Source organism: Agrobacterium sp. NPDC090273, from assembly GCF_044772305.1.
Taxonomy (GTDB): Bacteria; Pseudomonadota; Alphaproteobacteria; order Rhizobiales; family Rhizobiaceae; genus Agrobacterium.
The window spans coordinates 57,672-172,302 of record NZ_JBIVYN010000011.1 but is presented as its reverse complement, the minus strand read 5'-3'; the positions used below and the strand labels follow the sequence as shown (position 1 = coordinate 172,302).

Here is a 114,631-nt window from a genome sequence, read left to right as displayed (position 1 = left end):
TTGATGCAATTGTAGTTCGCAATGCATCAAGCCAATATCGCTCCATCAGATGAACACGCAAGCCGCTCGCAACGAACGGCAAAGATGCAGGAGCAGACAATGATCGATCCAACTCGAACAATTCGCCGGGGCGGGCTTTTAGCCAACGTCGTTGCGGCGCCCGTCACACGAACCGTTGCACTTCTTGCGCTTTGCGCCGCCTATATTCAGGGCCCTCTCACCAAGATCGCTGACTTTCCAGGCGCTATTGCCGAGATGAACCATTTCGGACTTCATCCAGCTCCCGTGTTCGCCGTTCTGGTCATTGGATTTGAGCTTGCCGCATCCGCCATGGTGGTCTCCGGTTTTCTACGTTGGCTCGGCGCTCTCGCTTTATCCGGCTTTACGCTGCTTGCGACACTCATCGCGCTGCGCTTCTGGGAGCTGCCATCTGGCATGGATCGCATGATGGCAACGAACGCATTCTTTGAACACCTCGGACTGGCCGGTGCTTTCGTCATCGTCGCAGCAATCGATCTCACAAAAGGAGCAGGCAAATGAGTGCCAACAAATCTTCGATGAGCAGTTTTGCTCCGCTCGCTCAACCCGTGTTCGCAGTCCTCTGGGCTGCCACGGTTCTCGGCAACACCGGCAGCTTCATGCGTGATGTGGCGAGTTCCTGGCTGATGACGGATCTGTCCGCGTCGCCTGCGGCCGTCGCCATGGTTCAGGCTGCAGGGACGTTGCCAATCTTCCTGCTCGCCATTCCGGCGGGTGTCCTGACTGACATCCTCGACCGGCGCAAGTTTCTGATTGCCGTGCAGTTGCTGCTGGCTTCGGTCAGCGTCAGCCTCATGGTGCTGGCTCATTCCGGCATGCTCTCCGTCAGCGCCCTGATAGGCCTGACCTTCCTGGGCGGCATCGGTGCCGCCTTGATGGGGCCGACCTGGCAGGCGATTGTGCCTGAACTGGTCAAACGCGAAGACGTTAAAAGTGCGGTCGCGCTGAACTCACTGGGCATCAATATCGCCCGGTCGATCGGCCCTGCGGCTGGTGGTCTCCTACTTGCGGCCTTTGGTGCTGCCTTCACCTATGGTGCTGACGTTGCCAGCTATATCGTCGTCATCGCGGCGCTGGTCTGGTGGCCGAGGGCAAAGAACGCCAACGATGCGTTGCAGGAAAACTTCTTCGGTGCTTTCCGCGCCGGCCTTCGTTACACCCGCGCCAGCAAGCCTCTGCATGTCGTTCTGTTGCGTGCAGCCATCTTCTTCGCCTTCGCCAGTGCCGTCTGGGCTCTGTTGCCTCTCGTCGCCCGTCAATTGTTGGGCGGAGACGCCAGCTTCTACGGTCTTCTTTTGGGTGCTGTCGGCGCCGGTGCTATCGGTGGCGCGCTGATCATGCCCAAACTGCGTGAACATTTTGATGCTGATGGTTTGTTGCTGGGGGCGGCTGTCGTCACCGCTGTTGTCATGGGAACTTTGTCCATGGCACCGCCAAAATGGGTTGCCATCATCGTATTACTTCTGCTCGGCGCTGCCTGGATCACCGCATTGACCACCCTTAATGGAACGGCTCAGGCTGTCCTGCCAAACTGGGTCCGTGGCCGTGGTCTTGCCGTTTACCTGACTGTTTTCAACGGTGCGATGACGGCAGGCAGCCTTGGCTGGGGCGCGGTTGGTGAAGCGGTTGGGGTACCCGGTGCCCTTCTTATCGGCGCTGCAGGTTTGCTGGTTGCTGGTGTCATCATGCACCGCCTGAAACTGCCGGCTGGCGATGCGGATATGGTGCCGTCCAATCATTGGCCTGAACCTCTCGTTGCCGAACCGGTTGCTCACGATCGCGGCCCTGTCCTGATCCTGATCGAATACAACGTCGAAAAGCATCACCGTACAGCCTTCCTGCATGCACTTGACGTCCTGTCGCAGGAACGCCGCCGGGATGGAGCCTATGGCTGGGGCGTTACAGAGGACTCCGCTGATCCGCAGAAGATCGTGGAATGGTTCATGGTGGAATCCTGGGCTGAACATCTGAGACAACACAAGCGTGTCTCCAATGCCGACGCCGACCTGCAAGGCAAGGTTCTTGCCTATCACACAGGCCCGGACAAGCCCGTCGTCCGGCATTTTCTGACAATCAACCGGCCCGGCAAGGCCTGAGAAACGAAGGAGCGGCCAAAAGCCGCTCCTTCTTTTATTGTTTCATAAATCGCAATTCATTCAAAAATATTGTTGTAATTGTTGGAGCCTCGGTTTTTGGCCAATATCTCTCCATCGAACCGAACGAGCCGACGCTTAACGCGGCAGACGTTCTTTCATTAGAAACAGCGATCGAGATCAATGCCATGAAGTTTCCCTCTCTCCCTATGCTCCTGAGTTTCAACGGAGGTTACGTCGATACGCTTGGCTTCCTGGCGCTGTCGGGGCTTTTTACCGCCCATGTCACAGGGAATTTCGTCACCTTGGGTGCGACCGCAGCCCTTGGCCTCGGCGGAGCGTTGTCCAAGCTTCTGGCGCTTCCGATGTTCTGCATCGTGGTCTTCGCATCCCGTCTCGTTTGCCTGAAGCTTCAGAACGCGGGTCGCTCGCCTATCAGGCCGATGTTGCTGGTAAAATTGGCGCTGCTGGCCGCGGTGGCACTCTATGCTCTCTATCATGGACCGTTCAATGCAAGCGAAACCGTCGCAACTTTCGTCGTCGCGATGCTGCTGGTGTCTGCCATGGCTATTCAGAACGGGCTTCATCGGGCTCATCTTGCAAAAGCGCCGCCATCGACCTTGATGACCGGAACGACAACCCAGATCATGCTAGACCTCGCGGATCTTCTGGCTGATCCGAAAGCCGACGAAGTGGCCGCCGCCAAGGCGCGGATCAAGAAGATGAGTGTCGCAGTGTTTACCTTCGCGCTTGGTTGTGGCTTTGGCGCTGCCGGTTACATCTACGCCCCCGCAGCAGCCTTCAGCCTGCCTGCCATTCTCGCACTGGTGGCTCTGTTTGCCAGCACGGCTGGCGCCGACGCCAACTAAGCCGCTGCTTCTACGGCCATGAGGCCGAAATCGTTTCTCTTCAACTGGAAGGACTATCGCAATGGATATTGGGAGTGAAGCTGGCGGTTTGGCAAGCCTGATCGCACCGATCCTGAGGCCGCTCGCATCAGGCCTCGAATTCTTCGGCGTCGGCGTAATCCTCGCCGGTGTCGGTATCGCAACGATCGTTTATGTGCGGGACCTGCTATCCGCATCTGGACACGACGCTTACGACCGGTATCGCGCAAACCTCGGGCGCGGCATCCTGCTCGGACTGGAAATTCTGATTGGTGCCGACATCATTGCCACGATCATCTCGCCACTGACCTGGGAAAGCGTTGGCCTGCTGGGATTGATTGTCCTCATCAGGACATTTCTGAGTTTTTCCCTCGAAGCCGAGATCGAAGGCCAATGGCCGTGGTCGCGAAATACGCATCCGCGCTCTGAGAACCGATGAAAGCTGGTCCCACGCTCAGCTCCACATAGATAACGCATGAAGTGGAAATCCCATGACCCAATCACTTGAATTCGGCCTCGACACCTTTGGGGATGTCACGACCGCCGTAGACGGACAGCTTCTCGCCCAACCGCAGGTCATCCGCAATGTCGTCGAAGAGGCGGTTTTGGCCGATCGCAACGGCATCGACTTTTTCGGTATCGGCGAACACCATCGAGAGGACTTTGCTGTCTCAGCGCCAGAGGTGGTACTCGCCGCCATTGCCTCTCGTACCGAACGCATCCGATTGGGATCGGCCGTGACAGTGCTCAGTTCCGACGACCCCATCAGGGTGTTTCAGAGGTTTTCGACGCTTGATGCTCTCTCGAATGGCCGAGCAGAAGTTATTCTCGGTCGCGGCTCGTTCATCGAATCCTTTCCTCTCTTCGGTTATGACCTCTCACAATATGAGGCGCTTTTTGAAGAAAAGCTCGACCTCTTTTCCCAACTCGCGACCAACGATCTGATCAATTACCAGGGGGATTGGAGACCGCCCCTGGTCGATCAGCGCATCTATCCGCCCATGGCAGAGGGGCATCTGAAAACATGGATCGGTGTTGGCGGTAGCCCGGAATCCGTGTTGCGGGCCGTGCGGTACGATATGCGGCTCATGCTCGCCATCATCGGCGGTGATCCAGGCCGGTTCGCACCCTATGTGGAGCTATACCGCAAGGCGTCTGAACAAGCGGGTCGCCCGGTGGGTGAAATCGGCGTGCATTCGCCGGGCTATGTTGCCGAAAGCGATGAGCAGGCGCGCCGTGATCTCTTCCCGCATTTCAAGAAGATCCGCGACCGTCTCGGACGGGAGCGCGGCTGGCCTCCTGTTACAGAACGGGATTTTGAAAACGAGATCGAGCACGGGTCGCTTTACGCGGGCTCCCCCGAAACAGTCGCAAAGAAGATTGTAAAGCTTGTCCGCACGCTCGGTGTTTCGCGCTTCCAGATGAAATACTCGGCTGGTCCGATGGAGCACGAAAAGCTCATGAACAGCATTGAACTTTACGGCGCGAAGGTGATCCCGCTGGTGCGAAGATTGCTGGCTGAGCCCCAAACGTGAGTTCAGAAAGCTGTCTCGGCGAGACGTCGCCCATAGGAGGCGATGGCCCTGCCGACTGGCAGACGGATGCGCTGGTATTGTGAAAGAGCCTCAGGCAGATCATCCGACTGGCGCAGGGCCTCTTGCAGTGCCATCGCATCGCCGGCAGCTTTGGAAACACCCATTGCCGTGTGGGGGCGAACGACGAAACCGGCATCTCCTATCAACGCGATGCGGTGCGAGACAATATGTTCTGCCTCGTAGTCGAAAATGCCCTGGATTGAGGGGCTTTCCTCTGCCTGCACCGCGAGCGCCAGTTGTGGCGGTAACCGTGAGTAAGCGTCTTTGCGTAATTGCTCCCGGCGGATTTTTGACAGCTCGCCACGCGGCAGCGAAAATTCGAATTGCCGACCGTCCTGGCCCGTGAAGGTTCGGGCCAATTCTTCCGTCGATGTCGGGCGATACCAGACCCAGTTGTAACGTCGCTGGCCTTTGTCCGTTTCGCCCTGTGATCCCGGCACGAGGTAACCGAGAACGTGGATGCCAGGGGCGATGAAGAACGTGAAGCGATCCAGCAGCAAGGTCGCTTCATCTGGCAAATGTGTTTCGGGGATCAGTCCGCGCCACGCAACGTAACCGGCAAAGGAGTTTGTCGCATTGCGGTTAAGGGCTCGTCGAACTGTTGAACCAAGGCCGTCGGCCCCAATCAGCAGGTCGGCGCGCTCCTGCGTGCCGTCGGCAAAGGTAAGGGTAACACCGTCATCGTTTTCCTTAACACTATCGACATGGTGGCCAAGACGATACGTATTCGGGGCAAGGCGAGATGATACGCGTTCGAACAGGTAATCCCAGGAGATCTGCATCTGTGGCATGTCGAGCAGTTGCGCGACACGCCCTGTTGCGTCGAGATAGATTCTCTCTTTCGCGATCACGCCAACGTGGGCAATATCTTCGCAGCCAATCTGGCCGAGAATGTCGAACAGATCCTGCTGCGGGACCAGGCCCGCACCTCGGCCTCCAAGCCCGGACGACGAGCGCTCGTAAAGTTTGACGTCATGTCCATCCTGTTGCAGCAGGATCGCGGCGAAGAGACCTGCAAGTGAACCGCCTGCAATACGAATTATCAGAGGTTTCATGGCGCGCTCCTATTCCTTGACGATGGAACGGCGCGGGGCGCGGTGGTCAAGAAGCCGGATAGCCAGTGCAACGAGCGCGAGCAGGGCACCCAACACGCTGACACCACTCCAGCCCGCCTGTTCCCACGCGAAAGTGGCAAGTGCCGCGCCTGCTGCGCCACCAAGGAACATGGAGGTCATGAAGATCGTGTTCAACCGGCTACGGGCCTCAGGTTCCAGTGCATAAACGATGTGCTGGTTTGAAACGAGCGTGCTCTGCACACCGAAGTCGAGAACGATAACGCCGATTATCAGTGCGGCAAGGGAGCCCCAGAGACCGACGATGGCCCAGGACAGAAGGGTCAGCAGCACACCGATCCAGACCACGAAATGTGGACCGCGCCGGTCTGCGATGCGTCCTGCCAAGGGAGCAGCAAAAATACCGACAGCGCCGATGATGCCGAAAAGACCGGCGACATCTGCGCCCAGATTGAAGCGCGGCGTCTGGAGATAAAAGGCAAGGATCGTCCAGAAGGCCGTGAACGAGCCGAAAAGCGCTGCCTGCATCAGTGCGGCGGTGCGCAATTTCCTGTGCCTGCTCCACAGATGTGCCAGCGAAGCGATGGCGCGGTGGTAATGCATTCTGGAGGTCGGCCGATGATCGGGCAGGGTAAAGAACATCAGAACGGCAGCGGCCAGCGAAAGCGGGACGCTGATCCAGAACATTTCCCGCCATCCGGCATGCTGACCAACGAAACCGGAAAGAGTTCGGCTGAAAAGGATGCCGCTCAGCACACCGGCCATAACGGTGCCGATCGTCGAGCCGCGCTTTTCTGGCGTCGCCAGGCTCGCTGCAAAGGGTACGATCTGCTGAGCCACGGTTGCGCTTGCACCAACCAGCAGCGAAGCGCCGACGAGGAACCATGCCGAGGGCGCGATTGCTGCGACAGCAAGCGCGGCAGCCAGGACGATGAACTGACCAATGATGAGCTTTCGCCGGTGGACGATATCGCCGAACGGCAAAAGGAAAAACAGGCCGAGGGCGTAACCGAGCTGTGTCGCGGTCGGAACCAGCCCCGTCACGGAAGTTTGGCCGAGATCGGTCTCGATGATGCCAAGCATGGGTTGATTGTAGTAGATATTCGCAACGGCGACGCCGCTGGCGACCGCCATCGCGTAGAGGGCGCCACGACCGAGACCGGCAGCGACATGTTGGTGATGGGACGCGGTGCTTATGTCCATGGTGTCTTACCTTCGCTCAGTTGCAAGCGTGTCTCGAATGGGAAAACCGGCGGATCGGCCATGCCGAAACGCCGGTGGGAATAGCGGGGACCATTCAACCTGGCGTGATCGCAGGCTGGTTCGCCGGGAACTTCGCCAGATCGTCGAGGCTGATGTTCAGGTGCTGGGCTACCAGTGCCGGCGGGGTATGGGTCAACCATGAGGAGAGGCTGACCTCCTGATATTCAGCGGTCTTGAAGACCGCAACGAACTGGAGATCGGTCTTTCCGGTGTTTTCGATGATGTGGCCCTGGCTTCGCTTGACGTATCCAATGTCGCCGGCGCGAAAGTCGGCAGTCTGGCTGCGCGGACCTGCGTCGAATACCGTCATCCGTCCCTCACCCTTGATCCAGTATTGCCACTCATCCGCATTGGGATGCCAATGCATTTCCCTGACAGCGCCAGGTTTGATGGTCTCGATGGCAGCGGCAATCGTCTTGGAAACTGTGAAGACGCTGCTGTCGGCAAGTTGAATGACGCCGGCTGCATTTTCCTTGAGAGGTTTGGATGCCGCCAGCTTGTAGGTGAAAGGAAAAGGCGGCAGGCCGGCGCCGGCAACGGCTTCCTGATCTGCCGATAGAGGACCGGGCTCCTTGCCCTGAAAAATCCAGAGATCTTGAAGTGGAATATTGCGAAAGGTATCCTGCGGAACACCGAAATTCTTGGCCAGCAGGTCGGGAGCGGTATGGGCGAGCCAGTCGGTCAGCAGCAAAGTGCCATATTCGGATTGGTCGCCTTCATCGAAGACGATGACGAATTCGCACCCGTCGGGCCCGATCCCCTGCAGCGAATGCGGGAAGCCGGCCGGAAAATACCAAAGGTCACCGGCCTCCACATCCTGCACATAGGCACGACCCTGCGTATCGAGCACAGTGATGCGGCACTGCCCGTTGGTCATGATCGCCCATTCGGCGGCACGATGCCAATGCATCTCCCTGATCCCACCTGGTCCCAGACGCATGTTGACGCCGGAAACCGCGTCGGAAATCGCAAAATCCGATTTCGTCACCTGACGTGCCCAGCCGCCATTCTGAATGCGTTTTGCTGCGTTGTTGAATGATCCCCAGAAGAGCTGCATATCGCCGACATCGGTCGCGGGTGGATCCTGGAACGACGGAAATTCGCTGTTGATAGCAGGGTTCTTCGGTCCCGGATCGGTCAGGCTTGCGGCATTGGCGTTGATGGCACCTTCGGCCGGTTGGTCCGGATTGCCAAATGATGCTGCCTTCGCGGTGCTGGCGGCAAGCGCGGTGCTGCCGATGGCGCCGATGGCAAGAACTGCGCGTCTTGATAATGTTTCCATCTTAGAAATCCTTGTTCATGGCGATTTGGGACGAGGCTTCGATAAGGCGCGGCTGCGAAGCCAGCTGCAGTGTGGCGATCCGGTCGATCAGTTCCGCATTGAAAAGCCGGTGTTGAAGTTGGCAGAAGGTTTTGGGGTCGAGCGTTTCATGGCGATCGGCTTTTTGAGCAGCGCGCGTCGCGATGCAGGACGTTTTGTCCAGGGTCGGAACAGGCTGTGCCCCTGCGGTCGTATCATCGTCTGCCGTCGTGGAGACGGACAGGCCAGCCAACCGGTCGATTGTCTGTGGTGCGACAATGTGGAATGCGCTGGCTGATGCGACGTCCTCCGAAGCAGCAAGAGCCGGTTCGGTGTTCCTGATCAGGAAAGCATTGCCCGCGAGCACTGCTACCGCGCCCAATGTCAAAACTGCCGCGACTTTGAGGGGACGAGGCTTACGCTCGTCTGCATTTTTGCTGATGGAGGTCATGCCGTGCTCCACAAAAAGGGTGATGGTGTCATGAGGACCAGCCCTTTGGGGGCGCCGCTTGACTGGAGCAAAGGCTACGGTGCGGCGGAGGCGTCGGCATCTATACAGAGGTCTAGTTTGTATGTGCTGAAGTGTTAGGGGGCGATCCGATCACTGGAATGCCGCAGCCTTAAACGGCAATGCGTGCCCAGACGGTAAGGCCTGAGCATGAGAGAGCGATTGTGTGTTGGGGATCAGGATACGGTCAGGGCGAGGGAAGGGCTGCCTGCACCGTCTTGGAAGGCCGATCCAGATGTTCAGCCGTCAGGTGGTCCAGCGTCGACATCGCTCCGTTTCTCTCGACTTCACAGCGAAGCGTATAGGACTGGTTCGACTGGCTGCTGAAAAGATTGGCGGATAGAGAAAGAACGCCGTTCTTTTCGGAGATCTGCAGATTTGACAATGACAGCAAAGACTCTACTCCTCTTCCATGAACAAACGTCGGTTGGCCATTGGCGTGGTGGTGTGGATCAGGACTGCTGGCCGAGGGCGGATTCCAGGCAGCCGATCAAGTTGCCAATATTGACGGGCTTGCGAAGAAAGGCAAAGGCGCCACCGCTCAAGGCTGCATTGCGTGTCCGGTCATCCTCATAGGATGTCACGAAGATCATCGGCGGGTGATTGCCGCGCCGGTTCAGTTCGCTCTGCAGTTCGATGCCGGAGAGACCTGGCATTTTTACATCCACGACAATGCAGTCGATTGCCGCGTGCTGTTCGAATTTCAGGAACTCCTCTGCAGAGGAAAACAGGCGGCATTCGTAACCGAAGGACATGATGAGGTCATCCATGGCTTCACGGATAGCCTGGTCGTCGTCAACGACGGCGATGATGGGTACGGGGGGCAATGAGGCGACCTTTTCTGTTTTTCTTTATATCTTCTATGCGCCCGCGCCGGTTTAAATGATACCATACTAAGATACAGGTGGTTTGTGCTTCTAACCAAGCAACTCCGCTTTTCTGACAAGATCAGCAACGGATCTCGCTTCCATTTTGCGCATGACGTTGCCTCTGTGCAATTTCACGGTCACTTCGCTGATTCCGAGCTCGTAAGCGATCTGCTTGTTCATCAGGCCGCGAACGACGGCGCCCATGACCTCGCGTTCTCGTGGTGTCAGTTGCTCGGCAAGAGACGCGACAGCCTCGTTCTGGGCGTTCTCCAGCCGTCGCGAGGCATCGCGTTCCATGGCGGTCGCGACAGCATCGAGAATGTCCTGCTCCTTGAACGGTTTTGTCAGGAAGTCCACGGCGCCAGCCTTCATTGCCCTCACACTCATTGGAATGTCGCCGAAGCCGGTCATGAAAATGATCGGCATCCTGTTGCCGATGCGATCCATCTGCATCTGGAAATCAAGGCCGCTGATCCCGGGAAGGCGCACGTCCAGCAGCAGACAACCATGCCGGTCGAGATTGGCTTTCTCAAGAAAAGCCGCCGTGCTTTCGAAGGCTTCGGCGTCGAACTTCATGGACCTGAAAAGATCAGTCAGAGCCTCTCGCATGGATATGTCGTCATCGACGATGAACACGACCGGCGAAGGCGGTTCCTTGGATATCTTGCGTGCTTCAGGCATGCTCAACCTCCGGGCTGATTGGCATGGAAATGGCAAAAACCGCGCCACCGAGAGGGTGGTTGTCGCCATCAAGCCGCCCACCGCGTGCTTCCAATGTCGTGCGGCAGATGGAAAGCCCCATTCCCATACCTGTCGCCTTCGTCGTGAAGAACGGCGAAAACAGCTTCTCCTTTATTTCTGCGGCAATGCCAGGCCCGTTGTCGCGAACAATGACGCGAATGGTATCGGCGTCCTGACTTTCCTTTCGAACGGTTATTGTGCGATTGCCAATGCCCGCTTCGTCCATGGCCTGAATGGCATTGGTGAGCAGATTGATGAGAACCTGCTGCAGTTCGATCCTGACGGCCTTGACCGGCGGCGTGGTTTCCTTTTCGACATTGACGGTCGTACCGCTGCGTTCCAGATCGTGTTCGAGGAGACCGAGCGTCTCGTCAATGAATTCGTCCAACTCGAAGGTTTCGAGCTTGCCACCGGTATGGGCCAGCATGCTTCTGGTGTTTTCGATGATCTCGCTGGCGCGCTGGCTGTCGCGGATCATGCGTTCGGCCGAACGGCGCGCCGCCGCAAGATCGGGTGGATCGCGATCCAGCCAACGCAGCAATGTCTGCGCATTGACGATGATGGCGCCGAGCGGCTGGTTCAGTTCGTGAGAGAGGGAGGCGGACATGGCCCCGACGGTCGCGGCTTTTGAGGCTTTCGTCAGTTCGGCCTGTGCCTCGGCGAGAGCCTTGAGCGCCATTTCGCGCTGGGTGATGTCGACCATGCTCACCACCACCCGATTGAAGGAGGAGGATTCCGCCGGAAAACTGATTGAAAGAAGCACCAGCCTGTCTTCGCCGCCAACAGTGCGGACGACCACCTTGTCTTCGAAAACCCGCCTGTTATCGACAATGGCTTGCAGCACATCCAGAAACTTGTCGGGTGCGGAGACAACCGACTGCTTTAAGGTGCCGCTGACGGAGGAATCGTAACCGAGCATCTCCTTGCCGGCTTCGTTCGAGGCAACGACGGTGATGAGATCGATGCACTTCTGGGTAAATCCTGGATTGGCGCGGGCATGAGCGCGCATATCGACAATACCCTGCTGTTTGAGATCCACGAGCAAAGTATGAAGCCTGGAGTAGTCGCGTTCCCACAGCGCCACGCGCGTACGGTCGAAAATCGAGCGGTATCGTTCTTCGCTTTCCTTCAGTTCGGCGTTGATCGAAAGCAACGCCAGACGGGCGGTTTCCGTCTTCAGCAGCAACATTGTCGTGACCGCCAGAGCCGATAAGGCGACGAGAAGGCGCAGTGCGGATTGCAGGTCTGCATCCTGTGCGTGCGTCATGGCGTATGACAATAACGACAGGATGGCGCAGGCGAAGGAGATTGTGATCAGTGCAGATCGCGTGATTGCCTGAGCGGCCAAAAGCATCGTGATCACGTAGAGCACGGCGATGGCGCCTTCGATGTCGGTGTAGGTATCGACATAAAAGACGGCCGCAGCCAATGCCAGGGCTCCCAGACCGAAGGCGAGATGATGGGCTCCGCCTTCCGGTTCGCGAGAGCGAAATATCGTTGACGCAATCGACATTGTTCCCCCGATGCGATTTTTCACGACAATACGTTTTTTCGAGCACAACCTAACCTATACATTGGTCTGGGTCGGGCGCGTTCCTGCACGCAAGGATATCGGGAATATTGCGCCGCGGTATTGAAAAATACACTCCATTTTTGGATGAAAGTGTTCCGGGTGAAGAGAGCAGATGCCGACTTTTCGGTCTGTACCTCAGGTTGTCGGGCGTTGCTGGTGCTCATAGTCGGGGTGAAGCGGGCCAAACGGCATTTTTCCCATGAATGCCACCAGTGCAAGACCTGCTACAGCGGCAACGAAAGACAGCATGAACATGTCGGAATAGGCCAGAACATAAGCCTGAGTCCGGATTTGCGATGCGGTGAGAAGCAAGGCGTCAAATGTGCCGTGACTGGACTTGCCGAAAACCGTCTGGAGCCGCTCCATCCACATATGCAGTTCAGGCGAACCAGCGCTCACCTTCTGGCTCAGAATGGCGGAATGGAATTGTTCGCGTTGCCGTAGCCATGTTGTCATCAGGCTTGTTGCCAGCTCGACGCTGCCCAGTCTGATGACCTGAATATAGGCGGAAACCGCTGTCGCACGTTTTGGGTCGGAGTTGGCGATCAGATAAACAACGGTCGAGAAAAATGCGAAAGCCTGGCCAGCGGTATAAAGAAGAACCGTTGGCTGAAAATTATCCGGTGACCAGTCGGCTGTCACGCGAACGCCGAAGAGCGTCCCGGCCGCCATGAGAAGAAGCCCGATGATGATGCCAATGCGGGAATCGAAGCGGCGTTGAAGAATGATGGCCGCCATCGTGAAGAGCAGCACCGGTATGACGGCGCTTGTAAAATAGAGGCTGGAGATGGCGATGGGCCGTAATCCGCCGACCGTTTGCAAAAAGCCGGGAACCGCGATCGCGCCACCGGCACTGCACAGACTGAAGCAGATGATGACTGCATAACCCAGGCCGATGTTGCGTGACAGAATGACACTGGCATGTGCCCAGGGGTGTCTGACCAGGCTTTCATTGAGGAAAAAACCGACAGCCAACACACATCCACCCGCGATCAGTGCGCTGATCGTTCCAGATTGGAACCAGTCGAGCCGGTTGCCTTGGTCCAGGCCGATATAGATCAACATCATCGCTGTTCCGAGCAGCATCATGCCACCCCAGTCGGCGTGTTCCAGCAGACCGATATCGATCTTTTCTTTCGGGGCCGCGACGATCAAAAGTAGCGCTATGAGCGGTGCAAGGATCACATCCTGCCAATATAGCCATTGCCAGCCAAGGTAGTCGCCATAGATGCCGACGAGCACGAAACCGAGGCTTTGCGACAGGGGAACACGCAGCGCATAAAGCGCAATGCCGATCAGCCAGTATCTCGTTGCAAGATTGCGGAAGACCACCATCAGCGTTGCGGGGATGAAAACCCCGAGCAGCAGTCCTCTGACGGCATGCAAGACGAGCAGCACGGTCCCTCCCGGCACCTGAGGGATTGCCCAGGACACCACGGCATAGGCCAGTGCGGAGGGGATCATGATACGGCGAATGCCGAACACCGTGACCAGCCAGGCGACTGCCGACGAAACGAGGATTTGGGGTGAATTGGCGATGGTGTTCAGCCAGGAGGCTTCGTCGGCACTAAGCGAATAGGCGCCGCGCAAATCCGGGAGCCCGACCGCGAAGACACGGGTGTCGAAGCCGACGACAAAAGACGCCAGCAGAAGCGCTGCAACGATGAGCACAGGCCGACTGGCGTTGATGCCGCTCGTGACAGGTCCGAAGATGCGTGTTGTCATCGCCGAGATATGTCTTGATGAGAGGTATCGACCGTGACGATGGCCGACATTCCCGGTTTCAGCAGGCCGATCTCAGGCTGGTCCGGTTCAAGGTCTATTCGGAGTGGAATGCGTTGGACAACCTTTGTGTAGTTTCCGGTGGCATTGTCGGCTGGCAGTAGTGCGAAAATTGCTCCACTGGCGGGTGACAGCGCGGCGATCCTTCCGTGGAGTGTCTTTCCGGGAAATGTATCGATGGTCACGTCTGCACGGTTGCCCGGTGCCATATGGGCAAGTTGGGTTTCCTTGAAATTCGCCGTAACATAGACATGCGGCAGGGGAACTTCAGAGACGATCCCGGAACCTGCATTGACGACATCGCCCTCGTGAACGAGTTTGCGGCTCAGCACTCCGTCAAAAGGGGCTGTTATGCGTGTGTAGCTTCGATGGATCAAAGCCGTCTGCAGATTGGCGCGAGCGCCGTCCGCCTGAGCCTCAAGAAGCGGCAGTTCCCCTTGAAGAACCTTTAGTTGTGCCTGCTGTTGATCAATGGCAGCCGAGCTCGATTTCACCGCGGCTTCCGCCTGCAGGAACGCCGACTGAGACTGTTGACGCTGGTGCTCGGACGTCGCGACACCGAGATCATTCTGTCGCTGCAGTTCTGCGCGTGTCTGGGTCTGTTGCGCCAGCGCCGAGGCATTCTGCGCTTCAGCGACCCGGATGACCGCCTTTTGCAACTCAACCTGATTGGAAAGGTTGGCCACCGAGGCGTTCGCCGCGTCGAGGGTTGCCTCGGCAGCGCTCACCGCCGCATCATATTCGCTGGGGTCTATTTCAGCCAGAAGCTGCCCTTTGGCAACCTTCTGGTAGTCCGCGACAGGAAGGCTTTTGAGAACGCCGCTGATCTGCGCGCTGAGCGTTGAAACATCGGCGCCGACAACGGCATCGTCGGTTGTCTGGCTGTCGGCATCCGCAACCCATTTGCCCCAATCACTGATTGACCATGAGACGCAGGCCATGACGGCTGCGATGGCAAACAGCGGGATTGTCAGCCGCCTGATGCCGGCTCGCGTCATGGTGGGTATCGGGGGAGGAGAAGGATCGTTCCGGTCATTCATCGACGTTACGCCTTGTTGCGGCCCGCGCGGGCTTTATCGCCAAGCGCTGCGGGCACAGGAACGAAGGACACGTGACCACTGCTGCGGAACTGCACCCAGTAACCGAGCGCCATGAAGACGGAGCCACCGACGAGGTTGCCCAGCGTGACCCAGACAAGGTTATGTACTGCACCGGAAATCGTGACATTGGCGGGATGTTCGCCCAACAATGCCATCGAGAATGTGAACATGTTGGCCACGGAGTGTTCGTAGCCGGCGGCTACAAAAATCGTAATCGGCCAGAAGATCAGCATGATCTTTGCTGCTGCATTTTCGGTGCGGCCTGCCATCCAGATCGCCAGACAGACCAGCCAGTTGCAGAGGATGCCGCGGGCGAAAAGCTCGGTCGATCCGGCAGACATCTTGGCGGAAACGGCGGCGAAAAACGCCGCACTGCCATCACCGAGCAACACGCCGCCGCCTGCCATGTGGAACAGGGCGGCAAGAAGAACAGCGCCGACGAGATTGCCGAGCCATGCGCTGCACCAAACGAGGAACACGTCTGCAATGCCCGATCGCCCCATCAGGAACGCGAGAGGCATATACATTGCCGTTCCCGTGAACAGTTCCGAACCGGCAAAGACCACGATTGTCAGAGCGGAGGAAAAGACCGCTCCCATCACCAGATGGCTCCAGGCGGGATCGACGTGAGCACTGACGGTGAACATCAGGATATCGCCGAAACCGATATAGGCACCGGCCATGGCCGCGCCCGTGAGAAAGGCGAAAAGCTGTTTTCTTACCACTTGCGCCTTATGGGCGCCCGACTCGGCGAAACCTGTTATGGAATCCTCGTACATGACAAAACCTCGCATCTGACCGCCTGAAGATCGGCCACGTTTTTGATGCGATCAGGCTAGTCTCTCGATTGCACGGGCTGAATCATACCAAGGTGTAGTCGGGCCATCGGAATGGACAGGTTTGCGGGAGATGGCGAGACACCAACGAATGAAACCCCGTCACGATCGCGACAGGGTTTCCAGTTGAAACGGGGCCGGTGAACAATCCGATAGGTCAATCGCTTGCCGCAGTCACGGTGACCGGGACACCCTTGTAGGAAGGTGTGCCGGACAGCCGGTCGTAATGGCTGAGCGCGACGACGGCGTTCATCTCGGGATAATAACCAGCAGCCGACCCCCTGGGGATGTCGTAGGCAATAGCGGTGAAGCCCTGTACGAGATGTTTTCCGGTGTCATCTGCGACGAGGCCATGAATATCGATCCTGTCTCCGTCCTTTAGGCCGCGCGTTGCAAGGTCGTCCTTGTTCATGAAGATAACATCGCGGCGACCGAACACGCCGCGATAGCGATCGTCCATGCCGTAGATCGTCGTGTTGTACTGGTCATGGCTGCGGATTGTCGTCAGCACAAGCGCATCGGGATTGCCGACCCTTGGATCTTCGTCTAGCCCGGCGGAGATCAGAAAGTTCGCCTTGCCGCTCTGCGTGTTCCAGCGACGGAAGGAGGCCGCGACATCAAGGCGAAAGCCGCCCCGCACCCGCACCCTCCTGTTGAAATCACGGAAGTCGGGGAACACCTCTTCGATCTTGTCACGAATGCGGTCGTAGTCTGCAATCAGCCAATCCCAGTCGATGCCGTGGCGGTTTCCAAGCGTTGCCCTGGCAATGCCGGCAATGATGGCCGGTTCGGACTTCAGCAGCTCCCCTGGCGGGTTGAGAAAACCGCGCGAAGCATGAACCATTGACATGGAATCCTCGACGGTGACGGCCTGTGGTCCCGAAGCCTGTGTATCGAGATCTGTGCGTCCGAGGCATGGCAGGATGATGGAGGTTCTGGCGGTCAGAAGATGTGAGCGATTGAGTTTTGTTGCGATATGGACGGCAAGGTCAAGCTTGCACATGCCCGCAAATGTCACACCCGGGTCGGACATGGCAACGGCGAGGTTTCCGCCAAGGCAGATCAGCGCTTTCGATTTTCCGGCCGCGATCGCTTCGATGGATTCAATGGCGTTATGGCCTTTGTCCCCGGAGGGTCTGAAGCCGAAAGCGCGCTCCATTCCATCGAGCAGCGCCTTGTTGGGAATTTCTGTAATGCCGACGGTCCGGTCTCCCTGCACGTTGGAGTGGCCACGGATCGGAGCTATTCCGGCACCCTCGCGGCCCATATTGCCACGAAGCATGAGGAGATTGGCAATCTGCTGCACGTTGCCTGTGCCCTTGGCGTGCTGGGTGATGCCCATGCCGTAACAGATGATGACATTGGAGGCATTTGCGTAAATCCGGGCGACGCTTTCGAGCGCCTCTTTCGTCAACCCGCTGACCGAGCAGATCGTTTCCCAGGACGTGTTGTCGATATCGGTGTGAAGCGCTTCGAAGCCTGCTGTGTGTTCTGCAATGAAGGCACGGTCGAGGACACCCTCGCCACCTGCTGCCAGGCTTTCGGCATCCATGTCGAACACCGCTTTCATAATGCCTTTGAGGGCGGCCAGATCGCCGCCGGTGCGAACCTGATGGTAGGCGGAGGCGATTTGCGTGGAAGACAATGTGACCATCTCTACCGGGTCCTGCGGGGCAGCGAACCGTTCCAGCGCCCGCTCCTTAAGCGGGTTGAAGACCACGATCGGCACGCCGCGCCGGGCGGCATTGTGCAACGTCGTCATCATGCGCGGATGATTGGTGCCAGGGTTGTGACCGAAGCTGAAGATGGCATCGGCGTGGTCAAAATCCTCCAGCGTGACGGTGCCCTTGCCGACGCCAATCGATTTTGGCAGGCCGACACTGGTCGCTTCATGACACATGTTGGAACAGTCCGGAAAATTGTTCGTGCCATAAGCGCGGACAAAAAGCTGGTAGAGAAACGCTGCTTCGTTGGAGGCGCGGCCAGATGTGTAAAATTCGGCTTCATCCGGGCTGTCGAGCTTGTTGAGCTCCTGGGCGATCAGGCTGAAAGCATCATTCCAGTCAATCTGCTCGTAGCGATCGGTTTCGGCGTTGTATCGCATCGGAACGGTGAGGCGGCCGGCATCCTCCAGATTGTGATCGGTCCATTCCCACAGTTCGGAAACGCTGTGCTGTTCGAAGAATTCCGGTCCCGATCGTTTGGCGGTGGATTCCCATGTAATGGCCTTGGCGCCGTTTTCACAGAACTCGAAGGATGAGGTGTGTTTTGGATCGGGCCATGCGCAGCCAGGACAGTCAAAACCTTCAGGCTGGTTCGCCTTCAGCAATGTCATCGTACCCTGCGCGACGATTTGCTGGTGCGCGAGTGTCTTGGCGACAGCTTTCAGCGCTCCCCAGCCACCGGCGGGTTGATCATATTGTTCGATACCTTCCGGGCGTTGATCTTCCATGTCTGCAACTCCTTGACGCTTCACCGGTGTTGAGCGGGGTTTCTGCACGCCCAAAATAGCTGCGATCGCGCGGGGTAAACATAATACCCAAGCATAGGTTGCCAGTTTTTCGCAGGTTCCCGTGGCGAAAAAAAAGGCCGTCTCCGGGCGGCGGAAGACGGCCTTGGCGGATCGAGGGGATGATCCGCGGCTCCGGAGGAGGGGAGGGACACCGGAGTTGTTGGCTTTGACGAGCCAGTCGCCTTCGAGGGGGAGGCGATGACCAAAAGCTACGCCGTGCCGGGATTTGTCGAAACTACACTTAGGTATCGGATCGACTGTACCAGCAGCCGATTTCTCCGGCCCCCTGCTTCTACCTATCCTTCAGGCAGATCAGACAGCAGCAACATGAGCGCTCAGCAACGAGCGGTCATTTGCTCAAAGGAGAAAGATCATGGACACGATCACAGCCACCAGACACCGCAAGCTTCCACTGGCAACGCCAACCGATCTCGGCGCTGATGCGACCCGGGAAATCTCCGCTGCGCTGACCGCGCTGCTGGCGGATGTTTTCACGCTCTACCTCAAGACCAAGAATTTTCACTGGCATGTTTCCGGACCGCATTTTCGCGACTACCACACGTTGCTCGATGAGCAGGGCGCGCAGATTTTTGCGATGACGGACGACGTTGCCGAACGTGCCCGCAAAATTGGCGGCACGACCATCCGTTCGATCGGCCATATCGGGCGCCTTCAGCGCATTCTGGATAACGATGCCGAATTCGTATCGCCGGACGACATGCTGGCGGAGCTTCGCGAGGATAACAAGCAGCTGACAGCGATCCTGCGGCAGACGCACACACTGACGTCGGAACACAATGATCACGCCACGACCAGCCTGATTGAAAACTGGATCGACGAGACAGAGCGTCGCACCTGGTTCCTGTTCGAGACGACGCGCCGTGAGCGGTGAGATGATCGAAAACCCAATCGAACTGGCAATTTCCAGACGGCATGTCCTTCTGGCCGGTGCCGTCCTTTCCACCGCGATGACCATGCCGTCGCTCGCTTTTTCAAAAAACACCCAAGCACCGAACGAAGGAGTATTTCCCATGACCGGATCATTCGTAAAAACCAAAGACGGCGTAGAGATTTTCTACAAGGATTGGGGTCCGAAGGATGCCCAGCCGATCGTTTTCCATCACGGCTGGCCACTGTCGTCCGACGATTGGGACGCCCAGATGCTGTTTTTCGTTCAGAATGGTTATCGTGTCGTTGCCCATGACCGCCGGGGTCATGGCCGTTCACAGCAGGTCTCCGAGGGTCATGATATGGACCACTATGCGGCTGATGCGGCGGCTGTCTTCGAGCACCTGAACCTCAGGAATGCCGTTCATATTGGTCACTCGACGGGTGGCGGCGAAGTCGCACGTTACGTCGCCAAATTTGGCCAGCCTCAGGGACGCGTGGCCAAGGCTGTGCTTGTGTCTGCCGTTCCTCCGCTGATGCTGAAAACCGCCTCGAACCCCGGCGGTTTGCCGATCGAAGTGTTTGACGGTTTCCGCAAGGGGGTCGCTGACAACCGGGCCCAGTTCTTCGTCGACGTGCCAGCCGGCCCGTTCTACGGGTTTAACCGCCCGGATGCGAAGGTCTATCCCGGTGTGATCCAGAACTGGTGGCGTCAGGGCATGATGGGCAGCGCCAAGGCTCACTATGATGGCGTCAAGGCTTTCTCCGAAACCGACCAGACTGATGATCTCAAGGCAATCACTGTACCCACGCTCGTCTTGCACGGCGACGACGACCAAGTCGTGCCGATTGCAGATTCCGCAGAACTGTCGGTCAAGCTTTTGAAGAATGGTACGCTGAAGGTCTACAAAGGGTATCCGCACGGCATGTTGACGATCCACGCGGACGTCATCAATCCCGACCTGCTCGCCTTCGTGAAGGCTTGATCTGAAACGCGCTGCTGCCCGCGCAGAAAACCGCGGGCAGAAGCTCTTCCCTGGTGCGAAGGAGCTGCCGATGCGGTTGAAAACACCTTGTGATGATCCCGCTCTTCGAGACGGCATCGCAAGCCTCCCTGAGATGGAGGATATCCAGCTTGAACTTCCCTTGCTGCAAAGCTCCCCCGAGGATCAAACGCTTCTTGTCGAAGAAGAGCTGCATCCTCTGGCATCCGAAACCATCATCCGGATTTGACCGCAGGTTCCCGCGTGCATGTGGGCCATAGGAGACCCGCGTGCATGTGGGCCATAGGAGAAATGAAATCATGTCTGAACATAACGCTAGCAAGGCACTTTCGGCGGGAACCCGCGCTCCCGCATTCAGCCTGCATTCGACGCCGGACCAGACTGTAGCGCTGGAGGATCTTCAGGGAGCGCCGGTCATCTTGGCCTTCTATCCGGCCGACTGGAGCCCGGTCTGCGGTGACCAGATGGTGCTCTACAATGCCGCACTTGCGGCGTTTCACGCTCGTGGAGCACAACTCCTCGGCATTTCCGTGGATGGCGTGTGGTGCCACGCGGCATTTGCCGCAGCCCGCAACCTGCATTTCCCATTGCTGGCCGATTTCGAACCGAAGGGCGAGGTCGCGCGTCGCTACGGAGTTTACCGGGATGCGGACGGAATAACTGAACGCGCCTTGTTTGTGATCGATGCCGGCGGTGTCATTCGCTGGAGTTACGTTTCTCCTCTCGGCATCAACCCCGGTGCCGATGGTATTCTCGACGCACTTGATGCCATCGCTGCCGTTCCTTCTCTGCAGGAGATAAACGCATGAGCCGGCTCACTATTCCCGTGAATGAATACGACCATGTCCAAGGCTCACGCTCCGCCGCCGTTACGCTGGTGGAATATGGCGACTATGAGTGCCCCTATTGCGGAGAGGCCTATCCTGTTCTCAAGGCTGTCCAGAGCGCTATGGGAGACGAACTGCTGTTCGTATTCCGCAACTTTCCTTTGGCCGAGATGCATCCGCATGCCATGCGTGCCGCCGAGTTTGCCGAGATAGCGGCGAGCCACGGACTTTTCTGGCAGGCCCACGACCTTCTTTACGAAAACCAGCAGGCCCTGACGGATGGAGATCTGCGCCGTTATGCCGACGTTTTGGGTTTTCCATCTTCGGACACCGCACAGATCCTGGCGCGTCGTTTCGACCGCAAGATCGAGGATGATTTCCAAGGTGGTCTCAGAAGCGGTGTGAACGGCACACCGACCTTATTCATCAATGGCCTGAGGTATAATGGCCCGCGCGATGTCGAGAGCCTGGTCACGGTTCTAAGGCAGGTGGCTCGCTGAAGTTTCCAGGTCGCACGTGCGATATGCTTCCCATGTTTAAGCCCAGCAGCTGCGACAGATACATGTGGTTGGATAGGAACTATCCTTATTCCACAGCGTTTGCATCACAGGAGTCACTGTGTCAAACGGACATGACAGCGCCGAAGAACATCAGGATTTTTCCGTTTTCTCCTGATGGCCAACGAAACGGCAGACGAGCTTCTTACCTGTCCAGTGTACTCCGTCCCGCTTCAGGGACTATTTCGTCACCAAATTCGTTGTCGGGAGGCTTTGATATGGAAATGACACAGACACGCCGGCTCGCCGAAGAATACCTGCGGCTCGGGGGCACGAGGCAAGTGATGATTGACGATGACAAGACGTTCGTGCGCCAGTATCAGGACGACCCACCAGCCGCCAAGGCGTTTTGGCTGGAGAACATTGCCGGGTTGGATGAGGACACTCTGGAAGACGTCGAGTTCTTTCTTCCTTCAGTCAATTCAGATGCGAAACCGCAGAGCGATAAGCACTGATGTCTTGACTAGCTAGCCTGTGATCAGTGCAGACGAAAATGCCATTGCCGCCTGCCAGATCAATCGTGTTGGTCGATCGCTCCCCAGCCGTGTGACGTTCAAGGCTGGGGTGATTATTTGTTGGGCGATCAGGTGGTTCACCTCTTTGCTCAGGGCGTCGACATTTTCTGGTGTGCCTTCAGGAACGTCCGAAGCCGGCCGACATCCTCTTCCTGAACAGGGGATGCTGCATTGCCCCAGGAATTGCGAACGTAATTCAGTAAGGTGGCGATCTGGACATCGTCCATTTTCCAGTCGAATGCTGGCATCCCGGCCGCTGTCTGGCGATCGTGCGTATGCGGAGCACGAGCACCCTGGAGCATGGCATGGATCAGACTGGTGGCATCGGCTGACAGCAGACCATGATTATCCTTGAAAGCGGGTACCATACCCTCGATGCCTTCGCCCTGCAGTCCGTGGCATGCAGAGCAGTTGACCTCATAGGCGAGCGCAGCCTTCTGCATGGCCGTCGTATCGGTCGGCATCGGCCTTGCAGCCTCTGTCGGAGAGGGCGGAAGCGACTTGAGATAAGTACCCACCGCGCGCGCATCGGCCTCGGTGAAATATTGCGTCGAATGCTCAACGGCTTCCGCCATCGGACCTGCGGCAACCGCGATACCGTCGGCGCCTGTCCTCAGGTAATTTGCGATGTCCTCGACAGTAGACGAACCAAGCCCGACATGGGGATTGGACGTCAGGTCCGGGGCGTACCACGCGCCGATGTTGCCACCCTGCAGATAAGCCGAGCTCATTTCCCCGCCGAGCGGGTTACGGGGCGTGTGGCAGGCGGCGCAGTGGCCGGGACCGTCGACGATATATTTGCCGCGGTTCCAGGCCTCATCCTTCACAACATCTTGCTCGAAACCGGAATTGTCGAAGAAAAGCATGTCCCATCCGGCCATCGCCAGTCGGATGTTGAAGGGGAAGGGCATGCCGGCATTCTCGTCGATATCGTTTTTCACCGGCTTGACCGTTGACATGTAGGCCCACAGATCATGCACGTCCTGATCGCTCAGTTTTCGATAGGCGGTGTATGGCATGGCCGGGTAAAGCAGGCCATGCTGACCGATGCCCTGCCGCACCGAATTGAAGAAGTCGCGTTCGGTCATGTTGCCGATCCCGGTTTCCGGCTCCGGCGTGATGTTGGAGCTGACCAGCGTCCCGAACGGCGTCTTCATGTTGTAGCCGCCGGCAAACCTGCCACTCTCGCGGGTATGGCACGCCGAGCAGTCGGCCAGCCGCATCACATATTCGCCACGCTTTATGGCTTCGGCGTCTGTCGATTTGAAATCGGCCAGCCGCACGCTGTCGTCGGCAACGCCGGACGCGGATGTTTCGAGGCTGGTCCAGGCCCAGAACCCTGCGCCCGCTGCCGCGATAACGGCAACGATCGCCAAGCCGCCACCGATTTTTTTCCAGTTTGCCATGATCTTATCCCTTCACCAGCGGGCCGGGGTTGTTCACATAGGTCTGATGGATGGCCTGCGCGGCGCGGACCGCGAGCGCGCCGACGGTGACCGTCGGGTTGTAGCCGCCGTTCATCGGGAAGGCGGACGCGCCGACGACGAAGACGTTGTGAACGTCCCAGCTCTGCAGGAAGGGGTTAAGCGCCGAGGTGGTGGGATCCGCTCCCATAACCGCGCCACCAATGGTGTGCGAGGAATGCTGCATGTAGGGGTTCCAGCTGTGCTCAGCCTGGTTGTCGACGATGATGTCCTGACCACCGGCTTCGCGCATGATCTCGATGGAACGATCCACCGTGTACTTCAGCATGTTTTTGTCATTCTGGTTCCAGTCGAAGGTCAAGCGGAGAAGCGGCTGGCCATGGCGATCGCGATAGGTTGGATCGAGGTCGAGATACGCGTCTCGAACAGGCATCGAGGTACCCTGGATGAAGATGCCCGCGCCCTGATTGTAGTCGCGTGCGTAAGCTTCCTTCCAGGCGGAACCCCAGCGCTTCGAGCCCGGGCGCAGGTTGTTCATGTTCTGGATCGGCCGGCCATTGGTGGAGTAGCCCATGATCCCGGCGCCGCCGATGAAGTCGAGTTTGGAATGGTCGAAGTTGTCGCCATTGAAATCATCAATCTGCACCGCCAGCGCACCGCCACCGATGAACGGATTGATATATTTGTCCGGGAAGAAGGCATTGACCGTACCGCAGGTCTGATAGGTGTAATTGCGACCCACCGTGCCCTTGCCGCTGACTGGATCATATTGTTCACCAATGCGGGAGAGCAGCATCAGGCGGACGTTGTCCATCTGATAGGCCGTGATTACGACTATATCGGCTGGTTGAAAGCCTTCCTGACCTTCTTTGGTGACGAACTTCACACCTTTGGCGGTCTTGCCGTCATCATGCTTGACGGCATGTAGGACTTCAGTCTCCGTAAGAAGCGTGAAGTTCGATCGGCGCATCAATGCCGGCAGGATACAGGCCTGCGGCGACGATTTGGAGAAGTTGCCGCAACCATGGAAATCGCAGAAGCCACAATAGGTGCATGGCCCCATAGTGACGCCGAGCGGGTTCACATAGGCCTGACTGATATTGCCGGCGGGAATGGTGAAGGGGTGATATCCCAAACGGTCTGATGCCTCGCGAAATTCGCGCAACCAGAACGTGTCCTTGAGGGGCGGGGTGGGGTAATCGCGGTTTCGTGGTCCTTCGAAAGGATTGCCGCCTGGTTTTATGTCGCCATTGAGGTTGCCGGCGATGCCCGATGTACCGGCGATGCGCTCGAACCGGTCGTAATAGGGCTCCATATCTTTGTAGGTGACACCCCAGTCCTGCAGTTGCAGACCATCGCCTTTGGCAGCGCCGTAACGCTCCCGGGTCTGGGTGGCGATTTCGAAGTCCCAGGGCGTAAAGCGCCAGGACATGCCTGCCCAATGGGTGCCGGCGCCGCCGACATTCCAGCCAAATTGATAAGCCGACCAATTGCGAACCGGTGCTGCCGTCTGGTCCATGCTGTTGCGGAACGTCGTCGTCTCGACGCTCATCGGCTGCAGCAGTTCGCGGCGCGTATGCCAGCGTAGTTCGTCAGGATCGACAGCAGGTGGAAAATCGGTGGAGGTGTCTCGCCACGCACCGCGTTCGATGGCAACCACGTTAAGGCCAGCGCGTGTCAGTTCTTCGGCCATGATTGAGCCGGACCAGCCGAGCCCACAGATGACCACATCCGCCTTGGGACGTTCTATCGTCATTATTTTTCTCCTGAAGGGATATCAGTCGTTGGGGATCAGGCTGACCGGAACGAGGTTCAGGTTCTCGCCGCGTCGATCGACATAGGGCCGGTAATCGTAGCGGGCGCCTGGGAAGCCAATCATCTTCCAGCCCGCCATGTCACGGTTTCCGCCGTAAATCGGGTCAGCCAGATAGCCTTCACGGGCGTTTTGCAGCATGAGTTCGAAGAACGACTTGCCGTGCACACCATCAGGAAGTTCGATGCGACTTTCTTCCAGGCCCGTCAAAATCTCATCGATGCGATCCGCTGAAAGCGCATGGAAGGCAATGCCATCAGTGGCCTGTGCATAGGTTTCAAGAGCCTTGAGGCCCGCTTCATAACGCTGCCGTGGCGTCTGGGTAAACTGCGGCGACCCCATGATCGCTTCTTCATTCTCAGGCTTTACCGGGCCTTCGAGATAAAGGGCGCGCCCTTCGCCATAATGTCCGGCGAGTTGGTCATCCAAAAACTCAAGACAGCCCGCTTCGGTGGCAGATGGCCCGAACGTGTCGCTCGGAATCAGGCGGTCGAACACAGCGGCGAGCGTGCGGCGATCGTTGTCCTGTGTGAACACTTGGAACGAGCCGCCTTTGATGGCGGGCTTCGGAAGATGGTCAGGTGACATTGCTGTCTGTGCGGGAAAACCCTTGAGTTCAGCGGCGGTCGATGGCGAAACAAGTGCCGACGTCGTCACTGCGGCTCCGAAGGAGCGAAGCAGGTCTCTACGCTTCATGGAAAAATCCTTTCGTTATTCAAACGGTCGAAAAGACAAGTGGGTTTTTTCGCGCGCCGGAAAGGACGCGCGGTGAAATCGACCGCGGCTGTGTTTGGGCTAACTTATGAGCGAGGACAGAAAAGCATTTTGGATAGAGCACCTAAGGTTCGTTGCTTCCTGCGCTAGATCGACGCACGGCGTGTGGCAAGATGTCCAAAATTGACATTTGCATAATCCCTCACAATGAGGGTCGTGATGGCTTTCTAATGCCCTCAAAATGATGGGTTTTGACGAAGCGACGCTGATCACGCAGTTAGTGCATCAACGAGTTTGACGCTTCGATGGACCGGTCATAAGAAGCGGCACCACCAACTAAAAAGGTTTCACGAGTGTCCCGGCATAAAACAATCGATGATCTCGCCCGAGAATCGAGAGTTAGCGTTTCCACGATCGATCGTATTCTCAGTGGCCGAGGGCAGGTTAAGCCCTCGACGATGGAGCACGTTCTCGCTGTTGCAGAACATATCGGATTCTATGGCGTAGAGACGATCCGCAACAGGCTGCTTGGCGATGCGCCGGAGCGGCGCTTCGGTTTTCTTCTTAACAGTCGAAGCAGGCTGCTTTACTCTGAGCTTGCTCAGGAATTGACGGAAATTGTCAGGAAAACCGTTGCGGTGAGAGGCCATTTCGTTGTGAGCCATCTCACCGATACCGATCCGGACAGAGCGGCCGATGCTCTCGTGGAACTTGGCAAGGAATGCGATGCGATCGCCTGCGTATGCATCGATCACCCGGTGGTCAGTGCTGCAGCAGATGAACTCGCGCGGCGTGGGATACCCGTCGTGGCAATGATCTCGGATATCTCGTCACCCGCACGTGCTGGCTTTGTTGGGGCAAATGACCATCAACTCGGGCGCACTGCAGGCTGGTTTGCTAACCGGCTTGCCCGCCCGGGCAAGGCGGTCGTTCTCGTGGGATCTGAACGGTATACCTGTCAGCAACAGGCCGAGGCGAGTTTCAGAAGCTTTCTCAGAACGCAAACCACTGCGCTTGAACTCTTGAACACCAAGAGCACCGAAGAGTCCGATGAAACAGCCGAAAGGGTCACATTGGAACTGCTCAAAGAGCATTCAGGCCTTTCGGTCCTTTTTGCTGCCGGCGGTGGGATCGATGGCATATGCGCTGGCATTGAAAAGAGCGGGAGGAATGACATTACGCTGATTGGATGCGAAATGACGAGAAGTACGCGCAGCCGCGTTACCTCTGGCGAAATCGATGTTCTCCTTGTTCACCCTGTCGTTGAAATTGCCCATCAGGCAGTCTGCGCTATGATCAAGGTGTTGACGACGGCAGGACCACATCCCGCCTTCCAATCAATCCTCCCGTTCAACGTTGTCGTCAGTGAAAACTGTTGATCCACCCCGCCGAAGTCTCGCCGGACGACATCCATCTTGTTGTGAAGGTGTGGTCATCGCTGCGATTGACTATAAACAGCCGCGATTCTAGCGGCTGTTTTTTGTAGCAATCAGGCCGGCCAGAAGATCGCGCTAACGGCCCTATTTCTGGCAGGGAGCCACGCTGGGCAATTCACGCTTCGACTGGTTCGCGAACGTCATCCATGAGGAAATGCACGATGACGTAGTTCGTCGTGTATTTGTGACCGCTATCGGATATATTTTCGACAGCGCCACCATCGGCGGGATGCCATTTTTGGTAATGGGGATTGTTGGCGATGAGTGTGATCGCCTTGCCCGAAAACTTGCCGTCCAGCCGGTAGCGGGCCTCTGCGAGAGGCCAAATCTTTTCGAAATCCTGCTGGCTGATCCGGGCTTTCAAGGCTTTTCTCGATGTCGCTTTCCCAGGCGAGCCATCTTCGTGTGCCACCGGTGGAATATGCAGGTCTACCTCTTCCGCGCCGTCTAGCAGAAAGGCAAATTCGTCTGGCCACATGCGTCTCACGTATCGCTCCTCCCAAAGCTAACCGTCCAATAGCACCGTCATGATAGCGTCTTAGCCACAAGAGGCAATGGCCAGATGTTGTCGTTCATCTTGATCCCGAAAACGCCGCTGCTTGCGCCGCGATTTTGATTATTCCAATCTTGGGGCTAAGGATGACAGCCAACGCACTGACGTTCTGAACGCGTTTCAGCCTCTATGCCGTTATGTGAAAGCTATTACGCGAAGTCGACCAACTGAAGCCCTGTGCCCTCACCATGCGTTCGTGCGGTGATGGAAAAATCTTAGCGACCATGCCGTGAATCAAATTAGTTTGGAAATTACGCCCTAGCGTTGATTATGGCGGAGAGGGTGGGATTCGAACCCACGATACGGTTGCCCGTATGCCGCATTTCGAGTGCGGTGCATTCGACCACTCTGCCACCTCTCCGCGGGCACAACGCTTGCGTCGTGCGGGCCCCTCTTAAACATCAATAGCGGGACTGACAAGGGGTATTTCATCTCTGCGTCACAAATTCTCGTCGCTCATGGGAATGTTTCTCTGCCATGCCGATTTCCATAACCGCCAGCAACGGAGGCTGTTGTTTTGACAGTGGCTGCACTGGCGCCGAGACGTCGGGTTCTGCGCTAATAAAATGTTCGGCGGAAGGGCATGATGGCGGCGCCGATGGCTGGAGCATCGGTTGCTATTTCCGATACGATCAGCTTAGGCCCGGGACGGTGGACGCCATATCGTGGGCGGTCGAAGAGTTTCGATCTGTCGATCATCATTCGGGCGAGGTCTGGGGGGATCTGGCCACCAAATACGATCGCTTGCGGATCGATAACGGCGCGAATGGCATTGATGAGGCGGTTATAAGCGGGCGTCGTTTCTTCCAGCCATTCGTTGACGCCTGGCCAGTTCCGATCGAAGTTTCGGCGCATGTAGTGGATCGAGGGCACGTTGATGCCGTTTCGGTTCAGCCGGTCGATCAGATATTGGAGCGCCGGGCGACGTTCCGATTCCTCCGCGTCGAACATGCCGGAGAATTCGCCTGCATTGCCGTTGCCGCCCTGCAGAAGTTCTCCATCGCTGATGACGCCGCCGCCAAAACCGTAGTTGAAACTCAGATATGCGAAGTGCCGGATGAATCGGCCAGCCCCGAACATGGATTCGGCTATCGCACCCGACTTGCCGCCATTGATGACCCAAGCCGGCCGGTCGAACAGGTCGGCGATGATTGGCCCAAGCTCGATCAGCGACCATTCATGCAGAGGAAGCGGTGCATTGTGACGGGTGCCATCGATGTGGTAGCCGGCGATGGCAAAGCCGGTCCCGAAGAAATTTTCGTCCTTGAGGTCGTTTTGCCTTTGCAGGTCTCTGACCTGCTGTTTCACGAGCTGCAATGCCTGGCTCATGGTTGTTTCGCGTAGCGTTACTTCGCGCTCGCCCAGGGTCTTTCCGGCGAAATCCGTAATGCAAATGCCAATCACATCCGTGTTGACCGAGATGCCGCAGGCATAAGCATGCGCCCCGTTCAGGCGCAGCATCGGGCTTGGCTGGCCGCGGCCCATTCCCGGTTTGGCCGAGCCCAGCAATATAATTCCACGGTCCGATAGCTGGTCGAGGATGCGATGTACGGATTGCTGCGTGAGATCCGTATGTCCGGTGATTTCCGAACGCGAGATGCCCGGGTTTCGCCAGATGAGCTGCAGCAGCCGCCGTTCATTGGGAGATACAACATCCACCTCGCCCGTACGGCGAAAACGCTCGGGGATCAGGGCTTCTGCGCTATAGGCTCTCATTACCGTCAAAGCCTTACCCATAAAGTGTATTTTATATCATTCTTTCAGTCGTGTTGACTTCAGCACTTATAGCCAAAGTTGAGGGTTTTCAAGCGCATTGCTTTGTCATCTAATTGTTACACATAAAGTGTAGTAATCCGCCGTCGCAGGCAGGGCCAGATAGGCTCGCCGCAAAATCAGCGAGGGCATGATGAAAAAGTTCACTTTGGCGGCGACTGTCGCACTTCTCGGATGTGCCAGCGCGGCGCAGGCCACCAATATTGAGTTCTGGTATGGCAATACCGGCCCTGTCGAGACTGCCATAAAGGCGCAGTGCGATGCCTTCAACGCGGCGCAGAGTGAGCACAAGGTCAACTGTGTTGGACAGGGCAGCTATGAAGTGTCGATGCAGAAAGCGATCGCCGCCTATCGTGCCAAGAACCATCCGGTTCTCATCCAGTTTTTCGACGCTGGCACTCTGGACCTTATGTTATCCGATGCTGTCGAGCCGGTGCAGGATCTGATGCCTGATGTGAAGTGGGATAATTACATCGGCGGCGCGCGCGCCTACTACGAAACATCCGCTGGCAAGCTGTTCGCACAGCCTTACAACTCTTCGACACTTCTGTTCTACACGAACAAGACGGAACTGGAGAAGGCGGGCGTCATGCAGACGCCGACGAACTGGGAAGAGGTTATTGATGCAGCTCGCAAGCTGAAGGCCGCCGGCCATGCATGTCCCTTCGTCACGGATGGCGATACCTGGCGTGTGCTGGAGCAGTTCTCGGCGCGTCACGGTCTGCCGATTGCGACAAAGCACAATGGTTATGATGGCCTCGACGCTGAATATGTCATCAACACGACCTTTGCCGCCAAGCATCTCGCCAATCTCGTCGAGTGGCGAAATGAAGGGCTCGTCAGGCTGGATGCCGACACTAAGGCCGGCAAATATGCAGCGGCATTCAATGCCGGCGAATGCGCGATGATGGAAGGTTCATCAGGCTCATACACCGCCGCCGCCAAGGCGTTTGAGGGCAAATACGAACTGACGGTCGATATGGCGCCAATGTACAAGGGCTACGAGCGTCACAACACCTTTGTCGGCGGCGCCTCCATCTATGTCATGAAGGGTCATGACAAGGCCGAGATCGAAGCGGCCAAGTCGTTCCTCGACTTCCTGCGTCGCCCGGAACAGCAGATGTTCTTCACCGCGGCGACCGGCTACGTGCCGGTGACGACGGACGTCGTTGATGAGATTGCCAAGAGCAACGAGGCAAATTCACCCAAATATGCCACTGCGAAGGTTGGCGTGGCGTCCATGGATCAGCCCTCGACGCCAGATACACGTGGCATTCGCCTCGGTTTCTACGTCCAGTTCCGCGAAGTCTTCATGGAAGAGACGCAAAAAGCCTTCGCAGGACGGCAGACCATGCAGGTCGCGCTCGATAACGCCAAGACGCGTGGCGACCAGTTGCTGCGTCGGTTCGAGCAGACCTACAAGGGTAAGACGCTGCCTTGATCCAAGCCTAGCATCCGCGGTGTGGGGCGCAGTGCCGTCCCGCACCTGTCTCCTGTTCTGGGACTTTTTCCATGTCGTCGGATTCTTTCCTGTTCAGCAATCGCTGGCTGCCTATCCTGTTGGTGGCGCCCCTGATGTTGCTGATCCTGCTGTTTTTTTACGTGCCTGTTTTTCAGGCCTTTTACTGGTCCTTTTACCTGGAACAGCCGTTCGGCGGCGGTTCGCAATTCGTTGGATTCGAGAATTTCTCCCGCGTCCTGTCTGACCCGGAGTTCTGGATTGCCGGCTGGCGGACGATCATCTTCATGTTGACGGCGTCGTCCCTTGCCGTTGCTGTGCCGTTGATGCTGGCGATTGCGGCAGACCGCAAGATCCGCATGTCGCTGCCGGCGCGCAACATTCTCGTCTGGCCAAAGGGTATCGCTGGTGCTTCGATCGGCGTTGTCTTTGCCTTCATCTTCAATCCGTTTGTCGGCATCATGGCGCCGCTCAACGGACTGTTTCCCGGTCTTTGGAACCCGGGTATCGATGGCACGGACGCCTTTATCACGCTGGTGGCGGCACATGTCTGGAGCGGAATTCCATTCAATTTCGTCATCCTGCTTGCCGGTCTGCGGTCCATTCCGCACACCATGTATCAGGCTGCGGCAATGGATGGCGCTGGCCCATGGCGGCGTATCGCCGATGTGCAGCTTCCTCTCATCATGCCGCAACTGTTTCTGACGTTCGTTCTGGAATTTACCGAGAGCATCACGTCGGTCTTCGCCCTGATCGACACGATCACCGGTGGCGGCCCGGGTGGCTCCACGACCCTGATGGTCTACAAGATCTACGTCGACGGTTTCAGGGGGTATGACCTCTCAGGTGCTTCCACGCAGACCGCGATCCTCATGGTTTTCGTTATTCTCATTGCGGCCTGCCAGTTCCTCTTCATCGGCCGACGCATCAACTACGAGCGCTGAAAAATGATCGAGAACGCACGCTCCATCAACATCGTTGCCAGCATCCTGCTGTTCATCGGGATCGTCTATATTGTCGGACCGCTTTATCTCACGCTGTCTACTGCCTCGCAGTCCTATGAATTCCTGCTGCGCAACGGGCTTGCCTGGTATCCGGGTGGCGAGTTTTTCACCAATGTCGGCAAGGTCATCAAAGACACGCGCATCCCGGTCCAGATGCTCAACAGCCTGATCGTGGCTTTCTCCAACGCATTCGCCACGTGTGCGCTGTCGTTCCTGTCGGCCTATGCGATCGTCTATTTCCGCGTACGGTGGGCAGGGGTGATATTTGCGCTGATCCTTGCAACGATCATGCTGCCGCTCGATATTCGTGTGATCACCACCTACCAGGTCGCGTCCAACATCTTCTCTCCGCTCAATGCGGTGCTGGATGTGACCGGGCTCAATACCCTCATTACCAGCATGTTCGGCGCACCGGTGCATCTCGAACTCAGCGTGCTCAATACGCATCTGGGCCTGGTCGCGCCATTGGTGGCGCATGGAACGGGTACTTTCCTGTTTCGACAGTTTTTCATGACGCTGCCCAAGGATCTGTTCAAGGCGGCGCGTATGGATGGGGCAGGGCCGATCCGTTTTCTGTTCGATATCCTTCTGCCGCTTGCCCGCACCAGTGTTGCCTCCCTGTTCGTCCTGACCTTTCTCAGCGGCTGGACGCAGTATCTGTGGCCGCTGGTGGGCGCTTCGACGCCGGACATGCAGACGGCGGTGGTGGGCCTTGCCCGCCTCGTGCCCGACAATGATGGGCAGGTTCCCGATTACCCGATGATTATGGCCGGTGCCGTACTCGTATCCCTCATTCCCCTTTCGATGATCGCACTTTTGCAGCGCTTTCTCGTTCAGGGCCTTGTTCTCTCGGAGAAATGACCAATGACCGCGATTGCTAAAGGTGCCGCAGCGGCTGATATCGAACTCATGGGGGTCACCAAGGCCTATGATGCCAAGACGGTCGTCATTCCGCCACTTGATGTGGCCCTGCGACCGGGCGAGTTTACCGTTGTTCTGGGTCCGTCCGGCTGCGGCAAGTCAACACTTTTGCAGATGATCGCCGGCCTTGAGCGGGTCAGCGGTGGCAAGATCATGATCGGTGGACGCGAGGTCCAGGATCTCGAGCCGAAGCATCGTGGTTGTGCCATGGTGTTCCAGAACTATGCGCTTTATCCGCATATGACCGTAGCTCAGAACATGGCCTACAGTCTCAAGGTCGCAGGCGTTTCGAAGGCCGAGCGTGCAGAGCGGGTCGCCACTGTCGCTAAGACTCTTGGCCTTGCCGATCTGCTTGCCCGCAAGCCAAGCCAGCTCTCGGGTGGGCAGCGCCAGCGTGTCGCAATCGGACGGGCGATCATTCGCGAGCCCGGCGTTTTGCTGTTCGATGAGCCTCTTTCCAACCTTGATGCGCAGTTGCGCCACGATATGCGTGTCGAACTTGCTGAATTGCATCGTCGCATCGGCGCAACCAGCGTCTTCGTGACCCATGATCAGGTGGAGGCGATGACATTGGCCGATCGCATCCTCATCCTGAACAAGGGTCGAGTTGAGCAGTTCGGCACGCCGAAGGAAATCTATCATCACCCAGCATCGGTCTTCGTCGCAAAATTCATCGGTGCGCCGCCGATGAACGTTCTCAACGTGACGGGTGATGGCACAACGTTGCGCCTGCCGGACGGGCAGGCCGTGGCGAATTACGACGGTAGAGGCAATTTCCAGCTTGGCATCCGCCCGGAGGATGTTGTCGTCATATCAGGCGGTTCTCTCAAAGCGGAAATTCGCTACCGTGAGGATCTTGGTTCGCACGAGATCATCGAGGCGGATCTGGCCGGTCAGCAGCTGCGCATTGCGACTCCGTTTGGCGCAGAAATTGGCGCGCTGCCGACACTATCCCTGTCGTTCTCGGTCGAGCGCCTGCATCTCTTCGACGGGGAAACCGGTCGTGCCATTCCCGGTGCCCTGAAGCCGGTGGAAATCGTGCGTGAAGGCATCAAGGAATATCACTGAACCATAGTTTTCGCCCTGCTTTCTCGCGGTCATCGCGCGAAAGCGCGGCGGCCCGATGCTCGCGATAGCTGCCGCAGGCTGACGAAGCGTCGTGGATCAAACCTTCTTTTCAGGCTGTCGCCTGGACATTTCCAAGGAAAACAAAATGACGCATTACCAGGACTACATCGCCGATCCCAAGCGTGCTCCCGCAATCGTTGCCCATCGCGGTGCGTGGCGCGGGGCGCCTGAAAACAGCCTTGCCGCAATCGAGCGGGCGATTGCTGTCGGTGCCAATATCGTTGAGCTCGATATTCGCAAAAGTGCTGATGGCGAACTGTTCATCATGCATGACGATACGCTGCTGCGTATGGCTGGTATCGATCGCGACGCAGAAACTTTCACCATGGCGGAATTGCAGGCCATTGCGCTCCGCGAAGATGACGGCGGGGAAGGCCGGGCAGTGTCCGACCAGCGCATCCCGACCCTGAAGCAGGCGCTGGAGATCATTCGAGGTCGCATCTTTGCCGATCTCGATCTCAAGGATCGCGGTCTTTTCCCGGAAGTCGCTGCTTGCGCACGCGATATGCAGGCAGCGTCTTATGTCGATCTGAAAACACGCGTCATGACACGCGATGAACTCGATTGGGTACAGGATCAGAACATCGACGGCGTACCGTTCATGGCCATGGCCAAATTCACTGCCGGCGAGTTTCACGACACCATGGCGCTTCTCTCTGAAATCAAACCCTTCATGTGCGAGATGCGTTTCGATCGCATCGAAACGATTGCGGAAAATCGGGATCTCTTCCGTGAAGCCAAAATGGCTCTGTGGATCAACACGCTCGATCAGGTTGGAAGCGGTGAATGGCGGGATGACAAGGCGATGATCGACCCGGATAGCATCTGGGGCCGTTTGATGGATGCTGGTATCAGCGTTTTTCAGACGGATCAGCCGGAAGCCCTCAAGGCTTATATCGAGGCGCGGCACGCATGAAAGCCGTTAGTGACGAACTCATGTCTGCGTTGATGGACGATATGCGTGACGTGGCAAAGGCTGAGATCATGCCGCGTTTTCGCGGCGTCACCGCTGACGCCATGCGCGCCAAGACGATGGTCGATGACCTCGTCACGGACGCGGATATCGCGGCAGAAAAGAGCCTGAGCGCACGGTTGACCGCGCGCTTTCCGGGCATTGCGATCATTGGCGAAGAAGCTGTGTCTGAGGATGCATCCGTTCTGTCGCGGCTTGCAGCGGCCGATCTTGCCGCGGTAATTGATCCTGTCGATGGCACCTGGCACTTCGCCCACGGCACCCCGATGTTCGGCAGCATCCTCGCCATCGTTTCCGGTGGCGAGACCATAGCAGGTCTCATCCACTATCCTGTGCTCGGCGACTTTCTGGTGGCCCGTCGGGGGTATGGGGCCTGGCACGTGGCTCTGGATGGCACGCAAACGCGGCTATCGGTTGCTGCGCCGACACCGCTTGAGGAGATGCATGGTTTCATTCCATTGCACATGTTCGAGCCGGACCGTCGCGAAAAGCTTGCCACTCGCGTGCTGAACTTTCTGCGCGTCACGACATGGCGTTGCTCGGCGTGGGAATATCGCATGCTGGCAACCGGTGCGATGAGCTTTTGCCTGAATGAAAGCCTGAAGCCCTGGGATCACGCAGCAGGTGTTTTGATCCATGCCGAAGCGGGCGGACATGCTGCGACCATGGAGGGCGAGACGTACAGACCAACCATGACGGGCGGCCATCTTCTGGCGGCACCTGATGCGGCGTCGTGGAATGCGATCAGGACTTCACTCTGACGCTGCCGAGAGAGGGGCGGGTAATCCAACGACCCGTCATTCCTCTCGGGCAACATTGCTGAGAGGTGAAGTTCCCCCATCTGAAAAGCCGCGATAGCGCAAATGGCTCCGGTTCAAATGCGCACGCATTGCTTCGCGTGCCTTTTCTGAATTGCCGGTGCTGATCGCCTCACAGATCGCGCGATGCTCGACGACAGTGTTCTGAACATAATCAGGCGTGATGAGGGCAGGGTTCAGCGCTTTGGAAAAGGCAGGCTGCGGCAGAATTTGCAGGCTCATCAAACTGAAGAACTCAATGAACGCTCCGTTGTTGGTCGCCTCGGCAATGGAGCGGTGAAATACAAAGTCGAGATGATCAAGCGCTGATTCATTCTCGAGCGAGGCTTCGAACTCACGCGCAGCGTTCCAGATATTCGATTCCTGCGCCCAGGAGCGCCTGACGGCTGCAAGCCCTGCAGCATGGACCTCGAATGCCATTCTCAACTCGAGCAGGTCCATGAACGACGTCTTGAGGCGGGAGAGCGGTGCAAGTGCAGTATCGGCATCGAATGTGCCGGGTTCTTCAGGAATGATGCGCTGCGCATCTTTCACGAACACGCCGACGCCATGTCGTGCCTCGACAACTCCGTCAGAGCGCAATGCGGCGACCGCCTCACGGATGACCGTTCGGCTGACGCCGAACTGCTGAGACAAATCGTTCAGCGAACCCAGCTTGAAGCCGTTTTCCAGTCGGCTGTCGCTGATGTGCGTTTTTAATGCCTGTATGGTCCGGCCAGTTAGTGTATCCAAAAGTCACCCATGTCGTTCGTTGCCTCCTCCGGCACTCATCTCATGCGGACAAGGTAGCATGACTTGCTACAGTGATGCTACCTCATTGGTAGGTTTTCCCGCATAAAGAGTGCGCACACTTGCTCGAAGTGTGTTGTTTGGGCCCGTTTGGATCGCGATTTCCAAGAGGTTCAACTGAAAAAAATTATGAACCCTTTTGACATTCGACGGGAGATTATCGAGACTTGATAATTAAAACTGTATAATATCATAGTCTTACGATTGGTCCTGATCGATTTTTTCAAAGAGATAGTATCTCTTGTTTTTGTATTGACAGGAGGTACTATTTCAATAATGTTTAGTTCCAGAAAAAGCGATCCAGCGATCGACCTGACCTGACGGGAGGGATGACGACTGGCTCCGGGAACATGGTCCGCGCAGTCCGCGCGTTCAAAAAGCAAATGGAAAGCTGCTATGGCTGGTGTCGCCTCACGACTCGCCGAGCTGGGTATCGTATTGCCTTCGATTGCCCCAGCTTCAGGAAACTACATTCCGTACAGGCTTGTCGGAAATCTCGTTTTTGTATCGGGCCAGATCCCCAGGATCGATGGTGTCGAGCATTATGTCGGTGTCGTTGGTCAGGATATCTCTCCTGAAGACGGTTACCAGGCTGCCCGTCTTTGCGCGCTCAATCTTGTGGCGCGGTTGAATGAGGCTGTTGAAGGCGATCTCGAGCGTGTTGTCGCCTGCGCCCAGCTTCGAGGTTTCGTCAACGCTCCGCCAGATTTCAAGGGCCATCCGGCCGTGATCGACGGCGCCTCTGATCTGCTTGTCGAGATATTTGGAGACAAGGGGCGCCATGCCCGTACGGCGCTCGGTGCCGGATCGTTGCCGCGTGGATCGTCTGTCGAGGTCGACGCCATATTCGAAATCGCACCAAAAGCTTGAGAACAAAAAGGGGAAACTGGCCATGAACCGGTCCAGCATGTCGGAAAAAACCATTGAGATGATCGGCGTCAACAAGTGGTATGGCCCACTGCATGTCCTCAAAGGCATTGACCTCAACGTCGCTCGGGGTGAGCATATCGTGCTCTGCGGCCCGTCCGGCTCGGGAAAGTCCACACTGATCCGCTGTATCAATCACCTGGAGGAAATCCAGGAAGGTACAATTGTCGTCAACGGTACCGAACTCGGGCATAAGGGCAATAATGCCGATCACATTCGCCGCGATGTCGGCATGGTTTTCCAGCAGTTCAATCTTTTCCCCCACCTGAGCGTTCTTGAAAATTGCATGCTGGCGCAGCGCCGGGTTCGCAAGGCATCTGTCGCCGAGGCAAAGGACAAGGCGATGCGTTACCTCGAGCGGGTGCATATCGCAGAACAGGCTCAGAAATACCCGGCGCAATTGTCCGGTGGGCAGCAGCAGCGCGTCGCGATTGCCCGGGCGCTGTGCATGGATCCCAAGATCATGCTGTTCGATGAGCCTACCTCGGCGCTCGACCCGGAAATGGTCAAGGAAGTGCTCGATACGATGATTTCGTTGGCGGACGACGGCATCACCATGATCTGTGTGACGCATGAAATGGGTTTCGCACGTGCCGTCGCGCACCGCGTCATCTTCATGGATCGTGGCGAAATCATCGAAAGCGCCAAGCCGGACGTGTTCTTCAGCAATCCGAGCCACGAGCGGACCAAGACGTTCCTCAGCCAGATCCTCAATCACTAAGGAGCGGCCGATGAATTATACATTCGATTTCGCTCCCGTCTTTGCCGCCTGGCCGATCTTTGTCGATGGCGTGATTGGCACGCTGAAAATGTCGTCCCTATCGATGATATTCGGCTTGAGCCTCGGTATCGTGTTCATGTTGATGCGCATGAGCCAGCAGCCCACGTTGCGGGCCATCGCCATCGGTTACATCGAACTGATCCGCAACACGCCGATCCTTGTTCAGGTGTTCTTCGTTTTCTTCGGCATGCCGGCGATCGGCATCCGGTTGAGCGGCGAGCAGGCGGCGATCCTTGCCATGACGCTGAATTGCGCGGCCTATGCGGCGGAGATCGTTCGTGGCGGTGTCCAGTCCATTCGCGCCGGCCAGGTCGAGGCGGGCCGAGCGCTCGGCCTTCACACCATCGACATTTACCGTTTCATCGTCTTTCGCCCGGCAATACGGGCGGTGTACCCGGCGCTCTGCAGCCAGTTCATCCTGTTGATGCTGAACTCGAGTCTGATGTCTTCGGTTTCCGCGGAAGAACTGACCTATTTTGCCCAGACCTTGGATTCCCAGACGTTCCGCAGCTTCGAGATCTATCTCGCCCTCGGCTTAATCTATCTGGTGCTTTCGCAGTTCTTCTCCGTCGCTCTCGGCATGATTGGCCGGGTCTATTTCTCCTATCCGGTAAAGTGAGGCAACGCGATGATCCGTCAATTTGGTTGGGGAGAATTCCTGTTCCTGCTGGAAGGTGCGCGTTGGACCGTTGTCCTGTCGCTTCTGGCTTTTACTGTCGGTGGCGCACTAGGGCTTGCCGTGGCACTCGGGCGTACCAGCAAATGGAAGATGCTACGCATCCTGATGGCTGCCTATATTCAGGTGTTTCAAGGAACACCGCTGCTTATCCAGCTTTTCTTCGTCTATTTCGGCCTGCCGCTGCTTGGCTTCAAGGTTGATGTCTGGGTGGCACTGACAATTGGTTTGTCTTTGCATACAAGTGCATTTCTCGGCGAAATCTGGCGTGGCAGCATTCAGGCCGTCCCTGATGGACAAAGCGAGGCGGCACGTGCCCTGGGCATCAGTTACGCTCACCGCATGGTCGACATCGTCCTGCCGCAGGCGTTTCGCATCGGCCTGCCGGCGACTATCAGCTTCCTCGTCAACCTGGTTAAAGGAACTGCGCTTGCAGCATTGCTGGGTCTGACGGAATTGACCCGCTCGGGCCAACTTATGGCGAACATCACCTTCCAGCCATTGCAGGTCTACGGGGCGGTCGCACTCATCTACTTCCTCATCTGCATACCGCTGACCTACTGCAGCGCACGGATCGAAAGGCGTCTGAACGCCGCTCGGTAAAACAAGAACGCATGACAAAAAACCAAACCAGAGGTGACCACATGTCCAATACAGCATTGACCCCTTCGCGTTCGAAAGTCGTCAGCGGCCTTGCCGCCATGCTTTTCGCCGCAACGTCATTTGCAACTGCGGCGCTGGCCGTGACGCCTGAGGAACTTAAGGCCAAGGGCACGGCGACAATCGGTGTACAGATGGATCAGTTTCCATGGGGTTTCATCGATCCGAAGGGCCAGAATGACGGCTTCGATATCGAGATCGCAAAGATGATTGCCAAGGAACTCGGCGTTGAGGCGAAGTTCGAGCGCATCACCGGCCAGAACCGCATTCCTCTGCTTGTCAACGGCAACGTCGATTTCCTCGTGCCGTCCATGACGATCACCGAGGAACGCGCCAAGGTCATCCAGTACGTCATCCCCTACTCGTCGAACGACATCACTGTCTGGGGCAAGAAGGACGCGACGATCAAGGCCAACGAGGATCTCGGAAAGTTTGTGATCGGCGTCAATCGCGGCAGCGCGTTCGATCCTCTGCTGGTCAAGGTCGCGCCACCGAACACCGAAATCAAGCGTTTCGATGATGATGCGACGACGGTGCAGGCGCTTCTATCCGGTCAGGTCGATGCGATCCTTGGCAGCATCACCTACGGCCTTGTCATCAAGCAGGCCGGTTACGATGCCCAGTTCGAGCGCAAGTACAAGGTCTCCGACAATTTCCAGGGTATGGCTGTACGCAAGGGTGACGAGGAGATGCTCGCGTTTCTCACGGATTTCGTGACCAAGCACACGGCTGATGGCTCGCTCGACGAACTTTACAAGAAATGGATCGGCGTTGATCGCGCCAAACTCCCGACAACCCTGCCAGGTGTCGATTTCACCGGCAAGCAATAACGACCAAGACCTGCGCGGCCGCTGACACCGCCGCGCAGGGTACCCGCAAATCAACAACTGAAGAGCTTTGGCCTCCGTCGCAACGCGTGCGGAGAATGCCCCCGGCATGTCGAAAATTGAGCTTTCGCAAGGCCGGCGCATCAACAGCTCGCTTATGGAGCATAGTCAAGAAATGGCGAAAGATGGCAAGCAGATCAGGGTCGGTGTCGATATCGGTGGCACCTTCACCGACGTTGCGATGGAGGTAGGCATCACTCTCCATTCGATCAAAGTTCTGACCGATTATTCCTATCCGGAAAACGCGATCGTCAAAGGTATTCGCCAAGTGGCAGACGTTGCCGGCGTGGATCTGTCCGAGATCGATACGATCATTCACGGCACCACGCTTGCGACCAACGCGCTGATCGAGCGACGCGGAGCGCGCACGGCTTTCATCACCACCAAGGGCTTTCGCGATGTCATCGAGATGCGCACGGAAAGCCGCTTCGAGCAGTATGATCTGAATATCGTCCTGCCGGCACCACTCGTCCCTCGCAATGAGCGTTTCGTCATCGACGAACGTATCGGCGCTGATGGCTCGGTGCTGAAGCCGCTCGACCTTGCCGAAGTGGACGCACTTTGCGACCACATCATCGCCGCCGGTTACGAAAGCGTGGCCATCGGCTTTATCCATTCCTACCTGAACGGAGCGCATGAAATCGCTGTTCGCGATCGACTTCTGGCCAAGAAGCCCGATATTTCGGTATCGGTTTCGTCGGAAGTGTCTCCGCAGATGCGTGAGTTCCAACGGTTTAATACCGTCTGCGCCAACGCCTTCGTCAAGCCGCTGATGGCGTCCTATTTGAACCGACTTGTCGGTCGTTTGACGGAAGAGGGGACACGTTGCCCGGTCTTCATGATCCACTCCGGTGGCGGCATCATCAGCGTCGAAAGCGCCATTGAATTCCCTGTCCGCCTTCTGGAGTCCGGTCCGGCAGGTGGTGCAATCTTCGCTGCCCATATTGCCAGCAGCTATGGTCTCGATCAGGTTCTCTCCTATGACATGGGTGGCACCACTGCCAAGATTTGCCTGATTGAAAAACAGACACCCAAGACCTCGAAAACCTTCGAAGTGGCGCGTACCTGGCGCTTCAAGAAGGGCAGCGGCATGCCGATTTCCATTCCGGTCATTGAAATGGTCGAGATCGGTGCAGGCGGTGGCTCGATCGCCACCATCGACAGCATGCGTCAGATCCGCGTCGGGCCGCACAGTGCCGGTTCCGAACCAGGCCCGGCCTGCTACGGCCGTGGCGGTGAGAACCCGACAGTCACCGATGCGGACCTGATCCTTGGCCGACTTGACCCGGATGAGTTCGCTGGTGGCGCAATGAAGCTCGACCGTCCGGCCTCCGACAAGGCCATGCAGACCGATATTGCCTCCAAGCTCGAGACTGACATCTCTACGGCTGCCTACGGGCTTAGTGAAGTCGTCGACGAGAACATGAGCAATGCCGCGCGTATGCATGCGGTGGAAAACGGCAAGGAACTCTCCGAATTCACCATGATCGCTTTCGGCGGTGCCGCTCCCATCCATGCCGCGCGCCTTTGCGAAAAGCTCGGCATGTCGGAACTGCTCATTCCGCCGGGCGCCGGTGTCGGCTCGGCCATCGGCTTCCTGCGCGCGCCGTTCGGTTTTGAATCCGTACGCAGTGCCTATAGCCGCCTCAGCCGCTTCGAAGCCAGAGCGATCAACCAGACGATCTCGGATCTGATTGCTGAAGCAACTTCATTCGTCCGTTCCGGTGCTCCGGATGCCGACCCCGATCTCGAGTGCACGGCATACATGCGCTATGTTGGTCAGGGCTGGGAAGTGCCGGTGACGATTGCTGTCCGTGATTACGTCGATGCCGATGGCGAGGTGTTCCGCAACCTCTTCAACGAGCAATATGAGAAGTTCTTCGGCCGCGTGATCGACGGTCTCGACGTCGAAATCGTGAGCTGGTCGCTTCGCGCCACCTCAAAAGTCGCGCCACCCGACCGGATCGGCAAGACGGCAAAGGCCGGGGAAGCGAAAGCCCGCGGCACGCGCGAAATATTCGATGTTCAGGAAGGCCGCTTCCAGAACGCTGCGATTGTCTCCCGCAACGACATGAAGGCTGGCGACTGGGTGAGCGGACCTGCCGTCATCACCGAACGCGAGACCTCAACCATCATCACCGCGAGCCGCGAAGTCATCATGCAGGCCGATGGCTGCCTGCTCGTACGCGTCAAGCAGAGCGCTTGAACGGAGGACAGACCCATGACAACCAACGCACTTTCCGAAGTCCACATGCAGATCATGTGGAACCGCTTGATCTCCGTCGTCGAAGAACAAGCCGTGACACTTATCCGCACCGCTTTCAGCACCAGTGTCCGTGAATCGGGCGATCTTTCCGCAGGTGTATTCAACCGTGGTGGCAAGATGATTGCTCAGGCGGTGACCGGAACGCCCGGCCACGTCAACGCTATGGCGGAAGCCGTCGGGCATTTTATTCGCGATATCGGACCCGAAAACATCTTCGAAGGCGATGTCTACATCACCAATGACCCGTGGAAGGGCACAGGCCACCTGCACGACTTCACGGTGGTTTCGCCAAGCTTCCGCAACGGCGCACTGGTCGGTTACTTCGCCTGCACGGCGCACGTGGTCGACGTCGGTGGCCGAGGCTTCGGACCGGACGCGAACGAGGTGTACGAAGAGGGGATCTTTGTTCCCATCATGAAATTCGCGGAGCGGGGCAAGGTCAACAAGGATCTCGTCAATATTCTTCGCAACAATGTTCGTGAAAGCCACCAGGTGGTGGGCGACGTTTACTCACTCGCGGCATGCAATGAAATCGGCCATCGCCGTCTAATGGACATGATGGACGAATTCGATCTCGCGGATCTGGAAACGCTGGGCGAGTTCATTTTCAAACGCAGCTATGATGCGACCATAGAGCGTATCGCCGCGCTGCCGAAGGGCTCTTACTCCAACGTAATGCGCGTGGATGGATATGGCTCTCCGATCGACATCGCCGTGCGTCTTGATGTCGCCGAAGATCACATCCTCGCCGATTTCGAGGGGACGTCGCCACCGAGCCCTAAGGGCATCAATTGCCCGATCATCTACTCGGCTGCCTACGCTTGCTATGGTCTGAAATGCTCGCTCGCACCTGAGATTCCAAACAACCACGCGTCATTGCTGCCGTTCCGTATGACGGCACCGAAGGACTGCATTCTGAACGCGCAGCACCCCGCACCGGTGTCCGTTCGTCACGTCCTCGGCCATCTCGTCCCGGATGCCGTGCTTGGGGCCGTGCACAAGATGCTGCCAGGACGCGTTCCGGCGGAAGGGGCGGGTGCTCTCTGGAATCTCCATGTCAGCGTACGCCCGTTGCAAGGCGAAAAGGCGCCGGCAGATGGTGGCCAGCGCGCCGAAGTCCTGCTCTTCAATAGCGGTGGCGCAGGTGCCCGCTCGACCCTCGACGGCCTGAGTGCCACGGCATTCCCGAGCGGCGTTCATTCGATGTCTATCGAAGCCACAGAGCATGTCGGTCCGGTGATCTTCTGGCGCAAGGAGTTGCGCGACGGGTCTGGCGGTGCCGGCCAGTTTCGCGGTGGTCTTGGCCAGGTGGTCGAGATCTCTCCGACTGATGGTCACGAGATGCATTTCAACGCGATGTTCGATCGTATCGATCACCCACCACGCGGCCGAGAGGGTGGCGAAAATGGTGCTGCGGGTGCGGTGCTTCTCGATGACGGCACCCGTCTTGCGTCCAAGGGTCGCCAGCATGTGCCGGCGGGCCGGCGGCTGATCCTGCAGCTTCCAGGCGGTGGTGGTTATGGCCCGGTCGACAAGCGTGAGGCCGCGGCCGCTGAACGCGACAGTGCCTTCGACTACGTCATCTCGAAATAGTTCTCCCGGTGATGTCGGGCGAGACGAAAGCCTCGTCCGGCATCAAACTCACGTCAGAATTCAAGGAAGCCACAATGAGTTTCGAGAACAATCGCGCGACAGGCATTAAATCGTCGCCCAGCATGGCGATTGCCATGGCGGCGAAGAAGCTGGCGGCGGAAGGGCGCGATATTATCGATCTGTCGCTCGGAGAACCCGACTTCGAACCGCCTGAGCATGTTGCTGAAGCGGCCATGCAAGCGATCCGCAAAGGCGGCATCCGATACGGAGCGCCCGCCGGCATGGTCGATCTGCGTCAGGCGATTTCACGCAAGTTCAAGGTCGAGAACGGCCTGGACTACACGGTGGATGAGGTCATGGTTGCCAATGGTGCCAAACAGATCCTTTTTGATGTCTTTCTCGCAACCCTTGAACCAGGCGACGAGGTCATTATACCAACGCCTTGTTGGGTTTCCTACGGCGACATCGTATCCTTGCACGGTGGCGAGCCTATTTATGTTGGCTGCGGTGCAGCGTCAGGGTTCAAAATTTCTGCCAAGCAACTGGAAGAGGCGATAACGCCGAAAACCCGTTGGTTGATGCTGAACTCGCCCTCCAATCCAACTGGTGCCATCTATTCTGCCGAGGAATATCGTCAGCTCGCAGCCGTGCTCGCCCGTTATCCGCGTGTTCTCGTCGTTTCCGATGAAATCTACGAGCATGTCCTTTTGCGGGACACGAGTTTTGTCTCTTTCGGACAGGCTTGCCCGGAACTGCGAGATAGAACCTTGATCGTCAACGGCGTATCCAAGGCCTACGCCATGACCGGCTGGCGGCTTGGATATGCGGCAGGACCGAAGCCGTTGATCGTCGCACTCAACAAGATGCAATCGCAAAGCGTTTCCTGTGTATCCCCCATCGCGCAAGCGGCAGCGCTCGCGGCGCTGACGGGAGATCAAAGTTTTGTCGGGCAGGGGGCAAAGACCTTTGCCGGGCGGGCGAAAATCGTCGCTGAGCGCCTGGCTGAAATCGACGGTATCGATTTCAGTCCTCCCGATGGTGCATTTTACGCTTTCATTGGCGTCCAGAAACTGCTGGGCCGCAAGACATCCAACGGTGATGTCGTCAAAGACGATACGGTTTTTGCCGCTTGCCTACTACAGCAATTCGGTCTGTCGAGCGTGCCGGGCGCGGCGTTCGGCGCACCCGGTTACATCCGCCTTTCCATCGCGGCGTCCGATCAGGAACTTATCGGTGCCTGCGAACGGCTCACAGCCATGGTTCAGTCGCTGGAATCCTGAGGCGCAGATCGCAAAACAGAACAGAGGGACGGGTGGCGATCGTCGCACCCGGACAAGAGGAGGTACACCATGAAAACTCAAGACCTGAAACATGCGCTCGGTGCGGGGCTTTTATCCTTTCCGGTCACGCATTTCGATCAGGAAGGACGATTTAACCCCAAGAGTTACGCGGAGCATGTTAACTGGCTCTCCGGCTTCGAGGCGGCAACCTTGTTTGCTGCCGGCGGGACAGGCGAGTTTTTCTCGCTGACGCCGGAAGAAATCCCTGAAATCGTGCGCGTCGCCAAGGATGCCGCCGGCAAGACGCCAATTGTGTCCGGTTGCGGTTATGGTACGGAGATCGCGGTCTCGATTGCCAAATCCGTGGAGAAGGCAGGCGCCGATGGCATTCTATTGCTGCCGCATTATCTGATCGATGCGCCACAGGAAGGTCTCTACCGTCACATCAAGGCGGTCTGCCAGGCAACCGGGATGGGGGTCATGGTCTATAACCGCGATAATTCCGTTCTGCAGGCCGATACGCTGGCGCGACTTTGTGACGAGTGCGAAAACCTCGTGGGCTTCAAGGATGGGACAGGCGATATCGGTCTTGTCCGCCAGATTACCGCGAAGATGGGTGATCGCCTCACCTACCTCGGTGGTATGCCAACGGCAGAGCTTTTCGCCGAAGCCTATCTCGGTGCTGGCTTCACGACCTATTCTTCGGCCGTCTTCAATTTCGTGCCGGGACTTGCGATCGAGTTTTACAAAGCGCTTCGCGCCGGGGAGCGGGCGAAGTGCGAAACGATCCTCATCGACTTCTTCTATCCCTTCATGGCCATCCGTAACCGCGCCAAGGGTTATGCCGTCTCCGCCGTCAAGGCGGGTGTACGACTGCAAGGCTTCGACGCAGGTCCTGTTCGTTCACCGCTGCAGGACCTGACGGCCGAAGAGATGGCAATGATGGAGCAACTCATCGGACAACATAAGCGCTAAGCAAAACGGAGGGGCCGTCTTTATGCAAAGACGGCCCTTTGTCGATCGCCAAGAATGGCCATGAAGCAGTGGACACTACCTTCCTAGTCACCGATCCCATTGCCGATCCCTTGGGCCTCTGTTCAGATTTCGCCAAGGGGCGTATACTGGGAAGACGTGCAGTTTCGGTCCATTGGTCCCGGTTTATGCGCGGGAATGCCTGTTGACCGTTGCTGCCAAGGCGTAATCGGGAGGAAACGTCATGGCGCATTTTCATGTGATTGCGGGTGGGCGCGATAACGCCGTCTTCCCGAATGTCAGACGCATCAGTGTTTCGGATGTCTTCGCAGCGCTCAAAGAAGGCTTGGATGACTTTTGGGACAAGCCGTCTCATTATGTTTTTCTCTGCCTGATTTACCCCGTTGCCGGCATCGTGCTGGCGCGCTGGACGTCCGGTGCCAATGCCCTGCCGCTGGTCTTTCCACTGATGTCGGGTTTCGCCCTGCTTGGACCCTTCGCCGCTATTGGTCTTTATGAGATCAGCCGTAGGCGCGAACTCGGTATGGACACATCCTGGCAACATGCACTGGAAGTCCGCCACTCTCCGGCAATCCCGGCGATCCTTGCCGTCGGAGCTCTACTGGTCGCGATCTTCGTGGCCTGGATGTACACCGCGCAAGCGCTTTATATCCGCCTGTTCGGGCCTGAACAGCCGGCATCGCTGATGACCTTTATCAGTGATGTTTTCACGACATCTCAGGGTTGGCAGTTGATGTTCTATGGCAACCTGATTGGCTTCTTCTTTGCCCTGATTGTGCTCTGCACCACGGTTGTCGCTTTTCCGCTCCTTCTCGATCGCGATACCGGCGCTTTGGCAGCGGTTTACACGTCGTTGAAAGCGGTGGTCGTCAACCCGATCGAGATGATGTTGTGGGGGCTGATCGTGGCAGTTCTGCTGGCAGCAGGCTTTGCAGTTTTCTTCGCCGGTCTTGCCATCGTCATACCGGTTCTCGGACATGCCACCTGGCACCTCTACCGCAAGGTCGTCGAGCCGGAACGCCTCTGAGGGATTGAACGCCTTTCCTCTCCGGCGCTCACGTCAGTCAAGGCGTGGCGCCGAAGAAGGACAGTCGGGTAAAGAGTGTGTAATTCGCCTCCGACATCATCAGCGCCATGAAAACCAGCACCAGTATCGGGGGAAGAAGAACGGCGTAAACAAGGGCCAGCCGTTCCCATGCCATGTGCATGAAGACTGTAATGATCAGCCCCGCTTTGAGAAGCATGAAGAAGATGATCAGCGACCAGCGCGGATAACCCTGTATGCCCAGGTAATCGACCATGTAGGAAAAGGCGCTGAGGACGAAGAGCAGCCCCCAGACGAGAAGATAAAGCCGTATGGAATGCTGTTGATGTTCGGTTCGCGTTTGAACTGGCACTGTTTCGTTCATGATGGCGCTCCTCACCACAGATAGAAGAAAGCGAAGATGAAAACCCAGACAAGATCGACGAAGTGCCAGTAGAGGCCCATGATCTCAACAGCTTCGTATTGGCCCTTTCGACTGGTGAAAAAGCCCCGCCGCTCTGTATCGAAATCGCCCCGCCAGACCTTTCGCGCAACGATCAGCAGGAAAATGACCCCGATCGTGACATGGGTGCCGTGAAAGCCGGTGATCATGAAGAAGGTCGAGCCGAATTGCACAGCGCCCCACGGGTTTTCCCAGGGGCGGACGCCTTCCGAAATCAGCTTCGTCCATTCGAACGCCTGCATGCCGACGAAGGTGACACCGAGAAGTGCCGTCAGCAGCATCAGAACGGCCGTCTTGCCCTTTTCGCGGCGGTAGCCAAAGTTGACTGCCATCGCCATCGTGCCGCTGCTTGAGATCAGCACGAACGTCATGATGGCGATGAGGATCAGCGGGACATCCTGTCCTGCGATGTGAAGCGCAAACACCTCGCTCGGGTTCGGCCATGGAACGGTGGTGGACATGCGGACGGTCATGTAGGCCAGCAGAAAACATCCGAACACGAAAATGTCGCTGAGGATGAAGAACCACATCATCGCCTTGCCCCAGGACGCGGTTTTGAAGGCGCGTTGATCCGAGGAGAAATCGGCGGCAATGCCCTTGAGGCCGGATGGGCGGACTGGCTGGTTACCATGCGTTTGGGCGGACTGAACCATTTTGTCTTCCTAATTCAGCAGTTGTCGGCACAGATCGGCGAAATCATTCGCCCATCCTGCAAAAATTGCGAAAAGTATGAGCCAGACTGCCAGCATGAAATGGGCGTAAATTGCCGAGAGTTCGATGTTGAGGCGAAGTCTGTTTCGCGGGAAATCGGCCGAAAATGCTCTGACGGTTGTGTGTCCGAGAACAAGGATACCGCCAAGGATATGCAGGCCGTGCAGACCTGTCAGCAGGTAGAAGAAGCTGTCGGCCGGGTTGCCCGAAAAGACGAAGCCGGAGGACGCAAGCTCACGCCATGCTTCGACCTGCCCGATGAGGAAAAGAAGCGCGAGAACGAAACTGGCGGTCAGATCGTGACGGACAGCGCTTTCGCGTCCACGTTTGGCTTCGACTTTTGCCCATTGAAGAGTGGCACTACCAAGGATCAGTACGCCAGTGTTCAGCCACAAAATCCGCGGCACCGGCGTTGTCCACCAGTCCGAAGACGTCATCCGCATGAAATAGGCGCTGATGAAGAGGCTGAACAGTGCGCCGACCACGCCGAGGAACACGAACAATCCGATCTTTACGGGTGGCGTGGAAGGGTGATCCGTGAGCGATATCGTGCCAGTCTCGAGCCACGGTTTCGAAGTGAGCCGTTGGCCGGACATCCACCAGACGATCACCGCACCGATGGCGGCAAGGAAAATCAGCGTGGCACTCATGATGTTGCCTCCCGCGTGTTGCCGCCGGTGGCCGGTACGGTCTGTGGAATGAAGTCTTCCGTTGCGCCGGGAACGCTGTAGTCATAGGCCCAGCGGTAAACGACCGGCAATTCCCGGCCCCAGTTGCCGTGTGCCGGTGGGGTCTGTGGCGTCTGCCATTCGAGTGTTGTGGCTCTCCAGGGGTTGCCGCCTGCAGGTTTGCCTTTGAAAAGGCTCCAGACGAGATTGAACAGGAAAACCATTTGTCCGGCGCCGACAATCAGCGCCATCACGGTGATGAAAATGTTCAGCGTATGGGCCGAAGCCGGTACGAACGCCGTTTCGCCCAGTTCGTAATAGCGGCGCGGTACGCCGATCAGGCCGAGATAGTGCATGGGGAAGAAGATGGCATAAGCACCGAGGAAGGTGATCCAGAAGTGAATATGCCCGAGGATAGTGTTCAGCATGCGTCCGGTTACCTTCGGATACCAATGATAGATGGCACCAAAGACAACGAGGATCGGCGCGACGCCCATGACCATGTGGAAATGCGCAACGACGAACATGGTGTCGGACAGCGGAACGTCAACGACGACGTTGCCAAGAAAGAGGCCGGTCAGCCCGCCATTGACGAAGGTCACGATGAAGGCAAGCGCGAACAGCATGGGTAGGGTCAGGTGGATGTCGCCACGCCAGAGTGTCAGCACCCAGTTATAGACCTTGATGGCCGTCGGCACCGCGATGATGAGAGTGGTCGTGGCGAAGAAGAAACCAAAGGCGGGGTTCATGCCGCTGACATACATGTGATGGGCCCAGACGACGAAGCTGAGCGCGGCGATGATGACGATTGCCCACACCATCATGCGATAACCGAAAATGTTCTTGCGGGCGTGGGTGCTGATGAGATCCGAGACGATACCGAAGGCAGGCAGCGCCACGATATAGACTTCCGGATGACCGAAGAACCAGAAGAGGTGCTGGAACAGGATGGGGCTGCCTCCGCCGTGCTGCAACTGCGTTCCCATTTCGACAATGGCAGGCATGAAAAAGCTGGTGCCCAACAATCGATCGAACAGCATCATGACCGAAGCAACAAAGAGGGCTGGAAAGGCAAGCAGCGCCATCACCGTTGCGGTAAAAATGCCCCAGACTGTGAGCGGCATGCGCATCAGCGTCATGCCGCGTGTGCGCCCCTGTAGAACGGTGACGACATAGTTCAGGCCACCGAGCGTAAATCCGATGATGAAGACGATCAGCGAGGAAAGCATGAGGACGATGCCCCAGTTGCTTCCCCCCGGTGTGCCTGAAAGCACGGATTGCGGCGGATAAAGCGTCCAGCCAGCACCGGTTGGTCCTCCGGGTGCGAAAAAGCCTGCGACAAGGATGAGCACGGCCAGGAGATAGATCCAGTAGCTCAGCATGTTGGCATAGGGAAATACCATGTCACGCGCGCCAACCATCAGCGGAATGAGGTAGTTGCCGAAGCCGCCGAGAAACAGCGCGGTCAGCAGATAAACGACCATGATCATGCCGTGCATGGTGATGAACTGGTAATAGCGATCTGCATCAATGAAGGTGAAGTAACCGGGAAAAGCGAGTTGCAGCCGCATCAGCCAGGACAACACAAGGGCGACCAGGCCGATCGACAGAGCAGTAAGAGAATACTGGACGGCTATCACCTTCGCGTCCTGACTGAAAACGTATCTCGTCCACCAGCTTTTGGGATGGTAAAGCTCCATCTCCGCGACTTCTGCGGGTGGAATGGCGTCTGCGCTGTCCGAGCGGATTTCCGTCATGGTCTTCCCTCCTTTTCCTCCCGATCGTCTACTTCGCAGCCGTCAATTTGACGGTTGCGGCGCCTCTGAGGCCGTAAGCTGTGTGAAGGTCGGCTGCTGTTCCAGCCATGCCTGATAGGTGGCCGCGTCATCGACCACGACGGTTCCACGCATCTGGGGATGGCCGACACCGCACAGTTCGGCACAGAGAACGTCGAAGGTTCCGGTTCGTGTCGGCGTGAACCAGAAAAACGTTACCATGCCGGGGATCATGTCCATCTTGGCGCGGAATTCCGGCACGTAGAAATCATGAATGACGTCTATGGAGCGCAACAGCACCTTCACCGGCTTGCCGACTGGCACATGCAACTCACCACCATCGACGATGACGTCATCCAGGCCGGAGGCATCATTTTTATCGAGGCCAAGTGGGTTGTCGGGGGTAACGGCACTGGTGTCGGAACGACCAAGTTTTCCGTCAGCACCTGGCAGCCGGAAACTCCACAGCCACTGTTGGCCGACGATCTCGACGGGCGCGGCATCCGCCGGGACGGAAATGAAACGGTCCCAAACGATCAGGCCGGGCGCGAGCATGGCGGCAACCCCAATGGCGGTGCCGCCGGCAAGCGTCCATTCGAGTTTGCGGTTTTCCGGTTCATAGGCTGCCCTGTTCCCCGGCTTGTGGCGAAAGCGAAAGACACAATAGGCAACGAACAGAACCACAGCGATGAAGACAATGCCGGTGATCCAGAACGTAATGACCAGCGTGTGGTCGATATAACTCCAGTTGGACGCAATCGGCGTCCACCACCAGGGGCTCAGCATGTGAAACAACACGGAGCCAACCACCAGCAGAACGAGAATCAGCACAACAGCCATTTCCGTCTCCTCCCTGAGACGATTGCGACCGTGGACGTGAAACTGCTTTTTTAGAAAAGTGTGACCGTCATTATCTCACAAATGAAAAATGTGGGCAATTACGGCGATTTAGCTAGTATCCATCCCTTTCGGGACGTGGTTCTACTTTGAGAACTGTTTCAGATAGGCCGTGAGATTGGTGATTTCCGTCTCGTCCTTCAGACCCGCGAAAGCCATTTTTGTACCTTTGACCTTCGATTTCGGGTTGTGCAGATAATCACGCAGTGTTGCCTCGTCCCAGACGAGACCGCCTTCACCCGCATCCTTCATCGCCGCCGAGTAGGAGAAGTCCGGATGTGTTCCGGCTTTTCTGCCGAACAAGCCGTTCAGTGATGGTCCCACCTTGTTCTGGTCCGTCTCGGCGACATGACAGGCGGCGCACTTCTTGAAGACGATTGCACCGGCAGTCACGTCACCTTCCTGAGCGTAAGCAGCAGGCGGTAAAAATACGAAAAGAGTTGTAAGCAGCAGAAATCCGCGACAAGTCATGGCAAGCCTCCTCCCAGAGTCGCCGAAGCGCGAGGCGGAAACTGTCGAGCCCGGAAGGCTTGCCGGTTTCGGACGCTCATACCGTCTTTTTCGTTCTTGATTGAGTACGGTTGCGCTTAGAGGAATTTTATTCCTTCATGATCGCAAGTCAATCGTGACGCGAAACGGTACGTTTTCGTCCGATGCATTGATTAGCGGCATCGGGAACGAACGGAGGAGAGTTCGCCGGAGACTTCGAACAGCCGATCCCGAACATCCGACATGCCTGTATCTCCCATCAGGTCATCCGTCAGAAGCGAACGATATTCGTGAACGAGAAGTCTGCGCTCGAGATCGTCTCGCAAGGCAGAAAGACGAAAGAAACGGTGCAGTTTCATCGTAATATCTCCTGTTTCCAGTCAGGCAGCTTTTGACGCTGCATGGACCGTGTTTCCAGTCGACACCAACTTATGGATCGCACGCAAAACTTCCGCCGGTGAAGCGAAGTATCGTCCATCCAGATCATGAACATGAAATTTTACGGCAATGAACTTCAGCAGGCCGTTGTCGGGGACAACAATTCCAACCGCAATACCCGCATATTCGATCACTTGTCTGGTCATCGGAAAGCCTCGTATTGGCGCTGAACGTCGCAGCGTAGGGTGTCAATGAAGGAGGCGCTGAAGCGGCTCCGATTTAGTCTATTAATTTAGTAGACTATATCGCGTTGACGACCGGAAGGCTTGGCATTCCATGCTGACATGTTTGCCGGTTCATAGAAATTTCTTCGAAGATTTACGGATTATCCGCGTCGCGCAGCCTCGATTGCCGCGACGTTGATCTTTTTCATGGTCATCATCGCATCAAAGGCCCGTTTTGCCTCGTCACCGCCGGCTGTAAGTGCTTCAATCAGGGTTCTCGGTGTTATCTGCCAGGAAACTCCCCACTTGTCCCGGCACCAGCCGCACTCGCTCTCTTCGCCGCCATTGCCGACAATGGCGTTCCAGTAGCGATCAGTTTCTTCCTGGTCTTCGGTGGAGATCTGAAACGAGAATGCTTCGTTGTGTTTGAAGACCGGTCCACCGTTCAAACCAACACAAGGAACGCTTGCAACCGTAAACTCGACCGTGAGTACATCACCTTCTTTGCCTGAAGGATAGTCACCCGGTGCACGGACAATCGCGCCCATTACACTGTTTGGAAATGTCGTTGTGTAGAAGCGAGCCGCAGCCTCGGCGTCCTTGTCGTACCAGACGCAAACGGTGTTTTTTGCAATTGCCATGGTTCTTCCCTCTTGCTTGAAATGCCGGAGACCCGACCAGCCTCGTTGGAATGATTGAGCTGTAAGAACGTTCGCGCGCCATCGGGCGTTCCCTTGAGGACGGCTGGAAAACTGTCAGCGACAGAAAATCGGGACAGTGTGAAGACTTGCGCATGAGCGGCTTGCAACAAGCGCTGCAGTTCGGCATTTTTTGAGATGACTGCTTGATGGGAGACGACAATGTCGAGCGATCAAAAGGCAATGCTGGTTCGAATTACCGGCAAGGTACAGGGTGTCAGTTTCCGCGTCTGGACGCGCCAGGAAGCCTTGAAGCTCGGTCTGGTGGGTTCGGTCCGCAATGAAGCCGACGGTTCTGTCGTTGCCTTGATCGCAGGACCAGAGCAGGCCGTCTCCTCAATGATTGAAGGCTTCTGGCACGGACCGCGCGGCGCATCCGTGGTCGACGTACAAACGCAGGCGGCGACACTGCAGGATTGGCCGACAGGATTTCACATCACTGGATAGGCAACCGATAACCGCTGCCTTACGAGATCGAAATGATTTCCAGTTCGTGGCCGCCCATTTCCACCGCGTCACCGACCGCTTTACCCATGAGGCGCGTCGCTACCGGTGAAACAAAGGAGATCGAGCCGGCTTTGGGGTCTGCTTCGTCCTCTCCCACGATGCGGTAGGTCTGCACCCGCCCGTCATCGCGGCTGAAAGTAACCGTGTTGCCGAACGCGATGGTATCGAACGACGCCGGATCAGGGATGACCTGCGCCGTTCTCACTCTCGCAGCAAAATAGCGGACGTCGCGCAGGGGGCTTGCCGCCTGCCGACGCCGTTCATTGATGTCCTCGATCGCATTTGTCGCTTCATAAGCATCGCGAGCCTGCTGAAGCTGCAATTCCAGAGCCTTCATGCCGGTTTCCGTCACGAGGTTCGGGTGAGATGAAATCGGACGGTCGGGCAGCAAGGTTTCCGATGCTGTTTCGGAACTTTCTTCTTTGGTGAAAGCAACACTCACTGTCTCGCTCCGTCTTGATCTCTGTTCAGGCGCTGGTCGCGACCGCCGCGCCAGTGGCAAAAGCTTCTTTCACTGCCAACTCCGCCATGGCCATCGCTGCTTCCCTGTTCTTGGCAGCTGCGATGAACCGACCATTGTGACAGAAGCTTGCTCCTTTAACGCCGGAGGCGGCTTCAAGATCCTCATTGGTCAGGCCTGCCCATGCCAGAGGCAGGTCAGCGCGCAACTCGAACCCTTCGTCTGCACGTCGAATACCGGTCAGGCACCAGTCGTTGCCGCGTGGATGGACCACGAACAGAAGATGATCTGCGCCTGCTTTGACAATCGCCGGCCGGAACGGCATGCCGAGGGGCAGTTCCAGAATATACCCTGCACCGGCGTCGACGATAGCCTTGTTCACAAGTGCTTCGGCACGAAGCTTTGCGGCACTTTTCGCGATCTTGGCTTCGACGAAGCTGCGGGCGATGTCGAGCGCTGCATGGAATGCCCGCGTTTCTGCTTCGGGATCTGTCTCATCGAAAACCGGCTTCAGGATTTCGAGAAGTGCGGGCAGCGTCAGTCCCGCCAACTGTCCTGCGGTGGAGGGGCTCAGCGCACCGTTGTCGACCAGATCGACCGGCAGCACGAAGCCGCTGTCGAAAGAGGCATGGATGGCTTCGATGTGCTCTGCCGGGATCGCCAATGCTGCGAGATAATTCCGACCATAGTGCTTCCAGATCAGGCCGAAGGAGCTGTAGGGCTGGCCATCGTCCCTGAGCGGCGCGCCACGCTGGTGGTGATCGAATATTCCCTTCGCCTCATCATAGGCGCCGCCGACGTCGTAGATGATCCGGTCTTCGCCGGGCGTGATCCATTCCGGTGCTCTGCTGCGAACAAGGCGGGCTTCTGGAAAGAGCCGGGTGAGGATGACGCTGGACAGCAGTTCATCGGCATGGAAGCCACCGGAATGGGTGACGAGGAAATCCGGGATCATGTCGGGATAAGCCTTTTGGGTTTTGAGAGGCAGGTTTGCGGGAGGTCCGCCTTGAATTGAAGCACCTGATACCTTCTGCCGGGCCCTATCTCAACCCGTCATTCGATCCACGGTCTTGCGATCATCGAGGACTGGTATTTCCGCCCGGCCGTTCCATATAGCTAAAGGAGCCGGTTCTGACGCGAGATGCGTCACTGTTTTCAGGTCCGGCTCTACCGCTTCGTCATGACCAAGGTCAGCAGCGGTCTGTTTTGCGATCATGTATTTCAGGACGAAAGGAATCCTCGATGGGAGTTGAACGCAAACTGCACCTCGGTGCATTCATGCGACCCGTAAGCCTTCACACCGGTGCCTGGCGTTATCCGGGCGCATGGCCGGATGCCAATTTCAATTTTGCCCATCTCACCCGTTTTGCCCAACAGCTTGAGGCTGCCAAGTTCGACGCCTTTTTCATGGCCGATCACCTTGCGGTCCTCAACATGCCGGTCGAGGCTTTGCGACGAAGCCATACGGTCACATCGTTCGAGCCATTCACCCTGCTATCGGCGCTTGCGGCTGTCACCAGCCGCATCGGACTGGTGGCAACAGCCTCGACAACATTCGACGAACCCTATCACGTTGCACGGCGTTTCGCCTCGCTCGACCATTTGAGCGGTGGAAGGGCGGGATGGAATATCGTGACCACGGCCAACCCGGATGCAGCATTGAATTTCGGACGCGAAACGCAGCCCGACCATTCGCAGCGATATTCGCGGGCACGCGAGTTTTATGACGTCGTCACCGGTCTCTGGGACTCTTTTGCCGATGACGCTTTTATTCGTGATACCGAAAGCGGAATTTTCTTCGATCCTGACCGGATGCATGCGCTGCATCACAAGGGTCGTGAGTTCTCCGTGCAGGGTCCGCTCAATATCGCGCGTCCCGTTCAGGGATGGCCTGTCATTGTGCAGGCTGGCGCGTCCGAGCCTGGTCGCCAACTGGCGGCGGAAACGGCTGAGGTTGTGTTCGCAGCCCCTGCCCATCTTACTGCCGGGAAGTCCTTCTATAAGGACGTCAAGGATCGCGCCGTTGCGGCGGGCCGCTCTTACGATGATATCGTCATTCTGCCGGGCGCATTCGTCGTCGTTGGCGACACCGTCGAAGAGGCGCGCGCGAAGCGTGCAAGGCTGGACAGTCTCGTCCACTACGATAGCGCTATCGCCTCGCTCTCCATAGCACTCGGCCATGATGCCTCGACATTCGATCCAGATGGGCCGTTGCCGGATATCCCTGAGACAAACGCCAGCAAATCAAGTCGGGAAAGGGTGATTGAACTGGCCCGGACCGAGGGGCTTACGGTGCGCCAACTGGCCCAGCGTCTTGGCGGTTATGCGGGGCTGGCTTTCGTCGGCACGCCGGCGACGATCGCCGATGATATGGAGCGCTGGCTCCATGAGGAAGGCTCGGACGGGTTCAACGTCTCGTTTCCCTTCCTGCCGGCCGGACTGGATGATTTCACCAGACTGGTGGTACCGGAGTTGCAAAGACGTAACTTGTTCCGCACCGAATATGACGGCACGACACTGCGCGACCATTTCGGTCTTCGCCGTCCCGCCAATCGCTTCTTTCCGTCTTCGGATGAGGGCGAGGCAAATTAAAGCCTTCGGCCGTCATTCCGTGCAAAACGCGAATGACGGCCGATGGGTTTGGTGATGTCAGGCTGCGCCGCAGATCGACAGGAACTCGTCGACGTCGGCCTCTGTCGTTGCAAAGCTCGTTACCATGCGGATCAGCATTTCGTCGTCTGCGACTTTTTCCGGCATGTCACGTGGAACAAGCCAGTCGTAGAACTTTGCGCCTTTTTCAGTCGCGGCATCTGCCGATGCCTTGGGAAGAATGGCGAAGACCTCGTTGGCCGATGTCGGCCATGCCAGACGCGCGCTGTTGAGAGAGCCAAAGCCGGAGCGCAGCCGGTCGGCCATGGCGTTGGCGTGGCTGGCGAGGCCGAGCCACAGATCGTCCTGCAAATAGGCGTCGAACTGGGCGGCAATAAAGCGCGACTTGGAAAAAAGCTGGGCAGTCCGTTTGCGCAGAAACGCGAAGTCTTTTGCAAGCGTCGGATCAAAGAACACAATTGCCTCTGCGCACCAGCAGCCGTTTTTCGTGCCACCGAATGACAGCACGTCGACGCCGCGTTTCCAGGTCATTTCTGCGGGTGTTGTTCCCAGCGAAACGAGAGCGTTTGCAAAGCGAGCCCCATCCATGTGCAATGGCAGCCCGTTGTTTTTGGCAATCTTGGAAATGGCGTCGATTTCATCCAGCGTGTAGACGGTCCCCACCTCGGTTGCCTGCGTCATGCTGACGGCAGCTGCGCGTCCGTGATGGATGGCGTCCTGTGGATAGCGTGCGATGCGCTCGACAAGATTCTCCGGCAGCATTTTACCGTTCGGGCCCTCGACGGCGACCATGCGCATGCCGCTGAAAAAATCCGGTGCGCCGCATTCGTCTTCAATGATGTGGGCTTCCGAGTGACAGAAGGTCAGACCGCCCGGGCGTGCAATGCTGGCGAGGGAAAGAGAATTTGCCGCAGTGCCTGTAGCAACGAAGAAGACCGCCACCTCACGTTCGAACAACTCGTTGAAGCGGCTTTCGATGGAGCGGTCCAATTCGCTCGTGCCGTAGGCTGCGGCAAAACGGGTGGACTCCTTCGAGAGCCTGTCGTTGATGGCAGGGTGGGCACCAGCCCAATTGTCTGAAGCAAAAAACATCTTTGGGGCTTTCCGATGGATGGGATCTGTTTGTGCGGGCAGTCTGCGGGATGACTCGCAAAGTTTTATGACCTCACTTCGCAAATGGCAAATAGGGTAATGAAAGCAACAGTGAGGGGGTGTTTCTCAAAAGAAAATTTCGCGGGATCGACGTCTCTGGAAACTTCGCTGCAAAAGTCCGGTTTTATAAATTGAACATGCGCCTTGCTAAACGAACCCGTTTCTGCCAAAATTCTTGAGAATTGAGACAGTCATGCTGTCCTAAATTTTAACGAGCCGGAAAGACGGCGGGTTTCATGTTCAGTGAAAATCCGCGTCGAACCGGTTCTTTGTGCGAGACCGTGCAAGTGCTTTGCAGGAGGGACGAACAATGACGAACAAGACGCTGGCGGATAACGCTGCCGCCATCATGACCACTGACTGTCCCACCGCGGCCGGGGCCGCTTCCGTTGCAGTGACGAAGGTCACTCCGCGTGGTCTGCCGGAGAAGCAGGGTCTCTACGACCCGGCAAATGAGCACGATGCCTGTGGCGTCGGTTTTGTCGCGCATATGAAGGGGCAGAAATCCCATCAGATCGTCAAGGACGGCCTGTTTATCCTCGAAAACCTCACCCATCGCGGCGCTGTGGGCGCCGATCCGCTGATGGGCGATGGTGCCGGTATTCTGGTGCAGATCCCCGACCGCTTTTTCCGCGAAGAAATGGCCAAGCAGGGCGTCACTCTGCCAAAGGCTGGTGAATACGCCGTCGGTCATATCTTCATGCCGCGCGACCCATCGCGTATCGAACACTACAAGAAGGTCATCATCGACGTCATCGGTGAGGAAGGCCAGCAGTTCATCGGTTTCCGCGATGTCCCGGTCGACAATTCCTCGCTCTCCAAGGCGCCAGATATCGCTGCGACAGAACCGCACCATGTTCAGGTGTTCATCGGCGCTGGCCGTGACGCTGCGACGAACGCAGAGTTCGAACGCCAGCTCTTCCTGATCCGCAAGGTCATTTCCAACCGCATCTATGATGAGGGCGGTGGCAAGGAAGCGCAGGACTTCTACCCTGTGTCGCTGTCGTCTTCGACGATCGTCTACAAGGGCATGTTCCTGGCCTATCAGGTTGGCGCCTATTACAAGGATCTTTCGGACCCGCGTTTCGAATCCGCGGTGGCGCTCGTCCATCAGCGGTTCTCGACCAACACCTTCCCGTCGTGGAAGCTGGCTCACCCGTACCGCATGGTCGCCCATAACGGCGAAATCAACACGCTGCGCGGCAACGTCAACTGGATGGCTGCGCGTCAGGCGTCGGTTTCCTCCGTTCTGTTCGGCGACGACATCTCCAAGCTCTGGCCGATCTCTTATGAAGGCCAGTCGGACACCGCCTGCTTCGACAACGCGCTCGAGTTCCTCGTGCGTGGCGGATATTCCATGGCGCATGCCGTGATGATGCTGATCCCGGAAGCATGGGCGGGCAACCAGTCCATGTCGGCTGAACGCAAGGCGTTCTACGAATATCATGCCGCTCTGATGGAGCCATGGGATGGCCCGGCCGCCGTCGCCTTTACGGATGGCAAGCAGATTGGCGCGACGCTTGACCGTAACGGCCTGCGTCCAGCCCGTTATCTCGTGACCGATGACGACCGCATCATCATGGCTTCGGAAGCTGGCACCTTGCCGGTTCCGGAAGAGCGCATCGTCAAGAAATGGCGCCTGCAGCCCGGCAAGATGCTGCTGATCGATATGGAAAAGGGCTCGATCATTTCCGACGAGGAAGTGAAGCACGAGCTGGCTGCCAAGCATCCCTACCGCACCTGGCTGGATCGCACGCAGCTTATTCTGGAAGAGCTGAAGCCGGTAGAGCCGCGTGCGCTGCGCCGCGACGTATCGCTTCTCGACCGTCAGCAGGCCTTTGGTTACACAAGCGAGGACACCAAGCTCCTGATGTCGCCGATGGCGACAACCGGTCAGGAAGCGATCGGTTCGATGGGTACGGATACGCCGATTTCGGCAATGTCGGAAAAGTCGAAGCTGCTTTACACCTATTTCAAGCAGAACTTCGCACAGGTCACCAACCCGCCGATCGATCCGATCCGCGAGGAGCTGGTGATGAGCCTCGTGTCCTTCATCGGTCCGCGCCCGAACATCCTTGATCACGAAGGTGCAGCTCGCGCCAAGCGTCTCGAAGTTCGCCAGCCGATCCTGACCAATGGCGATCTGGAAAAGATCCGCTCCATCGGTCATACGGAAGACCGTTTCGATACCAAGACACTCGACTTCACATATGACGTGGAGCGTGGCGCCGAAGGCATGCCTGACATGCTGGACCGCCTGTGCGAGCGTGCCGAATCTGCCGTGCGTGGCGGCTATAACATCATCGTGCTGTCGGATCGTCAGCTTGGACCGGATCGCATTGCAATCCCGGCTCTGCTTGCAACCGCTGCCGTGCACCATCACCTGATCCGCAAGGGCCTTCGCACCTCGGTCGGTCTCGTTGTAGAAACCGGCGAGCCACGCGAAATCCATCACTTCTGTTTGCTGGCAGGTTACGGCGCAGAAGCGATCAACCCGTATCTCGCCTTCGATACGCTGCTTGATATGCACAAGCACAACGCCTTCCCGAAGGAAGTGTCGGAAGACGAAGTTGTCTACCGTTACATCAAGGCAGTCGGTAAGGGCATCCTCAAGGTCATGTCCAAGATGGGCATTTCCACCTACCAGTCCTATTGCGGCGCGCAGATTTTTGACGCCATCGGCCTGTCGTCGGAATTCGTCGCACAGTATTTCTTCGGCACCGCGACCTCCATCGAAGGTGTCGGTTTGACGGAAATCGCCGAGGAAACCGTGACCCGTCACACGGCGGCTTTCGGCAAGGACCCGATCCTCGCCAACACGCTCGATATCGGCGGCGAATACGCCTATCGTATGCGCGGCGAAAGCCACGCCTGGACGCCTGACGCCGTAGCCTCTCTGCAGCACGCGGTTCGTGGTAACAGCCAGGATCGCTACCGCGAGTTTGCCGGCATGGTGAACGACACCGCGCTGCGCATGAACACCATCCGTGGTCTGTTCAAGATCAAGGGTGCGGAAGCGCCCGGCCGCAAGCCTGTTTCCGTAGATGATGTCGAGCCCGCTGCTGAAATCGTCAAACGTTTCTCGACAGGTGCGATGTCGTTCGGCTCCATCAGCCGCGAAGCGCATACAACGCTTGCAATCGCCATGAACCGGATCGGCGGCAAGTCGAACACCGGTGAAGGCGGCGAAGAATCCGACCGTTACATGCCCCTTCTGAACGGCCAGCCAAATCCGGAACGGTCTGCAATAAAGCAGATTGCCTCCGGCCGCTTTGGTGTGACGACGGAATATCTCGTTAATGCTGACATGCTGCAGATCAAGGTCGCGCAGGGCGCCAAGCCCGGTGAAGGTGGTCAGCTGCCCGGTCACAAGGTCGATGCCACGGTTGCCAAGACCCGCCATTCGACCCCGGGTGTCGGTCTCATCTCGCCGCCGCCGCATCACGACATCTATTCGATCGAAGATCTGGCGCAGCTCATCTACGATCTGAAGAACGTCAACCCGGAAGCCGATGTTTCCGTGAAGCTCGTCTCCGAAGTTGGCGTCGGCACGGTTGCTGCCGGTGTTGCCAAGGCACGCGCCGACCACATTACCGTTGCCGGTTTCGATGGCGGCACAGGTGCGTCGCCCTTGACCTCGCTCAAGCATGCCGGTTCTCCGTGGGAAATCGGCCTTGCCGAAACACAGCAGACGCTGGTGCTGAACGGCCTCCGCTCACGCGTTGCGCTACAGGTCGATGGTGGTCTGAAGACTGGCCGCGACGTCATTATCGGCGCACTGCTTGGTGCGGACGAGTTCGGCTTTGCGACCGCGCCGCTGATCGCTGCCGGTTGCATCATGATGCGCAAGTGCCATCTGAACACCTGCCCGGTCGGCGTTGCCACGCAGGACCCTGTTCTGCGTAAGCGTTTCAAGGGCACGCCTGAACACGTCATCAATTACTTCTTCTTCGTTGCCGAGGAAGTCCGCGAAATTCTTGCTTCGCTTGGCGTGACCAAGCTGGACGAGATCATCGGTGCTTCCGAACTGCTCGAAAAGGAAGAAATGCTGGCGCACTGGAAGGCCAAGGGTCTCGATTTCAGCCGTATCTTCCACAAGGTCGATGCGCCGAAGGAAGCAACTTTCTGGACCCAGCGGCAGCACCATCCGATCGAAGACGTTCTCGACCGCAAGCTGATCGAAAAGTCGATGCCGTCACTTGAAAACCGCGAACCGGTTGTCTTTGAAGTTCCGATCAAGAACGTCGACCGTTCGGCAGGTGCGATGCTGTCGGGTGCGCTCGCCAAGCGCTGGGGCCACAAGGGCCTGAAGGACGATACGATCCACGTGACGCTGCGCGGCACGGCCGGTCAGTCTTTCGGCGCGTTCCTGGCACGCGGTATCACCTTCGATCTGGTGGGTGACGGTAACGACTACGTTGGCAAGGGTCTTTCGGGTGGCCGCATCATCGTGCGTCCGCCGGAGAACACGCGCATCGTCGCGGAAAACTCGATCATCGTCGGCAACACGGTGCTTTACGGCGCCATTACCGGTGAGTGCTACTTCCGTGGCGTTGCAGGCGAACGGTTTGCTGTGCGCAACTCCGGTGCTGTTGCCGTTGTCGAAGGCGTGGGTGACCATGGCTGCGAATACATGACGGGAGGCATCGTCGTCGTTCTCGGTGAAACCGGCCGTAACTTCGCAGCCGGCATGTCCGGTGGTGTGGCCTACGTTCTCGATGAACAGGGTGACTTCGCCAAGCGCTGCAACATGGCCATGGTCGAGCTCGAGCCGGTTCCGGAAGAAGACGACATGCTCGAAAAGCTGCATCATCACGGCGGTGACCTCATGCACAAGGGACGCGTGGACGTTTCCGAAGACATGACGCGCCATGATGAAGAGCGCCTCTACCAGATGATTTCGAACCACTTCCACTACACCAACTCGTCCCGTGCCAAGGACATCCTTGATCGCTGGAGTGAGTTCCGTCCGAAATTCCGCAAGGTCATGCCGGTCGAATACCGTCGTGCGCTTGAGGAAATGGAACGGATGCGCATGGGTGTGGCGGCGGAGTAATCCGCCGCGTGGGGAAATTTCATCGACTGATCTCGCTGATCGTCGCAATCGCCGTTCCAACGGCGGTTTACTGCGCAAACGGCGAGATCGGGTTTGAGTTCATCGTGCTGGGGGCGGTTTTTGGTTTCGCCTACTGGTACTGGGGCCCGACCGGCGCTCCGCTTTGATATGAGGATATAAACGTGGGTAAGGTAACAGGTTTTCTGGAGATCGACCGGCAAGTTGGCAAGTACCAGCCCGCCTCCGACCGTATCCGTCACTTCCGGGAATTCACCATTCCCATGTCGGATGCCGAAGTGCAGAAGCAGGCGGCACGCTGCATGGACTGTGGCATTCCTTACTGTCATGGTCCGACGGGCTGTCCCGTCCACAACCAGATCCCCGACTGGAACGATCTGGTTTACAACGGCGGCTGGGAACAGGCGATCAGCAATCTTCACTCCACCAACAACTTCCCGGAATTTACCGGTCGGGTATGTCCCGCGCCTTGCGAGGAGGCTTGCACGCTGAACCTTGAGGACACGCCGGTTGCGATCAAGACGGTCGAGCAGGCAATTGCCGACAAGGCCTACGAACTGGGCTTTATCGTGCCAAAGCCGGCCACGGTTCACACCGGCAAGAAGGTCGCGATCATCGGGTCCGGCCCGTCCGGTCTCGCCGCTGCCCAGCAGCTCGGCCGCGCCGGTCACGAGGTTCACGTCTATGAGCGCGAATCCAAGGCAGGCGGCCTGCTGCGTTACGGCATTCCGGACTTCAAGATGGAGAAGAACTTCATTGATCGTCGTGTTGAGCAGATCAAGGGTGAAGGTGTCACTTTCCATTATGGCGTCAACGTCGGTGTCGACATTTCTGCTGAGAAGCTGATCGCCGATCACGATGCGGTTCTTTATTGCGGTGGCTCCGAAACGCCGCGTCCGGCAGGTATCGGCGGCGCGGATTTCCACGGCGTTTATGATGCCATGCCTTACCTCGTTCAGCAGAACCGCCGCGTCGGTCGCGAAAACATCGACAGCGTTGGTTGGCCTGCCGATCCGATCCTGGCCGGTGGCAAGCACGTTGTTGTCGTCGGCGGTGGTGACACAGCATCGGATTGCGTCGGCACTGCATTCCGTCAGGGTGCCGTGAAGGTCACGCAGCTCGACATTCGTCCGATGCCGCCGGAAAAGGAAGACAAGCTCGCAGTCTGGCCATTCTGGGCAACCAAGATGCGCACCTCCTCTTCACAGGCTGAAGGCGCTGTGCGCGAGTTCCAGGTTGCGACGCTGGAATTTGTCGGTGAAGACGGCGTTCTGACCGGTGTGAAGTGCTGCCAGGTGGATGAGAAGCGCAAGCCGATCGCCGGCACGGAATTCATCATCAAGGCTGACCTTGCTTTCATAGCGATCGGTTTCTCCGGCCCGTTCACCGACAGCGTCCTGAAGGACCTGGAAGGCAAGCTGGAGCTCAACACCGACCGCCGTGGTTCGACCAACGTTGTTGCCAACGACCAGGACTACAAGACCTCGGTCGACAAGCTCTGGACAGCCGGCGACGTTCGTCGTGGTCAGTCTCTGGTTGTCTGGGCTATCCGCGAGGGTCGTCAGGCTGCACGCGCCATCGACGAAGCTTTGATGGGCAGTTCGGTGCTGCCACGCTAATCACTGAAAAGGCGGCCATCTGGTCGCCTTTTTTGTTCCAGACCTGGGGGAAAACAGCGCGTTAGTGTTTGTTTTTATGGCCCTGTTGGCCACCCTTCATCGATTTATCCTGCGTGGTGTCCTTCATGGGTGCCTTGTTTTCCATCGATGACGCGCTGCGGGTTTTGTCGTTGCCGCCCTTGCCGGATTTTTGACCCGGCTTCATATGCGGGTCGTGTGTACCACCTTGGTGGGGCATGATGTTTACTCCTCATATCATCGTTATTAGCGGATGCGTTCCTGCTCCGCACTCGCGTTAACCACCAAGGTCGAAGCGCGTTCCGACTTTAACATATCGTGATGATGAGGGTGCTCGAACGAGCTTCCTGAGAAGGCTACTTCGTTGCCGTTTCATCCGGCGTGGACACGCGATAATCATCGACGCGTCCCCGTGGTGCGTCGCTCATTTCACCGCGTTTCGTCAGCCGTTCACGCGGCGTTTCGACGACAGATGTTCTGACAGGCTGGTCACCCAGCAGTCTTTCACCGCCATCGAGATCGGGATCTGTAAGGCTGATAGGTTGCGTTCGGACCTGTCCGGCGTCGATACCAAGTGCCGGCAGCGAGGTCAGTGAAGGCAGATTGCTACCGTCCAGCTTCACCAGATCGGGGCCGGCGCTGTCGAGATGCCGGCGCACGAATTTTTCGACGTAAAATGCGAGTTTTCGCTTGCCGGCCTGCGTCATGCCGATGCCATCGGCTTCGCGAAGACGGGCTTGCTGACCGTTCATGTCGTAACCGGTTATGACGAACTTGCCTGCTTCATCGACGAAACCGTCCCAGACATCGACGAATTCACCACCGTGCTTTTCGACGTGGCTGCGGTAAAGGCGGTTGAAGCCAGCAAGATCGGCCGTCAGTGACGGAGATTGAAATGCGGGCACGCCGACCCACAATAGTGGAACCTTCTGGCGCTCGGCGATGGCCAAGAGTGCATCGATCCTACGCTCGTACTCCTTGTACCAGACATCTGTACCGAATTTTTCCTTGATATCGCCGATCTGCATCTGCTGGCGGTCATTGGACCCCATCATGATGACGATTGTTGCGGGGCTCGTCTCCTTGATGAATTCGGGAAGTGTGGCAAACCAATCGTAGTAGTCTGTTCGCACCAGGCCCGACGAGCCATTTGCACGCACGTCGACCGTGATGGCCGGGGAACTGGCGAAAGCGTTGACAAGTTCTTCCCCCATGCCTCCGGCCAGAAAGTCGCCCACGACGAGAACGCGCCGCGCATTTTCGAGTTTTGCGGCCGGTTCCGGTTTTGTGGTACGCATCTGGACAACGGATGGTGTCTTGCGCGCCGGTTGCGGTCTGCTGACTGATCGGTTGCGCGAGGGCGCTGAGGGGAAATCGCGTCGGTTGCGCGGCTGATATTCACGGTCAGCCGGTGCTTCTCTACCAACAGGTCTGCCGAACAACATTTCGAACAGAGTCCGACGCTGCTCCTGCGCAATGGCGCCAGATGGGGCGAGTGGCACGCAGATCGCCACGGACAGAATGACGGCGCAGATGCGCCGTCCGATAATTCCGTTTTGCGATGCGGGCTTCTTACTCATGACATCGACCTTTCCGGGCGGTCCGCCGACAGTCTTCGCGACTGCCTGAACCGACCGGCACATCTTATCAGTTACGCAAGGCTCTCAGCAGTCTCTGCGATGGTTCGCCATCGTTTTCCATTCCCATACGGGACTGGATTGCGCTGATTGCCGCTTTCGAGCCGGAGCCGAAGTTACCATCGATTTCGCCATCATAATAACCGAGCTCTTTCATCCGGGTCTGGAGCTCGAATTTTTCCTTGATGTCTAGCGTACCGTCAGGACGCGGCCACTTCTGCTGCATACCACCGTAACCGGCGATCTCGTCTGCCAGCAGACCAACGGCCAGCGCATAGCTGTCTGATGCGTTGTATTTCTTGATGGTGAAGAAGTTTTTCATCATCAGGAAACCCGGACCATTGGCGCCACCCTGCAATTTCAGCATGGCGCGGTCAGAACCACGGGTGAAATTCTTGCCGTTTGGACGGGTGAAGCCGAGCTTTGCCCATTCCGCAATGGTCTTTGTCTGGCCTTCATAGCGGGCGCCGCCACGCGGAACCGCGGTTTCGTAACCCCAGGTCCGGCCGGGTTCCCAACCGTTCTTTGCCAGCAGATTGGCGGCCGTTGCCAGTGCGTCCGGCACAGAGTGCCAGATGTCGCGCTTGCCGTTGCCATCCGCGTCGACGGCGTAGAGCAGATAGCTGGTCGGAATGAATTGCGTGTGGCCCATGGCGCCCGCCCAGGACCCGGTGAGCTGTTTCGGCGTCACGTCACCCGACTGAAGGATCTTCAGGGCGGCAATCAGTTGCGTACGGGCGAACTTTCCACGCTTCGGATCAGAATAGGCAAGGGTTGCCAGAGCCTGCGGGATATTGTGCAGGCGCTCCGGTTTTTCGAGCACCGCACCATAGTTCGATTCCATCGACCAGATGGCGAGGATGATATGCTTGTCGACGTTGAAGTTGCGCTCGATCCAGTTCAGCGTCGTGGCGTGGCGTGCCTTCATTTCACGGCCGATCCGGACCGTGTACGGATTGACACGCGAGTCGATGTAGTCCCAGACCTGTGTCGTGAATTCCGGCTGATAGGTGGCCTTGCGCAGCGCGTCAGGATCGGGCTCGGTCACGCCGGCGAACGCTTTCTGGTAGGTCGCCTTGCTGATGCCTTCTTTGGCGGCTGTTGAATAAAACTGGTTGATCCACTGTCTGAAGCCAGCATCGGCATGTGCCGAGAATGGCGTCAGGGTGATTGCCAAACCTGCAAACACCATGCAGCCGAATTTGCGGACATCTGAAAGGATCATCTTTGTCATCGTCGGTCTTTCGTTCTCTCGAATGTCATTTCGATAGCGAGATACGCATCGGGCTTCACGATGGATACCAAAAGAACGTCAACAAATTCTTTACCATTAATAGATGGTAGCGTCGACCTTTACAAAACGTTGTTGTTTTTGAAATAACAACTGCGTGAGGGAATGGGACCCAGTTGTTATCTCTCAGGAGGGATATGTGGTAGAACAGAAGAAAATTCGGAAAGCCGTATTTCCGGTTGCAGGCCTCGGCACACGTTTCCTGCCCGCTACTAAGGCGGTTCCGAAAGAAATGCTCACTGTCGTAGACAAGCCGGTCATTCAGTACGTCGTTGATGAAGCGGCGGAAGCGGGCATAGAGCACTTTGTATTTGTCACCGGCCGCGGCAAGGCGGTGATCGAAGACTATTTCGATATTCAATTTGAACTCGAACAGATGCTGCGCGAGCGCAACAAGAATGCCGAGCTGACATTGCTGGCCGGCCTTCTGCCAAAGGCGGGTACGGCAAGCTTTACCCGTCAGCAGGTTCCGCTTGGTCTTGGCCACGCGGTCTGGTGCGCACGCGATATTGTCGGCGACGAGCCTTTTGCGGTTCTGCTGCCCGACATGATCATGCACTCGCAGAAGAGCTGCCTCAAAGGCATGGTTGATCTTTACGACCAGACCGGTGGCAACGTGATTGCGGTGCAGGAATGCGAACCGGATCAGACCCACAAATACGGCATCGTCGGTGTTGGCGACGCTGTCGGCGAAGGATTCAAGATCACTCAGATGGTCGAGAAGCCTGCCAAGGGTACCGCGCCGTCGAACTTCTACATCAACGGTCGTTACATTCTGCAGCCGGAGATTTTCGACATTCTCGAAAATCAGGAACGCGGTGCAGGCAACGAAATTCAGTTGACGGACGGCATGCTGACGCTGGCGGATTCGCAGGAATTTGCGGGTTATCACTTCCGTGGCCAGACGTTCGATTGCGGCGCAAAGGACGGCTTCATTCTTGCAAACGTTGCTTTTGCTCTGGAACGTGCCGACATTCGCTCTTCGATTGAGGACCCGATCAAGGCCTTGATCGGTGGTCTGAAGTAATCTCACGGAACACGACATGAAAATCCCGGCCTAGTGCCGGGATTTTTGTTTGAGATTTTGGTGCCGGCAGCGTCCGATCTAGCGCTTGAGCACAAGCCCAGCGCCAACGCGCAACTCGTCGCTGTCGTAAACCGGTGTCCACTGGTAGCTGACGTCGGCCGTCAGATCGAGGTAGCGGTTGATGCCCCAGGTCAGTCCTGCCCCAGCGGTGTATTCCATGACGTCCTCCATGTCGGACGATGACGGGAACGTCCGGCGGACAATCTGGCCCGTCAGGCGGGCAACAAGATTGTTGCGCAACTCGTGGGTCAGGCCGGCATCGAGCTGGTAGGAAATCCAGCCGCCCTGTGGGCCGCCGGCAAAATCTTCGATCGTCGTTCTCAAACCCAAATTGACGTTGGTGCCGCGCTGCGGCGACCAGCTCAGATCCCCGTCCAGGGTCAATGCGCCAATGGAGGCCAGACGATCGTCGTCATATTGTTTGCGCAGATAGCCAATCGCCGCTTCGCCTCGGGTCTTTTCGCCCAGATCGATCTCCGCACCGACTTTCGCTCCGTAGGAATTGGAGGAGCGCGCATAGCCCGAGCTGTCCCGGTCTTCGTCATACCGGCTTGCTCCGGCATTCAATTCGAGGAAGGGGATGAGGGCAGGTGACAGTTCGTAACCAACACGTCCACGCAGGTTGGCGGAATTTCGGTCCCGGTCACTCAGGCTGATCGCGTTGCCATCCAGGCCCTTGGCGTCGGTGTAGACGGTTCTGGAAAGATCGAGCGCCGCCAGACCGCGCAACTTCCCGAAATCTCGTTCGATGGATGCGCCAGTCGTAAACTGATGTTCGCCGCCTTGGACGGACGCGCCGGTCAACGCGTTCGGGTCGGTTGTGTCTTCGCGACTGAATTCATATCCAGCCTTGAGATTGGCTGTGGTGTCACCGCCAAGGTCAAGGCGAAGATCCGCATCGATTTTTGCCCGGGGTTCTTCTCCGTCCTTGCTTCCGAAATTTTTCTCCCAAGCGCCGTCACCCGTTACCGTCAACGCATGCCTCGACCAATCGCTGGTCAGCGTGCCGCGAATGCCGGTCGTCAGATAGTTGCGGCGCGAAGGGCCGCCCGTATTGCTCTGTTTCTCCGTGTTGATCGTCTGGCTGAGCGACGGACGCAGCAGAAATGTTCCAAGACGGATGCCTGGCGTTTGTCCAGGCTCACCGGTCGGGGGTGGATTCTCACCTCCGTCTACAGTGGGTTCATAGGGATTTTCTGTCTCGGAATAAGGACGCTCATTGTCGTCCTGTTGCTCGTATATCGGATCGCCTGAATTATTGGAGGGGCGCCATAGTGGTGCCGGGGTCGCGGTAGTTGCCGTGTTCGCCGGCGTATCGGTGTCTGTAGTGCCGGCAGATAGGGCGGTGCCTTGAGGAGCCGTAACGGGCACGGGTGTCGCAGCGTCCTGCGCCAACGCTGCTTCCGCCGTGAAAAGAACGGTACAGGCAAGCAGCATTGCTGCTGCTTTCCGCGACGTCTGCGGACGTTTTGCGGTGCCTCTCAAGACCATGCTTCTTTCACCCGGCGAGTTCCGATCGCGGCGCGCTCCAAGGTCCGTCATTTCCGTTTCCCATGCCGGCAAGCCGAGCATTATGGGCACTTACTGGAATTGGCAGACTCACTCACGCGACGCATGTTTAACATTGGTTAAACAATAGGGTTTTTATGGTTAACACTTGATAAATATCGGGAAGGGAACTCTTTTTCTGGGCGAATGGCTGGAATAATAACGACATTCCAACTAAGGGCCAACATGACGTTTTTGCGACAAATGAGGGTCGCGATCGCCCAACGCGGTAACTCTATGCTTGCGTGTATGGATGGGACGCTTTCAAGGGGTCGCCAATGTTTCGAAAACGCCAGGCCGATTTTGTTTGAAGAATTTGAAAACCCGTTTGTTTTCCTCTGAGTGACCGTGCTTTTATGACTCCCATGTCGAATATGAACCGGATCGGCTTCTATTGTTGGGACATCACCAACGACAAATTCTACCTGGATGATGTCTGCGCAGATATATTCGGCATCCCGCTGGCTGAAGCCAAGCAAGGCGTCAGCATCTTCAAGATGCTTGAGAGAATAGACCTGGCGGATCGAAATCGTGTCATTGAAACAGCACTGACGACGCTGAAAACAGGGGCCTTCTATTCGCAGGAATATTCGGTACGGCACGATGACGGCTCGCGCTCCCGCGTGCGGACAGTCGGGCGATATCTGCTCGATGAAGAGAAGGTTCCGTTCAAGCGTCTGGGTACGATCGAGGAACTGTCTCCACCTGTGCTGCGCCACTGACCTTTCGTGTCGACAACGCCACCCTGCGGTTATCTTCGAGGCAGTGGACATATTTCGGGGGAAAGAGTAACAGTCGGCCATGATTACGAGAGCTGTGAACCTGGTCGAAGACAATGCGATCGAATCCGCGCTGCGGACGATTTCCATGGAGCGTGAAGGCCTTGCCGCCCTTGAGCGGGCTCTGACCAACGGATTGGCTGAACCCTTCTGCAAGGTCATCGAGATGATCGGCCAGTCAGAAGGACGCCTTATCATCACCGGCGTCGGCAAAAGCGGGCATATCGGCGCGAAGCTCGCAGCGACCTTTGCATCGACCGGAACACCTGCTTTTTTCGTGCATGCGGCTGAAGCCAATCACGGCGATCTTGGAATGATCGGCGGCAATGATGTCGTGCTGGCAATTTCCAAGGGTGGTGAGAGCGCGGAGCTGCGCAGCATCATTAATTATACCCGTCGTTTCTCGATCCCGCTTGTTGCCCTGACATGCTCAGAAACGTCATCTCTGGCGAAGGCTTCGGATATTGTGTTGCTTGTTCCTAATGAGCAGGAAGCATGTCCGCTCGGACTTGCGCCGACGACGTCAACCCTGATGCAACTGGCGCTCGGTGATGCGCTTGCCGTGGCACTTCTGGAAGCACGCAGTTTTACCGCAGGCGATTTCAAGGTATTCCATCCGGGTGGAAAGCTCGGCGCGAGCCTGACGCTTGTCAGCGACATCATGCACACCGGTGAACGTGTGCCGCTCGTCAATAAGGGCACGCCAATGCCCGATGCCGTCAGCGTCTTGTCGCGCAAACACTTCGGCTGTGTTGGCGTTCTGGATGAGGATGGACGGCTCTGCGGCATCGTGACGGAGGGCGATATGGCGCGCAATCTTTCGCGCAATCTCGCCGAACTGACCGTTGACGACATCATGACCCGTACGCCAAAAACGGTCAAAAAATCGGTGCTGGCGACGAGCGCTCTCGCGGTCCTCGAGAAATTTCATATCGGCGCGCTTATTGTCGTCGACGATGAAAATCGCCCTGTCGGCCTGGTGCACTTCCACGATCTGTTGCGGATCGGCGTGGCTTAACAACAGCTTATCTAGGATTCGATGGCTTCCACCGTCAGAGTCCGTCCACGGGCGGAGGCGATCCGAACCCGTGTTCCTGCCGGCATGTCCTTGCCGTCGACTGGCCACCAGGTGTCATCGAGACGAATACGACCTCGACCTTCGACTATCGGCTCCTGCAATGTGGCCGTACGGCCGACAAGACTTGCTTCGCGCTGATTGAGAAATGGTTCGTCGCTGGTGTCACGGTTCTTGCCGAAATAGCGTCTGCCCAGCAGGGCAAACGCGACCGACAGGCCTGCAAACAGCACAAACTGCAATTGCCATGCCCAGACAGGCGCGTCCCACAGAAACAGCGAGAGCGCGCCGATCACCAGTGCCGCTAGACCGATCCAGATCAGGAACACACCCGGTGCAATCAGCTCCGCCGCGAGCAGGATGAAGGCGACGATCCACCAACTCCAGGGTCCAAGCTCTGTGGCAAGCCGTTGCAGCATTTTACTTCTCCGATGACGAGCCGAACGGATTGCCCGGCACGCTCACATTGATGGTGTGGCCGGCCGGTCTTCCGCTTGGCGGAACGGAGCGCGATGGAGCCGGAGCCGAAGGTGCTGCAGCGGCGTCACCCTTGTCGCCGAACACTTCCTTCGCAACCGCGCCAATGCCACCAAGCGAGCCGATCAGGGAGGACGCCTCCATCGGCATCAAGACGATCTTGGCATTCTTTGCCGTGCCGATATCGGAAAGAGCTTCGGTGTATTTCTGTGCGATGAAGTAGTTGATGGCGTGAACATTGCCGGCAGCAATGGCTTCGGACACCACACGAGTTGCTTTTGCTTCAGCCTCAGCCAGACGTTCGCGGGCTTCTGCGTCACGGAACGCAGCTTCTCGCTGTCCTTCCGCTTCGAGGATGGCCGATTGTTTGGCGCCTTCAGCGCGCAGGATCTGCGCATTGCGCGAGCCTTCCGCTTCCAGCACCTGCGCGCGCTTTTCACGCTCGGCTTTCATCTGTCGCGCCATGGCATCGACAAGATCCTTGGGTGGAGCAATATCCTTGATCTCGACACGCGTGACCTTGATGCCCCACGGTCCGACGGCCTCGTCAACAACGCGCAGCAGCCGTTCATTGATGGTATCGCGGTTCGACAGCAATTCGTCGAGATCCATCGAACCCATCACCGAGCGGATGTTGGTCATGGTGAGGTTCTGGATAGCGATCTGCAGGTTGGAAATCTGATAGGCTGCCTGAGCGGCATTCAGCACCTGGTAGAAAGCAATCGCATCGGCCGCGATGCTGGCATTGTCGCGGGTGATGACTTCCTGGGTCGGAATGTCCAGAACCTGCTCCATGACGTTCATGCGCGCGCCGATGCGCTCGAAGAACGGTACGATCAGGTTGAGGCCGGGCTCCAGTGTACGCGTATAACGGCCAAACCGTTCAACGGTATAGCGATAGCCCTGCGGCACGGTCTTGATGCCGGCAAACAGCACAAGAATAACCAGCACCACCGCCGCCAGAACGACGATATCGAAACCGCCCAATTCAATCATCGCATTTCCTCCGCGATCCGTTTCGTTCGGAGTTCGCACCCTTGATTGCTTATGGCAGGATTATACCCAGCCTTGCAACTCCCGGCGCACAACCTTTTCGAGAACATTCATGCCTTCCACACTGTCGTTGAGGCAAGGTATATGCGTGAACTTCTCGCCGCCATTGTGCAGGAAAATCTCACCGGCCTCACCAGCGATTTCTTCGAGTGTCTCAAGACAATCGGAAACGAAGCCGGGGTTCATGACGGCGATGCGTTTGATGCCCTCCGAGGCCAGTTTCTCGACGGTTTTGTCGGTGTAAGGCTGCAGCCACTCTTCCGGTCCGAAGCGCGACTGGAAGGTAATCATGAAATTCTTGTCCGTCAGTCCCAATGCCTCGCGCAGCAGGCGGGCAGTTTTCTGACAGTGGCAATAATAGGGGTCGCCCTTCTGGAAATAGGACTGGGGAATGCCGTGGAACGAGGTGATTAACATCTCGGGCTCCCAGTCGAGTGTCGCCAGATGTTTTTTCACGGAGGTTGCCAGGGCGTCGATATATGCCGGGTCATCATGATAAGGTGGCACGGTGCGGAGTGCCGGCTGCCAACGCAACTTCATGAGATGTTCGAATGCCTTGTCGTTGACGGTCGCCGTCGTCGATGCCGCATATTGCGGATATAGCGGAAAAAGCAGGATTTTTTCGCAGCCCTGTTCCTTCAGCGCATCGATCTTGGACGCGATGGACGGCTGGCCGTAGCGCATCGCCCAGTCGACGACCACATTCGGCAGATCCTTTAGGAGATCGACCATCAGATCGGACTGATTGCGCGTATAGGTCCGGAGATAGCTTTCATTCAGATCGTGGTTCCAGATCTCTTCATAAGCCTTGCCGACCTTCTGCGGACGCTTGTTGAGTACGATGCCGTAGAGGATTGGATACCAGTACAGTCGTGACCATTCGATAACCCGCTTATCGCTCAGAAACTCCGCCAGATAACGCCGCATCGATTTGTAGTCGGTGCCGTCAGGTGTTCCCAGATTGACGATGAGGACACCCACCTTGCCGAACGAAACAGCAGGATGGTTTGCGGGAAGTGCGGATATGTTTGCCACCATGAAGAATACCCTGAAACTCGAATTGCATGGCACTACGTTTTTGCCGTCGAATGGTTCATCGTGTTCTAGACTAAATTTTTCAGGATTGAACCATCTGCGGCTGCGATTTCCTCGGGTTGCTCGGCGGGTGGGCTGATGCTCGCTCAGGCATGCGATGTAAGGCAATGATTTTTATCGATAAAATAAAAAGCCAGCCTCGTTTGAGACTGGCTTTCTTGTCTGCGGCAAATTGCCCTGTGAATGAGGTTCGGCTTAGTTCGCCGGAATCTCCAGCTCCTCGCCGATTTCGATGTGGTTTGGACGCTTCAGCGCGTTTGCACCGGCAATCTTCGTCCAGAGAGCGCCGTTGCCATATTTTTCGGTCGCGATCTTCCACAGCGAGTCGCCCTTTTCGACGACATACTTCGCTGCGGCCTGCGCTGCTGCTGGAGCGGACGGAGCCGGTGCGGTTGCCACTGGCGCCGTTGCTGCAGGTGCAGGCGCCGTTGCCGCAGGAGCGGCGGCGGGTGCCGCCGGTTTGGCGGGAGCGACGTAGCCGGCCGGTGTTACTTCAGCAATGCGGCCGTCCGTGTAAGGCTTGTAAGGGCTGTTCTTGCCCACGTAAGCCGCAACGGCTTCTTCGAGATTTGGTCCGAAATCATAGGCATTGATGGCCTTATCGTTAAAGACCTTGAAGCCGTCGCCGCCGGTGCGGACGTAATTGTTGGCTGCAACGGTGTAGGTTTTGGCCGGGTCGAGCGCTACAAAGCCTTCGCCGTCCTTGACCTGAATGTCGGTGACGCGTTCACCGACCGGCTTCGAGCGGTCGAATGAATATTTCATGCCGGAAATCTGCATGAAGCGTCCTGCGACGTCGTCGATCTGGCTGACGCCGTTTTCAAGTGCGGCCTTGATGTCTTCGCCTTTCAACTGGAAAGTTGCGACGGTGTTCTGGAAGGGCAGAACCGTCAGAACTTCGCCCATGGTCACGTCGCCCGCGTCAATGGACGAGCGCAACCCGCCTGCATTGGCAAAAGCAATCGTGACGCCCTGATCCTTGACGCGGTCCAGGGTCGCATCGGCAACGAGGTTGCCCATCGAGCATTCCTTGACGCGGCAAATCTTGCGGTCGCCTTCAATTGCGCCTTCGGAGGAGCCGACAACCTTGGCCTTCAGCTCTTCAATCGGTGCTTTAAGCTCATCGATCCGCTTGGTAATGGCTTCGTCAGGCGTGAAGGAGGCGTCGACCAGGATCGGGTCGCCCTTGGCTTCTTTCACGACGCCGTTGTCATCGAAGAGAACGCGGAGGTCACCAAGATATTTGCTGTACTGGCCAGCTTGAACGACTGGAACCTTGTAGCCGCCGGGATTGTCGACCAGGGTCGGGTAGGGGCCTTCCGCCTTGCTATCTGTGTTTGACAGCAACGTGTGGGAGTGGCCACCGACAACGACGTCAACGTCGGGGATTTTGGCGATATATTCCAGATCACGCGGATAGCCGACATGGGTCAGAGCGATGATCTTGTTGACGCCCTGTTCCTTGAGCTTCACCACTTCTTCGGTGATTTTCGCCACGTCATCGGCGATGGTGATGTTTGGACCGGGTGTTGCAAGTTCCGGTGTGTCGTTTGCGACGGCGCCGACGATGCCGATCTTCTGACCACCAACATCGAGAACGATGAAGGGCTTGACCCGATCGCCAATTTTCGAAGCGGCGCTGGCAACCACGTTGGCAGTTACGACGGAGAACTGAACCTTGTCGAGGAAGCCTGCGAGGCCGTCCTCGCTATCGTCAAATTCATGGTTGCCGACGGTCATGGCGTCGAACTTCATGGCGTTCAGCATCTCTGCTTCCACCGTACCCTTATAGGTGGTGTAAAACAGCGATCCCTGGAAATTGTCACCGGCGTTCAGAAGCAGAACGTTCTTGCCGTCAGCCTTGAGCGCGTCGCGTGTCTTGTTGATCGCGGTCAGCAGGCGCGCAGCGCCGCCGAAGCACTCGTTTTTGCCTGCTTCTTCCGCCGAGCAGGTCGAGTCGAACTTGTTGATCGCTTCGATACGGGAGTGGAAATCGTTGATATGAAGAATATTGAGTTCGTAATCGGCAAAAGCAGCTCCGGCCGAAAGCGTCATCGCCGATACGCTCAGCATCCCCAGTCTCAAAAATCGCTTCATAGTCCCTCTCCTGTTTTTCACGCGGAACGAGGCGGCTCGATCACTGTCCGCGCATGTTCGTGCTCATTGTCTAACGCGAAAGTATGTCAGTCTTTCCGCGAGCGATGTTTTCATCTGCGGCGCGGGACGGCAAGAGAAAATGTGACAGGGATGAAATAAAGAAAATGCACGCGTTAAGCGTGCATTTTCGAATATTCAGAAATGGAAGTAGGGTCAGCCCTGGCGGTTCAGGGTAAACTGACTGTTGGTGTCCGTCGTGCAGTTCAACTGCGACGGTGAGACCAGTGCGCAGTTGACGCGCGACTGTGTGTTGCGCACCAGCGATGTCATGTTGATTTCATAAAGCGTCGGCGAGATCGTGACATAGGTTCCAGATGCCAGAAGCGTATTCGTGTCGCTTGAACGCGTGGAGAACGAGCCGTTCTGGAATGTCGAGATAATGCCGTTACGGTCAATCCATCGGCCGTCCACCGCAGGTCCCCGCGAAACGGATGGCATGCTCGGTGATTGCGAGGAGGGTCCCGGCGCAACACACGATGACACAGCAATTGCGGCACAAAGCAAAGCAGCGCTCGTCTTGAAGTTCATGGGCCTGTTCTCCTGCGATTCGGTAAAGCCGGTGTTGTTCGACCATGCCGTGAAGTTTTTGTTATTTCAAGGCAACGCTGATGTATCGCACAGGTTCCACAGACGAATCCGAAAGCTCGACGGTCACGATCACGAGAAATACCTTTTTCAGCGGACAAGGATGTTCTTGAACTGCCAAGGATCGGACATGTCGATATTGTCGGGAAACAGACCAGGGCGGCCGTCGAGCGGTGTCCAGTTCGTATAGTGGCCTTCGACCGGGCCGAGATACGGGCGCTGAATTTCCAGGCAGCGGCGATAGTCCATTTCGTCCGCTTCAACGATGCCAACGGCCGGATTTTCAAGCGCCCAGACCATGCCGGCCAGCACCGCCGAGCTCACCTGCAAGCCGGTCGCATTCTGGTACGGCGCAAGAGTTCGCGCTTCTTCGAGCGTCAACCGGGAGCCATACCAGTAGGCGTTCTTTTCATGGCCAAACAGCAGAACACCGAGCTCATCGGCACCATCGACCAGTTCATCTTCACCAAGCACATGCTGAACAGCCTGCGGCTTGCTGCCATTACCGAACATTTCATGCAGTGAAAGGACTGCATCGTTGCACGGATGGTAGGCGTAGTGACACGTCGGACGGTAAATGACATCGCCATCGCTGTTGCGGACAGTGAAGTAATCCGAAATCGAAATGGCTTCATTGTGGGTGACGAGAAAACCGTACTGGGCGCCAAGCGTCGGGCACCAGGTCCGCACCCGCGTGGCGGCTCCGGGCTGATCAAGGTAGATCGCTGCCTTGGTGCCCTTCTTGTGTTTCCTGGCGTTTTTGGGTGTCCATCTTTCGTGCGTTCCCCAACCAAGCTCAGCCGGCTGCAGACCTTCGGAGATAAACCCTTCCACCGACCAGGTATTCCAGAAGGCGCCGAACGGTTTCGGCTCTCGGGCGCGTTGCGTGTCGCGTTCGGCAACGTGTACGCCTTTAACGCCGAGGCGTTTCATGAGCTTTGCCCAGCCTTCGCGGTCGGTCGCCTCAGGCTCGTCGAAATCGAGGCCGTTATTCGCGGCCAGATTGACGAGCGCCTGTTTGACGAACCAGGACACCATGCCAGGGTTTGCGCCGCAGGTGGAAATGGCTGTCGTGCCGCCCGGTTTGGCCGCTTTTTCCTTCAGCATGGTTTCGCGCAGGGAATAGTTGGTGCGCGATGCGTTATCGGCGTTTTTGTCGAAGTAGAAGCCGGGCCACGGTTCCACGACCGTATCGACATAAAGCATTCCGTGTTTGCGGCAGAGCTTCATGAGATCGATGGACGAGGCATCGACGGAGAGGTTGACGCAAAACCCCTGTCCTTCGACGTCCTTGACGAGAGGAAGGAGAACTTCCTTGTAGTTTTTCTTGGTCAAATGGGTGCGGATATGACGGATGCCTTTTTCGGCCAGAAAGCCGGCAATGTCCTCGCGGGGGTCAATAACGACAAGGCGTGATCGGTCAAAATTGAAATGGCGTTCGATCAGGGGAAGCGTGCCGCGGCCGATAGAGCCAAAGCCGATCATGATGATGGGGCCGCTAATATCGCCATAGATCGGGTAAGCTGGTTCCGCCATTCGTGATTTTTCCTTTTCAGCCAATGGGTAAGCTAGATCATACAATTCCGCCACAATAAAGGGGAGAGGGATGACGGCGATATGACGATGGATGTTTTTGTGGTTTGGAAGTCATTCTGGCGCTTCGCATTTTAGACGCTACGTTTATAATCAAAAGCGGATACGGCCATGAGATGTCACCGAACTGGGGGTGGGGACAAATCAGGAGGTGTCTTCGAGTGCCTCTTCATGGGAGACTTGCCGATTGGATAGTCTTATTGAGCGTGTTGCCGCGCTTCAGGACACGACCCCTGTTCTCATTGCTTTGTACGATGCCGAAGATCGGTTGAGGCACGCCAATCCTGCGTTTCGCGACACCTTCCAGCTTGAAGCAGAGGATTTTCCGACCTGGGCGGAGATCATGCGGATGAACCATCGCATGCGATCTGGTGTCGTTATCAAGAATGCCGATTTCGAGGGATGGTTGCTTTCCGCGCAATCGCGGCGCGGTAAGTTGTCTTACCGGGCATTCGAAATGGATCTCTATGATGGCCGTTGGTTCTGGATGACAGAGACGGTGCAGACGGACGGCTGGATGCTGTGCGTGGCCAGCGATGTTACCGAATTGCGGCAGGGATATCGTACCCTGCGGCAGGATCGCGATCTGGCGGTCCGAGCGTCACAGACCGATGAATTGACCGGTACGGCAAACCGGCGCTTTGTTTTCGCCAAACTGGATATGCAGATCGAGCGTTTCCGGGCAGGGCTTGAAGGTTCGTTCTGTCTCTGCACGATGGATATCGATTTCTTCAAGCAGATCAATGACCGCTTCGGGCACCAGGCAGGGGACACGGTACTGCGCGATTTCGTTCGTTCAGCGCATTCGGTCATCCGACGGGTCGACTGCTTTGGCCGGATCGGCGGTGAAGAATTCATGCTCGTCATGCCGCGCTGTTCGATTGTTGAAGGTAATGCGATCGTCGAAAGACTTCTGGAGAGGGTGCGGGCTTCGCGCCCCTTTGCCGCTGTCCCTGAGTTTTCCTATAGTTGTTCGGCTGGCATGACAGTGTCCAGGCCTGGCGATACGGCTGACGATGTCTTCGTGCGTGCGGACAGGGCTCTTTACGAGGCAAAACAGAAAGGCCGCAACCGTCTCTTGTCCACTCCGGCTTAGCACTGGCAACGCCGTGCGATCATTGCGGCCTAGACAAGCTCAGCCGCAATGAGGCCGTTAAGAGAGTTGCCGACAAAGAGGCGTTTGCCGACGAGGTCATCGGCCTTCAGGACCTGTCCACGCGCCTTGCGTTCGCGGATGAGGTCGGCGCGCAGGACGCCCGGCAATATGCCGCTATCGAGGGGTGGTGTCAGCAATTGCCCACCCGGCATCTCCACGAAAAGGCTTGTTGACGACCCTTCGCAAAGTTCTCCGCGCTCATTGAGAAGCAGAACCTCGTCCGCGTCCGTCGCCAAGAACTCAGCACGTGCCGCGTCATACGGCTCACGGCGGGATGATTTGTGCCGATAGAACGTGTCGGTGGAGTCGAGACGGATGCTTTGGGCAATGCGCACCCGCCAGACTGTATCGGCAGGCAAAGGCTCGAACGGGGTGGTGGCGATATCGAGTTCGCCCTTGTAGTTCATGACAATTCTGACGCAGAGCGGCATTTCCCCGCTCACCTCTTTTTCCAGCGCCTTGATCGCGTTGGCAGGCGGGCGAAAACCGAGTGCATCGGCGGAACGTAGGAGGCGGCGCATATGCTGGTCGATGCGTTGAAACCCGCTTTGCGGTTCCCATCTTATCGTTTCTCTCAAAGTCAGATCAGCAGGTTTGCGCTTCATCCGTTGGCCCGGCGTCCATGTCAGGTGGTATTGCCGCTATTTGAACCGGCAAAGCTTGTCCGAAATAGGATAGCCTTGCCGGTTTGCAATTTGGCGCTCAGTCCTGCTTGTCCAGAGCCTCGAGTTCGTCGATCAGCCCTTCGATCATGGAAAGCCCCTTGTCCCAGAAGGACGGGTCGGTGGCGTCAAGGCCGAACGGCTTCAAAAGCTCGGAGTGATGTTTGGTGCCACCAGCCTTCAGCAGTTCGAAATACTTGGCCTGAAAACCGGTCTCAGCGTTTTGGTATACCGCATAGAGCGAGTTCACGAGGCAGTCGCCAAAGGCGTAGGCATAGACGTAGAAGGGCGAGTGGATAAAGTGGGGAATATAGGTCCACCAGCTTTCGTAACCTTCGGAAATGCGGATAGCAGGCCCCAGGCTTTCGGCCTGGACGGAGAGCCACAACTCTCCGATCTGTTCGGACGTCAGTTCACCCTGCTTGCGGGCAGTATGAACTTTGCGCTCGAATTCATAGAACGCGATCTGACGGACAACGGTATTGATCATATCCTCGACCTTGCGGGCGAGCATGGCCTTGCGTTCTTTCCGGTCCTTCGTGTCATCAAGCAGTTTTCGGAAGGTGAGCATCTCGCCGAACACGGAGGCTGTCTCGGCAAGTGTCAGCGGCGTCGCGCACATCAACGCGCCCTGGCTGCCGGCAAGCACCTGATGAACCCCATGGCCAAGTTCATGGGCGAGCGTCATGACATCACGGGGTTTGCCGAGATAGTTGACGAGTACGTAGGGGTGCGCTGATGGCACTGTCGGATGCGCAAAAGCTCCTGGCGCCTTGCCTGGACGGGCCGGTGCATCGATCCATTGTTCGTCGAAGAAGCGACGGGCGATATCGGCCATTTCAGGTGCGAATGCGCCATAAGCGGAAAGAACCGTGTCTTTGGCCTCTTCCCATGGAATAACTGTGTTCGAGGTATCCGGGAGCGGCGCATTGCGATCCCAGAATTCCATCTGCTCCATACCCAGCCACTTCGCCTTCATCGCATAATAACGGTGGGAGAGGCGCGGATAGGCATTCTTCACTGCGGCGGCGAGGGCGTCGACGACCTCGCGCTCAACACGGTTTGCCAGGTGGCGGCTGTCGGCAATGTCTCCGAACTTGCGCCAGCGGTCGGAAATATCCTTATCCTTGGCAAGCGTGTTGGTGATGAGGGTGAAAACCCGCAGATTGTCCTTGAACGTCGCGGTCAAAGCTTCAGCCGCTTTTTTACGGGTTTCCGTCTCCGGGTCCTGCAACATGTTGAGCGTTGCTTCCAGCGGCAGGCTCGCACCATCGATGTCGAAACGAAGATCTGCCATCGTTTCATCGAACAGGCGATTGAAGGCGGCGGCGCTCGTCATCGATTTTTCGAGGAAGAGCTGCTCGAGTTGATCGTCGAGCTGGTGCGGCTTGTCTTTCCTGAGGTCGACGATCCACGGCCGGTAATGCCCCGCCAGCGGATCGTTTGTCATGCAGGTGTCCATCACCGTGTCGTCGATACGATTGAGTTCCAGTGCAAAAAACAGGAGGTGGGCGGAAATGTCGGTCAGCTTTGCCTGTGCGTCACCATAAAGTTTGCCGTTCGCAGGATTGGATGTATCGGAAAAATATGTGAGGCCGGCGAACGAGCCGATGCGACCAAGCAGATCGTCCAGCGCTTCGTACTCTTTCAGGGCGGCGCCGATGCCGTCATTTCCCGATGTCTTGGCTGCGGCCTCGAGTTTGCCCTTCCATTTGCTTTCGAAAGTTTTTGCCAGAGCCTCAGCCTTCTCCAGATCGCCCTTGTATTCTGCCGACTCCGCAGACGGATAAAGGTCCGAGAGCTTCCAGCCGGGCAGGTCGCCAAGCGCCGGATTGGAGGTTTCCGCAATGGAAAAGAGCGGTTGGCGGATCGGATGGTCGAGGGTCATTGGCTTATGTCCTTCTTGTCATGCCTGCAAAGCATATGGGCCTCTTGTTTCCCGCAGCGATGACTAAAATGCAAGCAATTCTCAAAACTGGATGTTCAAGTCTCGTGTGCCAGTGTGCGGCACAAGGGACTGCATGAAGCAGGGCCATAAACCGGAAACCGGAGCCAAAAATGACCGCGCATGTTCTCGTTATAGACGATGATCCCGTTCAGCGCCGCCTGCTCAAGAATGCGGTGGAACGTTATGGACACGCTCCCATGCTGGCCGAAAACGGCAAGGTGGGGCTTGAACTTCTCAAGCAGCATAGCGGTGAGATCAACGTCGTTGTTCTCGACCTGATGATGCCGGAAATGGATGGCCTCGGCTTTCTCAAAGCAATCGGTGAGCTTGGCTCCGATGTCCCGGTTATTGTCCAGACGGGCCAGGGTGGTATCGACACGGTTGTTCAGGCCATGCGCGCCGGAGCCTTCGATTTCGTCGTCAAACCAGTTTCTCCGGAAAGAATAGGCGCGGCCATCGCCAACGCGCTGAAGCTCGACCAGCGCGAGGCGAAAGCCCGCAGCGGTCGTCGCAGCCGCAGCCATGCCGTGAATTTTACCGATATCGTCTCCGCCAGCCCGGAAATGCTGCGGGTGATTGAGCTGGCGCATCGTGCGTCACAATCGAACATTCCGGTTGTTCTCGAAGGTGAATCCGGTGTTGGCAAGGAAATGGTGGCACGCGCCATCCAGTCGGCTGGCGACCGTGCCAACAAGCCGTTCATTACGGTCAATTGCGGAGCGATCCCGCACAATCTGGTCGAGAGCATTCTGTTCGGCCACGAAAAAGGTGCCTTCACCGGCGCGACCGAAAAGCATGTCGGCAAATTCATGGAAGCCGATGGCGGTACATTGTTTCTCGATGAGATTGGCGATCTGCCGCTTGAGGTTCAGGTCAAGCTTTTGCGCGCCGTTCAGCAAGGTGAAATCGAAACGGTCGGATCGGCACGGGTCCAGAAGGTGAATGTTCGGCTGATTTCGGCGACGAACAAGAACCTCATTGACGAGGTGAAAGAAGGCAGGTTCCGCGAGGACCTCTATTATCGCCTGAACGTCTTCCCCATCACCATTCCGGCGCTGCGCCGTCGCAAGGAAGATATTCCGCACCTGGCGCGTGTTTTTGCAGAGCGTTTCTCGATCGAACAGAAGCTGTCACGTCCGATTGGTCTCAGCGCCAGTGCCTTGGCACTGCTGACCGCCTACGATTGGCCCGGCAACATCCGCCAGCTCGAAAATGCGGTTTTCCGAGCTGTCGTCCTTTCTCAGGGCGACGAGCTGACGGATGCAGATTTCCCTCAGATCGCTTTCCAGGTCCCCGAGTTTGCGTCCCAGAGCGAGTTCGACGAGCCTTTGCGTCTCGTACCCAGTTCATCGTTGAGAGATGCACGTTCTGCCCAGACAACGGCCGTCGCTGAAAGTCACCACATGCCCCAGGACGACAACATCGATGAAGCAGAAGCATCCACCACGATCTATCGCGGTGGAACGCTCATCTCCAGTACCGATGATACGGGCAACGTCCGCAAGCTGGCGGAAATCGAGGAAGAGCTGATTCGCTTCGCGCTGCGCTTCTACCGAGGCCAGATGAGCCAGGTGGCAAGAAAATTGGGTATCGGCCGTTCGACTCTCTACCGAAAGTTGAAGGATTACGGCATTGACCCCGATGATCCGCTGCGAGATGTCGCTTGATCCCGCAAAACTTGCGTTTGCGGGCTGAACGGCAGATTCGTTAACTTCTGGTCAAGGATATCCGCTTACCGTCTATAAACCACTTGTTAGTGAGCGATTCACTATATAGAGGAAGGTTGTCTATGTGTGGCAATTTTGCCATCGTGTCACCGTATTTGACGTTCATTTGAGGCAATGTGACAGAAATTGTCTTCCAGGCGGGGATCGAATTGCCATATCTGCATCGGAATATCGCGCTTTCAGGCAAGATCGCGCGCGGCTTGATCAAGGATATATGCACGAAGCTGTCGGCACGCGCTGTCACCTTTGCCTGCCTGATGCTCGCCGCAATGCCTGTCGTAGGAGTTTCGGCGACGGAAGCCGCCGCCGAGACGCGTAGCCTCAAACTCTACTACATCCATACACGCGAGAAGGCGGTCATCACCTTCAAGCGCAATGGCAAATATGATCAAAAGGGCTTGCAGGAACTCAACCGATTCCTGCGTGACTGGCGTCGCAATCAGCCAACCCGCATGGACCCTCGCCTTTTTGACCTTGTTTGGGAAGTCTATCGCCGTAGTGGCGCGACGGACTATATCCACGTCGTTTCCGCCTTCCGTTCTCCTGAGACCAACGGTCTGCTGCGTTCGCGCACCAAGGGTGTTGCAGAAAAAAGCCAGCACATGCTCGGCAAGGCCATGGACTTCTACATTCCGGGCGTGAAGCTTTCTCGCCTGCGTGAAGTCGGGATGCAGATGCAGATTGGTGGCGTCGGCTTTTATCCGACCTCCGGTTCTCCTTTCGTGCACATGGATGTCGGTGGCGTTCGCGCCTGGCCACGCATGAGCCGCCAGGAACTTGTTCGCATCTTCCCGAAAGGCAATACGCTGCACGTTCCGTCTGACGGCAAACCGTTGCCGGGCTACGAGCAGGCGCTTGCCGATTACAAGAAGCGCGTCAGCTCTTCTTCCGTTCAGGTCGCATCCAGTGCCGGTGCCGGCCCGGCTGAATCCTCCGGTGGCGGCAAACGCAAGAACCTGCTTCAGACATTGTTTGGTGGTGGCGACGAGGATGAAGATCCCGATAGCATCGCAGCGCCTGCTCCGGCAGAACGTCCGGCCGTTGCCCGGCCGGCTGCTCCGGAACCCGCAGCACCAGCAGTTGAGGCACCCGTTGCCGTGGCATCTGCCGAGCAGCTTCCAGGTGTGAGTGCGCCGCTGCCGACTGCACGTCCTGCCTTTGGCAACGAACCGGCCAATAATGGTCTTGCAACAGCGCTTTATTCTCCGGCGCGTAACGCCGCGCAGGATGCTCTGCAGGCTGCGACCACGCCGACCCCTACCTCGGCTCCGGCCGATCGTCAGCAGTTTGCCGATCTTGCCGCGGTCTCTGTCCCCGTTCCGACACTCCTTGGCCCACGTGCCATGAAGGGTGATGCGGAAGGTGTGATGACGGCGTCCGCCGATGGCGCGACGCCGGCGACGACCGGCGAGCTTGCGGCTGTGCCAGTTCCGGCCAATCGCCCTGCCGTCGCAGAAGCACTGCTTGCCGCCGCAAACGCCGATCCGGAAGGTCAGGACGATCTCGCTGAAACGACAGAGGATACGCTGTCGCCGACGGTTGTCGCCGCTCTTGAGCAGAGCAGCCAGACTGCCCGCACACAGCTCCAGTCTGCATCGGTTCCGACCGCTGCGGCATTCCCGACCGCAAACAGCCACAAGCCTTCTGCTGCTCCAGCGCATGTGGCCAAGGCTGAACCGGGCAAGGGCTTTGGTGATGCTTTCGATCCGAAGCCAGCCAACGCGGGTGGTCTGAGTGCAGGTCTGCCTGCCAAGGGTGGTCGTCCGAACAAGGAAGACGCTGCGGTTTCCCAGCAGGCCATGGTTGGTGGCGGTCGCCTGACACAGGACCTGATTTCCGATTGGGCGCTTAACCAGAGCAAGGGTGCAACAGCGCGTTCCGTCAAGGCACCGCGTGTTGTCGCCAACCGTATGCTGAGCCACGACACCGCTTCTGCTACCGCGGCGAGCTTCAAGCCCGGTGCCGTTGTCATCGACTCCAGCCGCTTCAGCACACCGGTGAAGATGCACTGATCGACTGACAGGTTTGAAACTTTTTTGCCAGTGTCTCGTGTAAAGCGGGGCGCTGGCAAATTTGTTTCGGGAGTTATCTTAGTCAATTTGTGAGTGTGTAACGTTTGGTCAGCCGGTGGCTCGATGCTTAACTCGAACATCTGCGCGGTCGCTGCGCTGTCTACATTGAACTGAAATATTGCGACCCGGCCAAAGTGGTTGCGCTTGTGCGTAGCCTCGGTATGGTCCGCGACACGTTCTATTTCTCCGAAGAGATGCGCCGTGACTTGCAACTCATCGCCCCGGAATTTCGCAAGATGATGACGCTCAACATCGCCAAGTCACCGTCGCTTGTTGGTGCCGTTCACCATGCTTCGCTCATCAAGATCACACTGGAGCAGATGCGCCGCCCCGGTCTGTTGGACGCATGCCGCAAGGCCGGGCTGGAGGTGATGGTTTATTATGGCGGCGACGACATGGCAGTTCACCGCGAGATCGCGCATGCCGGTGTCGACTACATCAATCTCGATCGCTCCGACCTGTTCAATGTAGCCCGTAACGCCTTGCGCGGGGTCGCTGCCTAATGCAAATCGCCGTAGTCGCCGATATCCATCTGCACGATCTTTATGGCGGCTACGGCTTGGTGGAGAAGGGCAGTGGTGAACTTGCCCTTCGCACGCTGAATGACACCATGGCTTCCACGCGTGTCTTCAACGAAAGCCATGCTGCGTTTCTGGCGGTGCTGGACGATATCGTCCAGCGCGGCATTCGCGATGTTGTGTTGTTGGGAGATTATTCCGACGACGGGCAGCCCGGTGCGGTGGACGCGGTCAAAGCCATCCTGTCATCCTATGAGAACATGTATGGCCTTCGGTTTTTCACGACGTTCGGCAATCACGATAGTTTCGGACCGCAGCCGCTTCATCAGGGCAAGCATCTGACGGCAGCAGATGGGCTGAACCCGGTTTGGGTTTCAAGCGATGGTGGTGTGTCGCAGCACACTGTTGTTTGCAGGGATATGCAGGGAATGTCGACGCTCGAGGCGATGAATGCCATGGCGCCCTACGGTGTCGACCGTCCAGAGAATGTGCTGCATTGGGAAACGCCGTTTGGTGACTGCCCCAGGCTGGACGAGCGTCGACTGAGAGGCGATGCCGCGGCGGGACTTGATGCATCCTATCTGGTCGAGCCACAGGACGGACTGTGGTTGCTGCTGCTTGATGCCAATCACTTCGAACTTGCGGACGATCGCTGGCAATTGAAGGCGGATGCAGCCTGGGATCATATAATAGCAAACAGAAATTATCTGATTGACTGGATCGAGGATGTTGTCCGTCGGGCTACCGCAAGCAGAAAGACGTTGCTCGCCTTTTCCCATTACCCTGCATTGCCTTTGGCATTTACCAGAGCGGACGGAGAGATCAGTGCCGCCTGTACGCCTGACTGGCAAAAGCGCATGCCGTCTCCGGAAAGTAGCCGTCGCCTGGCGGCAGCCGGCCTGAAATGGCATTTCAGTGGGCACATGCATATTGCCGGGAAAGTTGAACATTCCGGTCTTGTCAATGTCGCGGTTCCGTCGCCGGTTGCCTATCCTGGCGGATACGTCGTGGTGTCGGCAGACAGCGATGAGATTGTTGTCGAGACTGTACGGTTAGGCATCGTTCAGGGTTTCGATGTCGCCTTTCATGCCTATCACGCGCAGAGCCTGGAATGCGAAGGCAATCGATTTCTGCCATCCCTGGCTGCAAAAACATATCCCGAATTCCTGCTGGCACATCTGCAAAACCTGATCGTCGCAAAACACCTGCCGAACGACTGGCCCACGGAATTCTTGGCAAATCTCGGCGAGCCGATTGAAAAAGTTCTCGGCGGTGCTGCCTTGGCAATTGGCGTATTCGAGAAATGGCCGCAAGTTGCATCACTGCCATTGCGGACGATGGTCGAGGACTATTACCTGTTTCGCGCGGCTGGGCAGCTTGCCGCAGATGACGTGCCTTCTGACCGTATCGGTTTCTATGACGATCTGCGAGACGCGATCGGGGCACCCACGATAGCTGCCACGGGCGTTGTCTTTGATAGCGGTTTTCTCCGCCTGTTTTTTGCCTGCTGGCAATGACTAGAGAACAACGATAGGTTTCAGCTTTGCAACTCTATTCGTTGTTTTGCGTTCACTCTAGCAAGAGCTCAATAGACGCTTGTCATCATGCTCCCCGGCCGATTGCCGGGCGGCTGGTGTGAGCGCGGCAGAAACATTCGGAAATGCCAATTATCCATGAAAATCAACGATGATTTCTCAACGGATGCATTTGCGTATTTTCCGTTTTCACATTCTTAAAAAGCCGGTACTAATATTTGCTACGCGATTGTCTTGAGATTCTGATTCAAGCTTGAAGCCGACCAGAGGGCCTGAAGCATGAGAAGTCCCCAATCTACGTTGCACAGTTCAAAACGTGCCCCGCCAGCGCCTGAGGTTTCGACTGACAAGCTCTTTCTCTTCGACCGATATTTCAATCTGATCGAGCCCCGTTCCGTTGCGGGGGCGCATGTTTTGAATGAGGGTATCTCTCTCGGACAATTGCATCCTTATCTGGATCTGTCGATCGTGATGAGTCACGCCCGGTCTGGCGACCCGGACCCTTTGCGCCTCACCCACGATCTCGGCAACGGTCATTTTACGGTCCTGACCTTTTATTCGATCGGCGACATGCTGGGGATGGTGCAATCGTACCGGAGTCCTGACGATGATGAGCGTGCGACGCTGCTGCATCAGGCGACCCACGACCCGCTGACCGGCCTGCCCAACCGTCGCCAGTTCAGCAGCGACCTCTCGGATGCCTTATGGGATATAGAGACGGGTGATGATGTCGTTTCGTTGATGCAACTGGACCTCGATGATTTCAAACCGGTCAATGACACGCTTGGCCACCCGGCGGGAGACAAGCTTCTTCAACTTGCCGCCAGCCGTATAAAAAGTTGCATCACGGGTGAGGATCAGGCCTACCGTCTCGCAGGTGATGAGTTCGCCGTCATTTCACGCGGAGAAGGGCATCCTGCACGCAGCAGGGAGCTTGGAGATCGACTGGTACACGCCTTCAAGGAACCGTTCACGCTGGATGGAATTGCCGTTTTCGTGGGGATCAGTGTGGGGATTTCGATTGCGCCGCGAGACGGGGCCGATCCGGAAAAGCTGATGAAGGCGTCCGACATCGCGCTTTATGCTGCGAAGACCGAGGGTAGGGGGCGCGCCAGCACTTTCGATTCTAAAATGCTCTACATCATCGAGCAGCGCGAGCTTCTGAGACGCAGCTTGAGGATGGCGTTGGAGACCCGGCAATTCCTGATCGAGTATCAGCCAATTGTCGAACCAAGTGGTGTTGTCGGCTTCGAGGCGCTTTTAAGGTGGGAGCACCCGCTCCTCGGCACCATTCCACCATCAGTCTTCATCCCCATGGCAGAGGCCGACGGTCTGATGCCCGAGATCGGTTTGTGGGTTCTGGAGCACGCCTGCCGGGAAGCCTTGAACTGGCCGTCGGATTTCATCGTTGCGGTCAACGTGTCTCCTGCCGAGTTCCTGTCCAATGGTATCACGGACCGGATATCGCAGACACTTGACGAAGTGGGCCTTCCAGCAGACCGCCTTGAACTGGAGATAACCGAGAGCGTTCTTCTCGAGCGGACTGTGAACAATCTGGACACACTCAACACGCTGAGCGTTCTGGGAATTCGCATCGCGCTCGACGACTTCGGAACGCAGTATTCCTCCTTGAGTTATCTGAAGAATTTCCCATTCGACACGTTGAAGATCGACAAATATTTCATCCTCGATCTTGAAGCCAATCCGAAAAGCCGGGCGATCATCCGGTCCGTTATCACACTCGCGCATGATCTCGGCATGCAGATCACGGCAGAAGGTGTCGAAACGGATGCCCAGGCTAAATGGCTTCGAAACCTTGGGTGTGACCGGCTCCAGGGATATCTGATCAGCGAGCCATTGACAGGGGATGCCATCAAGACCTTCCTGAAAGTTCCAAAAACGCAACAGGGACTTCTCTTTTTGTGATGATGAGGTGAATATGCGCGTCACGCGAAAGCGGTCGACGGGCTGAGTGGTCTTTTATGGTCGGAGTCATATATGGATGTTGCGGCGGTCAGTCCTCAGGACAATACATTCGAACCTATGGCGGCGCTGGAGATCAATGCCACCCTGCTCAAATCCGAATGGTCGCTGTGCGACAGGGTGGCTGAGTATCTGTCGAGTATTGCTGGTCAATCGCATTCTGATGCGGCGCGGTACGCAAACTTTGTATCCGTGACGGTGAACGAACTCATAGAGCTTGCCTATCGCACCTCTCCCGATGCCGGGGCAGTCAAGTTCGAGGTCCATCAGAATGATGAGCATGTCCGTGTCGACATGAGCTTTTCCTGTGTCGACGCGCTCCGCGATGCCATGATCCACACGATTCGCAGAGGCGTGAGGCAAAAAGAGCCGCACCTTCCTGTGGGCCGTGTCGTGGACGATGTTTCCCGAGTCGTGGAACTTGCTGAAATATGCCGTGTGGGCTTGAGTGCACGAACGGAATTGTCTGATCGCATCGTTATCTCGGCAGCATTTCGCCGGACCGAGGAGCTGCAGTGAGCCAGTTGACCGCGCAATTCGACCCGACAAACCAGGAAATCGCCCTGGTTGGCAGAATGAGGCCGCGCCTCTCATCGGATTTGGGAAAAGTCCTGACCGTCGTGAAAGACAGCCTCATCGGCTGCAACGGTGTGGTCTATCTAAACGTCAAGCGATTAACCCATATCAACCGCACGGCATTCGATGCGTTGAGCGATGTTCTCCTTTCCGGCTGCCGTGAGCGGCCCGACCTCAAGGTTGTCATCGTGACATCGAGCGTCATTGCCTGGTCGGTCAAGCTGTTCGAAACCCTGACGACGCGTGCGCCGAACCTCGACGTGCAGGTCTATGATTCTGCGTTCTACCCCGGACAAACATTCGTTGAAGATGAAAGCTTCATTCCGATCCTGCGAACGCAGACGAAGATGACCTGGCGGCATGAGCAGGAGATTCTGCGTCGCCATGGGTTGAAGAGTGGCGTCGCGGTTGCCGATATTTGCTGCGGGATCGGGGACTTTGCCACCCTGATCCAGAAGGAGTTCAGTCCGACACGATTGGTAGCCCTCGATCATTCGAAGCGCAGCCTTGAATATGCGCGGCGCGTGGCCGACGATTTCGGGCTGAAATCCATCGAATATACCTATGGTGACGCCTCGCAGATGCTGCTTGAGGACAATCACTTCGATTTCGTCACCTGCCGGCACTCACTGCAGATTTTCGATAGGCCTGATGTGTTGCTGTCCGAACTCAAACGTATCTGCAAACCGGGAGGCAGGGTCTACATCACCAACGAGAAGAACTCCCATTGCCTTGGTGAACCGCACTCAGAAACGATCAAATGGACCTATAATGAGGTGGCCAAACTCTTCGATCATTTTGACATGGATGTTGAACTGGGTCCGAAAAGTCGCCGTCTGATGACCGACGCGGGCTTTGAAGACATCAAGGTCGAGTGTTTCATGGTCACCAATCTGGATGGCGACCCGCGCGACTTTGCCGATGTGATCGAGGCGTGGGAAAATGTCTATGCGGGCGTGATGGCTGTGCGCAGGGGCGACACGCCAGAGTTTATCCGCAAATTTCGCCAAGGCTTCAAGGATCATGTGCTGGCGGCCCTGCATCCCAAGGGTTATGCGGGTTGGCCGATCTGGGCCGCATCGGGACGGAAGCCATATTGATGGAGAAAACCGTCGCAAATCGCCCCATGGTTTGGCGCTCCTTTCGAGCCAAGTTTATTCTGCTCGTCGGCGGAGCCGTGCTGTTTGATCTTCTTGTCAGTGGCGGCCTGGCGCTCTGGAACGTGCAGCGGTTGTCACGTGATGCTGCCACCGAGGTCGGGCACGGTCTGGAGACTGCCAGCCAGGACTATATTCAGACCTACGCGAATTCCACGGCAGCACAGGTTTCCCTGCTTCTCGGGCAGGTCCATAGCGATGTGGGCACGCTGGCGGGCGTCCTGCAGTCGGAGATCGATGACCCTGTTCGCGGCGCGGATATTGGCGCATCCGTCGCGCGGCATTCGCCGAACAGCGTGAGTCTTGCTTACGACCCGACCGGCCGCTGGGCGCAGAATGCGCCCGGCAGTGCATCTGTCGTCAGCGCTTGGGGTTACCTGCTCGGGCCGGACAAACTGCCAAGACCCGATGTTCAGACCGATATCGAAGCCAGCGCCATTCTGGATGTCGTGGCGCCGAGCTTGCTCAAGAGCGGTTCTGCCAAGCTGCAGATGTATTATATCGGTCCCAAAGAGCGGCCGATTTTCAGAACGGCACCTTATACCGATCAGGCGCAGACATTCGACCGGCTTTATCCGGGCCACAACGACGCAAATTTCTGGGACTTCTTTTTTCCCGGCGTTTATGAATCCTGGCAAAGCTGGGCCGAAGACCCGACACGGCGCCCGGTCGCGGAAGATGTCACCCAGACTGCGCCCTACACCGATGCCATTACCGGCAAGCTGATAGTCAGCTTCTTTCATCCGCTCTGGACTGCGGACCGCAAGGGCGTGGCCGGAACAGTCGGCGCCGATATCACGCTCGACCAACTGGCCGAAATCGTTGAAAACGTAAAGGTTGCCCAGTCTGGCTTCGGTTTTCTCGCCATGTCCGATGGTAATGTCATAGCCATCAACAAGGCGGGTGAGAGTACAATCGGGCTGAATTCAGCAAGTGGTGGCACAGGTAGCGGTGTCACGGGTGTCGAGCGGTCGCTGAAGGCAAGCCGCCAGCCGGAAATCGCCAAGCTTGCCGACGGGCAGGAAGGCATCAAACACATCATGCTCGACATGGAAGGCAGCAAGGTGCCGTTCCTGGTCATCATGAAGAAGCTGCCGCCAAGCAATCTCTGGTCGATGGGGCCAGTGCGGGCAGATACCATGTCGCTCGGGATCGTCGTGCCGGAGCAAGAAATTTATGCGTCGCTTTTTGCGGCGCAGGGCAAAATCAGCGAGGCGACCAACCGCATCGTTGCCTACCAGATCCTTGCCATTCTCGCTTCATTGCTGATCGTGGCTGTGGCCGTATTCGCCGCGTCCAAGCGCATTACGCGCGGGATCAGTGCACTTGCTAACGCCGCGCAGCGCATTCGGGCCAAGGATTATTCTGTTCGTGTTGCGGTCACCAGTCGAGATGAAGTTGGTGAAGCGGGTGAAGCCTTCAACAAGATGGCCGAGGACATCAGCTACCACACCGAAAACCTCGAAAAACTGGTCAAGGAGCGCACCGCCGAGATCGAAGAGGCCAAGGAGGAGATTTCCGCGCTTAATGCCCAGCTTGAGCAAGAGAATCGGCGGCTGGGAACGGAGCTGGCGGTTGCTGAGCGGATACAGATGATGGTTCTTCCGCTGGCTTCCGAACTGCAGTCGGCGCAGAGGCTGGAAGTGGCAGCCTATATGAGAGCTGCAGAAGAGGTCGGTGGCGATTACTACGATGTTCTGGAGAGTGGCAACCGGCTGAAAATCGGCATCGGTGACGTGACCGGGCATGGCCTTGAGAGTGGTGTGCTGATGTTGATGGTTCAGTCTGTCGCGCGTGCGCTGCAGGAAGCCGGAAACACAGACCCGCTGAAGTTTTTGACCGATCTGAACAGCGCCTTGTTCAAAAACATCGAGCGCACCAAGATCGACAAGCATATGACCCTGGCGTTCCTCGACTATGACGGGAAAGAGATGATCCTGTCCGGTCAGCATGAAGAGGTCATCGTGCTGCGGTCAAACGGGAAGCTGGAGCGGATCGATACCATTGATCTCGGTTTGCCGATCGGCCTTGAGCCGGACATCGCCCCCTTCGTGCATTCCCGTAGAATTCCCTTTGAGAAAGGGGACTATATCCTCCTGCACACCGATGGTGTGACGGAAGCGGAAAACAGTGCCGGAGAGCTCTTTGGCATTGATCGACTGTGTGCTGAGGCGGCGCGTCTGAAGGGCAAGAATGCCGATGGTGTTGTTGCGGGCATAGTAGACGCCCTGATGGCATATGTCGGTACGCAGAAAATTCACGACGACATTACCCTTCTTGTATTGCGGCATAGGTGAGTTATGGCCAGAGCTGTTTATGGTGCTGAAGACCTGGTAGACGCCAATCTCGAGCGTGGTGCTCAATTGGTCCTGAGCGACGGCCCCCTCCAGATCGGTTGGCGGCATTCCGGTCTCACATCGGATTTCATCGCAGAAGTCATGTCGATGCCTTACGCCGTCAAAAAAAGCGACTATGCCGTCGTGCATCACAGCATCGCTTATCTCACCAACGAGCTTATTGAAAACGCTGTAAAATTTCGCCTTCCATCTGAGATCGTTATCGAGGCTTGCCTGGCCGCAACCACTGTGGTCGTGCGTGTCAAGAACGCCGTCGATGCCGAGACGTCAGCGGCATTCCAGCGAAAGCTCCGCACCATACTCGACCGCGATCCAGGCGAGCTGCTGATACAGCAGATCGAGGAAAATGCCATTTCCGACGGCAACGGGTCCGGTCTTGGGCTGTTGACGCTTCTCAGTGACTATGGTGCCCGGATGGCGTGGGAATTCAATGATATCGATGACAGCAGCGTCATCCTGACGACCACCGCGGCAATTTCAATTCCGATGGCCTCCAACACGTGAGTTTAAAAATGGAAATCAGCGACGAGAACTTCAGGGTCTGGGCGGAAGAAGGCGAGGTTTTCTTCGACGGCGTTTTGAGACTGGCCGGACCAGACGCCTATGCTCCGATCTATTCATTGGCTTCCGGCATTCTGGCTGGCCAACATAATCGTGTGATCTTCGACATCACCGGCCTCGAGTTCCTCAACTCTTCCGGCATCAACCTGCTCGCGAAGCTGACGATCGAGGCTCGCAAGCGACCCGAAGTGCAGTTGGTGATCAAGGGGACGAGCCAGTATCCTTGGCAGACGAAGTCACTTCCGAACCTGAAGAAGCTCTATCCCCAGCTCGACCTGCAACTCGTGTAGGCAAAGCGCCGGGATGATGAGTTTCGGCCATTTGAAATAAGCAGGTGCCCGTTCATGGCAGCGCGCGCTCCGGCTTCTGCTGGGGATCGTTTGGCCATGCACCATTGCGGCTAGGGCATGCGCGGGCGCGTTATGAATTGTCGACTGCTTTCGTGGCGAGCATCCAGATTTCGTGCCGCACCGCCCATTGTGCGCTGGCGTGTGGAGCGTTATTTCTCCCGCCCACGCCTAAGGGCATCGAGGAGAATTTCGTGCGTCGCATTTCATTGCTGGTGATAACCTCTTTGGCGCTCAACGGATGCGCTTTGACGCGTGTTTCCGATGAAGGTCATGCCAGAGACGTAAGCGAACTGAATGTCATCGGTTCAGGCCTGACAGAAGCCCGATCAGTCGCCGAACAAAAAGGCTTTGAATGCAACGAGCACATCCAGCAGAACGTTTCGGTGCTATCCAACAACGTCGTCCGCAAGACCAATGTGCTCGAGTGTACCAAAACATCGATGGAAGTTTTTTGCCCGCAGCGGCGGTACGTTGTTTTCAATGCGGATACCAAAACCGGCAAGGTCTACACGGTCGGAAAGCGCATTGATCAAAGATCGTGTTTCTGACTGTGAGCAGTCCGTGAAAATGCACGCTTTTAGCTGCGTGGTAGCAGTTGAAATGAATTTTAAATTGAAGGATCGTTCTTCGCCATTTCGTCCCGTGTGCTGGTGTCTGATCCCTTTCAACTCAAAAACGAACGGATTTCACTACCGCGTCTTTTGAAGGTTTAGAGCTTTTTGAGCCGCAGGCGTTTTTTGGGAACGAGATGTCCGGAACGGGAATTTTTGACTGAGGCGAATTAGGCCGCATCCGCGTACGTGCCGAGGTTGCCTGTTAGCGTCGGGCTCAGTTGAACGCAGAACCCCCGTTCCGGCTTTTTTCCAGTCAGTCCAACCGGCAAAAGAAAGCTTTTTCTTGTTGCCGCCGAAATAGAAGCCCGGGCGAGGCTTCTAACGCTTTTTTGAGTCAGTGTAGGACCAGAAGTTCTCGCAGAAACTGGCGAAAATGGAAAAGCAGTTATAGCGGAAGCCTGGTTCCGTTACCGTGTTGGAAAGGCGGCTTATGGCTATTTTGGCTTCTTCTGCTTGATGGCCTCTACAACCTTTGCGCCTAGAGTAGGAGCGGCTGCGACCGGTGCAACCTTATCCTTCTTAGGTTTGCGGATTTCTTTGTTGCTTCTAACTTGTCCCTTGGCCATTCGAATCTCCTCTTTGAAGGAAGAGATAACCGCTCTTTACGGTGGAATAGCAAGGGAAATCGATTTCTGACTTTTCACCAGCCCCGCCCGTAACAGGGTCAGGAGGCGTCCCGATCTGGGCCAGTCAGGCCGAGCTTGAGGCTCGTGGGAATTGGCGGGAGGCTAACGCGAATACCGGAACGGCTGGTCGCTCCACCAAAGTCATCTACCTCAATGAGCAACAGGCGCTGCTGATCGCCATTTTCTCCTGCGCCGAGAAAGCCGCAGCCGTCTGCAAGTTGATTATTGACGTGTTCACGGCTTGGCGATGGGGTCGCCTGGAGTTGACCGAGGCTGCGAAACCGAAGCCTTGATGCCCAAGCCCCAAGGCCAACAGAGCTTGTCAGGGAGGTGCAGGAAGGTGCTTTGCCGCAGACCATGCAGATTGGTCCTTCTGCCGTGCCGCTTCGCCTCTCTCAGGGTTCGAGGGCTGAGCCAAGGGCAGAGACTGAACTAGGACAATGTCTCGGCGAGGGAGGTTGAGAACGGTGGTTGAACAAACAGCAGATGGTCCGAGAAGACGTTAAAGCGGGCACAACAAAACAACCGCGTGTTAAAAGATGCAGTCCTTCGCGCGGTTGAATCAACTGGCGAAGGTAAGAGCGGGAAAGATGGCCTTGTTGGCTATTGCACCTGCGGAATACTGTAAGGTGACTGGATTCGATGAGCCTTTACCCTGGGTTCGGGCTTCGTTGCGTTGAGGAGCGCTTGAACATCCTCCTCAAGCAAGACCATTCGACCACCTAATACTCTGCAGGGCGGGCGGCTTTACCGGGTGCCCAACTTGGACAGCCCGCCCGCTACCTATTTGTTATTCGACCAATTACGTCTACTCGGTCGCATGTGCCTGTAGCGGGCACGACATCCAATTTCTGGCCTACTTCGTATTTGTCCTCGGGCTTACCGAGACGCACTGACTGCGTGCAAACGTACTTCTGGCCTTTCTGAGTTCGCTCGAATTCTATCCGTCCATACGTAAAGGTGTCATAGGTTGGCTCGACGAATATTTCCGTCATCGCGCCGCCACGCCGCGACCGCTTAACTTTCTGGTCCCAAACTTCTTGTATCGTTGCTACCGAGTGAGGAAATCGGCTAAAGCGCCATTCGCGTAGACCCATTACCAAAACGACAACGAATGCGACGCATCCAAATAGAAGCACGCCCCACCAGAAGCCAAATGCGTCAATCTCTGGGTCCCGAGGCGGCAAGTTTGACAATTGGTCTGAACCGTTGGTCTGAATTGGTCTGAGGGGAAAGCCGAATTTCCGGCTAGCAATTTGATTTCATTGTCAAATATATAAGTCTGGGAAAATTGGTGGAGCTAAGCGGGATCGAACCGCTGACCTCTTGCATGCCATGCAAGCGCTCTCCCAGCTGAGCTATAGCCCCATAAGGGTTCCGGCATTTTCATCCGGTTCCGGGAACCGAAGCGGTTGTTGTTCCGTTCGGTGGCGGCTTAGTACTTCGGCTTTCCGAAGAGCGCAAGCCAAAAAAACAGCCCGACGTCATTTTTTTGTCGTCGGGCTGTTTTTATTAACAAAATCAAGCTTCTTCGTCGTCACCCGTTACGCCGATGATGCCGGACATGTCGTCATCGTCATCGTCTTCGTCGGTTTCGAGGAAGGTGTCGTCGTCGTCGTCCATTTCGACGTCGTCGTCATCGCCCATATCCGGGATCTCGTCGCCGCTGTTGTCGCCATCAGCGTCTTCGAGCGATACGAGTTCGACTTCCGTGTTTTCGGTGTCGACTTCTGCAACGTCCTCTTCTTCAGCCTGCTCGAGCTTTGCCTGTGCGGTGCTTTCCTCGAAGAAGGAGAGCGGCCAGGACTTGCCGGTGTAGGGAGAAACGACCGGGTTACGGTTCAGGTCGTAGAACTTCTTGCCGGTATCTGGGTCTGTACGCTTGGTACCAAGTTCCGCTTTTGCCACTGTCTAAGCCTCAAATTGTCGGATGAGTTTCGGTGTGTACGCCGTAAAACCGGCATAGACGGTAAAATTTATAGCCGGTCCCCTTAATCGTTGCGGTCTTTCGTGTCAAAGACAAACTTCCGATGCTTTCATCTTGCCGCATCCTTTGCCGCCAAGGCAATCGCGGATGTGACATGAAGGCATCTCGATACATTCTTTATATATCCATGATTGGGCAAGGCAGTTTCATGACTTTTACGATCGCCATCGACGGCCCTGCAGCAGCAGGCAAGGGAACGCTCTCGCGCCGGATTGCCGAGACCTATGGTTTCCACCATCTCGACACCGGTCTGACTTACCGTGCAACAGCGAAAGCCCTTATCGATGCGGGTTTGCCGCTGGATGACGAGGCTGTGGCGGAAAAGATCGCTTTGGAACTGGATCTCGGCGGTCTCGATCGGTCGGTGTTGTCGCGGCATGATATTGGTGAGGCGGCGTCCAAGGTGGCCGTCATGACGGCGGTAAGGCGTGCACTGGTCAAAGCGCAGCAGCGTTTTGCCCAAACCGAGCCTGGCACGGTGCTCGATGGCCGTGATATCGGCACTGTTGTTTGCCCTGACGCTCCCGTCAAACTCTTTGTGACCGCCTCTGCTGAAGTCCGCGCGAAGCGGCGTTTCGACGAGATTATCGCCAATGGCGGCGTGGCTGATTACGACGGGGTTTTCGCCGACGTCAAAAAGCGCGATGAACGCGATATGGGGCGGGCCGACAGCCCAATGAAACCGGCTGAAGACGCGCACTTGCTAGATACGTCGGAAATGAGTATAGAAGCGGCGTTTCAAGCTGCGAAATCGATCATCGATGCAGCTTTGAAGAAATAGATTCCTCGCGAACCGCATCGTTCGTTTCGCGTTCATACCGGAATTGCCCGAAGACATGTCCTCGCGCCGGAAAGCCTTTTGATAAGGCGGGCATGGGTTCGGGTATTATCAACACTAGCCCACCGGCGCTTCTGTATCCGTTAAATCGGATGCACTCAGGAGATTTCATGTCAGTATCTACCCCCACGCGCGAGGATTTCGCAGCCCTCCTCGAAGAATCCTTTGCCTCTAACGATCTCGCCGAAGGCTATGTTGCCAAAGGTATCGTAACGGCAATCGAGAAGGACGTTGCTATCGTCGACGTCGGCCTCAAGGTCGAAGGCCGCGTTCCGTTGAAGGAATTCGGTGCGAAGTCCAAGGACGGCACGCTGAAGGTCGGCGACGAAGTCGAAGTTTACGTTGAGCGTATCGAAAACGCTCTCGGCGAAGCCGTTCTGTCGCGCGAGAAGGCTCGCCGCGAAGAGAGCTGGGTCAAGCTCGAAGCCAAGTTCGAAGCTGGCGAGCGCGTCGAAGGCGTTATCTTCAACCAGGTCAAGGGTGGTTTCACCGTCGATCTGGATGGCGCTGTTGCCTTCCTTCCGCGTTCGCAGGTCGACATTCGTCCGATCCGCGACGTAACCCCGCTGATGCACAACCCGCAGCCCTTCGAAATCCTCAAGATGGACAAGCGTCGCGGCAACATCGTTGTTTCGCGCCGTACGGTTCTCGAAGAGTCCCGTGCCGAGCAGCGTTCTGAAATCGTTCAGAACCTCGAAGAAGGCCAGGTTGTTGACGGCGTCGTCAAGAACATCACCGATTACGGTGCGTTCGTTGACCTCGGCGGCATCGACGGCCTGCTGCACGTCACCGACATGGCATGGCGCCGCGTCAACCATCCTTCGGAAATCCTCAACATTGGCCAGCAGGTCAAGGTTCAGATCATCCGCATCAACCAGGAAACCCACCGTATCTCGCTCGGCATGAAGCAGCTCGAGTCCGATCCGTGGGATGGCATCTCCGCCAAGTACCCGGTTGGCAAGAAGATCTCCGGTACCGTCACGAACATCACTGACTACGGTGCATTCGTTGAGCTGGAGCCGGGCATCGAAGGCCTGATCCACATTTCCGAAATGTCCTGGACCAAGAAGAACGTACATCCCGGCAAGATCCTGTCCACGAGCCAGGAAGTTGACGTTGTTGTTCTCGAAGTCGATCCGTCCAAGCGCCGTATCTCGCTCGGCCTGAAGCAGACGCTGGAAAACCCGTGGCAGGCATTTGCCTACAGCCATCCGGCCGGCACTGAAGTTGAAGGCGAAGTCAAGAACAAGACCGAATTCGGCCTGTTCATTGGCCTCGAAGGCGATGTCGACGGCATGGTTCACCTGTCCGATCTGGACTGGAACCGTCCGGGCGAACAGGTCATCGAAGAGTTCAACAAGGGTGACGTCGTCAAGGCTGTCGTTCTGGACGTTGACGTCGAGAAGGAGCGTATCTCGCTCGGCATCAAGCAGCTCGGCAAGGATGCTGTCGGCGAAGCCGCTGCTACCGGCGACCTGCGCAAGAACGCAGTTGTTTCCGCTGAAGTCATCGGCGTCAACGATGGCGGCATCGAAGTGAAGCTCGTAAATCACGAAGACCTCACCTCGTTCATCCGTCGCGCTGACCTTTCCCGTGATCGTGACGAGCAGCGCCCTGAGCGCTTCTCCGTTGGCCAGGTTGTCGACGCTCGCGTTGTCAACTTCTCGAAGAAGGACCGCAAGGTCATGCTTTCGATCAAGGCTCTGGAAATCGCGGAAGAGAAGGAAGCCGTTGCTCAGTTCGGTTCGTCCGACTCGGGCGCTTCGCTCGGCGACATCCTCGGCGCGGCTCTGAAGAACCGCGGCGAATAATCGCCAGACCGCTTGAAATGAAGAACCCGCCGGAGCAATCCGGCGGGTTTTTTGTTGGGTCGATTTACAGGTTCAAAACCAGTTCAGACAATGCCACCCATGCGTAGATAGTAGGCCTCGGCAGTCTCGTCGCGCATTCCGCCGGAATCATCGTCTTCGGGAGCCGCTTGCATTTCGTCATTTGCCGCAGCACGCTCTTCGAGATCATCCCCGGCGCCCTGGTCCGGCGGTTCATCTTCCGCCTCGCCCTCCGAGAAAGGCCCGTGGCCGCGATGCGGGGTCTCCGATTCCGGTTCGTCTTTTGCCAATGGGTAGGAAACGAAGGGCAGGGGTGTTCCCTCTTTTGCCAGCAGAGAGGCAACAAGCGGTTGGGAAGTTGCCTGTTCGAGAAAGGCGGCTTTGCCGTCCAGTTCCGCCGCCGCTTTGGCTGCCACCTGAGCATGAGAATGCTGCGCCGGCGTTTCTAGCTCTGTTGTTGGCTGTTGCGCTGCGAGTGTCGCAGCTTTGGGCTTTTCGCCCGATTGCTCTATCGCCGGTTCCAAGACGGTTGAGGGAGGAGTCGGTAAGGGCTGTTCGTTGCCGGCCGATGCGATGAGTGTCTTGCCGGTCAGTGCCGCAAACAGCAAGCTTTCCGTTTCCTTGATCGGCAGTGCGATCTGGTTTGGAAGGGCGTTCAGCGCATTTCGAATTTCAACGCGCTGCCGTATTGCTGCCTCATGAGCCTGCGTGTGGGACGGGGTTTGCCGAGTTTCAGTTTTCGCGATGTCGTCGGGGCGCAGATGTGCGGCAGCCGCTTTGACACCGTCCGCCGGTGTCTGCTGCCGATCTGATCTTATTGCAACTTCGGCGGCTGCAGCCGCTTTTCCAGATTGCGGCTGCTGTTCGAGACTGTCTGCTTCCTGAGCCTCAGCTACTAACGGCAAGTCCGGCATAGCGGCCATTCTCGCAACGATCGCTTCCTTCATCGGAGCGGCAAGTTGTGTGAATTGGTTGAGGACCTGTGCGACGAGGCGGTTTGCCGGGCTGCTTACCGGGCTGCTTGTCGCGGGCTGACTGGTCACTGGACCATTGCCTGACTGCTCGCTTTGAGAGGGCCTTGCCGCATCTGGCATCCGTGCCGGTTGCGTCTGCGAAGCTGGTTGGTCGATCCTGTTATTTTGCTGATAAGAGGTGACGACCGCCTTTGCGGCGAGATCGAGGCCCTTGTAGCGCGACATTTCAATGAGCAGGGCGAGGCGGGCGGCATCCGGGCCGGCTGGATTTTTGAGAATCTCCGCCAGCATGGAGAGGGTAAGTCCCTGAAGTGCTTTGCTGACCTGCTGTTCAAGCGCTGCGCGTTGGGCTGGAGGCAAGGCGCGCAGAGCTTCCGTCAGGCGTGCCACATAAGTTTCGATTGCCTCACCATCCTTGCGTGGAAGGTTCATCAGTTTGCCGAGCGTTTCCGACAGAATGAAGGTACTGCGAGAGAGCTGATATTCACTGGCAAGTGACGCGATCGTCGCCTTGGCAAAGAGGCTGCCACCGCTTTCATCGCCGACAGGGGTGGTCGAGACCGTGGAGCGTACGACCGGTTGCGTTTTTCCGGCCGACAAGGTCGTCGAATTATACGATGCATCTGCTGCAGGCACTTTCGGTACAGGCGGTAACATGGTGCGCTCCGTTCGTATCGATAACCGCCGCTGATCATTCAGAGGAGTACGCGCTGGCGGTATGGCCAGAGTTCACAAGTGTCGCGACGGTGATACACAGGTGTCATCTCGCCCGCTCATGCGGGAGCGTTGTGTGCGCAACGTTGAAAAATGCCCGTTGCCTTGCAGCACACAGAATCATCAAACTCCAGACTGCTTCGTCGAGGTTAAGATTTAGCTAACCATGCAATCCCAGCAGGTATTTATGGAGAAATGCCGATGAACATGCGGTAGAGGCCATTGTCATCCGAGTTGACCGACGAAATTCGATCTGGCTTAAAGGCATTGATCTCGGTCGCTTGTGAGGGTAACGCATCCAGCCAGCTTGCTTTTGGAAAGCTTCTTTCGGGACGCAAAGACGCCATTTCGGTTGGCCTGGTTTGGTCGTCCTCCCCGGTCAACATATCGTCGTTCGGCGCCAAAGATGGCGCGGCCAGGGAGAGGATGGCGCTTGCATTATTCTCTTCGGCCTCATGGCCTTCGTCACCGGATACCCCGGGCGTATGGGACATTGTTGAACTCACATCATGTTTCGCTCAAATGTCACGGGCAAAGTGCCGTCAGGCGGCTTTCCTCCGCAACAGTTCATAGAGGCCATCTTCATCGATGGATATCGGCAGAATATTTTTTTGGCTTTCGGTAATAACCGCCTGTGCGTCGAGCAACTGTTCCGCCTCGTCAGCTTGGCCGGCTGCTGTCGAGGCCGAGATTTCGGCTGACGCATCATCCACCTCGCCATATGCAGGCTTATTGGCATCGCTGACGTTCGATACGCCTGACAGGATGGAAATCATCGCCAGTTCGCCATCAGTACTGGCATCGCCGGTCTGCTGTGTCTCGACAGGATTTTCATCCTTCGCCGTTTCGTTCTGTTCTTTCACCGCATCCTGAAGTTTCTGCACCTCGTCCAGCTTCCCGCTGGCATCAAGGGTCTTGATGTCGGCTTCCCGCTCGGCGGCGACCTCCGCATCATTGACCTCGCCGATGCGATTACTGCCCCGTTCGGCTTGCAGCTCTTCCCTGGTTTTTGGGTCGGCAACATCTTCGAGGCGCTGAATGACCTTCAGCGTTTCGCGGCTGGTAAGGCCATTGCTTTGGGCCTGTCTATCGAGCGCATCTTTCAAAGCGCGCGCTTCGTCGCCCCAGGGATTGGCGATGGCCGCAATCATTGCGTTCGCGCTCATGCCAAGGCCTTTAAGGCCGGTTGATTCTTCGAGGTCATCGGTGCTCTTGGGCAAAGTTGCCCTGGCTGCCATGATGGCCTTTGTCATCTGGTCGCCAAAATCGTCTTCCTGGCCGGTAAGGCCTGCACCTTTGGCAATACGCGCTGCGAGCGAAGCCATCGGGTCTGTTTCGCTGGTCACCGCGCCATTCATGACATCGATAACCTGAGCTTCGGAAACACCGAACGACGTCAGGGAAATCTTGATGGCATTCCCCTGTGAATCACGTTTCGCAAAGCTGTCGGTCAGAACAAGGGCGTCGTTCAGCCTCTGTGCGAAGGCGCGGTTCGTTTCCTCGCTCTCTTGCGTCACGCCAAGAGCTGAGGAAAACCGGGCCATCAAAGAGGCGAAGGCATCTGGGTCGGCTCGCATGGCGCCGAAAAGATAGGAGCTGATCTTTTCGTTGGCCGCACGGTGCGATTGGTCCGGCTGCGGTTGCGTAGCCCTGACTGCGTCGTCTTTCTTCGTGCCTTTTGCTTTTTCCTGCTCTTCCCGCTGGCGGTCCTCGATCGTCTCGATCATGGAGCGCATGAGATCGCTGACACCGATCCCGGCTGCCTGCTGAAGAGGGGTAATCATCGCGATGAATTCCGGCCGCTACGTAAAGTTGCGACCGAGATTAGGCCATTGCGGTAAACCGGGCGTTAAGATGAGCCTGGCTCAACTGTGGGCGAAAATGTCGGTGTCTTCCCAACCGAGAAGGTCGAGTTTGGCGCGGGTCGGCAAAAACGCGAAGCAGGCCGTTGCGTGCTCGATGCGGCCATCACGCACAAGGCGTTGTGTCAGCTTGTCACGCAACGCGTGCAGATAAAGCACGTCCGAAGCGGCGTATTCAAGCTGCGCGGGAGAAAGCCTTTCTGCTGCCCAGTCCGATGATTGTTGTGCCTTGGAGATGTCGACTTCGAGCATTTCTTTCAAATTGTCTTTCAGACCATGCCGATCGGTATAGGTACGAGCAAGGCGGGACGCGATCTTCGTGCAGAAGACCGACTCGGTGGTAACGCCAAAGCTATGGAAAAGCACGGCAATATCGAAGCGGCCATAATGGAAGATCTTCTGCCGAGATGGATCGGCAAGCATGGCGACGAGGTTGGGAGCTTTCGTCTGTCCAGCCGCGATACGGATGATATCCGCCGTGCCGTCTCCGGGCGAAAGCTGCACGACACAAAGACGATCGCGGCGCGGTACAAGCCCAAGTGTTTCCGTATCAACAGCGATTGCGCCGATGTAACGGGCGGCATCCGCTTCTGAAATATCGCCTTCGTGATAACGGATGGGCGCAGGCATTAGCTTCTCCAGAGATATCGTGTTTGCTGTACCGGCTATAACCGAAAGGGCTCAAAGGCGATACCGTTTTATCGTTCGCGCACGTGTGCCGGATGCTTGCCTTTGGCAACCTTCGCGGGTTAGGCTCCGCCACTTTCCTTTTCAAACCTATGAAATTTTCGATGACAAAAAAAATCTATCTTGCTGGGCCTGAAGTCTTTCTGCCGAATGCCCGTGAAATGCTCGACCTTAAAGCCGCGCTCGCGCGGGAGGCAGGTTTTATCCCACTTTCGCCGGGGGATCTGCAGATTCCGCCCGCCGATACGAAAATCCAGCATGGTTGCAACATCAACGATGTCGATGAGCAGATGATGCTGGAGGCCGATGCCGTTATCGCCAACCTGACCCCGTTTCGAGGCATCGCCGCCGATACCGGAACCAGCTACGAACTTGGCTTTATGTGTGCTCTCGGAAAGCCGGTCTTCGCCTACACGAATGTCGCTGACAGTCACTTCAGCCGCATCACGGCTTATTACGGCGGCGTTGCGAGCCAGGACGAAACCGGCCGGTTTCGTGGACCGGATGGGTTTTCGATCGAGAATTTCGATATGGCGGACAACCTCATGTTGCATGGCGGCATCTTGAGACGTGGCGGCGTGGTGATTGTGGGTCAGGCATCGGAAGATGAATTGTATACGGACGTGGAAGCCTTCAAGCGCTGTCTTGCAGTCGCGGCGGAAAAGCTGCTTCATTCCCCCTATACCGACAGAAAGAATGTAGCGGAGACACTTGCATGACCGGAACCATTTTCATCACGGGCGCGACATCCGGCTTCGGACAGGCCACAGCGCGGCGCTTCATCGCTGAAGGCTGGAAAGTTGTCGGCACCGGTCGTCGAGCAGAACGGCTCTCGGCACTGTCGGAAGAACTCGGTGCCAATTTTTACGGTGCAGTCTTCGACATTACTGATGAAGATGCCATGCAGAAAGCAATTGCCAGCTTGCCGGCAGATTTCCGCGATATCGATGTCCTCGTCAACAATGCCGGTCTGGCACTCGGCACTTCGCCGGCACCCCAGGTGCCGCTGAAAGACTGGCACACCATGGTGAACACCAATATCACCGGCCTTTTGAATATTACCCATCATCTGTTGCCGACGCTGATCGAGCGCCGGGGAATGGTGGTCAATCTTGCCTCCGTCGCCGCGACATATCCCTACCTTGGCGGCAACGTCTATGGCGGGACCAAAGCATTCCTGCGGCAGTTTTCATTGGGGTTGCGTTCCGATCTGCATGGCAAGGGTGTCCGCGTGACGTCTATCGAACCGGGCATGTGTGAAACCGAGTTCACGCTTGTGCGTACCGGTGGCAATCAGGAAGCGTCGGACAATCTCTACAAGGGTGTCAATCCGATTACGGCGGACGATATCGCCAATACGATCCACTGGGTTGCCTCGCAGCCCAAGCACATCAATATCAACAGCCTCGAATTGATGCCGGTCAATCAATCTTTTGCCGGTTTTCAAGTCTATCGCGAGAGTTGAGCGACGCAGTTCGCCACGTAGTTGATGAAAAACCGTGCAGCGATTTTGCAGCCATGCAGAAATGCATTGCTGCATTGCGAGAGTTGCTCTGTTAAAATTCGCAAATACGACTATGTTTAAATCATCGAAACGGCGCACTCCTCCTCCCAGCGCCGTTAGATGTGGATCGACGGTACTCCTCCTCCCAATCGTCGATCAAGTTTGAAGCCTGCCGCACCTCCTCCCGCGGCAGGCTTTTTCCTTTTTAGGGCTTTCCAAAATTCTCGCTTGGACACGGCTCGGATGGCGATCTCAAGTCATCCGGCTCTTTGCTGCCGTGGTTGCTCCACTCTGTCCCTGCCGACTTCGGTAGTGCGCCGGCTGGCAATGAGATTTTTGTCGTGTCGTCAAGGCGAGCTTTCATTTGGATTGAAGTCTGGCGATCACGTTTTCGTTATGTCTAGATAAATATGCACAGTTTTGTGGCCGGCCGTGTTCCCGGCCCATTGCCTCGCCAATTGCGTGTGTTATGCATGTGCAAAAGAACGCTTGGGAGGTTGCCGGCACGTTGGTGCTTGTGTGCCCAAAAGCGACGGGGAGAGAATGGCAGACTTTATAGAAGCGCTTAAGCGCTTTCAGCCGGTCGCGGTAGCGCCGATCGCTGAAGACGAATTGAGATTGCGCGTCCGCAATCTGCAAATGCAAATGATCCAGAACAACGTTAAGGCCGTTTGGCTCGATGCTTCGTCATCGTTGACCTATTACACTGGCCTGTCGCTCGGATTGTCTGAACGAATCCATGGCGCTCTGGTGCCGGCAGACGGTGAATTGATCTACGTCAGCCCGACTTTCGAAGAGCCCAAGCTGCAGACGCTGATCCGTATTCCGGGTAACGTTGCCGTATGGGAAGAAGACGAGAGCCCGTTCCACCTGATGGCAGACCGCTTTCAGGCTTTGGTTTGTCCCGGAAGCTTCCTCGCAATCGATCCGGCAACACCCTTCGTTTTTGCTTCTGCCTTGATGCAGCGCCTGGAAGGGCGTGTGATTTCGGCCCAGCCGATGATCGTCAGGCAGCGGCAGATCAAGTCTGCAGCGGAAATCGCCATCATCCAGACCGCGATGGACGCCAGCTACGGCGTGCAAAAGGCCGTTTTTGAGAACCTGCGCGCCGGTGTTTCAACCACCGAAGTCGCTGACTTCGTTAATGCTGCCCACATCGCGCTTGGCCTCAAGCCGCTTTTCGTTGCTGTTCAGTTTGGTGAGGCGACTGCCTATCCGCACGGTGTTCCTTATGCCCAGACGCTGAATGACGGCGATATGGTTCTGGTCGATCTTGGCGGAATACTGCACGGCTATCGCTCTGATATCACACGCACATATGTCTCCGGTCAGGCCACCGACCGCCAGCGTTTCATCTGGAACGCCGAACGCGATGCGCAGGCTGCGGCTTTTGCTGCAGCAAAAAATGGTGTTGCCTGTTCGCAGGTGGATGCGGCTGCGCGTCAGTCGCTGACGGATGCGGGCTTTGGCCCCGGTTACGCCGTTCCAGGACTGCCCCATCGTACCGGGCACGGACTTGGACTGGATATTCACGAAGAACCATATATCGTTGCAGGCAATGAGACGCCGCTTGAACCTGGCATGTGCTTCTCCATTGAGCCGATGCTGTGCGTTTATGGGGAGTGCGGTGTCCGCCTCGAAGATATCGCTTATATGACGGAGGCCGGGCCACGGTGGTTCTGCACTCCGGAAACGAACCTCGACCGGCTCTTTCAGCCGGACGCAAGGTAATTGGTCGGGAGGCAATAAGTCCGATCGGCAACGCGCATCACGTGTTGTCGCTGACCAGGCAAAAAGGCCCGTCAACGGGCCGAAACAGGACTCAGATAAAGAGGGAAAGGACCACCAGATGAAAACGCTGACCCGCAGTTTGCTGATCGCTTCTGCGATTGCGATCACTTCCGCCATGCCCGCCATGGCGAAAACCTTCGTTTATTGCTCCGAGGCTTCGCCCGAGGGCTTCGATCCGGCGCCTTACACTGGCGGCGGCACCTTCGATGCGTCGGCGCACCCGGTCTTCAACCGTCTTGTTGAATTCAAGAAGGGCACGACCGAAATCGAGCCTGCACTTGCTGAAAAGTGGGAAGTTTCCGCTGACGGCCTGGAATACACCTTCCACCTGCGCAAGGGCGTGAAGTGGCATTCCAACGACAAGTTCACGCCGAGCCGCGACTTCAACGCTGATGACGTAATCTTCAGCTATGATCGTCAGGGCAACGACAAGAACCCGTGGCATCAGTACATCGCCGGCATCACCTACGAGTATTATTCCTCGATGGAAATGCCGTCGCTGATCAAGGAAGTGACCAAGGTCGACGACTACACCGTCAAGTTCGTCCTGAAGCACCCGGAAGCTCCGTTCCTCGCGAACATCGCCATGCCTTTCGCTTCGATCGTCTCGAAGGAATATGCCGATACGCTCGACAAGGCCGGCACGAAGGAAGACTTCAACAACCTGCCGATCGGCACGGGTCCGTTCAAGTTCGTCGCTTACCAGAAGGACGCGGTTATCCGCTACCAGAAGAACGCCGACTACTGGGGCACCGCACCGAAGATCGACGACCTGATCTTCGCAATCACGCCGGACGCTGCCGTTCGTCTTCAGAAGCTTAAGGCTGGCGAATGCCACCTGATGCCTTACCCGGCACCGGCTGACCTCGACGCCATCCGCGCCGATACCAACCTGAAGCTCGACGAGCAGTCCGGCCTTAACGTTGGTTACCTTGCCTACAACACCACGGTTAAGCCGTTCGACGATCCGAAGGTTCGTAAGGCCCTCAACATGGCCATGAACAAGCAGGCGATCATTGACGCCGTGTTCCAGGGCAACGGTCAGGTCGCAAAGAACCCGATCCCGCCGACAATGTGGTCGTATAACGACAGCGTCAAGGATGACGCATACGATCCGGAAGCCTCCAAGAAGCTTCTCGAGGAAGCAGGCGTCAAGGATCTGTCGATGAAGATCTGGGCGATGCCGGTACAGCGTCCTTACATGCCGAACGCCCGTCGTACCGCCGAGCTTCTGCAGTCGGACTTCGCCAAGGTTGGCGTCAAGGTCGAGATCGTTTCCTACGAGTGGGGCGAATACCTGAAGAAGTCGATGGAACCGGGCCGGGACGGCGCCGTCATCCTCGGCTGGACGGGCGACAATGGTGACCCGGACAACTTCCTCAGCGTTCTGCTGTCTTGCGCTTCGGCTCAGCCGGGCGGTGCAAACCGCGCTTTCTGGTGCAACAAGGAGTTCTCCGATCTTCTGACCAAGGCAAAGCAGACGAGCGACGTTGCTGAACGTACGAAGCTCTATGAGCAGGCGCAGGTCGTCTTCAAGGACCAGGCTCCTTGGGCAACCCTCGACCACTCCACTCAGTACGTGCCGATGCGCAAGAACGTAACGGGCTTCCAGATGAGCCCGCTTGGCGACTTCGTTTTCGACACCGTTGACATCACGGAGTAATCCCAAACAACAGGACGCGCGGCAGAACGATGTTCTTCCGCGCGTCTTTTCAGGAAAAAGACCATGATCCGGTTCATTCTCGGCAAACTTCTCTATCTCGTTCCGACGTTCCTCGGGATTACCATTGTCGCTTTCGCCTTTGTGCGCGTGCTGCCGGGCGATCCCGTGCTGCTGATGGCAGGCGAGCGTGGTATTACGCCCGAACGGCATGCACAGCTTGCCGAACAGCTCGGCTTTAGCCAGCCTGTCTGGCAACAGTACCTTCAGTTTCTAGGGCGTCTCCTGCAGGGCGATCTCGGCAATTCGCTTGTCACGAAGAAACCCGTTCTGACCGAGTTCCTGTCGCTGTTTCCTGCGACGGTCGAGCTTGGCCTCGTCGCCATCATCATCGCAACCGCAATCGGCGTTCCTGTCGGCGTTCTCGCTGCAATCCGTCGCGGTTCCTGGTTCGACCAGATCTCCATGACGACGGCTTTGGTCGGCTTTTCGATGCCTATCTTCTGGTGGGGGCTTCTGCTCATCATCATGTTCTCCGGTATTCTTCAGTGGACGCCGGTGTCAGGACGCATCTCGCTGATGTATTTCTTCCCGTCTGTCACCGGCTTCATGCTGATCGACAGTCTGATTTCCGGGCAGAAAGGCGCCTTTATCTCGGCGTTGTCGCACCTGATCCTGCCATCGGTCGTGCTTGCCACGATCCCGCTTGCGGTCATTGCGCGCCAGACGCGTTCGGCAATGCTGGAAGTGATGGGTGAAGACTACGTCCGCACGGCTCGTGCCAAGGGCATGTCGCCTGCACGCGTCGTCGGCATTCACGCATTACGCAATGCCATGATCCCGGTCATCACCACCATCGGCCTGCAGATTGGCGTGCTGATGGCGGGTGCCATTCTGACCGAAACCATCTTCTCCTGGCCGGGTATCGGCAAGTGGATGATCGATTCCATCTCGCGCCGCGACTATCCGGTGGTGCAGAGCGGCCTGCTTCTGATCGCGGGCATGGTAATGGTCGTCAACCTGCTCGTCGATCTGACCTATGGCCTCATCAATCCAAGGATCCGTCACAAATGAGCAATGTGACCACGACCCAGGGCGTCAAGCTTTCTGACGCCGCCATTCGCCGCCGGATGATCGCCGATTTCTGGTTCTATTTCCGCCAGAACCGCGGCGCCGTCATCGGCCTTGCCGTGTTCATCCTTTTGGTGCTGGTTGCGGTTTTTGCACCGCTGATTGCACCGCATGATCCGACCCAACAGTACCGCGATGCGCTTCTGATCCCGCCATTCTGGCAGGAAGGCGGTCGCGCCGGCTTCTTCTTCGGAACCGATGCGGTTGGCCGTGACATGCTTTCGCGCCTGATCTACGGCGCGCAATATTCGCTGTTCATTGGTATCGTCGTTGTTTCCATCGCGCTGGTGGGCGGTATTGTCATTGGTCTTATCGCCGGTTTCTTCGGTGGTTGGGTGGATGCCGTCATCATGCGCGTCATGGATGTCATCCTGGCGTTCCCGTCGCTGCTTCTGGCGCTGGTTCTGGTTGCGATCCTCGGACCAGGCCTCACCAACGCGATGATTGCGATTGCCATCGTCTACCAGCCGCACTTTGCGCGTCTGACGCGCGCGGCGGTGATGAGCGAGCTTCGTCGTGAGTATGTTACAGCAGCGCGTGTGGCCGGTGCCGGCAATATGCGTCTGATGTTCAAGACCATCTTGCCGAACTGCCTCGCGCCCTTGATCGTTCAGGCAACACTGTCTTTCTCGTCGGCGGTTCTGGATGCGGCGGCACTCGGTTTCCTTGGCATGGGTGCACAGCCGCCGTCGTCCGAATGGGGCACGATGCTTGCAGAGGCACGTGAATTCATTCTGCGCGCATGGTGGGTTGTAACCCTTCCCGGTCTCGCGATCCTGATTTCCGTGCTCGCGATCAACCTCATGGGCGACGGGCTGCGTGATGCGCTCGACCCGAAATTGAAGCGGAGCTAACGGATGAGCCTGCTGAAAATCAAAAACCTCACGGTGAAGTTCGCCACCGCTACCGGTTCCTTCACCGCCGTTGACGGCATTGACGTGTCGGTCGACAAGCACGAAGTGCTGGCGATCGTCGGTGAATCCGGTTCGGGTAAATCGGTGTCGATGCTGGCCGTCATGGGCCTGCTGCCCGATACGGCGATGATCACTGCCGACGAAATGACCTTCGACGGCAAGAACCTCCTGGCCCTGTCGTCGCAGGAGCGCCGCAAGCTGATCGGCCGGGAGATCACAATGATCTTCCAGGAGCCGATTGCCTCGCTCAATCCTTCTTTCACTGTCGGCTTCCAGATCGAGGAAGTGCTTCGCCTCAACCTCGGCATGAGTGGTTCTGCGGCACGCGCCCGTGCTCTGGAACTGTTTAAGGCGGTTGGTATTCCTGACCCGGAAACCAAGCTCAAGGCCTATCCGCACCAGATGTCTGGCGGTCAGTGCCAGCGCGTCATGATCGCCATCGCCATTGCGTCGAAGCCACGCCTGCTCATCGCCGATGAGCCGACCACGGCACTCGACGTGACGATCCAGAAGCAGATCCTCGATCTCTTGATGAAGCTTCAGGAAGAATACGGCATGGCGCTGATCCTGATTACCCATGACATGGGCGTCGTTGCAGAAACGGCTGACCGTGTCGTGGTGCAATACAAGGGTCGCAAAATGGAAGAAGCGGATGTTCTGAGCCTGTTCGAAGCACCGCAGCATCCTTACACTAAGGCGCTGCTTGCCGCGCTGCCGGAAAATGCAACCGGTGACCGTTTGCCGACGGTATCAGACTTCTTCGGCAAGGAGGGCGTACAATGAGTGTTGTCGTCGAAGGTAAGGGGATTACCCGCGATTACCACGTTCCGGGTGGCATGTTCGGCGGTTCCAAGATGGTGCAAGCGCTGAAAGGCATCGATTTTGCCGTTGAACGTGGCAAAACGCTGGCCATTGTCGGTGAAT

Annotated in this window: 104 protein-coding genes, 2 tRNA genes and 3 pseudogenes (1 of these 109 running past the window's edge); 59 read left to right on the top strand and 50 right to left on the bottom strand. The window is 57.0% G+C overall.

What is annotated here, in order from left to right:
* The first annotated feature begins 99 nt into the window (after positions 1–99).
* The 5 genes from ACIQT8_RS23535 to ACIQT8_RS23515 all read left to right on the top strand — a co-directional run bounded on the left by ACIQT8_RS23535 (position 100) and on the right by ACIQT8_RS23515 (position 4,554).
* Entirely contained in the window at positions 100–540 is a 441-nt protein-coding gene (locus ACIQT8_RS23535; RefSeq protein ID WP_138793546.1) for a DoxX family protein, read from the top strand.
* Positions 537–2,135, top strand: a complete 1,599-nt coding sequence (locus tag ACIQT8_RS23530; protein WP_400970447.1) for an MFS transporter — start codon at positions 537–539, stop codon at positions 2,133–2,135. The genes ACIQT8_RS23535 and ACIQT8_RS23530 overlap by 4 nt, the downstream gene beginning before the upstream one ends.
* 185 nt (positions 2,136–2,320) lie before the next feature.
* The gene (locus ACIQT8_RS23525; RefSeq protein ID WP_400970444.1) at positions 2,321–3,001 is read left to right on the top strand and encodes a YoaK family protein; all 681 of its coding nucleotides are present in this window, start codon (positions 2,321–2,323) and stop codon (positions 2,999–3,001) included.
* A gap of 61 nt (positions 3,002–3,062) precedes the next feature.
* A complete protein-coding gene (locus tag ACIQT8_RS23520; protein WP_400970440.1) occupies positions 3,063–3,458 on the top strand; it encodes a DUF1622 domain-containing protein in 396 nt (131 codons plus the stop codon).
* A gap of 52 nt (positions 3,459–3,510) precedes the next feature.
* Positions 3,511–4,554: an LLM class flavin-dependent oxidoreductase gene (locus tag ACIQT8_RS23515; protein ID WP_400970438.1), complete on the top strand. Its 1,044-nt coding sequence runs from the start codon at positions 3,511–3,513 to the stop codon at positions 4,552–4,554.
* A 2-nt stretch (positions 4,555–4,556) separates the two neighbouring features.
* Here the strand turns inward: ACIQT8_RS23515 and ACIQT8_RS23510 are convergent, their stop codons facing one another.
* The 12 genes from ACIQT8_RS23510 to ACIQT8_RS23455 all read right to left on the bottom strand — a co-directional run bounded on the left by ACIQT8_RS23510 (position 4,557) and on the right by ACIQT8_RS23455 (position 18,111).
* Positions 4,557–5,669, bottom strand: a complete 1,113-nt coding sequence (locus ACIQT8_RS23510; protein ID WP_400970435.1) for an FAD binding domain-containing protein — start codon at positions 5,667–5,669, stop codon at positions 4,557–4,559.
* 9 nt (positions 5,670–5,678) lie between these two features.
* On the bottom strand, positions 5,679–6,890 hold the full coding sequence (locus tag ACIQT8_RS23505; RefSeq protein WP_400970432.1) for an MFS transporter: 1,212 nt from the start codon (positions 6,888–6,890) through the stop codon (positions 5,679–5,681).
* Positions 6,891–6,984: 94 nt separating this feature from the next.
* Entirely contained in the window at positions 6,985–8,232 is a 1,248-nt protein-coding gene (locus ACIQT8_RS23500; protein ID WP_400970429.1) for an oxalate decarboxylase family bicupin, read from the bottom strand.
* Between the two features lies 1 nt (position 8,233).
* Positions 8,234–8,701, bottom strand: coding sequence for a hypothetical protein (locus ACIQT8_RS23495; protein WP_400970426.1), 468 nt, complete (start codon positions 8,699–8,701; stop codon positions 8,234–8,236).
* A gap of 244 nt (positions 8,702–8,945) precedes the next feature.
* Positions 8,946–9,152 carry a hypothetical protein gene (locus ACIQT8_RS23490; protein ID WP_400970423.1) on the bottom strand — a complete coding sequence of 69 codons (207 nt, stop codon included), beginning with the start codon at positions 9,150–9,152 and terminating at the stop codon, positions 8,946–8,948.
* Positions 9,153–9,210: 58 nt separating this feature from the next.
* Positions 9,211–9,585 (bottom strand): response regulator transcription factor, encoded by a 375-nt coding sequence (locus tag ACIQT8_RS23485; RefSeq protein ID WP_138793555.1) that lies wholly within the window; start codon positions 9,583–9,585, stop codon positions 9,211–9,213.
* A gap of 90 nt (positions 9,586–9,675) precedes the next feature.
* The gene (locus ACIQT8_RS23480; protein WP_138793556.1) at positions 9,676–10,308 is read right to left on the bottom strand and encodes a response regulator transcription factor; all 633 of its coding nucleotides are present in this window, start codon (positions 10,306–10,308) and stop codon (positions 9,676–9,678) included.
* The gene (locus ACIQT8_RS23475) at positions 10,301–11,881 is read right to left on the bottom strand and encodes an ATP-binding protein (RefSeq protein ID WP_262527312.1); all 1,581 of its coding nucleotides are present in this window, start codon (positions 11,879–11,881) and stop codon (positions 10,301–10,303) included. Before ACIQT8_RS23475 ends, ACIQT8_RS23480 begins: the two co-directional genes overlap by 8 nt.
* A gap of 195 nt (positions 11,882–12,076) precedes the next feature.
* Positions 12,077–13,666 (bottom strand): MFS transporter, encoded by a 1,590-nt coding sequence (locus ACIQT8_RS23470; protein WP_400970418.1) that lies wholly within the window; start codon positions 13,664–13,666, stop codon positions 12,077–12,079.
* Positions 13,663–14,763: an HlyD family secretion protein gene (locus ACIQT8_RS23465; RefSeq protein WP_400970415.1), complete on the bottom strand. Its 1,101-nt coding sequence runs from the start codon at positions 14,761–14,763 to the stop codon at positions 13,663–13,665. The genes ACIQT8_RS23470 and ACIQT8_RS23465 overlap by 4 nt, the downstream gene beginning before the upstream one ends.
* Positions 14,764–14,768: 5 nt before the next feature.
* On the bottom strand, positions 14,769–15,602 hold the full coding sequence (locus tag ACIQT8_RS23460; protein WP_262527309.1) for a formate/nitrite transporter family protein: 834 nt from the start codon (positions 15,600–15,602) through the stop codon (positions 14,769–14,771).
* Between the two features lie 214 nt (positions 15,603–15,816).
* Entirely contained in the window at positions 15,817–18,111 is a 2,295-nt protein-coding gene (locus ACIQT8_RS23455; RefSeq protein ID WP_400970412.1) for an FdhF/YdeP family oxidoreductase, read from the bottom strand.
* Positions 18,112–18,544: 433 nt separating this feature from the next.
* On the opposite strand from ACIQT8_RS23455, the gene ACIQT8_RS23450 reads away from it, so the two are divergent.
* From ACIQT8_RS23450 to ACIQT8_RS23425, 6 genes are all read left to right on the top strand, one after another.
* Complete coding sequence (locus tag ACIQT8_RS23450) at positions 18,545–19,063, top strand: Dps family protein (RefSeq protein ID WP_400970409.1); 519 nt, start codon at positions 18,545–18,547, stop codon at positions 19,061–19,063.
* Position 19,064: 1 nt separating this feature from the next.
* Positions 19,065–20,045, top strand: coding sequence for an alpha/beta fold hydrolase (locus tag ACIQT8_RS23445; RefSeq protein ID WP_400970406.1), 981 nt, complete (start codon positions 19,065–19,067; stop codon positions 20,043–20,045).
* Between the two features lie 70 nt (positions 20,046–20,115).
* On the top strand, positions 20,116–20,292 hold the full coding sequence (locus ACIQT8_RS23440; protein ID WP_400970403.1) for a hypothetical protein: 177 nt from the start codon (positions 20,116–20,118) through the stop codon (positions 20,290–20,292).
* A gap of 70 nt (positions 20,293–20,362) precedes the next feature.
* A complete protein-coding gene (locus ACIQT8_RS23435) occupies positions 20,363–20,872 on the top strand; it encodes a redoxin domain-containing protein (protein ID WP_400970400.1) in 510 nt (169 codons plus the stop codon).
* Positions 20,869–21,390, top strand: a complete 522-nt coding sequence (locus ACIQT8_RS23430; protein ID WP_400970397.1) for a DsbA family protein — start codon at positions 20,869–20,871, stop codon at positions 21,388–21,390. The genes ACIQT8_RS23435 and ACIQT8_RS23430 overlap by 4 nt, the downstream gene beginning before the upstream one ends.
* A 275-nt stretch (positions 21,391–21,665) precedes the next feature.
* The gene (locus tag ACIQT8_RS23425) at positions 21,666–21,902 is read left to right on the top strand and encodes a hypothetical protein (protein WP_138793565.1); all 237 of its coding nucleotides are present in this window, start codon (positions 21,666–21,668) and stop codon (positions 21,900–21,902) included.
* Between the two features lie 149 nt (positions 21,903–22,051).
* Here the strand turns inward: ACIQT8_RS23425 and ACIQT8_RS23420 are convergent, their stop codons facing one another.
* Genes ACIQT8_RS23420 through ACIQT8_RS23410 form a run of 3 tightly spaced genes read right to left on the bottom strand, consistent with a single transcriptional unit; the run spans position 22,052 to position 25,895 of the window.
* Positions 22,052–23,368, bottom strand: coding sequence for a c-type cytochrome (locus ACIQT8_RS23420; RefSeq protein ID WP_400970393.1), 1,317 nt, complete (start codon positions 23,366–23,368; stop codon positions 22,052–22,054).
* 4 nt (positions 23,369–23,372) lie between these two features.
* Positions 23,373–25,142, bottom strand: a complete 1,770-nt coding sequence (locus ACIQT8_RS23415) for a GMC family oxidoreductase (protein WP_400970390.1) — start codon at positions 25,140–25,142, stop codon at positions 23,373–23,375.
* 21 nt (positions 25,143–25,163) lie between these two features.
* The gene (locus ACIQT8_RS23410; RefSeq protein WP_400970387.1) at positions 25,164–25,895 is read right to left on the bottom strand and encodes a gluconate 2-dehydrogenase subunit 3 family protein; all 732 of its coding nucleotides are present in this window, start codon (positions 25,893–25,895) and stop codon (positions 25,164–25,166) included.
* 371 nt (positions 25,896–26,266) lie between these two features.
* Between ACIQT8_RS23410 and ACIQT8_RS23405 the strand changes: the two genes are divergently transcribed.
* Entirely contained in the window at positions 26,267–27,292 is a 1,026-nt protein-coding gene (locus ACIQT8_RS23405) for a LacI family DNA-binding transcriptional regulator (protein WP_400970384.1), read from the top strand.
* A 172-nt stretch (positions 27,293–27,464) separates the two neighbouring features.
* Here the strand turns inward: ACIQT8_RS23405 and ACIQT8_RS23400 are convergent, their stop codons facing one another.
* The 3 genes from ACIQT8_RS23400 to ACIQT8_RS23390 form a co-directional block, all read right to left on the bottom strand.
* On the bottom strand, positions 27,465–27,827 hold the full coding sequence (locus ACIQT8_RS23400) for a hypothetical protein (RefSeq protein WP_400970473.1): 363 nt from the start codon (positions 27,825–27,827) through the stop codon (positions 27,465–27,467).
* 346 nt (positions 27,828–28,173) lie between these two features.
* Positions 28,174–28,263, bottom strand: a tRNA-Ser gene (locus tag ACIQT8_RS23395).
* 197 nt (positions 28,264–28,460) lie between these two features.
* Complete coding sequence (locus ACIQT8_RS23390; protein ID WP_400970470.1) at positions 28,461–29,618, bottom strand: ROK family transcriptional regulator; 1,158 nt, start codon at positions 29,616–29,618, stop codon at positions 28,461–28,463.
* A gap of 190 nt (positions 29,619–29,808) precedes the next feature.
* Between ACIQT8_RS23390 and ACIQT8_RS23385 the strand changes: the two genes are divergently transcribed.
* The 6 genes from ACIQT8_RS23385 to ACIQT8_RS23360 all read left to right on the top strand — a co-directional run bounded on the left by ACIQT8_RS23385 (position 29,809) and on the right by ACIQT8_RS23360 (position 35,921).
* On the top strand, positions 29,809–31,116 hold the full coding sequence (locus ACIQT8_RS23385) for an extracellular solute-binding protein (RefSeq protein ID WP_400970381.1): 1,308 nt from the start codon (positions 29,809–29,811) through the stop codon (positions 31,114–31,116).
* A 71-nt stretch (positions 31,117–31,187) separates the two neighbouring features.
* Positions 31,188–32,078, top strand: coding sequence for a carbohydrate ABC transporter permease (locus ACIQT8_RS23380; protein ID WP_262527298.1), 891 nt, complete (start codon positions 31,188–31,190; stop codon positions 32,076–32,078).
* A 3-nt stretch (positions 32,079–32,081) separates the two neighbouring features.
* Entirely contained in the window at positions 32,082–32,999 is a 918-nt protein-coding gene (locus ACIQT8_RS23375) for an ABC transporter permease subunit (RefSeq protein WP_400970378.1), read from the top strand.
* 3 nt (positions 33,000–33,002) lie between these two features.
* Entirely contained in the window at positions 33,003–34,127 is a 1,125-nt protein-coding gene (locus ACIQT8_RS23370; RefSeq protein ID WP_400970376.1) for an ABC transporter ATP-binding protein, read from the top strand.
* A 145-nt stretch (positions 34,128–34,272) separates the two neighbouring features.
* Complete coding sequence (locus ACIQT8_RS23365; RefSeq protein ID WP_400970373.1) at positions 34,273–35,103, top strand: glycerophosphodiester phosphodiesterase family protein; 831 nt, start codon at positions 34,273–34,275, stop codon at positions 35,101–35,103.
* Positions 35,100–35,921, top strand: coding sequence for an inositol monophosphatase family protein (locus ACIQT8_RS23360; protein WP_400970370.1), 822 nt, complete (start codon positions 35,100–35,102; stop codon positions 35,919–35,921). The genes ACIQT8_RS23365 and ACIQT8_RS23360 overlap by 4 nt, the downstream gene beginning before the upstream one ends.
* Before the next feature lie 36 nt (positions 35,922–35,957).
* Here ACIQT8_RS23360 and ACIQT8_RS23355 read toward each other — a convergent pair whose 3' ends face one another.
* Complete coding sequence (locus ACIQT8_RS23355; RefSeq protein WP_138793577.1) at positions 35,958–36,710, bottom strand: FadR/GntR family transcriptional regulator; 753 nt, start codon at positions 36,708–36,710, stop codon at positions 35,958–35,960.
* A 453-nt stretch (positions 36,711–37,163) separates the two neighbouring features.
* Between ACIQT8_RS23355 and ACIQT8_RS23350 the strand changes: the two genes are divergently transcribed.
* From ACIQT8_RS23350 to ACIQT8_RS23305, 10 genes are all read left to right on the top strand, one after another.
* Positions 37,164–37,637 carry a RidA family protein gene (locus ACIQT8_RS23350; RefSeq protein WP_138793578.1) on the top strand — a complete coding sequence of 158 codons (474 nt, stop codon included), beginning with the start codon at positions 37,164–37,166 and terminating at the stop codon, positions 37,635–37,637.
* A 37-nt stretch (positions 37,638–37,674) separates the two neighbouring features.
* On the top strand, positions 37,675–38,415 hold the full coding sequence (locus ACIQT8_RS23345) for an amino acid ABC transporter ATP-binding protein (protein WP_400970467.1): 741 nt from the start codon (positions 37,675–37,677) through the stop codon (positions 38,413–38,415).
* Positions 38,416–38,425: 10 nt separating this feature from the next.
* Positions 38,426–39,094, top strand: a complete 669-nt coding sequence (locus ACIQT8_RS23340) for an amino acid ABC transporter permease (protein ID WP_400970366.1) — start codon at positions 38,426–38,428, stop codon at positions 39,092–39,094.
* Positions 39,095–39,103: 9 nt separating this feature from the next.
* Positions 39,104–39,754, top strand: coding sequence for an amino acid ABC transporter permease (locus tag ACIQT8_RS23335; RefSeq protein WP_138793580.1), 651 nt, complete (start codon positions 39,104–39,106; stop codon positions 39,752–39,754).
* A 41-nt stretch (positions 39,755–39,795) separates the two neighbouring features.
* A complete protein-coding gene (locus ACIQT8_RS23330) occupies positions 39,796–40,641 on the top strand; it encodes a transporter substrate-binding domain-containing protein (RefSeq protein ID WP_400970362.1) in 846 nt (281 codons plus the stop codon).
* 172 nt (positions 40,642–40,813) lie between these two features.
* A complete protein-coding gene (locus ACIQT8_RS23325) occupies positions 40,814–42,904 on the top strand; it encodes a hydantoinase/oxoprolinase family protein (protein ID WP_138793685.1) in 2,091 nt (696 codons plus the stop codon).
* A gap of 15 nt (positions 42,905–42,919) precedes the next feature.
* Positions 42,920–44,557: a hydantoinase B/oxoprolinase family protein gene (locus ACIQT8_RS23320; protein WP_400970359.1), complete on the top strand. Its 1,638-nt coding sequence runs from the start codon at positions 42,920–42,922 to the stop codon at positions 44,555–44,557.
* A 74-nt stretch (positions 44,558–44,631) separates the two neighbouring features.
* Positions 44,632–45,837: a pyridoxal phosphate-dependent aminotransferase gene (locus ACIQT8_RS23315; RefSeq protein ID WP_400970356.1), complete on the top strand. Its 1,206-nt coding sequence runs from the start codon at positions 44,632–44,634 to the stop codon at positions 45,835–45,837.
* 69 nt (positions 45,838–45,906) lie between these two features.
* Positions 45,907–46,812: a 5-dehydro-4-deoxyglucarate dehydratase gene (gene kdgD / locus ACIQT8_RS23310; RefSeq protein WP_400970353.1), complete on the top strand. Its 906-nt coding sequence runs from the start codon at positions 45,907–45,909 to the stop codon at positions 46,810–46,812.
* Positions 46,813–47,053: 241 nt separating this feature from the next.
* Entirely contained in the window at positions 47,054–47,857 is an 804-nt protein-coding gene (locus ACIQT8_RS23305) for a DUF2189 domain-containing protein (RefSeq protein ID WP_400970351.1), read from the top strand.
* A gap of 37 nt (positions 47,858–47,894) precedes the next feature.
* Here the strand turns inward: ACIQT8_RS23305 and ACIQT8_RS23300 are convergent, their stop codons facing one another.
* The 9 genes from ACIQT8_RS23300 to ACIQT8_RS23260 form a co-directional block, all read right to left on the bottom strand.
* Positions 47,895–48,239 carry a cytochrome C oxidase subunit IV family protein gene (locus tag ACIQT8_RS23300; RefSeq protein ID WP_400970348.1) on the bottom strand — a complete coding sequence of 115 codons (345 nt, stop codon included), beginning with the start codon at positions 48,237–48,239 and terminating at the stop codon, positions 47,895–47,897.
* Between the two features lie 11 nt (positions 48,240–48,250).
* Positions 48,251–48,970, bottom strand: a complete 720-nt coding sequence (locus tag ACIQT8_RS23295; RefSeq protein WP_400970345.1) for a heme-copper oxidase subunit III family protein — start codon at positions 48,968–48,970, stop codon at positions 48,251–48,253.
* Positions 48,971–48,979: 9 nt separating this feature from the next.
* Positions 48,980–49,678, bottom strand: a complete 699-nt coding sequence (locus ACIQT8_RS23290; RefSeq protein ID WP_400970342.1) for a cytochrome c oxidase subunit 3 — start codon at positions 49,676–49,678, stop codon at positions 48,980–48,982.
* On the bottom strand, positions 49,675–51,453 hold the full coding sequence (locus tag ACIQT8_RS23285; RefSeq protein WP_400970339.1) for a cytochrome c oxidase subunit I: 1,779 nt from the start codon (positions 51,451–51,453) through the stop codon (positions 49,675–49,677). Before ACIQT8_RS23285 ends, ACIQT8_RS23290 begins: the two co-directional genes overlap by 4 nt.
* A gap of 42 nt (positions 51,454–51,495) precedes the next feature.
* Complete coding sequence (locus ACIQT8_RS23280; protein WP_400970336.1) at positions 51,496–52,311, bottom strand: cytochrome c oxidase subunit II; 816 nt, start codon at positions 52,309–52,311, stop codon at positions 51,496–51,498.
* A 141-nt stretch (positions 52,312–52,452) separates the two neighbouring features.
* Positions 52,453–52,839, bottom strand: a complete 387-nt coding sequence (locus tag ACIQT8_RS23275; protein WP_138793591.1) for a cytochrome c family protein — start codon at positions 52,837–52,839, stop codon at positions 52,453–52,455.
* A gap of 191 nt (positions 52,840–53,030) precedes the next feature.
* Positions 53,031–53,216 carry a hypothetical protein gene (locus ACIQT8_RS23270; RefSeq protein WP_262527280.1) on the bottom strand — a complete coding sequence of 62 codons (186 nt, stop codon included), beginning with the start codon at positions 53,214–53,216 and terminating at the stop codon, positions 53,031–53,033.
* A gap of 21 nt (positions 53,217–53,237) precedes the next feature.
* On the bottom strand, positions 53,238–53,441 hold the full coding sequence (locus ACIQT8_RS23265; protein WP_138793592.1) for a hypothetical protein: 204 nt from the start codon (positions 53,439–53,441) through the stop codon (positions 53,238–53,240).
* Positions 53,442–53,620: 179 nt separating this feature from the next.
* Positions 53,621–54,094 carry a VOC family protein gene (locus ACIQT8_RS23260; protein ID WP_400970463.1) on the bottom strand — a complete coding sequence of 158 codons (474 nt, stop codon included), beginning with the start codon at positions 54,092–54,094 and terminating at the stop codon, positions 53,621–53,623.
* Positions 54,095–54,319: 225 nt separating this feature from the next.
* On the opposite strand from ACIQT8_RS23260, the gene ACIQT8_RS23255 reads away from it, so the two are divergent.
* Positions 54,320–54,604, top strand: a complete 285-nt coding sequence (locus ACIQT8_RS23255) for an acylphosphatase (protein WP_138793593.1) — start codon at positions 54,320–54,322, stop codon at positions 54,602–54,604.
* 19 nt (positions 54,605–54,623) lie between these two features.
* Here the strand turns inward: ACIQT8_RS23255 and greA are convergent, their stop codons facing one another.
* Positions 54,624–55,106, bottom strand: coding sequence for a transcription elongation factor GreA (greA, locus tag ACIQT8_RS23250; protein WP_400970330.1), 483 nt, complete (start codon positions 55,104–55,106; stop codon positions 54,624–54,626).
* 25 nt (positions 55,107–55,131) lie between these two features.
* Positions 55,132–56,079 carry an MYG1 family protein gene (locus ACIQT8_RS23245; protein WP_400970327.1) on the bottom strand — a complete coding sequence of 316 codons (948 nt, stop codon included), beginning with the start codon at positions 56,077–56,079 and terminating at the stop codon, positions 55,132–55,134.
* 287 nt (positions 56,080–56,366) lie between these two features.
* On the opposite strand from ACIQT8_RS23245, the gene ACIQT8_RS23240 reads away from it, so the two are divergent.
* Positions 56,367–57,716 carry an LLM class flavin-dependent oxidoreductase gene (locus tag ACIQT8_RS23240; protein WP_400970324.1) on the top strand — a complete coding sequence of 450 codons (1,350 nt, stop codon included), beginning with the start codon at positions 56,367–56,369 and terminating at the stop codon, positions 57,714–57,716.
* A gap of 57 nt (positions 57,717–57,773) precedes the next feature.
* On the opposite strand, the gene ACIQT8_RS23235 is transcribed toward ACIQT8_RS23240, so the two are convergent.
* Positions 57,774–58,826 carry a low specificity L-threonine aldolase gene (locus ACIQT8_RS23235; protein ID WP_400970321.1) on the bottom strand — a complete coding sequence of 351 codons (1,053 nt, stop codon included), beginning with the start codon at positions 58,824–58,826 and terminating at the stop codon, positions 57,774–57,776.
* A gap of 370 nt (positions 58,827–59,196) precedes the next feature.
* On the opposite strand from ACIQT8_RS23235, the gene gltB reads away from it, so the two are divergent.
* The 3 genes from gltB to ACIQT8_RS23220 are packed head-to-tail and all read left to right on the top strand — an operon-like array spanning position 59,197 to position 65,579.
* The gene (gene gltB / locus ACIQT8_RS23230) at positions 59,197–63,942 is read left to right on the top strand and encodes a glutamate synthase large subunit (protein WP_400970319.1); all 4,746 of its coding nucleotides are present in this window, start codon (positions 59,197–59,199) and stop codon (positions 63,940–63,942) included.
* A gap of 8 nt (positions 63,943–63,950) precedes the next feature.
* The gene (locus ACIQT8_RS23225) at positions 63,951–64,109 is read left to right on the top strand and encodes a hypothetical protein (RefSeq protein ID WP_178340616.1); all 159 of its coding nucleotides are present in this window, start codon (positions 63,951–63,953) and stop codon (positions 64,107–64,109) included.
* 15 nt (positions 64,110–64,124) lie between these two features.
* Positions 64,125–65,579: a glutamate synthase subunit beta gene (locus ACIQT8_RS23220; protein WP_138793599.1), complete on the top strand. Its 1,455-nt coding sequence runs from the start codon at positions 64,125–64,127 to the stop codon at positions 65,577–65,579.
* Positions 65,580–65,640: 61 nt separating this feature from the next.
* Here the strand turns inward: ACIQT8_RS23220 and ACIQT8_RS23215 are convergent, their stop codons facing one another.
* From ACIQT8_RS23215 to ACIQT8_RS23205, 3 genes are all read right to left on the bottom strand, one after another.
* Positions 65,641–65,817 carry a hypothetical protein gene (locus tag ACIQT8_RS23215; protein WP_400970315.1) on the bottom strand — a complete coding sequence of 59 codons (177 nt, stop codon included), beginning with the start codon at positions 65,815–65,817 and terminating at the stop codon, positions 65,641–65,643.
* Positions 65,818–65,953: 136 nt separating this feature from the next.
* Positions 65,954–67,177, bottom strand: a complete 1,224-nt coding sequence (locus ACIQT8_RS23210) for an SGNH family hydrolase (RefSeq protein ID WP_400970312.1) — start codon at positions 67,175–67,177, stop codon at positions 65,954–65,956.
* Positions 67,178–67,244: 67 nt separating this feature from the next.
* Positions 67,245–68,468, bottom strand: coding sequence for a lytic murein transglycosylase (locus ACIQT8_RS23205; RefSeq protein ID WP_138793601.1), 1,224 nt, complete (start codon positions 68,466–68,468; stop codon positions 67,245–67,247).
* A gap of 196 nt (positions 68,469–68,664) precedes the next feature.
* Between ACIQT8_RS23205 and galU the strand changes: the two genes are divergently transcribed.
* Entirely contained in the window at positions 68,665–69,552 is an 888-nt protein-coding gene (gene galU / locus ACIQT8_RS23200; RefSeq protein WP_138793602.1) for a UTP--glucose-1-phosphate uridylyltransferase GalU, read from the top strand.
* A 78-nt stretch (positions 69,553–69,630) separates the two neighbouring features.
* On the opposite strand, the gene ACIQT8_RS23195 is transcribed toward galU, so the two are convergent.
* Complete coding sequence (locus ACIQT8_RS23195; protein WP_400970461.1) at positions 69,631–71,103, bottom strand: outer membrane beta-barrel protein; 1,473 nt, start codon at positions 71,101–71,103, stop codon at positions 69,631–69,633.
* A 413-nt stretch (positions 71,104–71,516) separates the two neighbouring features.
* Here ACIQT8_RS23195 and ACIQT8_RS23190 point away from each other — a divergent pair, with 413 nt between their 5' ends.
* Both ACIQT8_RS23190 and ACIQT8_RS23185 read left to right on the top strand, forming a co-directional pair.
* Positions 71,517–71,882, top strand: a complete 366-nt coding sequence (locus ACIQT8_RS23190) for a PAS domain-containing protein (protein ID WP_138793603.1) — start codon at positions 71,517–71,519, stop codon at positions 71,880–71,882.
* A 79-nt stretch (positions 71,883–71,961) separates the two neighbouring features.
* On the top strand, positions 71,962–72,957 hold the full coding sequence (locus ACIQT8_RS23185; protein ID WP_400970307.1) for an SIS domain-containing protein: 996 nt from the start codon (positions 71,962–71,964) through the stop codon (positions 72,955–72,957).
* Positions 72,958–72,968: 11 nt separating this feature from the next.
* Here the strand turns inward: ACIQT8_RS23185 and ACIQT8_RS23180 are convergent, their stop codons facing one another.
* From ACIQT8_RS23180 to ACIQT8_RS23155, 6 genes are all read right to left on the bottom strand, one after another.
* Positions 72,969–73,433 (bottom strand): NfeD family protein, encoded by a 465-nt coding sequence (locus ACIQT8_RS23180; protein ID WP_400970304.1) that lies wholly within the window; start codon positions 73,431–73,433, stop codon positions 72,969–72,971.
* Position 73,434: 1 nt separating this feature from the next.
* Positions 73,435–74,487, bottom strand: coding sequence for an SPFH domain-containing protein (locus tag ACIQT8_RS23175; RefSeq protein WP_138793606.1), 1,053 nt, complete (start codon positions 74,485–74,487; stop codon positions 73,435–73,437).
* 60 nt (positions 74,488–74,547) lie between these two features.
* Positions 74,548–75,582 carry a ferrochelatase gene (gene hemH, locus ACIQT8_RS23170; RefSeq protein WP_400970300.1) on the bottom strand — a complete coding sequence of 345 codons (1,035 nt, stop codon included), beginning with the start codon at positions 75,580–75,582 and terminating at the stop codon, positions 74,548–74,550.
* Positions 75,583–75,834: 252 nt separating this feature from the next.
* Complete coding sequence (locus ACIQT8_RS23165; protein WP_400970297.1) at positions 75,835–77,736, bottom strand: 5'-nucleotidase C-terminal domain-containing protein; 1,902 nt, start codon at positions 77,734–77,736, stop codon at positions 75,835–75,837.
* Between the two features lie 213 nt (positions 77,737–77,949).
* On the bottom strand, positions 77,950–78,324 hold the full coding sequence (gene omp10, locus ACIQT8_RS23160) for an outer membrane lipoprotein Omp10 (RefSeq protein ID WP_138793609.1): 375 nt from the start codon (positions 78,322–78,324) through the stop codon (positions 77,950–77,952).
* Between the two features lie 147 nt (positions 78,325–78,471).
* Positions 78,472–79,917, bottom strand: a complete 1,446-nt coding sequence (locus tag ACIQT8_RS23155; protein ID WP_400970294.1) for a homospermidine synthase — start codon at positions 79,915–79,917, stop codon at positions 78,472–78,474.
* Between the two features lie 244 nt (positions 79,918–80,161).
* Here ACIQT8_RS23155 and ACIQT8_RS23150 point away from each other — a divergent pair, with 244 nt between their 5' ends.
* Positions 80,162–81,070 (top strand): sensor domain-containing diguanylate cyclase, encoded by a 909-nt coding sequence (locus tag ACIQT8_RS23150; protein ID WP_138793611.1) that lies wholly within the window; start codon positions 80,162–80,164, stop codon positions 81,068–81,070.
* Between the two features lie 29 nt (positions 81,071–81,099).
* Here the strand turns inward: ACIQT8_RS23150 and ACIQT8_RS23145 are convergent, their stop codons facing one another.
* A complete protein-coding gene (locus tag ACIQT8_RS23145) occupies positions 81,100–81,735 on the bottom strand; it encodes an aminotransferase class IV family protein (RefSeq protein WP_400970291.1) in 636 nt (211 codons plus the stop codon).
* A gap of 97 nt (positions 81,736–81,832) precedes the next feature.
* Entirely contained in the window at positions 81,833–83,680 is a 1,848-nt protein-coding gene (locus ACIQT8_RS23140; protein ID WP_400970288.1) for a M3 family oligoendopeptidase, read from the bottom strand.
* A gap of 170 nt (positions 83,681–83,850) precedes the next feature.
* Between ACIQT8_RS23140 and ACIQT8_RS23135 the strand changes: the two are divergent.
* From ACIQT8_RS23135 to ACIQT8_RS23080, 12 genes and pseudogenes are all read left to right on the top strand, one after another.
* A pseudogene (locus ACIQT8_RS23135) lies at positions 83,851–85,039 on the top strand (sigma-54-dependent transcriptional regulator); the annotation flags it as partial.
* A gap of 191 nt (positions 85,040–85,230) precedes the next feature.
* A pseudogene (locus ACIQT8_RS23130) lies at positions 85,231–85,407 on the top strand (helix-turn-helix domain-containing protein); the annotation flags it as partial.
* A 176-nt stretch (positions 85,408–85,583) separates the two neighbouring features.
* Positions 85,584–87,479, top strand: a complete 1,896-nt coding sequence (locus tag ACIQT8_RS23125) for a DUF882 domain-containing protein (RefSeq protein WP_400970284.1) — start codon at positions 85,584–85,586, stop codon at positions 87,477–87,479.
* A 131-nt stretch (positions 87,480–87,610) separates the two neighbouring features.
* A pseudogene (locus ACIQT8_RS23120) lies at positions 87,611–88,042 on the top strand (glycerophosphodiester phosphodiesterase); the annotation flags it as partial.
* Entirely contained in the window at positions 88,042–89,574 is a 1,533-nt protein-coding gene (locus tag ACIQT8_RS23115; RefSeq protein ID WP_400970281.1) for a metallophosphoesterase family protein, read from the top strand. The pseudogene ACIQT8_RS23120 and the gene ACIQT8_RS23115, both read left to right, overlap by 1 nt.
* Positions 89,575–89,871: 297 nt before the next feature.
* A complete protein-coding gene (locus ACIQT8_RS23110; RefSeq protein WP_400970278.1) occupies positions 89,872–91,518 on the top strand; it encodes a putative bifunctional diguanylate cyclase/phosphodiesterase in 1,647 nt (548 codons plus the stop codon).
* A 72-nt stretch (positions 91,519–91,590) separates the two neighbouring features.
* A complete protein-coding gene (locus ACIQT8_RS23105; RefSeq protein ID WP_400970276.1) occupies positions 91,591–92,094 on the top strand; it encodes a hypothetical protein in 504 nt (167 codons plus the stop codon).
* A gap of 56 nt (positions 92,095–92,150) precedes the next feature.
* Positions 92,151–93,251 (top strand): methyltransferase domain-containing protein, encoded by a 1,101-nt coding sequence (locus ACIQT8_RS23100; RefSeq protein WP_400970458.1) that lies wholly within the window; start codon positions 92,151–92,153, stop codon positions 93,249–93,251.
* Positions 93,251–95,605, top strand: a complete 2,355-nt coding sequence (locus tag ACIQT8_RS23095) for a SpoIIE family protein phosphatase (protein ID WP_400970273.1) — start codon at positions 93,251–93,253, stop codon at positions 95,603–95,605. Before ACIQT8_RS23100 ends, ACIQT8_RS23095 begins: the two co-directional genes overlap by 1 nt.
* A gap of 3 nt (positions 95,606–95,608) precedes the next feature.
* Complete coding sequence (locus ACIQT8_RS23090; protein ID WP_138793619.1) at positions 95,609–96,169, top strand: slr1658 superfamily regulator; 561 nt, start codon at positions 95,609–95,611, stop codon at positions 96,167–96,169.
* A gap of 8 nt (positions 96,170–96,177) precedes the next feature.
* On the top strand, positions 96,178–96,516 hold the full coding sequence (locus ACIQT8_RS23085) for a slr1659 superfamily regulator (protein ID WP_138793620.1): 339 nt from the start codon (positions 96,178–96,180) through the stop codon (positions 96,514–96,516).
* 251 nt (positions 96,517–96,767) lie between these two features.
* Entirely contained in the window at positions 96,768–97,124 is a 357-nt protein-coding gene (locus tag ACIQT8_RS23080; protein WP_400970268.1) for a hypothetical protein, read from the top strand.
* A 500-nt stretch (positions 97,125–97,624) separates the two neighbouring features.
* Here ACIQT8_RS23080 and ACIQT8_RS23075 read toward each other — a convergent pair whose 3' ends face one another.
* From ACIQT8_RS23075 to ACIQT8_RS23065, 3 genes are all read right to left on the bottom strand, one after another.
* Positions 97,625–97,756 carry a hypothetical protein gene (locus ACIQT8_RS23075; RefSeq protein WP_262527250.1) on the bottom strand — a complete coding sequence of 44 codons (132 nt, stop codon included), beginning with the start codon at positions 97,754–97,756 and terminating at the stop codon, positions 97,625–97,627.
* A 1,352-nt stretch (positions 97,757–99,108) separates the two neighbouring features.
* Positions 99,109–99,184, bottom strand: a tRNA-Ala gene (locus ACIQT8_RS23070).
* Between the two features lie 153 nt (positions 99,185–99,337).
* A complete protein-coding gene (locus tag ACIQT8_RS23065) occupies positions 99,338–99,724 on the bottom strand; it encodes a TIGR02300 family protein (RefSeq protein WP_138793622.1) in 387 nt (128 codons plus the stop codon).
* A 227-nt stretch (positions 99,725–99,951) separates the two neighbouring features.
* Between ACIQT8_RS23065 and cmk the strand changes: the two genes are divergently transcribed.
* The gene (cmk, locus tag ACIQT8_RS23060) at positions 99,952–100,584 is read left to right on the top strand and encodes a (d)CMP kinase (protein ID WP_400970263.1); all 633 of its coding nucleotides are present in this window, start codon (positions 99,952–99,954) and stop codon (positions 100,582–100,584) included.
* Positions 100,585–100,751: 167 nt separating this feature from the next.
* The gene (rpsA, locus tag ACIQT8_RS23055) at positions 100,752–102,452 is read left to right on the top strand and encodes a 30S ribosomal protein S1 (protein WP_138793624.1); all 1,701 of its coding nucleotides are present in this window, start codon (positions 100,752–100,754) and stop codon (positions 102,450–102,452) included.
* 83 nt (positions 102,453–102,535) lie between these two features.
* Here rpsA and ACIQT8_RS23050 read toward each other — a convergent pair whose 3' ends face one another.
* The 4 genes from ACIQT8_RS23050 to ACIQT8_RS23035 form a co-directional block, all read right to left on the bottom strand.
* Positions 102,536–104,101: a hypothetical protein gene (locus ACIQT8_RS23050; protein ID WP_400970260.1), complete on the bottom strand. Its 1,566-nt coding sequence runs from the start codon at positions 104,099–104,101 to the stop codon at positions 102,536–102,538.
* A gap of 242 nt (positions 104,102–104,343) precedes the next feature.
* Positions 104,344–104,652 (bottom strand): hypothetical protein, encoded by a 309-nt coding sequence (locus ACIQT8_RS23045; protein WP_400970257.1) that lies wholly within the window; start codon positions 104,650–104,652, stop codon positions 104,344–104,346.
* 48 nt (positions 104,653–104,700) lie between these two features.
* Entirely contained in the window at positions 104,701–105,942 is a 1,242-nt protein-coding gene (locus ACIQT8_RS23040) for a hypothetical protein (RefSeq protein ID WP_400970254.1), read from the bottom strand.
* Positions 105,943–106,023: 81 nt separating this feature from the next.
* On the bottom strand, positions 106,024–106,650 hold the full coding sequence (locus ACIQT8_RS23035) for a ribonuclease D (RefSeq protein WP_138793628.1): 627 nt from the start codon (positions 106,648–106,650) through the stop codon (positions 106,024–106,026).
* Positions 106,651–106,811: 161 nt separating this feature from the next.
* On the opposite strand from ACIQT8_RS23035, the gene ACIQT8_RS23030 reads away from it, so the two are divergent.
* From ACIQT8_RS23030 to ACIQT8_RS22995, 8 genes are all read left to right on the top strand, one after another.
* A complete protein-coding gene (locus ACIQT8_RS23030) occupies positions 106,812–107,426 on the top strand; it encodes a nucleoside 2-deoxyribosyltransferase (protein WP_400970250.1) in 615 nt (204 codons plus the stop codon).
* Positions 107,423–108,172 (top strand): SDR family oxidoreductase, encoded by a 750-nt coding sequence (locus tag ACIQT8_RS23025; RefSeq protein ID WP_400970247.1) that lies wholly within the window; start codon positions 107,423–107,425, stop codon positions 108,170–108,172. Before ACIQT8_RS23030 ends, ACIQT8_RS23025 begins: the two co-directional genes overlap by 4 nt.
* A 582-nt stretch (positions 108,173–108,754) precedes the next feature.
* Positions 108,755–109,942 (top strand): M24 family metallopeptidase, encoded by a 1,188-nt coding sequence (locus ACIQT8_RS23020; RefSeq protein WP_400970244.1) that lies wholly within the window; start codon positions 108,755–108,757, stop codon positions 109,940–109,942.
* 118 nt (positions 109,943–110,060) lie between these two features.
* The gene (locus tag ACIQT8_RS23015; RefSeq protein WP_262527241.1) at positions 110,061–111,665 is read left to right on the top strand and encodes an ABC transporter substrate-binding protein; all 1,605 of its coding nucleotides are present in this window, start codon (positions 110,061–110,063) and stop codon (positions 111,663–111,665) included.
* Positions 111,666–111,728: 63 nt separating this feature from the next.
* A complete protein-coding gene (locus tag ACIQT8_RS23010) occupies positions 111,729–112,736 on the top strand; it encodes an ABC transporter permease subunit (RefSeq protein WP_138793633.1) in 1,008 nt (335 codons plus the stop codon).
* Positions 112,733–113,647 carry an ABC transporter permease subunit gene (locus ACIQT8_RS23005; RefSeq protein WP_400970239.1) on the top strand — a complete coding sequence of 305 codons (915 nt, stop codon included), beginning with the start codon at positions 112,733–112,735 and terminating at the stop codon, positions 113,645–113,647. The genes ACIQT8_RS23010 and ACIQT8_RS23005 overlap by 4 nt, the downstream gene beginning before the upstream one ends.
* A gap of 3 nt (positions 113,648–113,650) precedes the next feature.
* A complete protein-coding gene (locus tag ACIQT8_RS23000; RefSeq protein WP_400970235.1) occupies positions 113,651–114,490 on the top strand; it encodes an ABC transporter ATP-binding protein in 840 nt (279 codons plus the stop codon).
* Positions 114,487–114,631, top strand: the 5' portion of a protein-coding gene (locus ACIQT8_RS22995) for an ATP-binding cassette domain-containing protein (protein ID WP_138793636.1). 701 nt of this gene lie beyond the right edge of the window; 145 of the gene's 846 nt are visible here — the first part of the coding sequence; it begins with the start codon at positions 114,487–114,489; the stop codon falls past the right edge of the window. The genes ACIQT8_RS23000 and ACIQT8_RS22995 overlap by 4 nt, the downstream gene beginning before the upstream one ends.

Excerpts from the sequence above, each read along its gene's own strand:
- ACIQT8_RS23455 (WP_400970412.1), bottom strand. The coding sequence starts at position 18,111 with ATGGAAGATCAACGCCCGGAAGGTATCGAACAATATGATCAACCCGCC.
- ACIQT8_RS23115 (WP_400970281.1), top strand. The coding sequence starts at position 88,042 with ATGCAAATCGCCGTAGTCGCCGATATCCATCTGCACGATCTTTATGGC.
- ACIQT8_RS23515 (WP_400970438.1), top strand. The coding sequence starts at position 3,511 with ATGACCCAATCACTTGAATTCGGCCTCGACACCTTTGGGGATGTCACG.
- ACIQT8_RS23460 (WP_262527309.1), bottom strand. The coding sequence starts at position 15,602 with ATGTACGAGGATTCCATAACAGGTTTCGCCGAGTCGGGCGCCCATAAG.
- ACIQT8_RS23240 (WP_400970324.1), top strand. The coding sequence starts at position 56,367 with ATGGGAGTTGAACGCAAACTGCACCTCGGTGCATTCATGCGACCCGTA.
- ACIQT8_RS23440 (WP_400970403.1), top strand. The coding sequence starts at position 20,116 with ATGCGGTTGAAAACACCTTGTGATGATCCCGCTCTTCGAGACGGCATC.
- rpsA (WP_138793624.1), top strand. The coding sequence starts at position 100,752 with ATGTCAGTATCTACCCCCACGCGCGAGGATTTCGCAGCCCTCCTCGAA.
- ACIQT8_RS23380 (WP_262527298.1), top strand. The coding sequence starts at position 31,188 with ATGTCGTCGGATTCTTTCCTGTTCAGCAATCGCTGGCTGCCTATCCTG.
- ACIQT8_RS23255 (WP_138793593.1), top strand. The coding sequence starts at position 54,320 with ATGTCGAGCGATCAAAAGGCAATGCTGGTTCGAATTACCGGCAAGGTA.
- ACIQT8_RS23420 (WP_400970393.1), bottom strand. The coding sequence starts at position 23,368 with ATGGCAAACTGGAAAAAAATCGGTGGCGGCTTGGCGATCGTTGCCGTT.
- ACIQT8_RS23265 (WP_138793592.1), bottom strand. The coding sequence starts at position 53,441 with ATGACCAGACAAGTGATCGAATATGCGGGTATTGCGGTTGGAATTGTT.
- ACIQT8_RS23525 (WP_400970444.1), top strand. The coding sequence starts at position 2,321 with ATGAAGTTTCCCTCTCTCCCTATGCTCCTGAGTTTCAACGGAGGTTAC.
- ACIQT8_RS23205 (WP_138793601.1), bottom strand. The coding sequence starts at position 68,468 with ATGACAAAGATGATCCTTTCAGATGTCCGCAAATTCGGCTGCATGGTG.
- ACIQT8_RS23375 (WP_400970378.1), top strand. The coding sequence starts at position 32,082 with ATGATCGAGAACGCACGCTCCATCAACATCGTTGCCAGCATCCTGCTG.
- ACIQT8_RS23520 (WP_400970440.1), top strand. The coding sequence starts at position 3,063 with ATGGATATTGGGAGTGAAGCTGGCGGTTTGGCAAGCCTGATCGCACCG.
- ACIQT8_RS23315 (WP_400970356.1), top strand. The coding sequence starts at position 44,632 with ATGAGTTTCGAGAACAATCGCGCGACAGGCATTAAATCGTCGCCCAGC.
- ACIQT8_RS23270 (WP_262527280.1), bottom strand. The coding sequence starts at position 53,216 with ATGAAACTGCACCGTTTCTTTCGTCTTTCTGCCTTGCGAGACGATCTC.
- ACIQT8_RS23235 (WP_400970321.1), bottom strand. The coding sequence starts at position 58,826 with ATGTTTTTTGCTTCAGACAATTGGGCTGGTGCCCACCCTGCCATCAAC.
- ACIQT8_RS23360 (WP_400970370.1), top strand. The coding sequence starts at position 35,100 with ATGAAAGCCGTTAGTGACGAACTCATGTCTGCGTTGATGGACGATATG.
- ACIQT8_RS23495 (WP_400970426.1), bottom strand. The coding sequence starts at position 8,701 with ATGACCTCCATCAGCAAAAATGCAGACGAGCGTAAGCCTCGTCCCCTC.
- ACIQT8_RS23095 (WP_400970273.1), top strand. The coding sequence starts at position 93,251 with ATGGAGAAAACCGTCGCAAATCGCCCCATGGTTTGGCGCTCCTTTCGA.
- ACIQT8_RS23535 (WP_138793546.1), top strand. The coding sequence starts at position 100 with ATGATCGATCCAACTCGAACAATTCGCCGGGGCGGGCTTTTAGCCAAC.
- ACIQT8_RS23325 (WP_138793685.1), top strand. The coding sequence starts at position 40,814 with ATGGCGAAAGATGGCAAGCAGATCAGGGTCGGTGTCGATATCGGTGGC.
- ACIQT8_RS23305 (WP_400970351.1), top strand. The coding sequence starts at position 47,054 with ATGGCGCATTTTCATGTGATTGCGGGTGGGCGCGATAACGCCGTCTTC.
- ACIQT8_RS23155 (WP_400970294.1), bottom strand. The coding sequence starts at position 79,917 with ATGGCGGAACCAGCTTACCCGATCTATGGCGATATTAGCGGCCCCATC.
- ACIQT8_RS23435 (WP_400970400.1), top strand. The coding sequence starts at position 20,363 with ATGTCTGAACATAACGCTAGCAAGGCACTTTCGGCGGGAACCCGCGCT.
- ACIQT8_RS23320 (WP_400970359.1), top strand. The coding sequence starts at position 42,920 with ATGACAACCAACGCACTTTCCGAAGTCCACATGCAGATCATGTGGAAC.
- ACIQT8_RS23385 (WP_400970381.1), top strand. The coding sequence starts at position 29,809 with ATGAAAAAGTTCACTTTGGCGGCGACTGTCGCACTTCTCGGATGTGCC.
- ACIQT8_RS23195 (WP_400970461.1), bottom strand. The coding sequence starts at position 71,103 with ATGGTCTTGAGAGGCACCGCAAAACGTCCGCAGACGTCGCGGAAAGCA.
- ACIQT8_RS23290 (WP_400970342.1), bottom strand. The coding sequence starts at position 49,678 with ATGAGTGCCACGCTGATTTTCCTTGCCGCCATCGGTGCGGTGATCGTC.
- ACIQT8_RS23165 (WP_400970297.1), bottom strand. The coding sequence starts at position 77,736 with ATGAAGCGATTTTTGAGACTGGGGATGCTGAGCGTATCGGCGATGACG.
- ACIQT8_RS23110 (WP_400970278.1), top strand. The coding sequence starts at position 89,872 with ATGAGAAGTCCCCAATCTACGTTGCACAGTTCAAAACGTGCCCCGCCA.
- ACIQT8_RS23400 (WP_400970473.1), bottom strand. The coding sequence starts at position 27,827 with ATGTGGCCAGACGAATTTGCCTTTCTGCTAGACGGCGCGGAAGAGGTA.
- ACIQT8_RS23050 (WP_400970260.1), bottom strand. The coding sequence starts at position 104,101 with ATGTTACCGCCTGTACCGAAAGTGCCTGCAGCAGATGCATCGTATAAT.
- ACIQT8_RS23340 (WP_400970366.1), top strand. The coding sequence starts at position 38,426 with ATGAATTATACATTCGATTTCGCTCCCGTCTTTGCCGCCTGGCCGATC.
- ACIQT8_RS23000 (WP_400970235.1), top strand. The coding sequence starts at position 113,651 with ATGAGCCTGCTGAAAATCAAAAACCTCACGGTGAAGTTCGCCACCGCT.
- ACIQT8_RS23100 (WP_400970458.1), top strand. The coding sequence starts at position 92,151 with ATGAGGCCGCGCCTCTCATCGGATTTGGGAAAAGTCCTGACCGTCGTG.
- ACIQT8_RS23280 (WP_400970336.1), bottom strand. The coding sequence starts at position 52,311 with ATGGCTGTTGTGCTGATTCTCGTTCTGCTGGTGGTTGGCTCCGTGTTG.
- ACIQT8_RS23295 (WP_400970345.1), bottom strand. The coding sequence starts at position 48,970 with ATGGTTCAGTCCGCCCAAACGCATGGTAACCAGCCAGTCCGCCCATCC.
- ACIQT8_RS23300 (WP_400970348.1), bottom strand. The coding sequence starts at position 48,239 with ATGAACGAAACAGTGCCAGTTCAAACGCGAACCGAACATCAACAGCAT.
- ACIQT8_RS23175 (WP_138793606.1), bottom strand. The coding sequence starts at position 74,487 with ATGATTGAATTGGGCGGTTTCGATATCGTCGTTCTGGCGGCGGTGGTG.
- ACIQT8_RS23145 (WP_400970291.1), bottom strand. The coding sequence starts at position 81,735 with ATGAAGCGCAAACCTGCTGATCTGACTTTGAGAGAAACGATAAGATGG.
- ACIQT8_RS23430 (WP_400970397.1), top strand. The coding sequence starts at position 20,869 with ATGAGCCGGCTCACTATTCCCGTGAATGAATACGACCATGTCCAAGGC.
- ACIQT8_RS23415 (WP_400970390.1), bottom strand. The coding sequence starts at position 25,142 with ATGACGATAGAACGTCCCAAGGCGGATGTGGTCATCTGTGGGCTCGGC.
- ACIQT8_RS23500 (WP_400970429.1), bottom strand. The coding sequence starts at position 8,232 with ATGGAAACATTATCAAGACGCGCAGTTCTTGCCATCGGCGCCATCGGC.
- ACIQT8_RS23345 (WP_400970467.1), top strand. The coding sequence starts at position 37,675 with ATGTCGGAAAAAACCATTGAGATGATCGGCGTCAACAAGTGGTATGGC.
- ACIQT8_RS23475 (WP_262527312.1), bottom strand. The coding sequence starts at position 11,881 with ATGTCGATTGCGTCAACGATATTTCGCTCTCGCGAACCGGAAGGCGGA.
- ACIQT8_RS23035 (WP_138793628.1), bottom strand. The coding sequence starts at position 106,650 with ATGCCTGCGCCCATCCGTTATCACGAAGGCGATATTTCAGAAGCGGAT.
- kdgD (WP_400970353.1), top strand. The coding sequence starts at position 45,907 with ATGAAAACTCAAGACCTGAAACATGCGCTCGGTGCGGGGCTTTTATCC.
- ACIQT8_RS23450 (WP_400970409.1), top strand. The coding sequence starts at position 18,545 with ATGGACACGATCACAGCCACCAGACACCGCAAGCTTCCACTGGCAACG.
- ACIQT8_RS23425 (WP_138793565.1), top strand. The coding sequence starts at position 21,666 with ATGGAAATGACACAGACACGCCGGCTCGCCGAAGAATACCTGCGGCTC.
- ACIQT8_RS23480 (WP_138793556.1), bottom strand. The coding sequence starts at position 10,308 with ATGCCTGAAGCACGCAAGATATCCAAGGAACCGCCTTCGCCGGTCGTG.
- ACIQT8_RS23390 (WP_400970470.1), bottom strand. The coding sequence starts at position 29,618 with ATGAGAGCCTATAGCGCAGAAGCCCTGATCCCCGAGCGTTTTCGCCGT.
- hemH (WP_400970300.1), bottom strand. The coding sequence starts at position 75,582 with ATGGTGGCAAACATATCCGCACTTCCCGCAAACCATCCTGCTGTTTCG.
- ACIQT8_RS23105 (WP_400970276.1), top strand. The coding sequence starts at position 91,591 with ATGGATGTTGCGGCGGTCAGTCCTCAGGACAATACATTCGAACCTATG.
- ACIQT8_RS23045 (WP_400970257.1), bottom strand. The coding sequence starts at position 104,652 with ATGTCCCATACGCCCGGGGTATCCGGTGACGAAGGCCATGAGGCCGAA.
- ACIQT8_RS23530 (WP_400970447.1), top strand. The coding sequence starts at position 537 with ATGAGTGCCAACAAATCTTCGATGAGCAGTTTTGCTCCGCTCGCTCAA.
- ACIQT8_RS23210 (WP_400970312.1), bottom strand. The coding sequence starts at position 67,177 with ATGAGTAAGAAGCCCGCATCGCAAAACGGAATTATCGGACGGCGCATC.
- gltB (WP_400970319.1), top strand. The coding sequence starts at position 59,197 with ATGACGAACAAGACGCTGGCGGATAACGCTGCCGCCATCATGACCACT.
- ACIQT8_RS23005 (WP_400970239.1), top strand. The coding sequence starts at position 112,733 with ATGAGCAATGTGACCACGACCCAGGGCGTCAAGCTTTCTGACGCCGCC.
- ACIQT8_RS23140 (WP_400970288.1), bottom strand. The coding sequence starts at position 83,680 with ATGACCCTCGACCATCCGATCCGCCAACCGCTCTTTTCCATTGCGGAA.
- ACIQT8_RS23015 (WP_262527241.1), top strand. The coding sequence starts at position 110,061 with ATGAAAACGCTGACCCGCAGTTTGCTGATCGCTTCTGCGATTGCGATC.
- ACIQT8_RS23025 (WP_400970247.1), top strand. The coding sequence starts at position 107,423 with ATGACCGGAACCATTTTCATCACGGGCGCGACATCCGGCTTCGGACAG.
- ACIQT8_RS23285 (WP_400970339.1), bottom strand. The coding sequence starts at position 51,453 with ATGACGGAAATCCGCTCGGACAGCGCAGACGCCATTCCACCCGCAGAA.
- ACIQT8_RS23190 (WP_138793603.1), top strand. The coding sequence starts at position 71,517 with ATGACTCCCATGTCGAATATGAACCGGATCGGCTTCTATTGTTGGGAC.
- ACIQT8_RS23020 (WP_400970244.1), top strand. The coding sequence starts at position 108,755 with ATGGCAGACTTTATAGAAGCGCTTAAGCGCTTTCAGCCGGTCGCGGTA.
- ACIQT8_RS23185 (WP_400970307.1), top strand. The coding sequence starts at position 71,962 with ATGATTACGAGAGCTGTGAACCTGGTCGAAGACAATGCGATCGAATCC.
- ACIQT8_RS23180 (WP_400970304.1), bottom strand. The coding sequence starts at position 73,433 with ATGCTGCAACGGCTTGCCACAGAGCTTGGACCCTGGAGTTGGTGGATC.
- ACIQT8_RS23330 (WP_400970362.1), top strand. The coding sequence starts at position 39,796 with ATGTCCAATACAGCATTGACCCCTTCGCGTTCGAAAGTCGTCAGCGGC.
- ACIQT8_RS23505 (WP_400970432.1), bottom strand. The coding sequence starts at position 6,890 with ATGGACATAAGCACCGCGTCCCATCACCAACATGTCGCTGCCGGTCTC.
- ACIQT8_RS23370 (WP_400970376.1), top strand. The coding sequence starts at position 33,003 with ATGACCGCGATTGCTAAAGGTGCCGCAGCGGCTGATATCGAACTCATG.
- ACIQT8_RS23085 (WP_138793620.1), top strand. The coding sequence starts at position 96,178 with ATGGAAATCAGCGACGAGAACTTCAGGGTCTGGGCGGAAGAAGGCGAG.
- ACIQT8_RS23365 (WP_400970373.1), top strand. The coding sequence starts at position 34,273 with ATGACGCATTACCAGGACTACATCGCCGATCCCAAGCGTGCTCCCGCA.
- ACIQT8_RS23350 (WP_138793578.1), top strand. The coding sequence starts at position 37,164 with ATGGCTGGTGTCGCCTCACGACTCGCCGAGCTGGGTATCGTATTGCCT.
- ACIQT8_RS23075 (WP_262527250.1), bottom strand. The coding sequence starts at position 97,756 with ATGGCCAAGGGACAAGTTAGAAGCAACAAAGAAATCCGCAAACCTAAG.
- ACIQT8_RS23410 (WP_400970387.1), bottom strand. The coding sequence starts at position 25,895 with ATGAAGCGTAGAGACCTGCTTCGCTCCTTCGGAGCCGCAGTGACGACG.
- ACIQT8_RS23090 (WP_138793619.1), top strand. The coding sequence starts at position 95,609 with ATGGCCAGAGCTGTTTATGGTGCTGAAGACCTGGTAGACGCCAATCTC.
- ACIQT8_RS23215 (WP_400970315.1), bottom strand. The coding sequence starts at position 65,817 with ATGCCCCACCAAGGTGGTACACACGACCCGCATATGAAGCCGGGTCAA.
- ACIQT8_RS23010 (WP_138793633.1), top strand. The coding sequence starts at position 111,729 with ATGATCCGGTTCATTCTCGGCAAACTTCTCTATCTCGTTCCGACGTTC.
- ACIQT8_RS23445 (WP_400970406.1), top strand. The coding sequence starts at position 19,065 with ATGATCGAAAACCCAATCGAACTGGCAATTTCCAGACGGCATGTCCTT.
- omp10 (WP_138793609.1), bottom strand. The coding sequence starts at position 78,324 with ATGAACTTCAAGACGAGCGCTGCTTTGCTTTGTGCCGCAATTGCTGTG.
- ACIQT8_RS23275 (WP_138793591.1), bottom strand. The coding sequence starts at position 52,839 with ATGACTTGTCGCGGATTTCTGCTGCTTACAACTCTTTTCGTATTTTTA.
- ACIQT8_RS23470 (WP_400970418.1), bottom strand. The coding sequence starts at position 13,666 with ATGACAACACGCATCTTCGGACCTGTCACGAGCGGCATCAACGCCAGT.
- ACIQT8_RS23245 (WP_400970327.1), bottom strand. The coding sequence starts at position 56,079 with ATGATCCCGGATTTCCTCGTCACCCATTCCGGTGGCTTCCATGCCGAT.
- ACIQT8_RS23040 (WP_400970254.1), bottom strand. The coding sequence starts at position 105,942 with ATGATTACCCCTCTTCAGCAGGCAGCCGGGATCGGTGTCAGCGATCTC.
- ACIQT8_RS23030 (WP_400970250.1), top strand. The coding sequence starts at position 106,812 with ATGACAAAAAAAATCTATCTTGCTGGGCCTGAAGTCTTTCTGCCGAAT.
- ACIQT8_RS23465 (WP_400970415.1), bottom strand. The coding sequence starts at position 14,763 with ATGAATGACCGGAACGATCCTTCTCCTCCCCCGATACCCACCATGACG.
- ACIQT8_RS23510 (WP_400970435.1), bottom strand. The coding sequence starts at position 5,669 with ATGAAACCTCTGATAATTCGTATTGCAGGCGGTTCACTTGCAGGTCTC.
- ACIQT8_RS23335 (WP_138793580.1), top strand. The coding sequence starts at position 39,104 with ATGATCCGTCAATTTGGTTGGGGAGAATTCCTGTTCCTGCTGGAAGGT.
- cmk (WP_400970263.1), top strand. The coding sequence starts at position 99,952 with ATGACTTTTACGATCGCCATCGACGGCCCTGCAGCAGCAGGCAAGGGA.